The sequence below is a fragment of the Streptomyces sp. NPDC007808 genome, assembly GCF_042868655.1.
GTDB lineage: Bacteria > Actinomycetota > Actinomycetes > Streptomycetales > Streptomycetaceae > Streptomyces.
In genome coordinates, this window is the sequence record NZ_JBIAEQ010000007.1 from 164,864 (window position 1) to 277,572 (window position 112,709).

A 112,709-nucleotide genomic window follows, 5' to 3' on the forward strand; every position below is an offset into this window, starting at 1 on the left:
TGCCCTCCGATCCCCGCTCGGCGTCCTCGGGAGCGGGCACCCCCAGCAGCCGCGCCGCCTGCGCGGTGCTCGTACGGTCGTCGGACAGGGCGGTCCAGGAGTCCTTCAGACGGCGGCCGACGTCGGTCGCATCACGGTCGAGCAGGTCGAGGACGACCTGGACCTCGGGGTCATTGACGGACAGCGCCTGGGAGGAGCCCAGGGTCGCGAGGGAGATGCCGCCGTAGCTGCGCCGGGCCAGGGAGCGGAGCGCTTCGTCCGTCTGCGGGGTCGCCTGCGCCGCGAGCCACAGCACGGTCACGGCGCGGGCACGGCACAGCATGCCCGCGGCCGGTTCGCCTTCCCGGTCGGCGCCGGGGACGGCCCGGTCGGCGAACCTCACCGCGAAGCCGAGCATGTCGGTGCCGCCGATGTCGTCCGTATCCCACTCGGTCCCGACGGTGACGGCGCCTGGTGTGCGGTGCCGGGCGTCGTCCCGTGCCCATGCCTGAAGTGGCGGTGCGTCGGTGACCCCGTCCCGGTCACCACCGAAGAAGAGCCGCTGGCGCACCGGGTAGGGCCCGCTCCGCTCGTCTGCAGGGACCTTGCCGAGGATGCCGTCCGTGACCTGTTCCCAGTCCTCGGTCCGGTTCATGAACTCGGGGAACGCGCAGAACGTGACCCGGTCGGCGACCCGGCAGCGCTGGTGGTCCCCGGGGTGTTTCTCGGCGTCCGCCCGACGTGCCACAAGGTCGTCGGGGAGCGGCCGGTACTGGACGGCACCGGTCGCGACGGCCGCGACGGCCAGGACGGCGAGCGCTGCCCGAGTGGGCAGTGCGCGTGCTCCGGACCGGACCAGGGCGAGCAGGACCAGTACGCCGGTCACGGCTGCCAGGTAGGCGAGATGTGCCAGGGCGGGCCGGTGCATCAGGTCGGTGGGCAGGGGGGCGGCGAACTCGCTCTCCACGCCGACCGGACCCACCCACTTCATACCGCGCACGTCCAGCGCACTGCCCAGTACGAGAGCGCCGAGGAGCAGCGCGGCGAAGGGGCCTGCGGCGGCCGACGGGGTGAACCGGGCCAGAGTCACTCCGGCACAGCCGGCCAGGAGGACGACGACGGGTCCGGTGGCCAGTTCGACCGGCGAGGGACTGCCCACGGCGGTGGGGGCCGAGGCGTCGTAGGCGATGCGGGCCCCCGTCAGCACGGCTGCCACCGCGGCGGGTGGGAGAGCGGCGACGAGGTGGGCCAGCGTCTGCCTCCACAAGGGCAGGGTGAGGACCCCGCAAAGCGGCTGCGCCCCGTGCCGGTGCATACGGGTGGTCGCCAGATGCGTCGCGATGAGCGTGCCTGCCGCCAGCAGGAGCAGCGGCATTTGGGTGTGCCGGTCCTCGTCCTGGAGCACCGGGTACCGGCCGGTCTGCCCGTCGCTCCACGCCTCGTACGCCCACAGCAGGAGGTAGAGGAACACGGTGGCCAGGAACGACGGGTGTCGCAGCACGCGCGCGCACTCGAACCGCGCCAGCGCCCACTGGGCTCGCGCCGCGTCGCCGGGCGGTGCGGGAACGCGGTGCGCAGGGCTCGGCTCCGGGGCCGGCAGCGTCGTGAGGTCGCCTCCCGTGCCGTGCTCGCGGGGCTCTCCTGTGTCGGGCCCGCTCATACGGTGCTCACTCGTACCGTGCTCACTCGTGCCGTGCCTGCTCATGCCGTACCCGCCGCAGTCCGCTCGCCGTCGAGGAGAAGGAGGTAGCCGTCCTCGATGGTCGGTTCGACCAGCGTCGCGTCGGCCGGCGGGACACCGATGTTGCGGAAGGTGCCGACGCCGGTGCGCCAGGCCGCGAGGGCGCCGGGTGCGCGCTCGCCACTGCTCCAGACCCGTCCCTGTGCCAGCAGGGCCAGGTCGGTCGGGGTGCCCTGGAACTTCACTGTGCCGTGGTCGAGGACGACGACCTTGTGGCAGAGGGCTGCCACGTCCTCCGTCTGGTGCGTGGAGAGCAACACGGTCCTGCCCTCGCCGAGTTCGGCGATCAGCTCACGGAAACGCAGACGCTGTTCGGGGTCGAGCCCCACGGTCGGCTCGTCCAGGATGAGCAGCTCCGGGTCGCCGACGATGGCGGCGGCCAGGCCGACACGTTGGCGCATGCCGCCCGACAGCTTACGGATGCGCTTGCCCCGGTCGGCCGTCAGACCGACCTCGTCCAGGACCCGCCGGGCCTCGGTGCGCCGTGCCTCCCGGTTGCTGATCTCCTTGAGGATGCCCACGTAGTCGATGAAGTCGAACGCGGTGAAGTGGGCGGGTAGCCCGGGGTTCTGCGGGAGGTAACCGAGCCGCCGTCGCAGGGCCTGCCGGCCCGTGGTCGTCAGAGGGTCGAGGCCCAGTACCGACAGCGTGCCCGCGTCCGGGGTGCTCGCCGTGGCCAGGGTGCGCAGCAACGTGGTCTTGCCCGCGCCGTTGGGCCCCAGCAGGCCGGTCACCCCCCGCTCCAGGGAGAGGGAGACGCCTTTGAGTGCCGTGTGGCGCCCGTAGCGCACGCTGACATCGTCCAACGTGACGTGTTGTGTTGCGGATTGCATCTACGCGAGTCCCCTCGTCCCCGTGGTCGGGCCCCCGTGGGCGGCCCTGCGGCCTTGCTTGTCGAACCTGTCGAATCCGTCGCGCAGCACGACGAGTGCGCCTGTGGCCAGCAGGGCGACGGCGGCCATGGCCAGCTGCGTCCCCGGCTGGAGCATGCGTGTCGCCGCGGGCAGGCCCGAGTCGTAGGTGGCCGTGAGCCAGACGGCCCAGGCCGTGAGTGTGGAGGTGATGGCCGGCAGGGCGTCCATACGACTCGACAGCGCGAGACAGACCGCCGTGAGCATGAGGGAGGGCACGAGCCAGCCGAGCATGTACGGGAACGGCAGGGGCAGGCCGGCGGCGCCCGCGGTGCTCAGCAGCAGACTCAGCACTTGTACGGCGGCCGAACGCAGCAGGACGACGCGGAATCCGCCCAGCGGCGAGACCGCCAGCCATACGTACGCCGGGTCGAAACGCTGGCCGGTGACCGCGACCACGCCGACGGCCGACAGGGCCGGTACGAGGGCGAAGAACAGCAGCGGCGCCGAGGCGGACTCGCTCCAGCGAGCGGCCGCCACGGTCAGCATCACCAGCAGGGCGGCCCCGCCCCACCAGGACCAGCGCAGCGCGGGCATCGCCGCGCACAGCCGGGCGGCGTCCTCGGGGACGCCGAGGCGCAGGGCGCACCGTTCCAGCAGACTTCGCGTCGGCTCGTCGGTGGCACGGTCGACCCGTTCCCACAAGGAGTTGAGCTCCGCCTCGTCCATCATGAGCGGGGAGAGCCGCTCCCGGCAGGTGGGGCACAGGTCGAGGTGCGCCTCGACCGGCGTCCTGGCCGCCCTGGGGAGCGGTCGGGTCGCGTACGCCTGAAGCACCGTCGGGCTGAGGTGCGCCGATGCGCTCTCGGGGGCGGGATCCGGGCCCCTGTCGGACGGTCGTGCCACACTCATCGGCTTCTCCTCCTGCCCCTGTCGTCCGTCGTCCCCGGCTCTGCGCCGCACGTGCTCGTCACCGCTGTGCCGCCGCTGAGCGCCGTCAAGGCAGCAGCCGTTCCCTGAGCAGCCTTCTGGCCCGGGAGGAGCGGGACTTGACGGTTCCGGCCGGGATGCTCAGCCGCTCGGCCGTCTCCTGGACCGTCAGCCCTTCGAGTGCCGTCGCCCGGACCACGGCCCTGAGATCGGCGGGCAGGAACTCCACCGCGGCCAGCGCGCCGTCGCCGAGTTCCGCCAGGAGCTGCTCCTCCGCGGACACCGCGTGTCGTCCGGGCAGCCCCGCCAGACGGCTCAGCAGCCGGCCCCGCCGTTCCTGCGCTCGCTGTGCGTCGATCAGCCTGCGCGTCCCGACTCGCCATAACCACCCACTCACGTCGCCGACTTGGTCGACGCGCCCGCTCCTGCGGCGTTCACGCCGTCGCCAGACCTCCACGAAGACGTCCTGGACGACCTCGTCCACGAGTACGGGGTCGGCACACCGCTGGCGCAACCGCCCTCTGAGCCAGGGCGCGAACCTGCGGAAGAGCTCCTCGAAGGCATCCCGATCCCCCTCGGCCACGGCCTCCATGAGCTCACCGTCGGTCTGCAGACCCCTTCGTTCGGACATCACACTTCCTCGTCGATCCGACAGCCTTGATCGGTTCACACCCGTGTTGTGATCTGTGACACAGCCAATGGCGGGAAGACGGCGAACGTTTTCGGAGGTCGAAGCTCCAGTTCGTCGACAGCCAGGTAACTAGCGGTAAATGTCGGCCAGCGCGGCAATCCGACGACAGTCGGGGTGGTGCGGCGAGAGAATCTCGCCGTTCACATATGCCCTTGATCCGGCGGCATCGATCAAGAAGACTCACGGCATCCCTTCGAACTGTTCGAAGAGATTTCACGAAGGAGTGGGTCTCACCTTGAGTATTTCGCGGACCTTAAAGAGAGCCTCTGCTCTCAGCGTGGCGACTGTCGCCCTCACGAGCGTCGCGGCGGTGGCTCCCGCAGCTGCGGCGGAGGTCGGCGTCAGAGCCGCGCCGCCCACCTGCGTCAAGGGCTGGGTCAACTCCGGGGTCATCACGCAGACCGCGTACGCGAAGAACAACTGCTCGCGTACCTACCGAGTGAAGATCCTCTGGGACTTCGGCGTGGACGGCCCGTGCCAGACCATGGACCCGGGTGACCAGCAAAGCAGCAAGGTCGCCATCACGCCGCGCGTCTTCGCTGGGTTGGCGCTCTGCTGAACCGGCCGCGCTCGTCGCGGTGAGCAGCGCTGGGTATCGACCGCATTGTCGCTGCGGTCGATACCCAGCTTGCTCCTCATTTTACCGGAGTTCTTGATTCCGGGAAGTGCCCCCTCCTGACGCTCCGCCTGGCCGAAAGTAGAGGCCCTATGCGCGGATTCCAGGACGTGGGGTGTCCGAATATGGACGGGTTCTCTCGCGGTAAGAGGTGAGCGGAACTCCTGCGCGCTCGAAGAATTCTGTCGTGCCCGAACCGCTCAATGCCGGAAGCGTGCGAAGCGACTCGCGGTGATCGGTCTCAGGTATCAAGAAACAATCCAGTCATCGAGCAAACAGTTGCTTCAACAGCGAGAGGGCGAAGAGCGACCGTCGCGCACCCGTCCCGCCCGCTCGACGCGTCGTCCAGGTGTCCTCGCTGATGCGGCAGGTCAGGAGCCGCCCGCTGTCACGGCCGCCCGTAGATGGCCGTTGGCCGCGGCCAGCAGCTCCGTCGCGGTGGTGGCGTCCACGTCTGTCAGCAGGATCAGGATCGCCGTCTTCACCTCGCCGCCCGCTTCCGTGAGGGCCCGTTCGACGTCGGTGTCGTTCGCGCCCGTGGCCAGGGCGACGATGCGGCGGGAGCGGGCGCGGAGCTTGTCGTTGGAGGCGCGGACGTCGACCATCAGGTTTCCGTAGGTCTTGCCCAGGCGGATCATCGTGATCGTCGAGAGCATGTTGAGGACCAGCTTCTGGGCGGTCCCGGCCTTCAGGCGGGTCGAGCCGGTCAGCAGCTCCGGGCCCACCACGATCTCCAGGCCGTGCTCGGCGGCGGCCGCGAGGGCGCTGCCCGGGTTGCAGGCCAGGCCGATCGTCAACGCGCCCCGCGCGCGGGCGTGTTCGACCGCGCCGATCGCGTACGGGGTGCGTCCGGAGGCGGAGATGCCGACCACCGTGTCGGCGGGGGTGAGCGCGAGGGCGTCCAGGTCGGCGCGGGCCAGGTCCGCGGAGTCCTCGGCGCCCTCGACGGAGGTGACCATGGCTTCCGGGCCGCCCGCGATGAGGCCGACGACCTGCGAGGGAGCGGTGTTGAAGGTGGGCGGGCACTCGGAGGCGTCGAGCACGCCCAGGCGGCCCGCCGTGCCCGCGCCCGCGTAGACGAGACGGCCGCCCCGGGCCATCCGCTCGGCCACGGCGTCGATGGCGGCGGCGATCTCCGGGAGGCGCGCGGCGACGGCCGCCGGTACGCAGGAGTCCTCGCCGTTCATGAGCCGGGCGATGTCGAGGGTCGCGAGCCGGTCGATCCCGGCGAGTTCGGGGCGGAACGCCTCGGTGGTCAGGGAGTCCAGCTCGGCGCGGAGGGCGCGGGGGTCGGATGTGGAGGTCATGAGGGAAGCGGCTCTTTCCACTGTGCGGTGTGCTGTCCGGCCCGAGGGCCGTCAGACCTGCGGTCTACCGACGATGCCGGTGTGCCAGCGCCTCGTAGGACGCCGCCAGCGCCGGCGCCGCCGTCTCGTAGGTCCGCTGGGCGACACCGACGAACAGGCAGTCCACCACGAGCAGCTGGCTGGTCCGCGACGACATGGCCGCCGGACGCAGCTCGCTCTCCCGTGCCGTGGACGTCGTGAGGATGTGATCGGCGTACTGGGTGACCGGCCCGTCCGGGCGCCCGGTGATGGCGACCGTGGTGGCCCCGTGCTCGAACGCCACCCGCAGCGGCTCGATGACGTCCCCGGTGGAGCCGGAGTGGGTGATGGCGATCGCCACGTCACCCGCGCGCAGCTGCACGGCGTTCGTCACGGCGAGGTGCGGATCGCTGTGCGCGTGGGCTATGAGCCCTATCCGCAGCAGCTTCTGCGTGAGGTCCTGGGCGACGAGCCCCGAGGCGCCCACGCCGTAGACGTCGATACGGCGGGCCGCGGCGGCGGCCGAGACGGCTGCCCCGAGCTGGGCGGTGTCGAGTCCGGCGGCGGTGTCGGCGAGGGTCTGCTGCTCGTCGTGGGCGAGCTTGGCCACCACGTCGGCGATGGGGTCGTCCACCGCGATGTCCGTCGTTATGGCGGGAGCCCGGCCCGACTGCTGCTGGGCGGCGAGACCGGCGAGGGCGAGGCGCAGGTCGCGGTAGCCGGGGTAGCCGAGGAGGCGGGCCGTGCGCACCACGGTGGCCTCGCTGGTGCCGGTGAGTTCGGCGAGGCCGGTGACCGTGAGGGCCGCGCAACCCGCCGGGTCGCCGGCGACCGCTTCGGCGACGCGCTGCATGGAGCGGGTCATCGACGGGGCGAGCGTGCGCACCTTGGCCGCCAGGGCGGCGGGTGCGGGGGGAGCGCCGCCGAAAGTTTCCTTCACTTCACGGGTCACATATGAAAGGTATTTTCATCTCCGTCACGTGGTCAAGGGTGCGCACAATAGGGGCATGGAATCCATCGGTCCGCTGGAGCAGGCGTTGCACACGGCCCGCGCCCTCGTCCTCGCCGACCTGGTCGCGGGTGAGGTCGCCGAGGCGGACGTCGTGTCGCTGGTCGAGGAGTCGGTCGTGCAGCGGCGCTGGTGGGTGGAGCAGTGGCCGGAAGGCGTGGCGTACGTGGCCGGACTGGTCGCCCAGGACGTGCAGGACGCCCTGCTAGACCGGCACGGCCGCTGGCCGCTGTGCCCGGTGTGCGGCACCGGCGACCCGCACACGCTGGACGTCGAGCCGGAACTGGGCCCCGATCCGCACTGGGTGTGCCACGAGGCGGGGGTGAAGGTCGCCGCCGTGGGCTCGCTGGGGTCGTGCGGCGCGGGCGGGACGCCGGCCTCGTGAGGGGGCGGCGCCGGGGCGGCGCGCGGGCGGGTCGGGGCAGCCGGGCCGGTGGACGGGCCGGGGGACGAGCGGGGTGCGTGAAGCCATGACGATCTACATCGACCCCCCTGCCTGGCCGGGGCACGGGCGGATGTGGTCACACCTGGTCAGCGACGTGTCGTACGACGAACTGCACACGTTCGCCGAACGGTTGGGGGTCCCGGCACGGGCCTTCGAGCGGGATCACTACGACATTCCCTCGGACCGGTACGCCGACGCGGTCCGCGCCGGTGCCGTGGAGGTCAGCAGCCGCGAGGTGGTGAGGCTGTTGCAGGCGTCGGGGTTGCGCAGGCCGAAGGGACGGGCGCAGGGCCGGGTCCACCGTCCCGGCCCTGCGGGCCGCGATGCTTCCCGTCGGCACTCGGCCTAGGCGAACTGACCGGGCTTGTAGTCGCCCGCGGGCTGCTGGATCATCACGTTCATCCGGTTGAAGGCGTTGATGAGGCCGATCAGGAACACCAGGGCGGCGAGCTGCTCCTCGTCGTAGTGCTTGGCGGCGTTCTCCCAGACCTCGTCCGGGACCCCGCCGGCCCCGTCCGCGATACGGGTGCCCTCCTCCGCCAGTTCGAGCGCGGCGCGCTCGGCATCGGTGAAGCAGGTGGCCTCCCGCCACGCCGCGACCAGGTTGAGCCGCAGCCAGTCCTCGCCCGCCGCTACGGCGTCCTTGCTGTGCATGTCGGTGCAGAAGCCGCAGCCGTTGATCTGGCTGGCGCGCAGAGTCACCAGGTGCTGCGTGGTGAGCGGCAGCGGCGAGTCGTGCACCACCTTGCTCGCCGAGACGATGTGCTTGATGACCTTGCCGGCGGTCGGGATCTCGAAGACGTTGAGACGGGCGCCCATGGTGAACTCCTTGGCCGTTGTCGTGGGTTACACACCTACGACGGAACGGCTCCACGGGATGTGACACTGACGGATGTGACGTGGGCCACTCACGTGCGGTGTTCGGTGCGGCGCGTGGCGTACCAGGCCTCCCCGGCCGGGCGGGGCGGGTCCGCGAGGTTCCAGCTCCACGAGAGCGTCGGCGTGATGCGCAGGTAGTGACCGGGGCCCACCATGCCGTCCCGCTCCACGGGGCCGTCCGCGACGCCGTACACCCGGATGCCGCGGGCGACGAACGGCTCGACGGAGACCAGGTCGTCCACGACGAAGGCCACCTTGTGGCGGCCCTGGGCGACGTTGCGGAACTTGCGGGTGCCGAGGACGTCAGGGCCGGGACCGCCCACCCAGAAACGGGTGCCGTCGAAGTCGAGGGCCACCGGCACCACATCGGGCTGCTCGCCCGCGCACAGGCTGGCGAAGCGGGCGAGCGGGTTCGCGCGCAGGTAGGCGAGCTCCTCGTCGGTGAACGACACGGCGGTTCCCTCCGGCGACGCGGGTCGGCTCCGCCCAGGCTAGGCCGCGGGCTGCCGTTCCCCGCGGACGTACAACCGCAGCGCGCCGTCCGTGCCGTTCAGGTCCTGCTCCCCTCGCGCGGCCCGCTCCTCCTCGACCGTCGCCCGCACATACCCGGCGCGCGAGGCGACGCCCTGCGACGGGACGTTGCCGGCCTCCACGGTGGCGCACAGGAGTCGTACGTCGTCCCTGGCCAGCGCCCACTCCGACAGCGCGGTCAGTGCCTCGCTCGCGTAACCGCGGCCGCGGGCGCCCTCCACCAGGTCGTAGCCGACCTCGGCCCGGCCCTCCTCGTCGGGGGCGCCGTGGAAGCCCATGCCGCCGACCGCGAGGCCGTCCTCCTTCCTGACGAGGACGAACAGGCCGAACTCGGGGCGGTGCACGCCCATCTCGTAGGCGTTCAGCATCATCCCGGCCGCCTCCCTCGTCCCCTCGAAGGGGCCGCCCACGATCCAGGTGAACCCGCCGTCGCCGCCCGCGCTCAGATCGGCGGCGGCCGCGGGGGTGACGCCCTGCAGGGTGAGGCGGTCGGCGGGGATGACCAGGTTGTTGCGCCAGCGCCACTCGGTGACCGGCGCGCGGCCGGGCAGCTCACCGCGGCCGGTGGCCCACAGCAGGGTGCCCCAGTGGTCGTCGGGCTCGCGCTGGACGTGCGGGAAGATCGTCGTCAGGACGAACTTGGGCAGCTCCACCGGAGGTTCGTACGCCAGGCCCAGCCCTTCGGCGATGTCGTGCGTGTGCAGCAGGACCTCGGCGACCCCCATCGCGGCGAAGCCCTCGCGGTTGGCGCTGCGGAAGGGGTACGGGTGGAAGGCGCGGACCTCGCGGGGGGTGGTGCGGACGGTGGCGGTGAGCAGCGCGCCGGTGGTCTCGATGACCTGGAGCAGGCCCTCGTTGTCGGTGCCCTCGTCGAGGGTGATCTCGAACGGGACGTAGTCGCCCTCGGCGCGTCCGGCCAGGTTGGCGGCGTAGGCGATGAGGTCTTCGGCGATGTGGAACGCGGTGGTGTGGCAGTCCCACTCCAGCCGCCCGGCCCTGACGGCCGTCCAGTCCCGGTCCGCCGCCGTGCGCAGCAGCGCCACGCAGCTCGCCACTGCTTCCTGTACGTGTTCCCCGCTCATGTCTCGCATGCCGAGCAGGCTACGGGGGCCCGGCTGATCACAGCGACAGCATTTCCAGCTCGCAGGAGAGGTTGTAGCGGGCCGTGGCCTCCCACTTCTCCTTGCCGTACGGCGTGCTGAACAGGTGGGGCAGGTCGAGAAGTTGGCGCAGGACCGCGGAACGGCCCGCCCGGAAGGCGTCGTTCGGCACGAAGTGGTACTCCTCGCGGACGGCGGCGGTGTACGCGGCGTACGCGGAGGGCGGGGCGGCGAGGATCGCGAGGTCGGCGTCGCAGAGGACCTGGCCGTTGCGATCGTCCGGCGCCGGGGCGTGGGTGGTGGTGAGACGGACGAGACGGGCCACCTCGGCGGTGCGCTCGGCGGGGACGCCGGCCTCAGGGAGGGCACGTTCGGCCAGGCGGGCGGAGCGCTCCTCGTTCGTCGACCGTTCCGGCAGGTACACGGCGTCGTGGAACCAGGCCGCGAGCCGCACCGCCGGCACGTCGTCGGCGTACTCCTGCAGTACGTCGATGTGAGCGAGGACCGCCGCCAGGTGCTCGACGGTGTGGTAGCGCCGCTGCGGTTCCGACCAGCGGCGCAGCAGGGCGTCCCCGTAGCGCTCGGGGGCGATGGCGCAGGAGTCGTCTTCGCGGGCCGCGAGCAGGGTGCGCAGCCAGCGGGAGCGGAGGTCTTCGAGGTCGGCCATGCCCTCATTCTCGCGGGCCGGCCGCCGGGCCCGGTGCGGGACGCCATGACCCGTGTGATCCCGCCAAGTGGACGGCCCTCCGCCACCGCGGCCGCTCCACCCCGTACCCTTGGATTGGACTAGACCTGTAGTTCTGCCGTCGCCGTCGAATACCGAGGAATGGGGTCCCATGAGCAAGCGTGCAGTCCTGGAGGTGATCGCCCTCGGTGTCGAGGACGCGGTCGCCGCCCAGGCCGGGGGTGCGGACCGGCTCGAACTGGTCACCGACATGGCGGCCGACGGGTTGACGCCGTCGGTGGGGACCGTGGCCGGGATCCGGGACGCCGTCGACATCGACCTTCGCGTGATGCTCCGGCTGGCGGACGGGTTCGCGGCGGGGGACGTCGACCGGCTGGCAGGGGTGGCTCGCGAGATGCGGGAGGCCGGGGCGCGGGAGTTCGTGCTCGGCTTCCTGGATACGGACGGTGGTCTGGATCTCGGGGCCGTCGAGCGGGTGGTGGGCGAGCTGGACGGATGCCGTTGGACCTTCCACCGGGCGCTGGACCGGGCCGCCGACCGGGATGCGCTGCGCAAGCAGCTGGACGGGATGCCGGGACTGGACACCTACCTCACGGCGGGCTCCGCGGCCGGTGTGGACGACGGGCTTCCCACGCTGCTCGCGGAGGCGGCACGGGAGGGGGAGCCGGGGTACGAACAGCGGATCCTGGTGGGCGGCGGTTTGCGTCTCGACCATGTGCCCAAGCTGCTGGCGGCAGGGATCGACGCGTTCCACATCGGCGGGGCGGCACGGCCGGACGGCTGGGCGGGGGCGGTCTCGGCGGAGGCGGTGGCCGAGTGGCGGGCCGTGCTGGACGGGGTCGTGCGGGGAGTCGCGTAGACAGGGGCGTCGGAGCGGGACGGGACGGGGGCGGGGCGGGACGCGCGACCCGGCGCCGGCGGGCCGCCGCCCGCACCCACCCGAGCCGCCCCGGCGGTACGACTGCCCCGGCCGGGGGCCCTGGGGCGGGCCCGGGTACGACTGCCCGGGCCGGGCGAGCCGGGGCAGGGCCCGGCGGGACGCGGTCGGCCACGGTCCCCTCGGGGGCGGCGAGCCACGCAACCAGCCCCCGCCACCGGACGCGGGTACGACAGGAATGCCTCGCCCGGGGTCGGCGGTCCGCCGGGCGGGAGCGCCCCGCCCGGCGCCCGCAACCCACAGGACCCCGATCCGCCCGCCCGGCACCCGCAACCCGGAACGGCAGGCATCCGCCCACGAGCCGCCCGCAATCCGGGACGGCAGGCATCCGCCCACGAGCCGCCCGCACCCCGGGACGGCAGGCATCCGCCCACGAACCGCCCGCACCCCGGGACGGCAGGCATCCGCCCACGAACCGCCCGCGAACCGCCTACCAACTGCCCACCACCCGCCCGCGAACCGTCCGGCGCAGCCCCGGCCCTCAGTCCAACTGCGTCGGCAGAGCCGTCGTATGCGTCACGATCAGTCCCGACACCGCTCGCGTCAGCGCGACGTACAGCCGCCGCAGTCCCGTCCGCTCGTCCGGCTCCCCGTCCACCACGGCCCGGGGCTCGTCCAGGACGACGTAGTCGTACTCCAGACCCTTCGCGAGCGACGCGGGCACCAGCGTCAGGCGCGTCTGCCGGGTCGTCTCCTCGCCGGGCGCCAGGTACGTGATCCCCGCCGCCGCGAGCGCCTCCGACAGCACCGGAATGCGCGCGTCCGCCGCGATCAGGCCGATCGAGCCCTCGTTGCGCAGCAACTCCTCGCAGGCGGCGACCACTTCGTCCGCCCCCGGCACCGCACGCACCTCGAAGAGCCCCGGGTTCTCACGGATCGACGCCACCGGCGTCAGGCCCGGCGCGATGTGCGGGAGGAGACGGGAGGCGTACGTGATCACGTCCGTCGGTACGCGGAAACCAGCCGTCAGCTCCTCGATCACGCCGTCGGACTTGCCGAGGTGGGCGAGTGCCTCGTCCCAACTCCGCGTGGCCCAGGGCGTCGTCCCCTGCGCCAGGTCACCGAGGACCGTCGCCGAACCGGTCGTGCAGCGCCGCCCGACCGCCCGGTACTGCATGGGGGACAGGTCCTGCGCCTCGTCGAGGACGACATGGCCGAGGGACGGCGTCCGGGACACGATGTCGGCCGTCTCGTCGATCAGCACCGCGTCCGCCGCGGACCACTTGGCCGACTTCACCGACCGCGCCGGCTTCGCCCACAGGATGGTCTTCTGCTCGTCCTCGCTCAGTACCCCGTCCGCGTGCACGGCGAGGAAGTCCGCGTCCGCCAGCAGCCGCAGCACGAGCTTCGCCGGCTCGACCGGTGGCCAGATCGCCTTGACGGCCGCCTTGACCGCGCTGTTGCGGGCCACCGAGTCCTGCACCCGGTCGTCCGGCGCCTCGCCCGACCGCTCCATCTGCACCAGGACCGCGTGCGCGATCCGCTGCGGAAGGGCCTCCCGGGCGGCGCCGTAGCGGATGTCGCGGGCGAGCAGCTCGCGGACGATCTCCTCGATCTCGTACGCCGGCACCCGCCAGCGGCGTGATCCGCGTACGACGACGACCGGCTCGGTCGGCAAGGTCACGTGCGAGTAGACCGCCCGCCGCAGCACCTGGGCCATCCGCGCGTCGCCCTTGATCACCGCGGCCGCCGCGTCGTCCGTACCGCGCACCTCGACGTGGGCGACCAGGTCGTCCACGGTGGCCTGCCTGACCGTCAACTCGCCCAGCGCAGGAAGCACTTGCTCGATGTAGTGCAGGAAGGACCGGTTCGGCCCGATGACGAGTGTGCCGGTGCGGGCGAGCCGCTCACGATGGGCGTACAGCAGGTACGCCACCCGGTGCAGGCCCACCGCCGTCTTCCCGGTGCCCGGGCCTCCCTGGACACACACCGTCCCGGACAGTCCCGAGCGCACGATCTCGTCCTGCTCCGGCTGGATCGTCGCCACGATGTCCCGCATCGGCCCCACGCGCGGACGCTCGATCTCCTGCTGGAGCAGCCTGCTGGTCTTCGCCGCCTCCGCCGGATCGGAGAGGTGCTCGTCCTCGTACGCCGTCAGGTCGCCGCCCGTGTAGCCGAACCGGCGCCGCAGCGCGACGTCCATCGGGTCGTTCTTGGAGGCCCGGTAGAACGGCTGGGACACCGGCGCACGCCAGTCGATCACCATCGGGTCGCCCTCGGCGTCGTGCACATGCCGGCGCCCGATGTAGAAGCGCTCCCCCTCCGCGCCCTCCGCCGCCTCCACGCCGGGGGCGTGCAGGTAGTCGAGCCGGCCGAAGAACAGCGGGGTGTCGCTGAGGTCGGCCAGCGCCTTGATGCGCTCGTCGATCTGGCGGGCCAGGACCTCGGCGTTGACCCAGTTCGCGGTGACGTCGCTGATGTCGAGGGCCTCCACGTCCTCGCGCATGGCACGCAGGGCGGCGCGGGACTCGGCGAGGTGCGAGCGCTCCCGGGAGAGCGGGTCGAGGGCGTCGTCGACGGGCGTGGACACGGGGGTGCCTCCGGAGGACCTGCGGGAAAGTGGGTGAGAGAGCCGACCGGTTTCCGTCCGGGCGGCGGCACTCCGCGGGGGGAGGCGGGCAAGAGCGGAGATTTTAGGGGAGAGGGGATGGCCAAGGCCAACGAATATTCCGCCCGCGGCGGCCGCCGCCCGTTCCCCGTCCGTCCCCCTGACGTTCCTCGCCCGTCCCCCCTGCCGTCCCCCTCCGTCCCCGTCCCCTAGGGGATGTCTCCCCCTTCGCCGGGGTACGCGGTCCGTCCGGAGGTGTACGCGGAGGGGGTACGGCTTCGGCCCGCAGACCGATGCCGTACTTATGTCCCCGAATCCATCATGGAGACATGAGCGCAGCAACCATTCACCCAGCACCCGTGGGTCCCCACGGAGCGACCGCGCTCCAGGGGAACCACCACCACCGCCTCGGCGAAGCCCTGCGTGCCGTCAAGGTGTTCGTGGGTGCCGCCTTCGACGTGATCATCCTCGGTGAGTACGGCGAGGAAGCGGGCGTCCGCCGCAAGTGACCCTCGCGGGACGCCCGTGCCTTCCCGCTACCCCTCCGCGAGGATCTCGTCCGCGTCCACGATCCGGTACGCGTACCCCTGTTCCGCCAGGAACCGCTGGCGGTGCGCGGCGAAGTCCTGGTCGATCGTGTCGCGGGCGACGACCGAGTAGAAGTGGGCCTGGTGCCCGTCCGACTTGGGCCGCAGCACCCGGCCCAGGCGCTGGGCCTCCTCCTGGCGGGAGCCGAAGGTGCCCGAGACCTGGATGGCGACCGTCGCCTCCGGCAGGTCGATCGAGAAGTTCGCGACCTTGGAGACCACCAGCACGCTGATCTCGCCCTCGCGGAACGCGTCGAACAGCTTCTCGCGCTGGGCATTCGACGTCTCCCCCTTGATCACGGGCGCGTTCAGATGCTCGCCCAGCTCGTCGAGCTGGTCGATGTACTGCCCGATGACCAGGATCTGCTGCCCGGCGAACCGGCGGACCAGGGCCTCGGTGACCTTCCGCTTGGTGTCGGTGGTCGCGCAGAAGCGGTACTTCTCCTCCTGCTCGGCGGTGGCGTACGCGAGCCGCTCGGAGTCGGTGAGGTTGACCCGCACCTCCACGCAGTCCGCGGGCGCGATGTAGCCCTGCGCCTCGATCTCCTTCCAGGGAGCGTCGAAACGCTTCGGCCCGATCAGCGAGAACACGTCCGACTCCCGCCCGTCCTCCCGGACAAGGGTGGCGGTCAGTCCGAGTCGGCGCCGCGCCTGGAGATCGGCGGTGAACTTGAAGACGGGCGCGGGCAGCAGGTGCACCTCGTCGTAGACGATGAGCCCCCAGTCCCGGGAGTCGAAGAGCTCCAGGTGCGGATAGACACCCTTCCGCCTCGTCGTCAGCACCTGGTACGTGGCGATGGTGACGGGGCGGATCTCCTTCCGCGTCCCGCTGTACTCGCCGATCTCGTCCTCCGTCAGCGACGTCCGCTTCACCAGTTCGTGCTTCCACTGCCGGGCGGACACGGTGTTGGTGACCAGGATCAAAGTGGTCGACTTCGCCTGCGCCATGGACCCGGCGCCGACGAGCGTCTTCCCGGCGCCGCACGGCAGGACGACGACACCGCTGCCGCCGTGCCAGAAGTTCTCCACGGCCTGCTTCTGGTACGGCCGCAGCGCCCAGCCGTCCTCGGCCAGCTCGATCGGGTGCGCCTCACCGTCGACGTACCCGGCGAGGTCCTCGGCCGGCCAGCCCAGCTTCAGCAGCGTCTGCTTGATCTGCCCGCGCTCGGAGGGGTGCACGACGACGGTGTCCGGGTCGATGCGGGCGCCGACGAGGGGCGCGATCCGCTTGGAGCGCAGCACCTCCTCCAGGACCGGGCGGTCGGTGGTGGTGAGGACGAGGCCGTGCGCGGGGTGCTTGGAGAGGGTCAGCCGGCCGTACCGGTCCATCGTGTCGGCGATGTCGACGAGCAGCGCGTGCGGTACGGGGTAGCGGCTGTACGTCACCAGCGCGTCCACGACCTGCTCGGCGTCGTGCCCGGCCGCGCGCGCGTTCCACAGGCCGAGCGGGGTCACTCGGTAGGTGTGGATGTGCTCGGGAGCCCGCTCCAGCTCCGCGAACGCCGCGATCGCCCGACGGCACGCGTCCGCCTGCTCGTGGTCGACCTCCAGGAGCAGGGTCTTGTCCGACTGGACGATCAGTGGTCCGTTCACGCGCGGCTGCCTTTCCGGATGCTCGGTGGGGCCAAACGTCCAGTGTGCCTGATCCTCCTCGTAGTCCTACAGGATGTCTTTTCATTCGTGTGAGTGGTGTGGTTTCACCTGGACGGCGGCGTCTGCGAAGAATGCCGACCGTGCCGCATATCAGCAGTGAGCCGTCTCCGCCCACCACCACTCTCGGGTACGCCCTGTTCGCCACCCGCTGGTTGCAGGCCCCGCTCTACTTCGGCCTCGTGGCCGCCCAGGGGGTGTACGTCTACAAATTCTTCAACGAGCTGTGGACGTTAGTGCTCCGGTGCGTGACCGGGCAGGCGACCGAGACGTACGTCATGCTCGCCGTCCTCAAGCTCGTCGACGTCGTCATGATCGCCAATCTGCTGATCATGGTGATCGTCGGCGGTTACGAGACGTTCGTCTCCCGCATCGGCCTCCAGGGCCACCGCGACCAGCCGGAATGGCTCTCGCACGTCAACTCCAACGTGCTGAAGGTCAAGCTCGCCACCGCGATCGTGGGCATCTCCTCGGTCCATCTGCTGCAGATGTTCGTGGACGTCCACCACACCTCGCGCCACTCCCTGCTGTGGGGCACGGTGATCCACATGGCCTTCATCGCGTCGGCGGCGATCCTGGCGTACATGTCGGGGCCGATGGCCGCGCAGGCCGAGCGGGCCTCCCAGCACGCGCACCGTGAGCACACCCCCGAACACACCCCCGAACACACCCCCGAGCAGGCCCGCGAGCAGGTCTTCGTCCCGGCCCAGGGCGTCGCGCGTGACGACGAGCCCAGCACCGAGCAGCGGTTGCGCGCCGCCCGCTTCCCCGCCCGCAAACTGCTGGAGGACTTCGACGCCGGGCACCCCCGCTCCTTCGACCAGGAGGCCGTGGCCCGGCTCGGCAAGCTGGACTTCGTGGCCGCCCGCCGGAACGTGGTCTTCGTGGGGCCGCCCGGCACCGGCAAGACGCATCTGGCCGTCGGCCTCGGCGTCCGCGCCTGCCAGGCGGGCCACTCGGTGCTGTTCGCGACCGCTGCCGAGTGGGCCGCCCGGCTGGCCGGGGCGCGGGACGCCGGCCGCCTCGCCGAGGAACTGGACGCACTGGACGCCCACCCCCTGCTGATCGTCGACGAGGTCGGCTACACCCCCTTCGAGCCGGACGCCGCGGCTCTCTTCTTCCAACTGGTCGCGCACCGCTACGAACGGGCCTCGCTGCTCGTGACCAGCGACCGTCCCCTCGGCCGCTGGGACGAGATCTTCGGTGGCCCCTCCGCCCTGGCGATGGTGGACCGGCTGGCCCATCACGCCGAGGTCGTGCGCATCGACGGGGACAGCTACCGAATGCGGCGCACTAGTGCAGCGTGGGCAGAGTGACGTTGTTGATCAGCGGTCCTTCGATGGTGACCCCCTCGGTGACCAGGGACTCCGTGCCGGCCGGGAGCGGCAGCGGGGCGGCGTGGGCCGCCGATGCCCCGGGTGCGAGGACGGTCGTCACCACGGCCGCGGCGAGGGCGGCGGTGACGGCGGCGGAACGGACGCGAACGAGGCGCTTGGAGGGCATGCGGAGTTCAGGGCCTTTCACGTGACGGAGGGGGGAGGGGGCCGAGGACGCGGGCGGGCGGGCCGGTCCCGGGGCGCCGGACCGGCCCGAGCGGTGCGTCGGGGCCGGGTCAGACCTGCGGTGTCTCGACGACCAGCCCGGCTACGTCGACGCTGATCGCCGCCGCCTGTGCGGTGAAGGCGCCCATCATCAGGGCTGCGGCGGCCAGGACGGTGGCGAGACGACGAGCTGTGCGCATGGTGACGACTGCCTCTCTGTTGCGCTCGCTTGAGCGTGATCAGGACACCGGGTGGCTGCCCCGCGCCGCGCGGGGGGATGCGGAAGGGCCCGCAAGGTCCCTCGACCGTTGGAAAAGCCCGGCGTGGCGTGCATGGAACGGCACGTACACCCGAAGGTGTGTCAGACGTCGTCGTCCGCGAGCTCGGCGACGCCCGTGATCCGGTGCAGCGGGTAGGTCCGCACCTCGTCCGCGGTGTGGTCGTACGCCGTCACGAACCCGCCCTCGACCCGGACCGGCGCGACGACCCGCTGACTCGCGGCGCCTTCGGCGTTGACGTACCCGATCCACAGCGCCTCGCCGGTCAGGACCGCGGCCTGCATGGCGGCGAGGGTCTCGGCGGAGGTGGTACGGGGCAGCTCGCCCCCGGCGACGGACGTCGAGGCCGCGCTCGGCCTGCGCGGTGTCGTGGCGGCCAGGTCGCCCGCCCGGATGGCGCGGATCGCGGCCGCCAGCAGTGTGTCGTCCGGTGTCGGGGGGCCGTCCGGCACCGGCTCCGGGGCCGTGCGCGGCGGGGTGCGGTGGGCGTCGGCGCGGGTGATCAGGACGTCGCCCTCCGCCGACTCGGCGGCCGGCGCGAAGCCCATCGCGCGCAGGCCCTCCAGCAGTGCGGCCGGCTCCGCCTGGGCGGCGAGCACCGTCGGCGCGAGGCGGCGCAGCCGCAGGCCCGCGGCACGCTTGTCGGCGAGGATCTCGTTCAGCATCGCGTCGTCGTCGCAGCGCACGTACGCCGAGGCGGCGCCCACCCGGAGATGGCCGTGCTTGCGGGCCACGTCGTCGATCAGGTACGCCAAAGGCTGCGGCACCGGCGTCCGCGCGTGCTCGGCGAGGAAGGCGTGCAGGTCGGAGGCGCTGCGACCGGCGTCCAGCGCGCGCCGCACCGAGCCCGGCGTGAACCGGTACACGGTGGCCCCGCCCTTCGACTCCACGTCGGCGAGGATCCCCAGCATGTCGGCGAGCGGCCGCCGCAACGGTCCCGGAGCCACGGCTGTGAGGTCGGCCTGGAGCAGGACGTGGTCGAGCGGCTCGGGCAGGAGCGGGGCGAGCAGCCGCGCGGCGGTGGCGGTGGCGGCGGCCTGCTCGGCGGCGGAGAGGGGCTCCGGGGGAGCGGCGGGGTGGGGGTGCTCGTGGTGGACGGGGAGCTTGTCCCCGGGGCCGGCGGGGGAACCGGACGGGTCCGACGGCGCGGCGGCCGACGGTGGGGTGGCCCGGGTAGCGGACGCGGGCCTGTCGGGGGCTGTCGTGGAGGGGCCGGTGGCCGAGGGCCCGGTGTCGCGTCGTGCCGTCGCCGGCTTCCCGGCCGCTGCCGAGGGGCCCGGCCCCAGCAGCGCCCGCCCGTGGGCGGACAGCGCGCCCCGCCCCGTCACGCCCAGCAGTTCCGCCTCGTGCAGTGTCCAGCGGGCGAGCCTGCTGCGCAGGTCGTCCTCCTGCTGAGGGCCGCGCAGCGGACGCTCCCAGCGCAGGCGGTCCAGGACGGACTCGGCGGCGGGGGAGGTGCCCTCGGGCAGTGCGGCGAGCAGGGTCAGCACCCGGTGTCGTACCTCCGGGGCGGCCGAGCGGTCCAGGCCGGGCCCCAGCGCCGACAGGGTGCGGTCCTTGGCGTCCCGGCCTCCGACCAGTCCGGCCGTACGCGTCGCGGTGAGCCAGGCCTGCGCCAGCAGACCCCAGCGCTGCGCGGCGGGCTGGTCCAGCCACTCGTCGTAGGCCGGGGTCGCCGCGTACCGCTCGTCGGCCTCGCCGTCGGAGGCCAGCAGCCCCGCGGCGTAGGCGAGTTCGACCCAGAACGCGGCGACGGGTTCGGGTACGTCCAGCGCCACGGCGGTCCGCTTGAGGTCGCGCACGCTCAGGCCGCCGGCCCGCAGTACGGCGGGGCCGCCCTCGTGCCAGTCCTTCAGCAGTTCCTCGACGGTCGCCAGCGCCGTGTACGCCTGCCCCGCCGCCGTCGCGTCCACAACCTGTGGACGGTGCGTGGCGGCCGGCTCGATGACGGGCGGCAGCGGTTCGGTGGCGCGGTGCGCGCGGCCCGCGCGCAGGTGCAGGGCCACCTCGCGGGGCAGGACGACCGTGCCGGGCGCCGTCGGCAGGAGGAGGCCGCGGTCCAGCAGCCAGCGCAGACGGGGCGCCGGATCGGCGGTGACCTGTCCGTACGGCGGCCCCCAGACCAGACGGGACAGGACCTCCAGGGACTCCTCCGGGGCGTCGGCGAGGAGCGCCGCCATGCGCCGCCGGTCGGTGAACAGCGCGGTCAGCGACGACACGGCGGACACGGCGTCGTGCGTGGACGGCAGCCCGGCCGTCGTGACGATCTCCTGGATCCGGCCCGGTGACATGCCCGCGGTGGCCTCCTGGACCGTCGGGCCCAGACCGGTCGGCGACGGATGCTGAGGCGTGGGCGCGAGCAGCTCCCGTGCCGTGCGCACCAGCCGCAACCGGTCGTCGCCGCCCCACACCAGGGCCTGCTCGCGCAGCGTCCCCACGGCACGCGGCAGGGCGCCCGCGACGGTCGGATCGCCCGCGTCGCCGGTCATCAGGCCGAGCAGTTCGTCGTACGTCGCCGGATCCGCGGCCACCGCCAGCGCCTGAGCCGTCTGCAGCGCGAAGCGGTCCAGACGCTCCAGGGCGCGCACCACGGAGGCCCGGGTGCCGGCCCGGGTCGCCAGCTGGGTGAGGTCGGTGGGGACGGGCGTGATGAGGTCGGGACGGCTGCGCAGGAGCACGGCCAGGGAGACGTCGTCCCGCGCGCGGAGCGCTTCCGCGAGGGAACGGGGCGGTGCAGCCGGGTCGCTCATCCGACTCACGTTACCGGGTGCGGGGGCGGGGCAGGGGGGTGCGCGGGGCGGCTCCCGGGCGAACGGAACGTTTCGTGGCCGGCCCCCGGACGAACATCGAGCGGAGTGTTCCCCTCGGCTGCAGCGAGGCCGCGGCGGCCGACGGCCACGGTGGCGGGGACCGCTTCGTGAAGGTGGCGATCGACGGCAGGCAGCCCACCGCCGTGGGTGTGGAGGAGGCGAACCACCCGTACTGGCAGACCCAGTTCGCCCACACCTACGGTGAGCCCCCGGCCGGCTCGGTCGCCGCCGCCTTCCTGAACTTCCTCACCCGGCACAGCGGCCGCGACATCCTCCGCGAACACGGCCACGGCCGGTGCTCCGGGGTGCGCGACTCCGGGGAGTGCCGCCCGGTCCGACCCGCACGGTCCGCCCCTGTCCTGCGCTAACGTCGTGCCACGGGGTATCCAACGCATACTCCCCGGAGGGGACTTCGTGGGGATCGAGAGCGACCAGGTCGTCTACGAGTATCTGAGCCGCGTCGGCGACGTGGCGCAGCAGCGGCAGCTGCCGTCGGCCACCCGCATGCGCCTGGTGTCCGAGCTGCGCGGCGAGATCGACCGGCGGCGCGCGAAGGCGCCCGTCGACAGCCCCGCCGCCGTCCGCCGCATCATCGCCCGCCTGGGCACTCCGGACGAGGTCGTCACGGCCGCCGGGGGTGCCTCCGAGCCCGCCCCGCAGGGGCCGGTCACCTCCGTGCCCGTCCAGCCGGACAGCCGCGCCGAGGCCGACCGGGATCGGCCCAAGGGCTTGCGCCGCATCGTGCCGCGTCCCCGGGCGGCCGAGCCCTCGACGGCGGCCGACGACGCGCCCGCGCCGCCGCACCTCGCGAGCGCGGCCGAACTCGGGGGCAGCGCACTCCAGCCGGACTGGTGGCGGGTGGACAGCAGCCCCTTCGGACCGGGCGAGGACGTCCCGGGCTTCGTCGGCGGGGTGGAGATCCCTGAGATGCTCAGGCGCCCGCCCGTGTCGGACGACCCGCGGGCCAGGAAGGAGGAGCCGGCCGAGGAGCCCGCCCCGGCCGCCGTGGAGAAGGCCGAGCCTGCGCCCCGCCGCCGCCTCGTCAGGCGCCCCGCCCTCCCCGCCGGACGCTGGAGCAATCCCCTCCTGCTGCTCGCCGCAGCGCTCCTCGTCGCCGGTGCCGTCCTCGGCAACCTCGTCGTCCTGCTCCTCGGCTGGCTCATCGCCTGGGGCTCCCGCCGGCTGTCCGACGCCGAGACCAAGTGGGCGGTGGTGATCCTTCCCGGTCTCTCCTTCACCGCGGGCGTCGTGTGGCTGTGGGGCCGCACCACCGGCCGCTGGGGCGAGCCCATCGCCGAGGGCCAGACGAACGCGGCGATCGGGGAGACCTGGCCGTGGGTGGTGCGGGGCGCGGCGCTGGCGTCGGCGCTGTTCATCGTCTGGCGTTCACAGCGCAGGACCTGAACCGGTCCGCGGGCCGCATCTCGCACCCGCCCGGCGTCTGCGCCGCGCGGCCCCTGGGCACAATGGCCCATATGGCCTCTTCGCTGACCGTCGGCTTCGACCTCGACATGACCCTGATCGACTCCCGTCCCGGCATCCACGCCACCTACACGGCGCTGGCCGAGCGGACGGGGACGTACATCGACGCCGACCTCGCGGTCACCCGTCTCGGCCCACCCCTGGCCGAGGAACTGGTCAACTGGTTCCCGGCGGAACAGGTCCCCGCGGTGGCCGACCTGTACCGCGAGATGTACCCCGCGATCGCCATCGCCGCGACCCCCGCCCTGCCCGGCGCCCGGGAGGCGATAGCGGCCGTGCGGGAGGCCGGCGGCCGTGCCGTCGTCGTCACCGCCAAGTACGAGCCGAACGCCAAGCTGCACCTGGCCCACCTCGGTATGGAGCCGGACGCGGTCGTGGGGAACCTCTGGGCCGAGCAGAAGGCGCAGGCGCTGCGCGAGTACGAGGCGGGCGTCTACGTCGGCGACCACGCGGGTGACGTGCGCGCCGCCCGTGCCGCGGGCACCCTGTCGGTGACGGTGGCGACCGGCCCGTACGACGCCGACCAGCTGCGCGCGCTCGGCGCGGACGTCGTCCTCGCCGACCTGACCGGCTTCCCGGCCTGGCTCACCGGCTACCTGGACGCGCCGCGCGCCTGACGCCGTCCGGCCGCGACGGACTGCAGCACGCCCGCCCCGGCGACGAGGAATCCGACACCCATGAGCATGCTCAGTCCGAACATGTACGTCGGAAAGGGCGTCGTACCGAGCAGGAACGGGGCCACCGTGACCAAAGTGGCCACGGTGCCGACGAAGAAGACGACCGCGCCGGCACGGATCAGTCGGTCACCGGGAGCGGCGGAATTCGTTTGGGTTTTGTCACGCACTCGACCAGGGTAGTTCCCTGCGCGAGGGAACAACCGGGCGACGTCTTGTCAGCGGCCCGGGGAGCATTAGCCTTGGTACCGGCGGGTCATGGTCGACCCGCTGTAGTGCTATCAAGAGCCGTTTTCAGAAGCAGTTTTCCGACGAGTACGAGGACGAGGACAGACGTGCCTACCGGCAAGGTCAAGTGGTTCAACAGCGAGAAGGGCTTCGGCTTTCTCTCCCGCGACGACGGCGGTGACGTCTTCGTCCACTCCTCGGTCCTCCCCGCCGGAGTAGACGCACTCAAGCCCGGACAGCGGGTGGAGTTCGGGGTGGTCGCCGGTCAGCGAGGTGACCAGGCGCTCTCGGTCACCCTGCTCGACCCGACGCCCTCGGTCGCGGCCGCCCAGCGCAAGAAGCCGGACGAACTGGCCTCCATCGTCCAGGACCTGACGACGCTCCTGGAGAACATCACGCCGATGCTGGAGCGCGGCCGCTACCCGGAGAAGACCGCCGGCAAGAAGATCGCGGGCCTCTTGCGCGCGGTCGCCGACCAGCTCGACGTATAGGCCCTTTCCCGGAGTTTCCGGCTGTGTGCGGAAACTCCGGCGTCCGGCCCGAGGGGCGCCACCAGCCCCTCGGCCGCGGCCCGCGTGACCGGCCCCGGCGGCGCGGTGGCGTCGTCGTCCGCCGCCCTCCAGGGTCAGGGGAAGGCGAGCGAGTCGGGTCCCAGGGGCGGCACCAGTCCCTCCGCCGCCGCCCGCGTGAGAAGTCCCCGCACCGCGGCGTAGCCGTCCTCGCCGAGGTCGGCGGTGAACTCGTTGACGTACAGCCCGATGTGCTGCTCGGCGACGGTCGGGTCCATCTCCTGGGCGTGCTCCATGACGTACGGGCGGGAGGCCTCGGGGTCGTCCCAGGCGGCCCGTACGGACGTCCGGATCGCGTCGGCGAGCAGCCGCAGCCTCTCCGCGCCCAGCGACCGCTTGGCGATGATCGCGCCCAGCGGAATGGGCAGCCCGGTCGTGTCCTCCCAGTGCTCGCCCATGTCGGCGAGCCGGTGCAGCCCGTAGTTCTGGTACGTGAAGCGCGCCTCGTGGATGACGAGCCCCGCGTCGACCTTCCCGTCGCGCACCGCGGGCATGATCTCGTCGAACGGCATGACCACGATCTCGCCGACCCGGCCGGGCAGCGTGTCCGCGGCCCACAGGCGGAACAGCAGGTACGCCGTCGACTTCTCGCTGGGCACCGCGACCGTGCGGCCCGTGAGGTCCACCCCCGCCTCCCGCGTCAGCACCAGCGGCCCGCACCCCCGCCCCAGCGCTCCCCCGCAGGGCAGCAGGGCGTACGTGTCCAGGACGTAGGGCAGCACGGCGTACGACACCTTCAGTACGTCGAACTCGCCCCGCTCGGCCATGCCGTTGGTGATGTCGATGTCGGCGAAGGTGACGTCGAGCGCGGGGGCGCCGGGGACGCGCTCGTGGGCGAGGGCGTCGAAGACGAAGGTGTCGTTGGGGCAGGGCGAGTACGCGATCTCAAGGGGCGGTCGCTGCTGTTCACCGGTCATGCGGGTGCCAACTCTCCAGGACGGGTGCGAGCTTCCCGAACGCCTCCGCGAGGGCCGCCAGCGCGTCGCCGATGCGCCAGGCGGCACGGTCGCGGGGGCCGACGGGGTTGGAGACCGCGCGCAGCTCCAGCACGGGCGTGCGGTGGGCGGCCGCGGCCTCGGCGACGCCGAAGCCCTCCATGGCCTCGGCGAGGGCGGTGGGGTGGCGCCGCAGGAGCCGCGCGGCGCGCTCGGCGGTGCCGGTCACCGTGGAGACGGTGAGGACGGCGCCGCGGCGGGCGCCGGTGGCGGCCGCGACCTCCCGTACGAGTGCTTCGGGCGGACGGTGGGTGACGGTGCCGAAGCCCAGCTCGGTGACGGGCAGGAAGCCGTCGGGGGTCTGCGCGCCGAGGTCGGCGGCCGTGATCTCGTCGGCGACGACCAGGGAGGCGACGGGGGCGTGGGGTGCGAAACCGCCGGCGATCCCGGTCGAGACGACCAGCCCGTAGGGGGCGCCCTGAAGGGCGGCGGTGGTCAGGGCGGTGGCGGTGGCGGCGGCGGCCCGGGCGGGCCCCACGCCGACGGCGATCAGGTCGGCGCCGGGAGCCGTGAGCGCCCCGGCCACCGCCTCCCGCTCCGCCGGGACCGCGGTGGCCACGAGGACCCGTACTGCGGGGGACGTGGTCAGCTGTCCTTCTTGAGCTTGAAGGACCACAGACCCGTCACGTCCTTCTCGCCCTCCTTGATCGACACCAGCGTCGAGTCGCCGCTGGCGCCGTACTGGGCGTTGAAGAACACGCTGCCCGGGATGGTGCGGTACGTCTTCTTGCTGGAGTCGGTGAGCGGCTGGCCGTTCATGAGGATGGTCCAGCCCTCGTCCGCGATCTCCGGGTCGACACCGAAGCGCACGGTCTCGTCCGGGTCGACCGAGATGGACTCCAGGTTCTTGTTCTTCAGGCACTTCGCCAGGTCCGGCGTCTTCAGGGCGTCGCCCTCACCACCGCAGGTGGCCTCGGAGTGCACGGAGGAGGAGCCGACCGTGATCGTGGCCAGCGGCGTCGGCTTGTCGCAGGCCGACAGGACGAGCAGTCCGGCGGAAACGGCGCCGGCGGCGGCGACGGCGCGGCGGCGTCGCACAGCCCGGTGAACATCAGCGGCTTCGCCGCGGGGCAGCGTGGTCATGGGCGAAGGCTATCGGGCGGGCGTGGCGCTCCCTCCACGTGGGGGCGGCGTGCCGCCCGTCCCGGCACGTCAGGCCACCCGTGGCCGCGCGTGCCCGCCGTGCCGTGCCGAGCCGATCAGGCCCTTGACGGTGGTCAGCCAACCGACGGCGACGATCGCCGCTCCGACCAGCAGTCCGAGGGAGCCCCGCAACGGCAGCACGATGCCGATCGCGCCGCCGAGCACCCAGGACATCTGGAGCAGTGTCTCCGAGCGGGCGAATGCCGAGGTGCGCACCAGCTCGGGCACGTCCCGCTGGATCAGCGCGTCCAGCGACAGTTTGGCCAGCGCCTGGGCGAACCCGGCGACCCCCGCCAGGCACGCCACCAGGACCGTGCTGAAGAACGCCGCGGCCGTGAGCGCCACGCCCACCACCAGGCCCAGGACGGACACGATGATGATCTCCGGCGCCCGGGATCTGAGCCATGCCCCGACGGCCGTACCGATCGCGTTCCCGGTCCCGGCAGCGACGGCCACGATCCCCAGCGACACCGCGGCGCTCTGCCCGGACATCGGATGCTCGCGCAACAGGAACGCGAGGAAGAAGATCAGGAAGCCGGACTGGCAGCGGATGGCCGCGTTGGCCGCGAGGGCGTGGGTCACGGCGATGCCGACTGTGCGCAGTCCCGGGCGCTTGACGGGCTTGCGGTGCGGCCCGTGCAGATGCTGTTCGTCGGCCGCGAGCAGCGCGGTGTCCTCGCCCTTGGCCGAGTCGACCTTCCGCGGCAGCGAGAAGGACAGGAACGTACCGGCGATGAAGATGACGAAGGCGCCGTACAGCGGCCAGCGCGGCCCGATGGCCTGCAGCCCGGCCCCGACCGGCGCCGCCACGCCGGTGGCGAGGAGGCCGCCCAGGGTGACCCGGGAGTTCGCCTTCACCAGGGAGAACCGCGGTGGCAGCAACCGGGGCACGACGGCGCTTCTGACGACCCCGTACGCCTTCGAGGCGACCAGCACCCCGAGCGCGGCCGGATACAGCTGGAGATCGCCGCTGACGACGGCGCTGGACAGGACCAGGGCGAGCAGCGCCCGGGCGAGCATGGCGCCGGCCATCGCCGCGCGGCGGCCGTGCGGGAGGCGGTCGAGGAGGGGGCCGATCACCGGCGCGAGAAGCGTGAACGGCGCCATGGTGATGCCGAGGTACAGCGCGACCCGGCCACGGGCCTCGTCGGTGGGGACGGAGAAGAAGACGGTGGAGGCGAGGGCGACGGTGATCATCATGTCCCCGGCGCCGTTGACCCCGTGCAGTTCGATCAGCTTTCCGAGGCCGGACTCGCCGGCGCCCTGCGCGTGGGTGGCCTTGCGGATACCGCGGGCGGTGCCGGTGACGGGGAAGTGCAGGGCACGGCCCACCGCGCGGAGGGAGCCGCGCATCCGGCCCGTTCCGCCACCTCGATTGCGGCCTCCCTTGTCCCCACCGACTCCGGTGGCTCCTTGGGGCGGCCTCGCGGTTGCCACGACGCAATAGTGCCCCGAGATGGGGGTGGCTAGTGCGGTTACGGCGCGTATGGAGGGCAGTGATCCACGGCACCGGCCCGGTTTTGCCACCGCCGCGCAGCGGTGAAAGGGCCGTCGGTGTAGGCCCAGCGCTCGCGAACAGGTAGCGTGCGTATCTCAGCCATCCCGCACAATGGATGACGTAGGTGCGCCCGAGCGCGTTTCGGACGCGGACGTCGACGCGGCCCACAGGTCCGCTCCGTCCGTCCCGTTGCCCTTGAGGACCGCACCCGAGTGACGGCGTAGGAGAGAAGCGATACCTGTGAGCGCAGCGACAACGCGAAGCCGCACCCCCGACCGTCTGTGCGCCGAGGCGGTCGACCTCGCGCGCAGCGCAGCCGAGGAGGCCGCCGCGCCCGGCGTGGTGGGCGAGCACGCCGGTCTGGTCTCCGAGGGCGATCGCGTTGTCACGCACTTCTTCGAGTGCAAGGAACTCGGATACCGCGGCTGGCGCTGGGCGGTGACCGTGGCCCGGGCGTCGCGGGCGAAGATCGTGACCCTGGACGAGGTCGTCCTGCTCCCCGGCCCGGACGCCCTTCTCGCCCCCGAGTGGGTGCCGTGGAGCGAACGGCTGCGTCCCGGCGACATGGGTCCGGGCGATCTGCTGCCCACGGACGCCGAGGACCTGCGTCTGGAGCCCGGCTACTCCGGCGAGGACGAGCCCGCGCCGAACACGGCCGTCTCCGAGGAGATGGCGGAGCTGGTGGAGGCGGAGGACGCGGAGGTCGCGGGGGGCGTTCCCGCCAAGCTCGCCGTCGCGCCCTCGCGTGGCTCGATCGCCGCGGTGGCGGAGGAACTGGGCATGCGCCGCGCCCGCGTCCTGTCCCGCTACGGCCTCCACACCGCCGCGGACCGCTGGGAGGAGGCGTTCGGCGCGAAGACGCCCATGGCCCAGGCGGCCCCCGCCTCCTGTGTCACCTGCGGCTTCCTGGCGCCGATCGGCGGTTCGCTGGGCCAGGCCTTCGGAGTCTGCGCCAACGAGTTCTCCCCGGCCGACGGCCGCGTGGTGTCGCTGACGTACGGCTGCGGCGGCCACTCCGAGGCCGCGGTGATGCCCAAGCCGCCGCGTCCGGCTCCGCCGGTGATCGACGAGACCCGGGTGGACCCGTTCCCGCTGCGCCCGGCGCCGGACTCGGGATCGGTGCCGGTGACTTCGGACGACGACTCGGCGGAGCTGGGGCACTCGTAAGGTCAGGCGCTCGGGGTTCAGGACGCCGGTTGCAAGCCGGCTCCGCCCCTGCCCCGCCCTCCTCCCGCCCTCGCTTTCGCCGTCGCTCTCGTCCTCGTCCTGCTGCTCCCCGCGGGTGGTCGCGCGCCTCGGTGACCGGCTCGCCGTCCGCGCGGGAGACGCTCGGCGGCGGCGACCGCCCTCTGCCCCAGAGGTGATGATCCGCCTACGATGGGCCGGGTCGGCTACGGGTTGGCTGCGTGGAGGGGGGACCATGCAGGTCGAGGTTCTCGCGGCTCTGATCACCGCCGCGGGCGCCGTATGGGTGGCATATGTGTCCCGTGGCACGGACCGTCCCCACATCGGTGGACCGTTGATGAGCATGAGCCGGCGTTGCGGCTCGATCCGGGGAACCGCCACCGCCGCACGCAAGGACTGCGAGCAGGCGCTGGAGCGGCTTCGGCGTGGACTGCCTCCGGAGCGTACGGCGGCAGAGCGGGACCAGTGGTTCGAGGACGCGCGCCTCGGTGAGGTGCTGGTCGAGGAGTACCGCTTCGTCGTGGAGGGCTTCGACCGAGCTGTCGGCCGCTACCGGGAACGGGTTCGTACCGTGGGTGAGAAGCTCGACGAACTGGCCCGCTCCACCTCGGCCGACCGGGGTTCTCGGGACCGGGAACTGGCGGATGTGCGGCTGGAGCTGGAACGGTTCGAGGCGTCGCTGCGCAGTGTCGACGGACACTTCCACCTGGCCGCGAAGGACTACCTGGAGCGGCAGATGATCCAGCCGTCGCGATGGGCGGCGCACCGGCTGCCCAAGCGGGCGACGAAGCGGTACGACCTCGCGGCACGCCGCGCCGAGGAGGACATGCTCGGCCTGCTCCCGGGGCAGGGCGACGGACGACGCCCTGAAAGCGGCGGCGTACCGCCGGACCCCGAGCCGATTCCGGGCGGTGAACCCGCGGCGCCCGCCGAGCAGCCCCCCTGCGGCTACTGCATCTGGCGTTGCCCGCACGCGCCCGCCGGAACCGGTTCCCTCGGCGTATGACCCCCCGGCCGCCGCACCGGCCGTGCCGCAGGCCCTGACTCACCTCTGATCTGCACCCGCACTGCCCAAGCGGTACCTTCATCGTCACGCCGATGAGGAGAGTCAACGTGAGCAAGTTCGTGCGGCCCGCGGCCGAAGGCGCCGACCCCTTCGGTACGGCTCGTCTGCGCCGCGGAGTCATGGACGCCTGGGCCACCAGCCCCGCCCGTTTCCGCGAGGACGCGAACGCCGAGGAGGACCTCGTCCTGGGCGGGTACCGGGACCGGCTGGTCGTCGAACTCGCTCAGAACGCCGCGGACGCCGCCGCCAGAGCGGGAGTGCCCGGGCGGCTCCGGCTCACCCTGCGGGAAGGGGTGCTCGTCGCCGCCAACACCGGTGCCCCGCTCGACGCGGCCGGCGTCGAGTCGCTGTCCACCCTGCGCGCCTCGGCCAAGCGGGACACGGCCTCCGTGGGGCGCTTCGGTGTCGGGTTCGCCGCCGTTCTCTCCGTGACCGACGAGCCCGCCGTCGTCGGGCGGCACGGGGGAGTGCGGTGGTCCCTCGCCGAGGCCCGGGAACTGGCCCGGGACATCGCACGGCACAGCCCGGGGCTCGGGGACGAGGTGCGGCGGCGGGACGGGCATGTACCCCTGCTGCGGCTGCCGTTCGCCGCCGAGGGCACCGCCCCCGACCCGTACGACACCGCCGTCATCCTGCCGCTGCGGGACACCCCGGCCGCCGACCTGGCGGAGCGGCTGCTGCACGCCGTCGACGACGCGCTGCTGCTCGCCCTGCCCGGTCTGGAGGAGGTCGTGGTCGAGACCGGCGACGACGAGCCGCGCACACTGCGACGGAGCGTCGACGGTCCCTTCACGGTCGTCGAGGACTCCCGGGGCGGCGTCACCCACTGGCGTACGTCCGCGGCGCACGGCCCCCTCACCCCCGAACTGCTCGCCGACCGCCCGGTCGAGGAGCGGCTGCGTCCCCACTGGTCGCTCACCTGGGCCGTGCCCGTCGACGCCACCGACAGCACCCCCGCGCCGCCCCGCACCGCGCCCGTCGTCCACGCGCCCACCCCGAGCGACGAACCCCTCGGCGTCCCCGCCCTCCTCATCGCCTCCTTCCCCCTCGACACCACCCGCCGGCACGCCGCCCCCGGCCCGCTGACCGACTTCCTCGTGCAGCGCGCGGCGGACGCGTACGCCGAACTGCTCGCCGACTGGCGCCCGGTGAGCGAGGGGATCATCGGGCTCGTGCCCGGCCCGCTCGGCAAGGGCGAGCTGGACGGGGCCCTGCGGCAGGCCATCCTGGAGCGGCTGCCCCGCACGTCCTTCCTGCCGCCCGCCGTGCCCCCGCAGGAGCACGACGACTCCGAGCTGCCCGAGTCCCTGCGGCCCCGGGACGCCGAGGTCGTCGAGGGCGCCGGTGCCGACACGGTGCGGGTGCTGGCCGAGGTGCTGCCCACGCTGCTGCCCGCCGGGCTCGAACGGCGCGTGGAGCTGCGGACCCTGGGCGTCGCCCGGGTTCCGCTCACCGACGCCGTGGACCGCCTCGCCGGTCTGGAGAAGGAGCCCGGCTGGTGGCGGCGGCTGTACGACAGCCTCGCCGGAGTCGACCCGGACCGGCTGTCCGGGCTGCCCGTGCCGCTCGCCGACGGGCGCACCACCATCGGGCCCCGGCAGGTCCTGCTCCCCACGGCGGACGCCGCCCGCATCGACCCGGAGGTGCTCGCCCGGCTCGGTCTCAAGGTCGCCCACGAGGACGCCGCGCACCCGCTCCTGGAGAAGCTCGGCGCCCTGCCCGCCACGCCCCGCGCGGTCCTCACCACGCCCCAGGTACGCGCCGCCGTCGCCGCCTCCCTCGACGACGACGGGGGCGTGAGCTGGGAGGAGGACTCCCTGGACGCCGAGGAGCTGGCGGACACCGTACTGGCGCTGGTGCGGGACGCGGGCCTTCAGGCCGGTGACGAGCCGTGGCTCGGTGCCCTCGCGCTCCCGGACGAGGAGGGGGAACCGGCCCCGGCCGGCGAGCTGGTCTTCCCCGGCAGTCCCTTCCACCAGGTCATGCGGGAGGGTGAACTGGCCACCGTCGACGCGGAGCTGGCCGAGAGGTGGGGGGAAGGGCCGCTCGCCGCCTGTGGGGTGCTCGCCGACTTCGCCCTCGTGCGGGCCACGGACGTCGTGCTCGACCCGGACGAACTGGAGCCGCGTGACGGGGACTTCGCCGAGCCGGACGACGCGGGCCTGCTGGACGCGGTCGACGTGTGGAGCGAGGACGTCCTCGACCGCTTCCCGGACACTCCCGTACCGCCGGTGGCCACCGAGCTGGTCGCCGTACGCGATCTCGACCTCGTCGACGACGACAAGTGGCCGCAGGCCCTCGCGCTGCTCGCCCGGCCGCCCCTGCGGGACGCGCTCACGCAGCAGGTGCGGATCCTGCTGCCGGACGGCACGCACGAGGTCGTACGGCCGTACACGGCCTGGTGGCTGCGGGGGCACCCGGTGCTGGACGGCCGTCGGCCCGCCGGTCTGCTCGCCTCCGGCGGGGACCCGCTGCTGCGGGGGCTGTACGAGGAGGTCGACGCGACCGGCTTCGACGACGAGCAGGTGCTGCGGGCGCTCGGCGTACGCACCTCCGTCGCCGCGCTGCTCGACGAGCCGGGCGGCGCCGCCGAGCTGCTCGACCGTCTCGCCGACCCGGACCGGCCCGTCACCTCCGCGCAACTGCACGCCCTGTACGGCGCCCTGGCCGAGCTGGACCCCGAGCGGGTGACCCTGCCGGACGAGCTGCGGGCGGTGGTCGACGGGCGCGTGGAGGTCGTGGACGCGGCGGACGCGGTGGTCGTCGACTCGCCGGATCTGCTGCCCTTCACCGAGGGTGTGCCGCTGCTTCCGGTACGGCCGTCCCGGGCCGCCGAGCTGGCCGAGCTGTTCCAGGTGCGGCGGCTGAGCGAGTCGGTCACCGGGGAGGTGACGAGCGAGGGCACCGAGCACGACGTACCGGAGCCGGTACGGGTGCTGCTCGGGCCGCGGACGCCCGAGGCGTACGTCGAGCACGAGGAACTCGTCGTCGACGGCGTGGAGATCGACTGGCGGCTCACCGACGACGGTGTCCTGCACGCCGCGACCCTGGAGGGCGTCGCCGCCGGTCTCGCCTGGGCGGCGGGCCAGTGGCCCCGGCGCTTCGAGGTGGCGGCGCTGCTGGAGGATCCGTCGCGGACGGCGGAGTTGGCGCGGGACCGGTGGTTCGACTGAGGGCGGAGACGAACGGCGGCCGCACCGGAGAATCTCCGGTGCGGCGGCCGCCTTGCGGGGCCGAGGCGGCCGTTCAGTCCGCCGCCACCTCCAGGAAGTAGTCGAACCGGTCCAGGTCGAGGTCCATGCCGGTCAACTCACGCAGCCCGGCCGAGTGTTCGGGCTTCAGCGGGTACACGTCGGCCAGCCGGGACACGGGGATCCCCAGCAGGCGCGCGAACGCCTCGGCATCCACCGAGGAGACGTCGGTCTCCGCGTCCGGTGTGTCATCGGCCTTGGCGTAGCGGGTGACGAGGAATGTCATGGATTGCCTTCGGATCGCTTCCAGGAGCAGTGATCTTCGCGGTTCTCGCACATTCTTTTCAAGACGAGTACAACCATTCGCATGCGTCGCGGATCTGATCACCTGAGTCAGCTGACTCACTGATCACTCGGGCCCATGCTGACCCAGCGGGCCCCGACCCAACGTGGGGACAACACATGCGCATTCGTGCCTCTGTCGCCGCCGTCACCGGCGCTCTGGCCCTGTCCGCCCTCGCTGTTCCGGCCGCGCAGGCCGACAGCCGTCCCGACCTCGCCTCGAACGTTCCGTCGCTGTCGAAGGCCACGCCGTTCGCCGCCGCTCCGGTCGACGAGGTCGAGGGTGACACCAAGATCACGGCGGTCACCGTCAACGGGGGCAAGAACATCGTCGTCGGCACCACGCTGAAGAAGGTCTTCACCGTCTCCGTGACGGCCACGGACCCGGAGGGCATCTACGACGCCTTCGCCATGCTGTGGCACGGTCCGGACACCGAGAACGCCGATGGCGCGATCGCGCCGGAGAGCCTGGACGAGGAGCAGGTCGGTACCTGCACCAACTCCAGCGCGACCACCGCCACCTGCAAGGTCACGCTGGTCGCCGACCCGAACGAGAACATCTACAGCAACATCCTGGCCGGCACCTGGAAGGTGTGGGCCGCCGCGGCCGGCAACGACGGCGACTACGTGATCCGCGAGGCCTACAAGACGGCCAAGGTCCAGCGCGCCTCCAAGCTGACGGTCAACGCCTCGCCGGAGCCGGTGGCCAAGGGCAAGACCATCACGGTCACCGGCAAGCTCTCCCGTGCCAACTGGGACGACAACCAGTACCACGGCTACACCGGCCAGCCGGTGAAGCTGCAGTTCCGCAAGAAGGGCAGCGACACCTACACCACGGTGAAGACCATCACCTCGAACTCGACGGGCAACCTGAAGACCACGGTCACCGCGTCGGTCGACGGCTACTTCCGCTACTCCTTCGCGGGCACCACGACCACCCCGGCGGTCAACGCCACGGGTGACTTCGTCGACGTCCAGTAGGACCTCGCCGTACCCCGGCCGCCCGGTCCCGGAGTCATCCGGGGCCGGGCAACTCGCGCTCAGGCAAACGAACTTCATAACACTTGCGCAACATCCACATCCGCGGCACAACCGGCCACTCCGACCGCCCATCTGATCTTCTGAGTCAACAGACTCCAACGATCACTCGGGCCCCGGTGCGACCGCCGGAACGCGGTGCGCAGCGACCAACGGGGCCCCTTCTCCACGTGGAGAACGCATGCGCATACGAGCCACCGTGGCCGCCGTCTCCGGCGCCCTGGCCCTGTCCGCCTTCGCCGTGCCGGCCGCGCAGGCCGACGACGCCGCGAGCCGTGCGGACATCGCGAAGATCCGTGAGGCCGCGCAGGCCGCGTCCGGGAAGAGCGCGCTCAGCACCCGCGCCCCCGAAGAGGGCCAGCCGTACGCCCTGAACGTCTCCTTCTCCAACTTCAAGATCGCCAAGGCGATCAAGGTCGGGACGACGAACCCCGTCTCCACCAAGGCGACGTTCACGATGACGCACGGCGCGGACGTCGACGTCACCGCCGGCGACTTCCACGTCGACCCCTTCCTCTACAAGGGCGCCTTCGACTCGCCGGACAACATGCTCTTCGGCAACAAGTACGCCAAGTGCACGCCCACCTCGTCGACCACGGCCAACTGCGCCGGAACGATCGACTTCTACCCGGCCCAGAGCGAGCTCCTCAACTCCGACGCCGGCAGCTGGAAGGCCGGCGCGATGGCGATCGCCTTCAACGGCCAGAGCCCGGACGGCGAGACCTTCGACATCACCAAGGTCGGCTACAAGGACCAGGGCGGTCTCGCCTCCACCCTCGTCCAGCGCTACTCCAAGCTGACGGTGAACGCCTCGCCGGAGCCGGTGGCCAAGGGCAAGACCATCACGGTCACCGGCAAGCTCTCCCGTGCCAACTGGGAGGACAACAAGTACCACGGCTACACGAACCAGCCGGTGAAGCTGCAGTTCCGCAAGAAGGGCAGCGACACCTACAGCACGGTGAAGACCATCAACACGAACGCGACCGGTGAGCTGAAGACGACCGTCACCGCGTCGGTCGACGGCTATTTCCGCTACTCCTTCGCGGGCACCACGACCACCCCGGCGGTCAACGCCACGGGTGACTTCGTCGACGTGCGGTAAGGACCAGCGGTACGCCGCTCGACGCGCCGTCGGCCTCCGGTTTCCGGGGCCGGCGGCGCGTTTCCCGTACGGGCGTCGAGCCGTGACATCGGCGGTCGACGCGCCCTACGCCCGGAAACGGCGGTCCACCCACCTCCACACGAACTCCAGGGTGACCGCAGCCACCGCCGAGATCCCCACCGCGATCCACGGCATCGTGACCCCCACCAGCCGCAGGGCGAAGAACTCCTGCAGCCACGGCACCGCCAGCACCAGCAGGAAGCCCAGCCCCATCGTCGCCACCAGGGCGATCCGCCACCAGGTGTACGGGCGGGCGATGATGGCCAGCACCCACATCGAGATCAGGAACAGCGTGAGCGTGGCGACGCTGGTCTCGGCGGGCAGGGTGTCCGCGCCCGTGTAGAAGTGACGGGCGATCAGGTACGTCGCGAAGGTCGCCACCGCGGCCACCACCCCGCCCGGGATCGCGTACCGCATGACCCGCCGCACGAAGTGCGGTCTCGCGCGTTCCTTGTTGGGCGCGAGGGCCAGGAAGAAGGCCGGGACGCCGATGGTGAGGGTGGACAGCAGGGTCAGGTGGCGGGGCAGGAAGGGGTACTCCACCTGCCAGAACACCACCATCAGCGCAAGCAGCACCGAGTAGACGGTCTTCACCAGGAACAGCGTCGCGACACGCGTGATGTTGCCGATGACCCGGCGGCCCTCCGCCACCACCGACGGCAGCGTCGCGAAGCTGTTGTTGAGCAGCACGATCTGCGCGACCGCGCGCGTGGCCTCCGACCCCGATCCCATCGCCACACCGATGTCGGCGTCCTTCAGTGCCAGGACGTCGTTCACACCGTCGCCGGTCATGGCGACCGTGTGGCCGTGCGACTGGAGAGCGCCCACCATGTCCCGCTTCTGCTGCGGGGTGACCCGCCCGAACACCGTGGCCTCGTCGATGGCCGTGGCCATGCCGTCCTTGTCGTGGGGGAGCCCGCGGGCGTCGACGGTCGCGCCGGTCAGGCCCAGCTTGTCCGCCACCGCGCCCACGGACACCGCGTTGTCCCCGGAGATCACCTTCGCGTGGACGTTCTGCTCGGCGAAGTAGCGCAGGGTGTCGGCGGCGTCCGGCCGCAGCCGCTGTTCCAGTACGACGAGGGCGGTCGGCTCGGCACCCACGGCGACCTCGGGGTCGTCGAGATCGCGGCCGGCGCGGGCGAGCAGCAGCACCCGCAGGCCCTGCTCGTTCAACCGGTCGGTCTCGGTCAGGGCGGGGTCGTCGGCGGCCAGGAGCACGTCGGGGGCGCCCAGCAGCCAGGTGCTGGACTCGCCGTTGCCCTCACTGAAGCTGGCGCCGCTGTACTTGCGGGCGGAGGAGAAGGGCAGGGACTCGGTGCAGCGCCAGTCCTCGGCGTCCGGGTAGGCGTCGATGATGGCCTTCAGGGACGCGTTCGGGCGGGGGTCGGACTCGCCGAGGGCGCCGAGCACCGTGCGTACGTACTCCTCGTCGCTGCCGTTCAGGGGCCGCAGTCCGGTGACGTCCATGCCGCCCTCGGTGAGGGTGCCGGTCTTGTCGAGGCAGACCGTGTCGACGCGGGCCAGGCCCTCGATGGCGGGCAGCTCCTGCACCAGGCACTGCTTGCGGCCGAGGCGGATGACGCCGATGGCGAAGGCGACGGAGGTGAGGAGCACGAGCCCTTCCGGGACCATGGGCACGATGCCGCCGACGGTCCGGGCGATCGAGTCGTCGAGGTCGTTGTCCTTGACGAACAGCTGGGTGATGATCAGGCCGGTCGCGGCCGGGATCATCATCCACGTCACGTACTTGAGGATGACGGAGATGCCGGAGCGCAGCTCGGAGTGGACCAGGGTGAAGCGCGAGGCCTCCTCGGCGAGCTGGGCGGCGTAGGCTTCGCGGCCGACCTTGGTGGCACGGAAGGCGCCGCCGCCGGCGACGACGAAGCTCCCGGACAGCACCTGGTCCCCCGGCTGCTTGACGACCGGATCGGCCTCCCCGGTGAGCAGGGACTCGTCGATCTCCAGCCCGTCGGCCTCCACGCACACGCCGTCCACGACGGCCTTGTCCCCCGGCCCGATCTCCAGCAGGTCGTCCAGCACGATCTCGGACGTGCCGACCTCGGCGGCGACACCGTCCCGCCGTACCGTGGGCCGGGCCTCGCCGATCACGGCGAGCGAGTCGAGGGTCTTCTTGGCCCGCCACTCCTGGATGATCCCGATGCCGGTGTTGGCGAGGATCACGAAGCCGAACAGGCTGTCCTGGATCGGCGCGACGCACAGCATGATCAGCCAGAGCACGCCGATGATCGCGTTGAACCGGGTGAAGACGTTGGCCCGGACGATGTCGGTCATCGACCGGCTGCTGCGCACCGGTACGTCGTTGACCTGGCCGCGTGCGACCCGCTCGGCCACCTCGGCGGCGGTGAGCCCGCCCGTCGCCACCGGGACGGCGGCGGGGTGCACAGCGTCGTCCACGTCGGTGCCCGCGTCGGCATGCGTCATGCCTTCGACGGTACGTGCGGATGTGCGCCTTCACCCGCCGAGTGCGCGCAAGTTCCGACCTGGGGAGGACGGGAACGGCCGGATGTGGTGCCGTGGTTGTACGTCCTTGGTCGACCGCGGGCCTCAGTCGGCGGCGTGGGCCCTGGCGGCGCTCTCGGCTTCCTCGTGCGCCGCCGCCCGCTTGAGGGCCGCGTCGCGCTTGCGGACGTACCAGATGCCGATGAGTCCCAGCCCGCCGCCGGCCAGGCAGGTCCACACCCACCAGGTGTGCCCGTGGTCGTCGAACCAGCCGTAGAAGGGCAGCTGAACGACGAAGAGGACGAACCAGAGGATGGTGCCGCCGGTGATGGTGGCGACCACAGGCCCCTCAAGGGGCTCCGGTGCCTCGTGCTTGGGGGATCCCGAGAAGAAGGGGGCCATGGGGGACAGCTTACGAGGAGGTTGGGTCTACGCGCGGAGATAGCAGATCCCGACTTTATGTGTTCATACTGAAACGGTTTATGCCTGACCACTTCTCTTCGTAGGAACAACCAAGCATGCCCACCTCGGCTCCTGCCAAGGCCCCCACCCCTGAACAGCCAGGAGCCGGGCCCGCCTACGGCGTCCTCGACCGCTTCTTCAAGATCTCCGAACGCGGCAGCACCCTGCCCCGTGAGATCCGCGGCGGCTTCGCCACCTTTTTCGCGATGGCCTACATCATCGTGCTGAACCCGATCATCCTCGGCAGCGCGAAGGACATGTACGGGCACCAGCTGGACAACGGGCAGCTGGTCACCGCGACCGCCCTGACCGCGGGGTTCGCCACCCTGCTGATGGGCGTCATCGGCAACGTGCCCATCGCGCTCGCCGCCGGCCTGGGCGTGAACTCGGTCGTCGCCCTCCAGCTGGCGCCTCGGATGTCCTGGCCGGACGCCATGGGCATGGTCGTGCTGGCCGGCTTCGTGGTCATGCTGCTCGTCGCCACCGGTCTGCGCGAGCGCGTCATGAACGCCGTGCCCTACAGCCTGCGCAAGGCCATCTCCATCGGTATCGGCCTGTTCATCATGCTGATCGGCCTCGTCGACTCCGGCTTCGTCTCCCGGATCCCGGACGCCGCCCGGACCACCGTCCCGCTCCAGCTCGGCGGCGACGGTCACCTCAACGGCTGGCCGGTCCTGGTCTTCATCCTCGGCGCGCTGCTCACGCTCGCGCTCATCGTGCGCAAGGTCCCCGGCGCGATCCTCATCTCGATCGTCGCGATGACCGTGCTCGCCGTCGTCATCGAGGCCGTGGCCACGGTGCCGTCCTGGGGCCTGACGACCCCGAAGTGGCCCGGCAACCCGGTCGCGAGCCCCGACTTCGGCCTGATCGGTGAGGTCAGCCTCTTCGGCGGCTTCGAGAAGGTCGGCGCGCTGACCGGCGTCCTCTTCGTCTTCACGGTCCTGCTGTCCTGCTTCTTCGACGCCATGGGCACGATCATGGGCGTCAGCGACGAGGCCAAGCTGACCGACGCCCAGGGCCAGATGCCGGGCATCAACAAGGTCCTGTTCGTCGACGGCCTCGCCGTCGCCGCGGGCGGCGCGAGCTCCTCCTCGGCCACCACCGCCTTCGTGGAGTCCACGGCCGGCGTCGGCGAGGGCGCCCGGACGGGCTTCGCGAACGTCGTCACCGGCGCCCTCTTCGGCGCGGCGCTCTTCCTGACGCCCGTCGCCACCATGGTCCCGTCCCAGGCGGCCACCCCTGCCCTGCTCGCGGTCGGCTTCCTGATCCTGGCCAACTCGGTCAAGGAGATCGACTGGGCCGACTACACGATCGCCGTCCCGGCCTTCGTGACGATGGTGATGATGCCGTTCACCTACTCGATCACCAACGGCATCGGTATGGGCTTCATCACCTTCGCGGTGCTGCGTCTGGCCGCCGGGCGGGCCCGAGAGGTGCCGGTCGCCATGTACGTCGTGGCGGCGGTGTTCGCCTTCTACTACCTGATGCCGGCGCTGGGGCTCACGTAAGCCCGTAGAACTTCTCCGTCTCCTCCACGGCGGCCTGGAACCGTTCGTCGAAGTCATCGCGGATGAGCGTCCGGACGACATAGTCCTGGACGCTCATTCCCCTTCTCGCCGCATGCTCCCGGAGTCGTTCGAGCAGCTCATGGTCTATGCGCAGGCTGAGCACGCTGGTCCCCATGAACACGAGGGTCGCGGCACGCTTCGGCGTGGTGTGTGGCATTCCGCGACCACATCACCCATATGAGTGATCTGATGCTTCAGTGGCGGGTGTCACGGGCACTCGTGCCTGCTACGGCTGGTCTTTAGCGAGAGTAATGAGTTACGCTAAAGAACATGTCGGACCTTACCCATGGCGACGACGCAGCCGCCGTGAACTCCCTGCGCTCCGCCGTGATGCGACTGTCGCGCCGGCTCAAGCACCAGCGGGTCGACGAGTCGCTGAGCCCCACCGAGATGTCGGTACTGGGCACCCTCTCCCTGTGCGGCAAGGCCACCCCCGGTGAGCTGGCGCGCAAGGAGCACGTACAGCCGCCGTCGATGACCCGCATCGTGGCCCTGCTGGAGTCCAAGGGACTGGTCCGTCTGGAGCCGCACCCGGAGGACCGGCGCCAGAAGGTCGTCACCAAGACCGAGCAGGCCGAGGCGATGCTCGAAGAGAGCCGCCGCAAGCGCAACGCCTTCCTGGCCACCCTGGTCGAGGGCCTGGACGAGGACGAGTGGGCGAAACTGCGCGCCGCCGCCCCCGTGCTGGAGAAGCTCGCACACCTGTAAGCAGCAGTCGTCGCAAGGAGGCGAACCCCTTTGAGTTCGGGACCCGGAGCAGCTTCCGTCCCCGCACCAGACTCCAACGACTCCCCGCCCGCCCTGACGACCCGCTCGTCCCGTAAGCCCTCGATGTTCGGCTCGCTGAGGACCCGCAACTACCGGCTGTTCTTCCTCGGCCAGGTCGTCTCCAACACCGGCACCTGGATGCAGCGCATCGCACAGGACTGGCTGGTGCTCAGCCTCACCGGCTCCGCCACCGCCGTCGGCATCACGACGGCTCTGCAGTTCCTGCCGATGCTCCTGTTCGGCCTCTACGGCGGCGTCCTCGTCGACCGCCTGCCCAAGCGCCCTACGCTGCTCGTCACGCAGACGTCGATGGCCGCCACCGGCATCGCGCTCGCCGTCCTCACCCTCACCGGGCACGTCGAGGTCTGGCACGTGTACCTGGCCGCCCTCGCCGTGGGACTGGCCACGGTCGTCGACAACCCGGCCCGCCAGTCCTTCGTCACCGAGATGGTGGGGCCCGACCAGCTCCAGAACGCGGTCAGCCTCAACTCGGCGAACTTCCAGTCCGCCCGTCTGATCGGCCCCGCCGTCGCGGGGCTGATGATCACCGGCGTCGGCACCGGCTGGGCGTTCCTGGCCAACGGCCTGTCCTTCGTCGCGCCCATCGCCGGACTGCTGCTGATGCGGGCGCGTGAGCTGTACGTCGTCGAGCGCGCCCCGCGTGCCAAGGGGCAGCTGCGGGAGGGGTTGCGGTACGTCGCCGGGCGCCCGGAGCTGATCTGGACGATCGTCCTCGCCGGCTTCGTCTCCACCTTCGGCTTCAACTTCCCGGTCTACCTGTCCGCCTTCGCCGACGACGTCTTCCGCGCGGGCGCCGGCTCCTACAGCCTCTTCAACACGCTGATGGCGGTCGGCTCCCTGGCGGGCGCCCTGCTCGCCGCCCGGCGCGGTACGGCCCGGATGCGGGTGCTGGTCGTGGGCGCGGTGGCCTTCGGCACCATGGAGATCGTGGCCGCGTTCGCGCCTTCCCTGTGGCTGTTCGCCCTGCTCATGGCCCCCATAGGCATGTTCGGCATGACGGTGAACGTCACCGCCAACAGCAGCATCCAGATGTCCACGGACCCGGCCATGCGGGGCCGTGTGATGGCCCTGTACATGATGGTCTTCATGGGCGGTGCGCCGCTGGGGGCACCGATCGCCGGATGGATCACGGACGCCTACGGCGTGCGGGCCGGCCTGGCGGTGGGCGGCGCCATCAGCGTCGCCGCGGCCGTGACGATCGCCCTCGTGCTGGCCCGCGTGGGCGGCCTGCGCCTGTCCTTGGGCTGGGAGCGCGGCCACCCGCAGGTGCGGTTCGTGCCGCGGGAGACTCGGGAGAAGCAGCTGGCGTCGGCGGCCTAGGGAGGGGCGGCGAGGGACGCCGGGTCAGTCGCGGGGGAACTCGTCGGTCCTGAGGACCAGGCCGACGGGGGTGCCCTTCAGGTCGATGTCCTCCCCGAAGGGGAAGCTGACCTGGCTGTGGTACTTGCCGTCCTTCGGCAGGGTGTGCAGATGCCACTCGCCGGCGTACGGGTCCACGATCAGGTACACGGGCACTTCGGCGGCGGCGTACGCGTCCTTCTTCGGGCCGTGGTCGTTGGCCGCCGTGTCCTTGGACAGGACCTCGGCGACGAACTCGACGTCCTGATAGCGCCAGCGGCCCCTGCTGTCCTTCACCGACCGCTCGGCCATGGCCGCCAGGTCGCAGGCGAAGCCGTTCAGGTGCCCGGGGAAGTCGATCCGCACGTCCGAAGCCAAGCGCTTCTGCGAGTACCTGGCGTCCATCTGCTTCGCGATGCCGAAGATGATCTCCCAGTGGCTCTGCCGCTGCGGTGACATGAAGATGTTCCCCCCGACGATCTCGACCTTCGTTCCCTGGGGGACGGGCATCTTCTCGAGCCACTCGAACAGCACGTCCAGAGTCAGCTCGCCGCACTCCTCGGCCATCTCGATCCTGTCGTCAAGGACGGTCATCGTGGCGCTCCTCCCCGGCCGCCGCTCGGTCACGGACAGCCGCGCAGTACAACGATACGCACGGTGACCGTGTCACGTGTGGCCGTGGTCACGCCCGTGGCTCAGGCGAGCGCCGCCGTCATGATCCGAGCGCCGGGCCCTGGACGCGCCGGGCCAGCACCTGCCCGGGCCAGGTGCCGTCCGCCCCGCCGGTGTACGTCACCGTCGGAGTGAAGCCGTGGCTCTCGTAGTAGCGGACGAGCCGACCGTCGTCACCCGCGTAGCAGTCCACCCGCAGCAGGGAGATGCCCGCGCGCCGGGTCACCTCGGCGGCGTGCGCGAGCAGGGCGCCGCCCACGCCGTGGCCCTTGAAGCGGCGGTCGGAGGTGAGCCAGTGGATGTAGCGCTCGGGCTCACCGGGGGGCGGGAGGTGGGCCAGTGCGGCGCCGGGCGCGTCGGCGAGGGTCAGGGCCCCGGCGGGCACACCGTCGGCCTCGGCGATGAAGACGCTGCCCTCCTGCGTGTCCCGGGTCAGGGACTCCACCACCTTCGGGTTCTCGGACAGCGGCTTCGTCCCCCACTGCCCCGGCCGACCCTGCGCGACCAGCCACTCCACACCGCTGTCGAGCATGCCGAGTATCGCGGGGATGTCGTCGGGCCCGCCGTCCCTGATGGTGATCTCCATGGCCCCATGGTGCCAGTCTGGACCCATGAGACTCTTCGCCGCCGTGCTGCCGCCCGAGGACGTGACCCGCGAACTGGCGGCCGAGGTCGCCGAGTTGCAGAAGCTGCCCGGCGCGGAGCGGCTGCGCTGGACCGGCCGCCCCGGCTGGCACTTCACCCTCGCCTTCTACGGGGAGGTCGACGAGGACCTCGTACCCGATCTGTCGGTCCGTCTGGAGCGTGCCGCGCATCGCACCCAGCCCTTCCGGCTGGCGCTGCGCGGCGGCGGTCAGTTCGGGCACGGGCGGGCGCTGTGGGCGGGAGCGGAGGGGGACCTGGCGGCCCTGCGGCTGCTGGCGGACCGCAGTGAGGCGGCGGCGCGCAAGGCCGGGGTGCCGATGGGGGAGCACCGGCGGTACAAGGCCCACCTCACGGTGGCCAGGAGCCGCTCGGCGGTGGATGTGCGGCCGTACGTCGCTGCCCTCGACACGTTCACGAGCCGTACCTGGACCGTGGCGGAGCTGGTGCTGGTGCGCAGCCGGCTGCCGAAGTCCGGGGTCCCGGGGGAGGAGCCCCGCTACGAGGCGGTCGCCCGTCGGCCGCTCGGCGGGGCCGGTTAGGCTCCTGCCGTGGACCCGAAAACCCGTAACCGGATCATGGCCGGTGTGCTCGTCCTGATGTTCCTCGTGGTGGCGCTGGCCGCGGCCCTCGGCAGGTAGTGCCGGGGACCGCGGCCGCGGGTGTCACCAGGCGAACGCCTCAGGTGAAGGCCCCGGACCCGGGAAGACCTCCTCCAGCCCCGCCAGCAGTTCCTCGCTCAGCTCCAGCTCGGACGCCCGCAGCGCGGACTCCAGCTGCCCGGCCGTGCGCGGGCCGACGATCGGTCCGGTCACCCCGGGGCGGGTGAGCAGCCAGGCCAGGGCCACCTCGCCGGGCTCCAGACCGTGCTTGTCGAGCAGGTCCTCGTACGCCTGGATCTTCCCGCGTACGGCCGGATCGGCGAGGGAGTCCGCGGCCCGGCCACTGGCCCGGCGCCCGCCCTCGGCCGCCTTCTTGATCACCCCGCCGAGCAGCCCGCCGTGCAGCGGCGACCAGGGGATGACGCCGAGCCCGTAGTCCTGCGCGGCCGGGATGACCTCCATCTCGGCACGGCGCTCGTAGAGGTTGTACAGGCACTGCTCGCTCACCAGGCCGATGGTGCCGCCGCGGCGGGCGGCGATCTCGTTGGCCTGGGCGATCTTGTACCCGGGGAAGTTGCTGGACCCCGCGTAGAGGATCTTGCCCTGCTGGACGAGGACGTCGATGGCCTGCCAGATCTCCTCGAACGGGGTGTCCCGGTCGATGTGGTGGAACTGGTACACGTCGATGTAGTCGGTCTGCAGCCGCTTGAGCGAGGCGTCCACCGCGCGCCGGATGTTCACCGCCGACAGCTTGTCGTGGTTCGGCCAGGCCGCGCCGTCCGCGCCCATGTTGCCGTACACCTTGGTGGCGACGACGACCTTGTCGCGCCGCTCACCGCCCTTGGCGAACCAGTTTCCGATGATGCTTTCGGTGCGGCCCTTGTTCTCGCCCCACCCGTACACGTTGGCCGTGTCGAAGAAGTTGATGCCGGCGTCCAGCGCCGCGTCCATGATCGCGTGGCTGTCGGCCTCGTCGGTCTGCGGTCCGAAGTTCATGGTGCCGAGGACCAGTCGGCTGACCTTGAGTCCCGTGCGTCCGAGCTGCGTGTACTTCATGGTGTGCACGCTAGTGAGGTGGAGTGCGCTCTAGGCAAGCACCGAGGAGCCACGGATGAGGAGGCCCCGACGCGCTGGTCCGAGCCGTCGAGCGTCAGCCGCCGTACGGCTGGCCCAGGTCCCACGCCTGGTACATCGCCTCCGCGAAGGCTTCCGCGATCCGGTGTTCGCCGCCGGCGTTCGGGTGCGTGCCGTCGTAGGTGTCGAGGTGGATGTCGTACGACGGGGGCGGGGTGGCCAGCAGCAGCGGGGAGCGGGGCTCGTCCAGGTCGGTGAGGGTCTTGGCCAGGAGTTCGTTGAAGCGGGCGACCTCGGCGGCGAAGGGGGCGTCCGCCTCGGCGCGGACGTTCGGGATCACCGGCAGTACGACCATCCGGATCCGCGGGTTCGCCGAGCGTGCCTCGGCCACGAACGCTCGTACGTTCTGCGCCGTCTGCTCGGCGTTCGTGTAGAAGCCCAGGTCGATCAGGCCGAGGGACACCAGCAGCACGTCCGCCCGGCACGCGCGCACGGCCTCGCCGATCAGCGGCGCCATGTGCAGCCAGCCTTCACCCCAGCCGGCCAGGTGGCCGCGGGGGAAGGCCGGGTCGGGATCGGCGTACTCGTACGACGTCGGCGCGTCCGTCGCCTTGTCGTACAGCGTCTCGCGCGGGCCGACGAGGGCGAAGGGTCCGCCGTACGTCTCACGCAGGTGCTGCCACATGCGGTAGCGCCACGTGTGTTCGCCGGCGCTGCCGATGGTCATGGAGTCGCCGACGGGCATGAACCTGAGCATCCGCTCATGATGGACGATCGCTACCCGGCGGTAGGGGCCGGTGGGGTGTGAACCCCGACACGCCCCGGACGATCACTCCCACGGCCGCCCCGCCTCCGAACGGCCGGGCCGGATGGCAGGCTTGGGGCATGCGCCGACCGCTCGCCATACTCGCCGGGGTCCTGCTCACCGGTGCGCTCACCCTGCCCGCCTCCGCCGCCGACGGTGACGAGGACTTCACGATCAAGGACCCGCGGATCACCGAGTCCAGCGGCCTCGCCGCCTCGCGTCAGCACCCGGGCATCTACTGGACCCACAACGACCAGGACGAGGGCGCCTACCTCTACGCCGTCGACAGCGCCACCGGCGAGACGGTCGCGACGATCACGATGACCGGCGTGGGCACCCCGCGTGACGTGGAGGCCGTCTCCGTGGGGCCGGACAACCAGCTCTACGTCGGTGACATCGGCGACAACGACGGTGTGGAGTGGCCCTATGTGTGGGTGTACCGGCTCCCCGAGCCCAAGACCCTCAAGGACCGGACGATCCGCGCCACCCAGTACGTGGTGAAGTACTCCGACGGGCCCCGCGACGCCGAGTCGCTCGTCGTCCATCCGAAGACCGGGCGGGTCTACATCATCGACAAGCAGGAGGACGGCGGGCACCTGTACGCGGCACCGGCCGAGCTCTCCCCCTCCGGCACGAACGTCTTCGAGCCCGTCGCCCCCATCGACCTGTGGGCCACCGACGCCGCCTTCTCACCGGACGGCCGGACACTCGCCGTACGCGGCTACTTCGGCGGCATCGCGTACGACTGGAACGGCGGCAAGCCCAAACGGCTGGAACGCATCAGCGTGCCCCTGGGGCAGGGCGAGTCCGTCAGCTACTCCCGCGACGGCAGCAAGCTCATGCTCGGCAGCGAGGGCGCCGGCAGCGCCGTGGTCGCCAACGACGCCCCCGGGGACGCCGGGTCCTCCGGCGCCTCCGCGGGCAACGGAAGCTCGGCCTCCGGGGATGGCGACGGCCTCGGTTCGAGCGGTGACCTCAAGATCGGCGCCGTGGCGGTGGTGGTCGGCTGCGTCCTCTTCTTCGGGCTCCGACGGCTGTTGCGGAGGAGATGAGGGGAGAACGCGCAGGTCCGGCGGGGCGACGGGCGGGCACTGGTAGCTTCACGGGGCACAGAAATCCGGCCACTCACGAAGGACCACCCGGCTCCGCATGGACGACCCGCCCCTGGCACTCGATGCCGCGCCCCTGGAGTACCGCACACGGCACACCTCGGTGATCGGATGAGGCGCGTCCTCGGGTGGGCCTGCGGTGCCGTCCTCGCCTTCGCGATGGCCTTCTGGTGTGTCACCGCGACCGCCGACCTCGCGCTGTCCGCGGGGCTTTACGGCACTCCCGGGACGTACCAGGTGGAGCGCTGCTACGACACCAATCCCAGGGGCAGGTACACGGAGTACGACTGCCGCGGCCGGTTCGTCCCGACCGGCGGCACCACCGCCGACGCCTTCCGCGAGGTCCTGGAGGACACCGGGCACGACTACCCGGACGGCACCGAGCTCGCCGTCCGGCAGGGCATGGAGCCGGAGACGATCCAGCGGGTCGGGTTCTGGGGCGTCATGGGGGAGTTCTGGCAGATCGCGATCGGTGTGGCCGTCCTCGCCGTCCTCGCGTACCAGGCGGTCAGACCGCGCGGGGCGGATGCGCGCCGTGAGGCCCACCGCCGTGCGCCCTCCCGCCGCCAGAAGGCCGCCGACCGCTTCGGCGTCGCCGTCGTGGTCGCCCTCCCCGTGGGGCTGCTGAGCTGGGCCGTCGCGTTCCTGGCGCCGGCTCCCTAGAGTCAGCCGTCGGCGGCTCGGGGCGCCTCAGCCGCGGAGTCAGCCGCCGGCCCCTTGCGTGCGCCGGGCGACGAAGGACTCCAGCCCGTCCAGGATGCGCTGCAGCCCGAACTCGAAGTGGTCGAAGTCGGCACTCCAGGTGTTCTCGTCCAGCGAGGCCATGAGGGGGTAGCGGCCGGACGCCAGGACCTTCTCCAGCATCGGGGTCTGGGCCTGCCAGAACTCCGCGTCCGTCAGACCCGTCCGGCGCTCCGCCTCCACTTGGTACAGCTGGGTGCGCGCGGCCCCGACGACGTAGCCGTCGATCATGATGATCGCCGAGACCAGCTCGGGGTCGGTCAGGCCCATGGGCTTGATCCGGGCGAGCACCTTCTCCATGCCGTCGAGTGCGCTCGGGCCCAGGATCGGGCGGGACTGGTTGACCTGGAGCAGCCAGGGGTGGCGCCGGTAGAGGGCGAGGGTCGATCGGCCCAGGGCCTCCAGTGCCGCGCGCCAGCCGCCGTCGCCGAGGTCGGCCGGGTTCTCGGAGGGGCGCTGGACGCGGTCCAGCATCAGGTCGAGCAGTTCGGCCTTGCCGGGGACGTACCGGTACAGCGACATCGTGCCGGTGCCCAGTTCGGTGGCGACCCGGCGCATGGACACCGACGCCAGACCCTCGGCGTCCGCGACCTGGACGGCCGCTTCCACGATCTGGTCCAGGGTGAGCGTCGGCTTGGGCCCGCGGCTCGGGCGTCTGCCCGTGTCCCAGAGCAGCTCCAGCGTGCGCCCGATGTCGCCGCTGCCGCTGGTCTCCGTACCACCGCTGCCGCTCTTGCCGCTCGTCATGCGGTTCAGCTTAAGTCCTCGGAAAAAAATTGGGTACGGTGTACGCGCAATCGGGTACGCTGTACTCAATTAATGGAAGGGGGACCCATGGGGGACGACGGATTTGCGGTCCGGGCCGAGGGGTTGGAGAAGCGCTACGGCGACAAGCGGGCCCTGGACGGCTTCGATCTCACGGTCCGCGCGGGCACGGTGCACGGCCTGCTCGGCCCGAACGGCGCGGGCAAGACCACAGCCGTACGCATCCTGTCGACGCTGATCAAGCTGGACGGCGGCCGGGCGAGCGTGGCCGGACTCGACGTGGCCCGGCAGCCGCGCGAGGTCCGCGCACGGATCGGCCTGACCGGGCAGTACGCGGCCGTGGACGAGGTGCTCACCGGACGCCAGAACCTGGAGATGTTCGGCCGCCTGTTCCACCTGGGCGGCAAGCGGGCCAGGCTGCGCGCCACCGAGCTGCTGGAGCAGTTCGACCTGACGGACGCCGCCGACAAGGGCGTCGGCCAGTACAGCGGCGGCATGCGGCGCCGCCTCGACCTCGCCGCCTCGATGATCCTCGCCCCGGCCGTCCTCTTCCTCGACGAGCCGACGACGGGGCTCGACCCGCGCAGCCGGGGCGAGGTCTGGGAATCGGTGCGGGCGCTGGTGGCGGGCGGCACCACCGTCCTGCTGACCACGCAGTACCTGGAGGAGGCCGACAAGCTGGCCTCGCACATCACCGTCATCGACCAGGGCCGGGCCATCGCCGACGACACCCCGGACGGGCTGAAGAACCTCGTCGGCGGGGACCGTATCGAGGTCGTGGTCGCCGAGCGGGCCGACATCGCACGCGTGGTGAAGGTCGTCGCCCGTGTCTCGGACGGCGAACCCGAGGCGGACGAGGCGGAGTCGCGGGTGCACGCGCCGGTCACCGACCGGGTGTCCGCGCTGACCGAGGTGGCGCGCACGCTCCAGGACGAGGGTGTCCCGGTCGAGGACATCGGGCTGCGCAGGCCCAGCCTGGACGACGTGTTCCTGCGCCTGACCGGGCACCGTACCGAGAAGAGCGAGAAGGAGGCCGTCGCATGACCGCCGTAGACCTCACCGTCCCGGCCGAGCGCGGCCGCCTGTACTGGGCCCTGGCCGACGTCTGGAACATCGTCCGCCGCGGTATCACCCACTACCAGCGCCAACCGGTCAACATTGCCTGGCAGCTGGGCTTCCCGATCCTGTCCGTCCTGCTCTACGGCTATGTCTTCGGCAGTGCGATGAAGGTCCCCGGCGGTGGGAACTACACGGACTTCCTGATGCCGGGCATGTTCGTGATGACCATGGCGTTCGGCTTCATCAACACCGCCACCCTGGTCGTCCACGACTCCACCAAGGGCGTCATCGACCGGTTCCGCTCCATGCCGATGTCCTCGTCCGCGGTGGTCGCCGGGCGGGGGATCACCGATCTGCTGGGTGCCTGCGCGGAGTTGGCGATCATGATGCTGACGGCCCTCGCGATGGGCTGGCGTCCGGACGGCGGACTCGGCTTCCTCGGTGCCTTCGGGCTGCTGCTGTGGCTGCGGTTCTCGCTGATCTGGATCGGGGTGTGGCTGGGCCTGCTGGTCCCCAACCCGGAGGCCGCGGGCGGCCTGTTCGCCGTCGCCTTCCCGCTGACGATGATCTCCAGCATCTTCGTCGCCCCGCAGCTGATGCCGGACTGGCTGGGCTGGGTCGCGGCCTGGAACCCGATCTCCTCCACGGCGGCGGCCACCCGAGAGCTGTTCGGGGTGCCCGGCGGAGCCGTGGCCGGTGACTCCTGGGTCGAGCAGCACGCGCTGCTGATGGCCGGAGTGTGGCCGGTCGTCGTCACGGCGATCTTCCTGCCGCTCGCGGTACGCCGCTTCCAGAGGCTGAGCCGGTGAACCGGCTCGGGTGAATGCACGCGCACCTCCTTGACGTGCCCATGGCGCGTCAGTTTCCTGGGAGGTGCGCGGTACATGGGAGCGCTCCCATCGTTCCGGGGCCGCGCCACCCCGAGAGGAACAAGGGACATGTTCCGCAGCTTGCGAAGAGCGCTGTGCGCTGCCGCGGCGGCGCTGCTGCTACCGCTGGGGGCCGGTGCGCAGACCGCCCACGCGGCGGAGCCCGGCGCCGGCTACTGGCACACCAGCGGCCGCCAGATCCTGGACGCGGCCGGACAGCCGGTCCGTATGGCCGGGGTCAACTGGTTCGGCTTCGAGACCGCCAACCATGTCGTCCACGGCCTGTGGGCCCGCGACTACAAGAGCATGATCGACCAGATGAGGTCGCAAGGCTTCAACACCATCCGGATGCCCTACAGCGACGACATCCTCAAGCCCGGCACCATGCCCGACAGCGTCAACCACGACGGCAAGAACACCGACCTGCGCGGACTGACGTCGCTTCAGGTCCTGGACAGGATCGTGGCGTACGCCGGTCGGTCCGGCCTCAAGATCGTCCTGGACCGGCACCGTCCGGACGCGGCCGGCCAGTCGGCGCTCTGGTACACCTCCGCGGTCCCCGAGTCGACGTGGATCGCCAACCTCAAGTCGCTGGCCGCCCGTTACAAGGGCGACTCCACCGTCATCGGCATCGACCTGCACAACGAGCCCCACGACCCCGCCTGCTGGGGCTGCGGCGACACGGCACGGGACTGGCGTCTGGCCGCCCAGCGCGCGGGCAACGCGGTACTGTCGGTCAACCCCGAGTTGCTGATCATGGTCGAGGGCGTGCAGTCGCACAACGGCACGAACGGCTGGTGGGGCGGCAACCTGATGGGCGTGGCCCAGTACCCGGTCCAGCTGGACGTCCCGAACCGGCTGGTGTACTCGGCCCACGACTACGCCACGTCGGTCGCCCAGCAGCCGTGGTTCAGCGACCCGTCCTTCCCCGCCAACCTCCCGGCCATCTGGGACAAGTACTGGGGCTACGTCTTCAAGCAGGACATCGCCCCGGTCTGGCTCGGCGAGTTCGGCACGACCCTGCAGTCCGCGGTGGACCAGAAGTGGCTGGCCGAACTGGTGAAGTACCTGCGCTCGACGTCGGCGCACGGAGCGGACTCGTTCCACTGGACCTTCTGGTCCTGGAACCCCAACTCCGGCGACACCGGCGGCATCCTGAAGGACGACTGGCAGACCGTGGACACCGTGAAGGACGGGTACCTGGCGAGCATCAAGGCACCGGGCTTCCCGCCCGGCGGGGACGGGGGAGGCCCCGACCCGGACCCCGGCGGCGGCACACCCGCATGCAGCGCCGCCTACTCCGTCAGCAGCGACTGGGGCGGGGGCTTCAACGCGGAGGTCAGGGTCAGCAACACCGGATCGACGCCGCTCAAGTCCTGGAAGGTGACCTGGAACTGGAGCGGGACGCAGAAGGTCACGAGCATGTGGAACGCCTCGTACACGCAGACCGGCAACAGCGTGACGGCCATGAACGTCGCGCACAACGGCGGTGTGCCGACCGGAGGTTCGGCCGGCTTCGGCTTCGCGGGCGCGCCCGGGGGCGGAGGCGTGCCGAGGGTGAGCTGCACGGCCACGTGAGAAAGGCGCGGGACGAGGGCGCGCGCCGGCCCCGTTCCGCGCGGGGTACCCGGCCTGGGCAGGCCGCACCGACGGCACCCGGGCCCGGGCCTCCCCCGGACGGGGGAGGCGAATCATGCCGGCGCATGATCCACGCGCGCTGCGGTTCCACCACAGTGAGCCCCATGGCAATCGATCCTTTCGCCGTCTCCCGGCCGTCCACCGCGCCGACGACGCCCGGGGACCGTCCATGACGGCTCTGCTCATGTCGTTCCCGGCGTTCGCGGCCGTGCTGGCCTTGTCCGCACTCGTGGAGAGCGCGTGGCGGTGGTTCACGGGGCTGGGCCTGATCCCGTGGCTGCGCAGACGCACGGGGCGGTCGCTGTCGAGCATCGCCTTCGACGAGTTCACGGCGGTCGTGAACGGAAACAAGACGGTCGAGCTGGAGCAGCGGAGGGTGGAGCTGCTGCTGCGGGACGACGAGAGCGACGGCGCGCCGCCCCGCTCCAGGATCGACCTGACCGAGGGCACGGCGTTCATCGTTGCGCCCGGGAGTGACCGCCGCGCTCATCGAGTCTGACGGGACTGCGGGGCTGGTCGAAGTGCACCGCAGTACGCCGAAGTGCACCGCAGTACGCCGAAGGGCGCCCGGTGTTCGCCGGGCGCCCTTCGCCGTCCTACCGAGTGCCGGTGATCAGAGCTTCTCGATCACGTAGTCGACGCACTTGGTCAGCGCCTCGACGTCCGCCGGGTCGATCGCCGGGAACATCGCGACGCGGAGCTGGTTGCGGCCGAGCTTGCGGTAGGGCTCGGTGTCGACGATGCCGTTGGCGCGCAGGGCCTTGGCGACGGCGGCGGCGTCGATCTCGTCCGTGAAGTCGATCGTGCCGATGACCTGGGAGCGCTTGGCCGGGTCGGTGACGAACGGGTTGGCGTACTTGATGTCCTCGGCCCAGCCGTACAGGGTGCGCGCGGAGGCGGCCGTGCGGCGGACCGCCCAGTCGAGGCCGCCCTGGCCGTTGATCCACTCCAGCTGCTGGTTGAGCAGGAAGAGGGTGGCGAGGGCCGGGGTGTTGTACGTCTGGTTCTTGCGGGAGTTGTCGATCGCCGTGGGAAGGCTGAAGAACTCCGGGATGTGGCGGCCGGACGCGTGGATGCGCTCGGCGCGCTCGATCGCCGCCGGGGAGAAGACACCGATCCACAGGCCGCCGTCGGAGGCGAAGGACTTCTGCGGGGCGAAGTAGTAGACGTCCGTCTCGGCGACGTCGACCGGCAGGCCGCCCGCGCCGGACGTGGCGTCCACCAGGACCAGGGCGCCCTCGTCGGCACCGGCCACGCGCTTGATCGGCATGGCGACGCCGGTGGAGGTCTCGTTGTGCGTGAAGGCGTAGACGTCGACGCCGGACTCGGCGACCGGCTCGGGGTGGGTGCCGGGGTCGGAGGAGATGACGTCCGGCTCGGCGAGCCACGGGGCGAGCTTGGCGGCCTTGGCGAACTTGGAGCTGAACTCACCGAAGGTGAGGTGCTGCGACCTGTTCTCGATCAGGCCGTGCGTCGCGATGTCCCAGAAGGCCGTCGAGCCGCCGTTGCCGAGGATCACCTCGTAGCCGTCGGGCAGCTGGAACAGCTCGCGGATGCCCTCGCGCACCTGGCCGACCAGGTTCTTGACGGGGGCCTGGCGGTGGGAGGTACCGAGGAGGGAGGCTCCGGTCGCGGCCAGCGCGTCCAGCGCTTCCGTCCGCACCTTGGAGGGGCCCGCGCCGAAACGTCCGTCGGCGGGCTTGATGTCAGCGGGAATCTGGATCTCAGCCACGACAGGGAGGTTAGCCGTTTCGGGAAACCCGGGTGAAACCTCGTCCGTCGGCTGAGACGGAGTCGTCTGGGTCGTGAGCTGATTGAGTGGACGTATGTCGGAACTTGAGGCGGAGCTGCGCAGGGCCGTCCGAGGCGAGGTCGGGTTCGATGTCACCTCCCGGGCGCTGACGACCATGGACGCGTCCAACTACCGGCGTGTCCCCCTGGGTGTGGTCGCGCCACATGACGCCGCCGACGTCGCGGCCGTGCTGGAGGTGTGCCGGGAGCACATGGTGCCGGTGGTGGCGCGCGGTGGCGGCACCTCGATCGCGGGGCAGGCCACCGGCACCGGCATCGTGCTGGACTTCACCCGGCACATGAACCGGATCGTGTCCCTGGACCCGGAGGCCGGCACCGCCGTCGTCCAGCCCGGTGTCGTACTCGACCGCCTCCAGGAGGCCGCCGCCCCGCACGGGCTGCGGTTCGGGCCGGACCCCTCCACCCACGGCCGCTGCACGCTCGGCGGGATGATCGGCAACAACTCGTGCGGCTCGCACTCGGTGGCCTGGGGCACCACCGCGGACAGCGTGCGAGAGCTGGAGGTGATCACCGCGCGCGGGGAGCGGCTGCGGCCGGGGCAGGGGTGGGCCGGTGCGCCGCAGGGGCTGCGAGGGCTCGTCGAGGGGGAGCTGGCCCGACTGCGCACCGGGTTTCCGCAGCTGCCCCGGCGTATCTCCGGGTACGCGCTCGACGCGCTGCTGCCCGAGAAGGGCGCCGACGTCGCGCGTTCCTTCTGCGGCAGCGAGGGCACGCTCGGGATCCTCACCGAGGCGGTCGTGGGGCTGGTGGCGGCACCCCGCGCGCGTGCGCTCGCCGTGCTGGCCTACGCCGACGAGAGCGCGGCGGCGGAGGCCGCTGCCGGGCTGCTGCCGTACCGGCCGCTGACCGTGGAGGGCATGGCGCGAGACCTCGTGCCGGAGGCGGACTCGGCCGGGCTGCCGAGGGGCGGGGCCTGGCTGTTCGTGGAGACGGGCGGGGACACGGCGGCCCAGGCACGCGCGCGTGCGGAGACCATCGTGCGGGCCGCCGACGTCGTGGACGCGCTGGTCGTGACCGACACGGCCGGGCAGCGGGCCCTGTGGCGGATCCGGGAGGACGCCAGCGGTACGGCTACCCGGATGCCCGACGGGAGCGAGGCCTGGCCGGGCTGGGAGGACTGTGCGGTGCCGCCCCGGCGGCTCGGCGCCTATCTGCGGGACTTCCGCGGGCTGCTGGCCGCGCACGGGCTGCGCGGGACGCCGTACGGGCACTTCGGGGACGGCTGCATCCACGTCCGTATCGACTTCGACCTGCTGAGCGAGGCGGGGATCGGCCGCTTCCGGCGCTTCTCGGAGGAGCTCGCCGAGGTCGTGGTCGCCCACGGGGGATCGCTGTCCGGGGAGCACGGGGACGGGCAGGCGCGTGCCGAGCTGCTGCCGAAGATGTACGGCGACGACATGGTCGCCCTCTTCGAGCGGGCGAAGGGGGTGTGGGACCCGGACGACCTGCTCAATCCGGGGATGCTGGTGCGCCCGGCCCCGCTCGACGCGAACCTCCGCTTCGCCGTCCTGCCCCGCCGGCCGGTGGACGTGGCCTTCGGTTACCCGGCCGACGGCGGCGACTTCTCGGCGGCCGTACGGCGGTGTGTCGGGGTCGCCAAGTGCCGTACCACGTCGGTGGCGGGCCCGTCCGTGATGTGCCCGTCCTTCCGCGTGACCGGTGCGGAGGAGCACTCCACGCGCGGGCGGGCCCGGCTGCTGCACGAGATGCTCGCCGGGGAACTGGTGACCGACGGGTGGCGGTCGACGCAGGTGCGGGACGCGCTGGATCTGTGCCTGTCGTGCAAGGGGTGCCGTTCGGACTGTCCGGTCGGGGTCGACATGGCCACGTACAAGGCGGAGTTCCTGCACCACCACTACGCGGGGCGGCGCCGCCCGGCCGCGCACCACAGCATGGGCCGCCTCCCGCAGTGGCTTCGGCTGGTCTCCCGTACGCGTACGGCGGCACCGGTCAACGCGCTCGCCGCGGTACGGCCGCTCGCGTGGGCGGCGAAACGGCTCGGCGGGATCGCGCCGGAACGGCAGCTGCCGCGGCTGGCGACACGGACGTTCAGCCGGTGGTGGGAGCGGCGGCGGCGCTCGGCCGCGGTCGCCGACGGGAACGAGGGCGGTGAGCTGGTCGTCCTGTGGCCGGACACCTTCACCGAGCACCTCTCACCGTCCGTGGGGGAGGCGGCCGTACGGGTGCTGGAGGCGGCCGGACTGCGGGTGGCCCTGCCGCCCACGGTGCCGATGGCGAGGACGCCGGGAGGCGACGGGGTGACGGTGGCGCTGGACCCCGGGGCACTGCTGCGGGGCCGGGGGCGGGTCTGCTGCGGGCTGACGTACGTCTCGACGGGGCAGCTCGACCGTGCGCGGGCAGTGCTGCGGCGCACGCTCGACCTGATGGAGCCGGTGCTGGAGACCCCCGCGCCGGTCGTCGTGCTGGAGCCGAGCTGCGCGGCGGCCCTCCGCTCGGACCTGCCGGAACTGCTGCACGACGATCCGCGGGCCCGGCGCCTGGCCGACCGGGTCCTGACCTTCGCTCAGACGCTGGAGCGGCTGGCCCCGGACTGGACGCCGCCCCGCGTGGACCGGCCGGCGGCCGGGCAGACGCACTGCCACCAGCACGCGGTGCTGGGTGACGACGCCGACCGCCGGTTGCGCGAGGCCGCGGGAATCACCGGGGAGCTGAGCGGCGGCTGTTGCGGTCTGGCGGGCAACTTCGGGTTCGAGAAGGGGCACTACGCGGTGTCGGTGGCGTGCGCGGAGGAGCAATTGCTGCCGGCGGTGCGAGGGGCCGGGGCGGGTGCCGTGGTGCTGGCGGACGGGTTCTCCTGCCGGACACAGCTGGAGCAGCTGGCCGGGGTGCGGGGGAGGCATCTGGCGGAGGTGCTGGCGGAGCGGTTGTAGGCCGATCGTGAGCCCGCGCGCCGCTGGAGGTGAGGCCGTGCCGGGGCGCGCATAGGCTGGCAGACCACCCGATCCACACGCCCCGCATCCACCACTCACGCCCCGCCCAGCCCCCGGCCCCTCCCCCCCATCGGCCCGGTCGCGAACTCCGGCCTCCGGTCGCCGCCGCCCCCACCCCGCCCCGGCCACCGACAGGAGCTCGCTCATGTCCCTCCGTCTCCAGACCCTCACCCGCGACGAGCACCTCGCCTTCATCGCCCAGCGCCCCTCCGCCAGTCATACGCAGGTGCCCTCCTGGGGCGAGGTGAAGCCGGACTGGCGGGCGGAGAGCCTCGGGTGGTTCGACGAGGAGGGGCGGCTGGTCGGGGCGGGGCTGGTGCTGTTGCGGCCGCTTCCGAAGCTGAAGAGGTACCTCGCCTACCTTCCCGAGGGCCCGATCGTCGACTGGCATGCCCCCGACCTCGATGAGCGCTGGCTCCAACCGATGCTCGCCCACCTCAAGCGGCGGGGCGCCTTCTCGGTGAAGATGGGCCCGCCCGTCGTCGTCCGCCGCTGGAGCCCCGAGGCGGTGAAGGCGGCCATCGCCGACCCGGCCGCGCGCCGGCTGGGGGACGCGGAACCGACGGTGTGCGAGACGGCCGCCCTGGACATCGCCGACCGGCTGCGGCGGGCCGGCTGGCGGCAGGCCGAGCCGGGCGGCGAGGAGGGCTTCGCGGCCGGGCAACCGCGGTTCGTCTGCCAGGTGCCGTTCGCCGGGCGGTCTGTGGACGACATCCACCGCGGCCTCAACCAGCAGTGGCGCCGCAACATCAAGAAGGCCGAGAAGGCCGGCGTGAAGGTCGAGCGGGGCGGTTACGACGACCTGGCCGTCTTCCACACCCTGTACACCGAGACCGCCGAGCGCGACCGTTTCGTCCCGCGCCCCCTGCCGTACTTCCAGCGCATGTGGACCGCCCTCACCGCCGAACACCCCGACCGTATGCGGCTGTACCTCGCCCACCACGACGGCGAGGTCCTGGCCGCGGCCACCATGCTGACGGTCGGCGACCACGTCTGGTACTCCTACGGCGCTTCCACCAGCCGCAGGCGGGAGGTCCAGCCGAACAACGCCCTGCAATGGCGCATGATGACCGACGCCCACGCACTCGGCGCAACCGTCTACGACTTCCGGGGCATCACCGACACCCTGGAGGAGTCCGACCATCTGCTGGGCCTGCTGCGGTTCAAGGTGGGCGCCGGAGGCGAGGCCGTCGAGTACCTCGGAGAGTGGGACTTCCCGCTCAACCGGCTGCTGCACAAGGCGCTTGAGGTCTATCTGGCCCGGAGGTAGTCCCGGCGTCAGAGGTCCACATGCCGGGACAGTGGCTTAATGGGTTCACACTCCTGACGAAGTCTATTACCGTGGACTCGGCAGTACAGCATGATGAACACTTCGAAGTCGAGCCCTTGGACCGCCCGTGAGCACCCCTGACGCCGCCGCCGTGCCCTCGTCGTCCCCCGCCCCGGCCGTCGCCGCCGGGGTGACGGCCGGGGCCCCGCGCGGCCGCCGTAACTCCCTCGGGCCGGTGGGCCTCGTGCTGGCCGGCGGCATCTCCGTGCAGTTCGGAGGCGCCCTGGCGGTGGGCCTGATGCCCAGGGCCGGGGCGCTCGGCGTGGTGGCGCTGCGGTTGCTGGTGGCGGCGGTCGTCCTGCTGCTGGTCTGCCGGCCCCGGCTGCGCGGCCACTCCCGCACCGACTGGGGAACGGTGATCGTCTTCGGTGTCACGATGGCCGCGATGAACGGCCTGTTCTACCAGTCGGTCGCCCGCATCCCGCTCGGCCCCGCGGTCACCTTGGAGGTCCTCGGCCCGCTCGCCCTGTCGGTCCTCAGCTCCCGACGCGCGATCAACCTGGTCTGGGCCGGACTCGCCCTGGCCGGTGTCTTCCTCCTCGGCGGGGGCTTCGGCAGCCTCGACCCCCTGGGTGTCGTCTTCGCCCTGGCGGCCGGCGCCATGTGGGCGGCCTACATCGTGTTCAGCGCCCGTACGGGCCGGCGCTTTCCCCAGGCCGACGGGCTGGCCCTCGCGATGGCCGTGGGAGCCGTACTGTTCCTGCCGCTGGGAATCGCCGAATCGGGCATGAAGCTCGTCGACCCGGTCACCCTGGGGCTGGGCGCGGCCGTGGCGATCCTCTCCTCCGTTCTGCCCTACACCCTCGAACTCCTCGCCCTGCGCCGCCTCCCCGCGGCGTCCTTCGCCATCCTGATGAGCCTGGAGCCGGCCATCGCGGCGACAGCCGGCTTCCTCCTCCTCGACCAGGCCCTCTCCGCCGTGCAGGCCCTGGCGGTCGCCCTGGTCATCGCGGCGAGCATGGGCGCGGTGCGCACTCAGGTGGGGCGGCGCAAGGCGGGGACCGCGAGGTCCGGCAAGAGCTGAGGGCCGGACTCCGCCGACGAGGCGCGTCGCGTCCGGGCGGCCCCGGCAGCTAGCCCCGGCCGGCGCACGGAGTGAGCGCCGGCGGGCTGCCCGAGCCGAAGGGCGTCGGGGCCTCCGTCGGGGCGCCTGAGCCCGAAGGGTGTCGAGGCCTCCGCCGGGCTGCCCGGGCCGAAGGGTGCCGAGGCCTCCGCCGGGTGGCCGACCCGAAGGGCGTGAGGAACCGTCTCGGCAGGCGCGGTGACCGACCGGCTCGGTGGCGACGAGGGCGGCGCGGCCGTGCGGTCGTACGGGACAGCAATTAATGCAAGCATGCTTGCTTGTTTTCATTGGCGCTGCCATGCTCCTCACCACGCCGCACCACCCCACCGCACCACGCCGCACCACCCCGCACACCGCCGTGCCCGAGGGGAGCGCACCGTGTCCGATCCGACGCCCGTGTTCGACGACCTGCGTGAGGAGAGCGAGGAACTCGAACGGCTCGTGGCCGACTTGACCTCCGAGCAGTGGACGCTCGCCACCCCCGCGCCCGGCTGGAGCGTCGCCCACCAGATCGCGCACCTGGCCTGGACGGACCATTCGGCACTGCTGGCGGCGACCGACGTGGAGGCGTTCCACACGCTGGTGGAGAAGGCGCTGGTGGCGCCGGGCTCCTTCGTCGACGAGGGGGCGCAGGAGGGAGCCGCGCTGCCGTCCGCCGAACTGCTGGTCCGGTGGCGGGAAGGGCGGGCCGCGCTGGACACGGCGTTGCGGCAGACGCCCCCCGGTACGAAGATCCCCTGGTACGGCCCACCCATGTCCGCGGCCTCCATGGCCACCGCTCGACTCATGGAGACCTGGGCCCACGGTCTGGACGTCGCCGACGCGCTGGGTGTGGTGCGCACACCCACCGACCGGCTGAGGCATGTGGTGTGGATCGGCGTGCGGACCCGCGACTTCGCCTTCACCGTGCACGGGCTCCCGGTGCCGCCCGACGCGTTCCGTGTCGAACTCGTCTCGCCCTCGGGTGAGTTGTGGGTGTACGGACCCGAGGACGCCCAGCAGCGCGTCACCGGGCCGGCGCTCGACTTCTGCCTGCTCGTCACCCAGCGCGCCCACCGCTCGGACCTCGCGCTGCGCGCCGAGGGCCCCGACGCCGACCGATGGTTCGACATCGCCCAGGTCTTCGCGGGCCCGCCCGGCGCGGGCCGCGCCCCGAAGGGGGCCGCGCGGTGACGGCCGCTGCCCGTCCGCTGCGGATAGGCAACGCCTCCGGTTTCTACGGCGACCGGTTCGACGCCATGCGCGAGATGCTCACCGGCGGTGAACTGGACGTCCTCACCGGCGACTACCTGGCCGAGCTGACCATGCTGATCCTGGGCCGGGACCGGCTGAAGGACCCCCGCGCGGGATACGCCCGTACCTTCCTGCGACAGCTGGAGGAGTGCCTCGGGCTCGCCCGGGAGCGGGGCGTCAGGATCGTCGCCAACGCGGGCGGCCTCAACCCCGCCGGACTGGCGCAGGCCGTACGGGACCTGGCCGACCGCCTCGGTGTGCCCGCCCGTGTCGCCCACGTCGAGGGCGACGACCTCACCGCCGCGCACCCGGGCAGCCTCGCCGCCCACGCCTACCTCGGCGGTTTCGGGATCGCCGCCTGCCTGCGCGAGGGCGCCGACGTCGTGGTCACCGGACGGGTGACGGACGCGGCCCTGGTCACCGGGCCCGGCGCCGCGCACTTCGGATGGGGCCCGCAGGAGTACGACCGGCTCGCGGGCGCCGTCGTCGCCGGCCATGTGCTGGAGTGCGGGGCGCAGGCGACCGGCGGGAACTACGCCTTCTTCCACGAGAACGGCCGCGACCTCGGGCGCCCCGGCTTCCCGCTCGCCGAGCTCCACGAGGACGGCACCTGCGTCGTCACCAAGCACCCCGGCACCGGCGGCTTCGTCGACGTCGGCACGGTCACGGCCCAGCTGCTGTACGAGACGGCGGGCGCCCGGTACGCCGGCCCCGACGTCACCGCCCGCCTGGACACCGTACGGCTCACCCAGGACGGCCCCGACCGGGTCCGCGTCCAGGGCGTACGGGGAGAGGCACCGCCCCCGACCCTCAAGGTCGGCGTCAACCGGCTCGGCGGCTTCCGCAACGAGGTCGCCTTCGTGCTCACCGGCCTCGACATCGAGGCCAAGGCCGCCCTGGTGCGCGAGCAGATGACGGACGCGCTCTCCAAGTCGCCGCCCGCCGAGGTCCGCTGGGACCTCGTACGCACCGACCGGCCCGACGCTCCCAGCGAGGAGACGGCCAGCGCGCTGCTGCGGCTCGTCGTACGCGACACGGACCAGGAGGCCGTCGGTCGGACCCTGAGCGGAGCCGCCGTGGAGCTGGCGCTGGCCAGCTACCCGGGCTTCCATGTGCTCGCGCCACCCGGAAAGGGCGCGCCCTATGGGGTCTTCGAGGATGTGTACGTCCCCCATGGTGCCGTCGACCATGTGGCCGTCCTCCACGACGGACGCCGAATCCCCGTGCCGCCGGCCCACGACACCGCCGTACTCGACGACGTCCCGCAGCCACCGCTGCCGCGACCGCTGCCCCACGGGCCCACCAGGCGAGCCCCCCTCGGCCTCCTCGCCGGTGCCCGCAGCGGCGACAAGGGCGGCAACGCCAATGTGGGGGTGTGGGCCCGCACGGACGACGCCTGGCGGTGGCTCGCGCACGAGCTCACGGTCGGCGTGTTCCGGCGGCTGATCCCGGAGAGCCGGGAGCTGAGGGTGACCCGGCACCTCCTGCCGAACCTGCGCGCCCTCAACTTCGTCGTCGAGGGCGTCCTCGGCGAGGGCGTCGCCGCCCAGCACCGCTTCGACCCGCAGGCCAAGGCCCTCGGCGAATGGCTGCGCAGCCGCCACCTCGACATCCCGGAGACCCTGCTGTGACCGTCCTCGCCTCCGCCCTGGACACCACGAGCCCCGCATACACGGCCCACCGCGAGACCATGCTCGCCAAGCTCGCCGACCTCGACGCGGAGCACGCCAAGGCCCTCGCGGGCGGCGGCGAGAAGTACGTCGAACGGCACCGCGGGCGCGGCAAACTCCTCGCCCGTGAGCGCATCGAGCTGCTCCTCGACCCCGACACACCCTTCCTTGAGCTGTCCCCGCTGGCCGCCTGGGGCAGCGACTACACGGTCGGCGCGTCCCTCGTCACCGGCATCGGGGTCGTCGAGGGCGTCGAATGCCTCGTCACCGCCAACGACCCCACCGTGCGCGGCGGGGCGAGCAATCCGTGGTCGCTGAAGAAGGCCCTGCGCGCCCACGACATCGCGCTCGCCAACCGGCTGCCCGTCGTCAACCTCGTGGAGTCGGGCGGCGCCGACCTGCCGTCCCAGAAGGAGATCTTCATCCCCGGGGGTGCCGTGTTCCGGGACCTGACCCGGCTGTCGGCGGCCGGGATCCCCACCGTCGCGGTCGTCTTCGGCAACTCGACGGCAGGCGGCGCCTACGTCCCCGGCATGTCCGACCACGTGATCATGGTCAGGGAACGCGCCAAGGTGTTCCTCGGCGGCCCGCCCCTGGTGAAGATGGCCACCGGCGAGGAGAGCGACGACGAGTCGCTGGGCGGCGCCGAGATGCACGCGCGCGTGTCGGGCCTCGCCGACTACTTCGCGGTGGACGAACCGGACGCGCTGCGGCAGGCCCGACGGGTGGTCGCCCGCCTCAACCACCGCAAGGCGTACGCGGATCCGGCCCCCGCCGAGCCGCCCAGGTACGACGCCGAGGAACTCCTCGGGATCGTCCCCGGCGACCTCAAGACCCCCTTCGACCCGCGCGAGGTCATCGCCCGGATCGTCGACGCCTCCGACTTCGACGAGTTCAAGCCGATGTACGGCACGAGCCTGACCACGGGCTGGGCGGCCCTGCACGGCTATCCGGTCGGCGTGCTGGCCAACGCCCAGGGGGTCCTGTTCAGCGAGGAGTCCCAGAAGGCCGCTCAGTTCATCCAACTCGCCAACCAGCGCGACATCCCGCTGCTGTTCCTGCACAACACCACCGGCTACATGGTGGGCAAGGAGTACGAGCAGGGCGGCATCATCAAGCACGGCGCGATGATGATCAACGCGGTCAGCAACAGCCGCGTGCCCCATCTCTCCGTCCTCATGGGCGCGTCCTACGGCGCCGGCCACTACGGCATGTGCGGCCGCGCCTACGACCCCCGCTTCCTCTTCGCCTGGCCCAGCGCCAAGTCGGCCGTCATGGGCCCGCAGCAGCTCGCCGGCGTGCTCTCGATCGTCGCCCGCCAGTCGGCCGCGGCGAAGGGACAGCCGTACGACGAGGAGGGCGACGCGGCCCTGCGCGCCATGGTGGAGCAGCAGATCGAGTCGGAGTCGCTGCCGATGTTCCTGTCGGGGCGGCTGTACGACGACGGCGTCATAGATCCGCGCGACACCCGCACCGTCCTCGGTATGTGCCTGTCCGCCATCCACACGGCCCCTTACGAGGGCGCACGCGGTGGTTTCGGCGTCTTCCGGATGTGAGGCAATGATTACTTCTGTTCTGGTGGCGAACCGGGGCGAGATCGCCTGCCGCGTCTTCCGCACCTGCCGTGAGTCGGGAATCCGGACGGTGGCCGTGTACTCGGACGCCGACGCGAACGCCCTGCACGCGCGCGTGGCCGACACGGCCGTACGGCTGCCGGGAACGGCGCCGGCCGACACGTATCTGGACGCCGGTCTGATCGTGAAGGCGGCCGTGGCGTCCGGCGCGGACGCCGTGCACCCCGGCTACGGCTTCCTCTCCGAGAACGCCGACTTCGCTCGCGCCGTCCTCGACGCGGGACTGGTCTGGATCGGCCCGCCGCCGGAGGCCATCGAGGCGATGGCGTCCAAGACCCGGGCGAAGGAGCTGATGGGGCTGGCCCCCCTGGGCGAGGTCACCGAGGCCGACCTCCCCGTCCTCGTCAAGGCGGCCGCGGGCGGCGGAGGGCGCGGGATGCGCGTCGTGCGCCGCCTGGAGGAACTCGACGCCGCCCTGGAGAGCGCCCGCTCCGAGGCCGCGAGCGCCTTCGGCGACGGCGAGGTCTTCGTCGAGCCGTACGTCGAGAACGGCCGCCATGTCGAGGTGCAGATCCTCGCCGACACCCACGGCACGGTCTGGGCCCTCGGCACCCGGGACTGCTCCCTCCAGCGCCGCCACCAGAAGGTGATCGAGGAGGCCCCGGCACCCGGGCTCGACGAGGCGCTCACGGACGAACTGCACGCCCTGGCCGTACGCGCCGCCCGTGCCGTCGACTACGTGGGAGCCGGCACCGTCGAGTTCCTGGTGGCCGAAGGCAGGGCCCACTTCCTGGAGATGAACACCCGCCTCCAGGTGGAACACCCGGTGACGGAAGCGGTCTTCGGCATCGACCTGGTCGCCGAACAGCTGCGCGTCGCCGAAGGCCACGCCCTCGCCGACACCCCGCCACCCGCGCGTGGCCACGCCGTGGAAGCCCGCCTCTACGCCGAGGACCCGGCTCACGACTGGGCCCCGCAGACCGGCACCCTGCACCGCTTCGCGGTACCCGAGGGCGTCCGCCTGGACACCGGCTTCAGCGACGGCGACGACATCGGCGTCCACTACGACCCGATGCTCGCCAAGCTCGTCGCCCACGCCCCCACGCGCGCGGCGGCCGTCCGCAAGCTCGCGGGCGCACTGGAACGGGCGACCCTCCACGGCCCGCTCACCAACCGGGACCTCCTGGTCCGCTCCCTGCGGCACGAGGAGTTCACGTCCGCCCGCATGGACACCGGCTTCTACGACCGCCACCTCGCCGCCCTGACCCGGCCGGCCCACGACCCGTACGCCCGCCCGTCTCCCACCACCGCCCTCGACGGAGTCGCTGCGCGACCACCTCTGGTTGCCCTGGCCGCCGCCCTCGCCGACGCCCACGGCCGCTCCCGCTTCGGCGGCTGGCGCAACGTGCCGTCCCAGCCGCAGGTCAAGCGCTACGAGATGGCGGGCGAGGAGGTCGAGGTCCGCTACCGGCACGGTCGTGCGGGCCTGGAGGCGGAAGGGGTGCGGGTCGTCCATGCCGATGCCGCGCTGGTCGTCCTCGAAGCGGCCGGCGTGCGAAGGAACTTCGAGGTGGCGAGGTACGGCGACCGGATTTACGTGAACACCACTGTGCTGACCGCCCTGCCCCGCTTCCCCGACCCGACGGCTCAGCTCGCGCCGGGTTCGCTGCTCGCGCCGATGCCGGGGACGGTCGTACGCGTCGCCGACGGTCTGGCCGTGGGAGCCGCTGTGCGCGCCGGACAGCCCCTGCTCTGGCTGGAGGCGATGAAGATGGAACACAAGATCACGGCGCCGAGCGAGGGCACCCTGACGGCTCTGCACGCCGCCACCGGGCAACAGGTGACGGTCGGCGCCCTGCTGGCCGTGGTGCAGCCGGCCTCCTAGGGGCGCGGGGCCGCACCCATGTGCGCCCACCGCCGCGTGAGCGCGAGCAACCACACACCACCCGCACCCGGGAAGGAACGCCATGCACCCCACCCTCGAAGCCGAGGAGCACAGGGCCCTACGGTCGGCGGTAGCCGCCCTGGGCAAGCGCCACGGCCGCACCTACGACCGAGAGCAGCTCTGGTCCGAGGCGGCCGAGCTCGGCTACCTCGGCGTCAACCTGCCGGAGGCGTACGGCGGCGGAGGCGGTGGAATCTCCGAACTCTCCATCGTCCTCGAAGAACTGGGCGCCGCGGGCTGCCCCCTGCTCATGATGGTCGTGTCCCCCGCGATCTGCGGCACAGTGATCGCCCGCTTCGGCACGGACGAGCAGAAACAGCGCTGGCTCCCCGGTCTCGCCGACGGCACCCGCACCATGGCCTTCGGCATCACCGAACCCGACGCAGGATCCAACAGCCACCGCATCACCACCACCGCCCGCCGCGATCCGGACTCCGGAGACTGGCTGCTCACCGGCCGCAAGGTCTTCATCTCCGGCGTCGACATAGCCGACGCCACCCTGATAGTCGGCCGCACCGAAGACGCCCGCACCGGCCGTCTCAAGCCCTGCCTGTTCATCCTCCCGAGGGACACCGAAGGGTTCCGGCGCAGCCGGATCGACATGGAACTCGACGCCGCCGAGAAGCAGTTCGAGCTGACCCTGGACGACGTACGGCTCCCGGCGCACGCACTGGTCGGCGACGAGGACGCCGGCCTGCTCCAGCTCTTCGCCGGCCTCAACCCCGAACGCATCATGACGGCCGCCTTCGCGATCGGCATGGGACGGTACGCCCTCGCACGTGCCGTCGAGTACGCACGCGAGCGCACCGTGTGGAACGCCCCCATCGGCGCCCACCAGGCCATCGCGCACCCCCTGGCCCAGGCTCACATCGACCTGGAACTGGCCCGCCTGATGATGCAGAAGGCGGCGTCCTCGTACGACGCCGGGGACGACGTCGGCGCGGGCGAGGCCGCCAACATGGCCAAGTACGCGGCCGGGGAAGCCTGTGTGAAGGCAGTCGACCAGGCGGTGCACACCCTCGGCGGCAACGGCCTCACGCGCGAGTTCGGGCTCGCCTCGCTGATAACCGCCGCGCGCGTGTCTCGTATCGCCCCGGTGAGCCGGGAGATGATTCTCAACTACGTCTCCCACCAGACCCTGGGCCTGCCCAAGTCGTACTGACCGGCACCGTGTCGTACCGGTCGCGAGGAGGAACGATGTTCCGCAGCGAGTACGCAGACGTCCCGGCCGTAGAACTCCCCATCCACGAGGCCGTACTGGGCCGGGCCGCCGAGTTCGGTGACGCGCCCGCGCTCATCGACGGCACCGACGGCACCACCCTCACCCACGAGCAGCTCGACCGCTTCCACCGGCGCATCGCCGCCGCGCTCGCCGAGGCCGGCCTGCGCAAGGGTGACGTCCTCGCCCTGCACAGCCCCAACACGGTCGCCTACCCCACCGCGTTCTACGCCGCCACCCGCGCCGGGGCCTGCGTCACCACCGTGCACCCGCTCGCCACCCCCGAGGAGTTCGCCAAGCAGCTGAAGGACTCCGCGGCCCGCTGGATCGTCACCGTCTCCCCGCTGCTGCAGTCGGCGCGCCGGGCCGCCGAACTCGCGGGCGGCGTCCAGGAGATCTTCGTCTGCGACAGCGCGCCGGGCCACCGGTCGCTCATCGACATGCTGGCCTCGGCGGCACCGGAACCACAGGTGGACATCGACCCCGTGGCGGACGTCGCCGCGCTGCCGTACTCCTCGGGCACCACCGGCGTCCCCAAGGGCGTGATGCTCACCCACCGCCAGATCGCCACCAACCTGGCCCAGCTGGAGTCCGCCATGCCGGCCGGACCCGGCGACCGCATCCTCGCCGTGCTGCCCTTCTTCCACATCTACGGGCTGACCGCCCTGATGAACGCGCCCCTGAGGGTGGGCGCCACGGTCGTCGTCCTGCCCCGCTTCGACCTGGAGACCTTCCTCGCGGCCATCCAGAACCACCGCATCACCGGCCTGTACGTGGCCCCGCCCATCGTCCTGGCCCTCGCCAAGCACCCGCTGGTCGCTCAGTACGACCTGTCGTCCCTGAAGTACGTCGTCAGCGCCGCCGCACCCCTGGACGCGGGGCTCGCGACCGCCTGCTCCCAGCGCCTCGGCCTGCCACCGGTCGGACAGGCGTACGGCATGACGGAGCTGTCCCCCGGCACGCACGTCGTCCCGCTGGACGCCATGCGCGAGGCGCCCGCGGGAACCGTCGGCAGGCTCATCGCCGGCACCGAGATGCGGATCGTCTCCCTGGACGACCCCGGCAAGGATCTCGGCGTCGGCGAGTCCGGCGAGATCCTCATCCGCGGCCCGCAGGTCATGAAGGGCTACCTCGGCCGCCCCGACGCCACCGCCGCCATGATCGACGCCGACGGCTGGCTGCACACCGGCGACGTGGGGTACGTGGACGCGGACGGCTGGCTGTTCATCGTGGACCGGGTGAAGGAGCTCATCAAGTACAAGGGCTTCCAGGTGGCCCCGGCCGAACTGGAGGCCCTCCTGCTCACCCACCCCGACATCGCGGACGCGGCGGTGATCGGCACCTACGACGACGACGGCAACGAGGTCCCGCACGCCTACGTGGTGCGCCGGCCCACCGCGACCGGCCTCTGCGAAGGAGAGGTCAGGATGTACGTCGCCGAGCGCGTCGCCCCTTACAAGCGTGTCCGCCAGGTCACCTTCATCGACGCGGTCCCGCGGGCCGCGTCCGGCAAGATACTGCGCCGCGAACTGCGGGTGCGGGAGGAGAGCCCATGACGCTGATCGGCCGTGCCCGCGCGCGTGCGGTGGAGACCCTCACCCTGGACTCCCCGCACAACCGCAACGCTCTCTCGGCGGCCCTGGTGGACGAACTCGCCGGGGCGCTCGCGGACTGTGCCGAGGACGCCGAGGTACGCGCGGTCGTCCTCACCCACACCGGCAACACCTTCTGCGCCGGTGCCGACCTGCGCGACCCGCCACCCCCGGAGGCGCTGGTGGCCCTGCTGCGGCAGATCGTCGCACTGCCCAAACCGGTCGTGGCCCGGGTCACCGGCCACGTACGCGCGGGCGGCCTCGGCCTGCTGGCCGCCTGCGACATATCGGCGGCGTCCGCCGAGGCCACCTTCGCCTTCACGGAGGTCCGCATCGGGGTCGCCCCCGCGGTGATCTCGCTGCCCCTGCTGCCCCGTACGGACGCCCGCGCCCTGGCCCGCTACTACCTCACCGGCGAACGCCTCGGCGCGCCGGAAGCGGCCCGCATCGGCCTGCTGACCGCGGCGGGCGACGACGTCGACGCGACGCTGGCCCCCGTCCTGGACGGCCTGCGCCGGGCCGCGCCCCGGGCCCTGGCCGAGACGAAGGCGCTGCTCACGGCTAAGGTGCTGGAAACCTTCGACCGGGACGCGGCCGACCTGAGCGCGCTCTCGGCCCGGTTGTTCTCCTCGGCGCAGGCCCGCGAGGGGATGACGGCCTTCCTCGAAAGACGGGATCCGGAATGGGTGGTGTGAGCACAGTCGGCGACCGCGCGGAGCGTACGGACCGTGTGCCCAAGCAGGACCGCAGCCGGGCCACCCGGCAACGGCTCCTGGAAGCCGCCGTGGCCTGCCTCGCCGAACACGGCTGGGCGGGCTCCACGGTGTCCGTCGTCGCCGAACGCGCCGGCGTCTCCCGCGGCGCCGCCCAGCACCATTTCCCGACCCGCGAGGACCTCTTCACGGCGGCGGTCGAGTACGTCGCCGAGGAGCGCTCGACGGCCCTGCGCGCCCTGTTCCCCGAGGGCGTGGCCGAAGACCGCCGGGCGGTGGTGTCGGCGCTGGTCGACCTCTACACGGGCCCGCTGTTCCGCGCCGCCCTGCACCTGTGGGTGGCCGCCTCGAACGAGGAGCAGCTGGGGCCGAGGGTCACCGAGCTGGAGGCCCGCGTGGGCCGCGAGACCCACCGCATCGCCGTGGACCTCCTCGGCGCGGACGAGTCCCGGCCCGGCGTACGGGAAACGGTCCAGGGCCTGCTGGACATGGCCCGCGGCCTCGGCCTGGCCAACCTCCTCACCGACGACACGGCCCGCCGCGAGCGGGTGGTGGCGCAGTGGGCGGTGCTGCTGGAGGAGGCGCTGGGCTGAGCCCGGTGTCAGTGGCGGGCGGCTGCGGTGCGGGCATGGGGGCGGTCACCGCGCGCTCTCCATGTGCGGCAGGCTCTGCGGCTCCGACCCGCGCACGGCCGACGGTCAGTCGTCCTCCTCGCCGTCGTCGTCCTGCCAGGTCTCGCGCTGCCGCTCGTGCTGCCGCTCCTGCTCCCGCAGCCGTTCGCGGTCCCGCTCCTCAGCCCGCTGCTCGGCCCGCCGGTCGTCCTGCGGGGTACTCGTCGCGGCGGCCGGGACCGGGGGCGTCGTCGGGGGCGGGCCGGACGGCCGAGCGGAGGCGGAGGCGCTCGGACCGGGCGGGGCCTCGGACTTCGTGCCCTGTGATCCGGTGGTGTCGGGGGTGAACCACAGCATGCCGAGGAGCATCGCGGTCACGAAGAGCAGCGCTCCGGCGGCCGTGACGAGGGTGCGCCGGGCCACGGGCGCGGACCGCCGGCCGCGGGATCGGGAACGGGGCCGGCCGGTGGCGGTCGCGCCTCGGCCGGACGGCAGCATGTAGGTGGTCGGGTTGCTGGTCTCCCCGAGCTGCTGCGACCCGGGCACGGACGCCACGGCGGCCGTCCGCCGCGGGGCCGTCGCGTTCGCGTCCGGCAGCGGCTCCGGACGGCCCCGCCAGGCGCCGCCGGCGAACCAGTCGGCCGCCTGCTGGGCGGCGGGTCTGTGCTCGGGCTCCTTGGCGAGCAGGCCGAGGAGGTAGTTCTCGAAGGCGGGCGGCAAGCCGGGCACGCCCAGCTCGCGGGGCGGCACGGGTACGGCGTCGAGGTGCTGGTGCAGGATGGCGACCGCGGAGTCGGCCTGGAACGGCGGGCGGCCCGTCAGCAGCTGGTAGAGCACGCAGCCCAGGGCGTACACGTCGGAGGCCGGTCCCGCCTGCTTGCCCAGCGCGCGCTCGGGGGCCAGATACAGGCTGGTGCCGACGATCTGCCCGGTCGCGGTCAGCGCGGCTCCGGGGTCGTCCATGAAGCGGGCGATCCCGAAGTCACCGATCTTGAGGGTGCCGTCCGCGTCGAGCAGCAGGTTCCCGGGCTTGATGTCCCGGTGGACGATCCCCTCCCGGTGCGCGGCGGCCAGTCCCGCGGCGGCCTGCGCGGCGATACGGGCCACGCGCTCCGCGGGCAGTGACCCCGACCGCGCCAGCACCCGGGCGAGGCTGTCGCCGTCGACCAGCTCCATCACCAGGAACAGCCGGTTCTCGAACTCACCGAAGTCCCGGACGCCGACCACGTTCGGATGGTCGATCCGCGCCGCGGTCTGCGCCTCCAGCCGGAACCGGGACGTGGCGGTGGGGTCGGAGTCCTGGGGCAGCAGGAGCTTGACGGCCACCTGCCGCGCGAGCGTCTCGTCGTACGCCCGCCAGACCTCCCCCATCCCACCGCGCCCGATCGACTCGTGCAGCCGGTAGCGACCCGCTATCAGCACCTGTTCTCATCCTCATGCCGGGGGACGTGACGATCGCCGCAGGCCGTAACTCGCCCCGTGGGCACGGGTGATGGCGGGATGCCGCAGCCGCCCCAGCATACGTGCGGAGCGGATCAGTCACGTTCCGTGTGCCGCTTCCGCGGTCACGGACACCGACAGGAGGGGGCGGCGGCCGACCACGGTGGCGGCCCGGCCGGCCGCGGGGCGGCATCACGCGGAGCCGGTCGGCCCCGCGTGATGCCCGGCCCGCCACAGGGCCGGGAGTCAGTGCGCGATGTCGGCGTAGCCCTCGACCTCGCGCGGGTCGCGCGGGCCGGGACCGATGTAGCGCGCGGACGGGCGGACGAGGCGGCCGGTGCGCTTCTGCTCCAGGATGTGGGCCGACCAGCCCGCCGTACGGGCACAGGTGAACATGGACGTGAACATGTGCGCCGGGACCTCGGCGAAGTCCAGGACGATGGCCGCCCAGAACTCCACGTTCGTGGCCAGGACCCGGTCGGGGCGGCGGGCGTGCAGCTCCGCCAGGGCGGCCTTCTCCAGGGCCTCGGCGACCTCGAAGCGCGGGGCGCCGAGCTCGCGGGCGGTGCGCCGCAGGACGCGGGCACGCGGGTCCTCGGCGCGGTAGACGCGGTGTCCGAAGCCCATCAGGCGCTCGCCCTTGTCGAGGGTCCGCTTCACGTACGCCTCGGCGTCGCCGGTGCGTTCGATCTCCTCGATCATGTGCAGGACGCGGGACGGGGCGCCGCCGTGCAGCGGGCCGGACATGGCCCCTACGGCGCCGGAGAGCGCGGCGGCCACGTCGGCGCCGGTGGAGGCGATGACGCGGGCGGTGAAGGTGGAGGCGTTCATGCCGTGCTCGGCGGCGGACGTCCAGTAGGCGTCGACCGCGGCCACGTGCTTGGGGTCGGGCTCGCCGCGCCAGCGGATCATGAACCGCTCGACGACGGACTGCGCCTTGTCGATCTCGCGCTGCGGAACCATGGGCAGACCCTGGCCGCGCGCGGACTGGGCGACGTAGGACAGGGCCATCACCGCGGCCCGGGCGAGGTCCTCGCGGGCCTGCTCCTCGTCGATGTCCAGGAGCGGTTTCAGACCCCACACCGGCGCCAGCATGGCGAGGGCGGACTGCACGTCGACGCGGATGTCACCGGAGTGCACGGGGATCGGGAACGGCTCGGCGGGCGGCAGACCGGGACGGAAGGCCCCGTCGACGAGCAGCCCCCAGACGTTTCCGAACGAGACGTGACCGACCAGGTCCTCGATGTCGACGCCTCGGTACCGGAGCGCGCCGCCCTCCTTGTCCGGTTCGGCGATCTCCGTCTCGAACGCGACGACTCCTTCGAGTCCGGGTACGAAGTCGGACATCAGGCGGCTCCTCGTGAGGTGGGCGACAGATGGTTGTGGGTGGGACGACCACATGTCGGTCGGCACGGACGGCACGTACGCCTGGTGGATCCACGGTCACGGACTCGGCGTCCGGGCTGGTCGGATGCCGGGCCTCGACGGACTCGCGGTCCTGGGCGTACCCGTGTGATGCCCCGTGCGGCTGGCGGTCATCCAACCGCACCGGCATCAGCACGATATCCCCGAGTGTCATATTTGGGGAGACCTTGCGGCACTCAGTGCCAGGCAGTGACGAAGGACACCGCTCCGTACGGCGCCGGTCGCATACGGCAAGATGACCGGGTGACCGACCGAGACGCCGTCCCCCTCGACCCCGCCGCGATGCGCAAGCAGTACCGGGCCGAGGGCCTCGCCGAGAACGACCTCGCCGCCACCCCGGTGGAACAGTTCGCGCGCTGGTTCAAGCAGGCCGCCTCGGAGGCCCACCTCTTCGAGCCGAACGCGATGATCGTCTCCACGGCCGACGCCGAGGGGCGCCCGAGCTCCCGTACGGTGCTGCTGAAGCAGTTCGACGAGCAGGGCTTCGTCTTCTACACCAACTACGACTCCCGCAAGGCCCGCGACCTCGCCGAGAACCCCTACGTCTCCCTGCTCTTCCCCTGGCACCCCATGGCCCGCCAGGTCATCGTCACGGGCGTGGCGCGGCGGACCGGCCGTGACGAGACGGCCGCCTACTTCCGCACCCGCCCGCACGGCTCCCAGCTCGGCGCGTGGGCCAGTCCGCAGTCCACCGTCATCCCGTCCCGGGCCGAACTGGACGCCTCCTACGCGGAGTTGGCCGCGCGCTATCCCGAGGGCGAGCAGGTGCCGGTGCCGCCGCACTGGGGCGGTTTCCGGGTGGCGCCCCGGGAGGTGGAGTTCTGGCAGGGCCGCGAGAACCGGCTGCACGACCGGCTTCGGTACGTGGCGGAGCAGGACGGGAGCTGGCGGGTGGAGCGGCTCAGTCCCTGAGGCGACCGGTCCCTGAGGCGATCGGTCCCTGAGACGCTCGGTCCTGGACGCACTCAGTCCCTGAGACGCTCGGTCTCCGAGACGGCGGCCGCGCACGCAGACGACCCGCGAGCTCGGGTCCCTCCGCCGGTGGCGGGGGAGCCGGCCGGACGTGCCGGCGAACTCGCGGGTCGGGTGACTGCTTGGGATTGGGCCGGCTGCACGCATCTGTCACATGCTGGTCCGGCACCGCACTGGGTGGGGTGACGGGCCGCTAGCCCGCAGCCACCTCACGCGTCCGGTTCTCATACATCTGCCGAACCACCTCCCTTCTCGTGTGCTCCACACACTAGGAAGCGGTCGGCCCCCGATCAACCACTTTTTTCTCCGCACCTGTCCGCGCAGGTCACCCGGCGTCCCGTCGAGGGCGGAGCGAGGTGTACGCCCGGCAAGGACGTGGTACGTGGCGGGCGGTACAACGATTCCTTCAATCTTGGGGAACTTGGTGTGCGCTGCGTCACGTTCCAGTTAGATGATTGCTGGTGGGCGAACGGACGCGTCGTACGTGCGGACGCAGCTGGCAGGGGGTCCAGGTGAGTGCTTCCCGGCGTAGTGGGACCACCGACGAGCTGGGGCCGGACGAACCCGAACGGGACGGTCCGGACGGTTCGGCGGCTGGTACGGAGGGTTCGGCAGGCGGTTCGGATCTGCTGGCCGCGCTGCTGGACGGCATGGACGCGGCCTTGTGCGCCTTCGACGCGGACGGCGTCGTCACGCACTGGAACCGCGAGGCGGAGCGGATCCTCGGCTGGAGCGCGGCCGAGGCCGTGGGCCGGCACGGGTTCGCCGGGTGGGCGGTGCGCGAGGCCGACGCCGAGGAGGTCGAGACCCGGCTGATGTCCGCCATGCAGGCCCCCGGGCGGCAGGTGCACGAGTTCGCCCTGCTGACCAAGGACGGCGGGCGGGTGCTCGTACGGACGCAGTCGGCGGCGGTACGGGGGCCGGAGGGCAAGCCCGCCGGGGTGTACTGCGCCTTCAGCGAGGTGCACGCGCAGATCGACCTGGAGCGGTCCATCGCGCTGAGCGAGGCGTTGTTCGAGGACGCGTCGTGGGCCGTGGTGCTCGTCGACGCGGATCTGCGGCCCGCCGTGGTGAACGCCCACGCGGCCCGGGCGCTGGGCATCGGGCGTACCTCCGTGCTCGGGCGACCCCTCGGGGAGCTGCTCGCCCAGGGGGTCGAGGAGCTGGAGAGCGCGCTCACGCACGTACTCGCCGAGGGCGCCCCGCCCGCGCCCGCCGAGATCTGGGTCAGCGTGCGGACGCCGGAGGGCGAGCGGCGCCGGTGCTGGCGCTGCGGATTCGTACGGCTGGCCTCGCCGCTCGCGGAGGAGCCGGTGCCGCTGGGGGTGGGCTGGCTCTTCCAGGACGTGACCGCGGCCAAGCAGGGCGAGCAGGAGGCGGCGCTGCTGCGGTTCCGGTCCAATCAGCTGCACCGGGCCGCGCGGGCCGCCGCCGAGTGCGAGGACCCCACGGAGGCGGCGACCGTCCATCTCGACTTCGCGCTGGCCGGGTTCGCCGATCACGCGCTCATCGACCGGGTCGTCGGGGGTGCCGTGACGGACACGGACACGGACGCCGGCTCGGGTCCGGTACGGCTGGTGCGCGTCGCCGGGACGCCCTCCGGGGCACCCGGGCCGAGCCTCCCCGGCGGGGAGTCCGGGCTCCCGGTGCGCTACGCCCAGGGGCACCCGGCGCTGCAGTGCGTGACCCGGAGCGGGTCGGTACGGGCCGACGCGGGGGACGTTCCCGCGGAGCGGGCCCGCGAGTGGGCGGCGAGCCGGCAGTGGCCCTCGGACACGGTCCACGCGCTGTGCGCGGTGCTGCGCAGCCGGGGCCGGACACTGGGCGTCGTCACGTTTCTGCGGGGGGCCGGCCGGAGCGCGTTCGAGCGGGCCGACGCGGTGTACGCGGAGGACGTGGCGGTACGGATCGCCTCCGCACTGGATCTGGCGGGGGCGCTGGGCGCGGAGTAGCGAGGCGGGCAGCCGCGCCGTCGCCGCACCGCCCGTGGTCACTGCCGGTAGTAGATGCGGTCGCCGTACTGCTCGAACACCCGGCTGTTCCAGTCGTGGCCGCCGTCGACGTTGCCCGAGCGCAGCAGCGGGGGCTCGATGCCGCGCCCGGCGAGGGAACTCGCCGCCGTGGCCATCACCGCCTGGAGCAGGGCCGTGGTGACGACCGTGGACGCCGGGGCGAAGGGGGCGGGGATCGTGTCGAGGGTGAGTTCCGCGTCGCCGATCGCGATCTTCGAGTCCAGGACGACGTCGCAGTGGTCCTTGAGGTAGGTGCCCGAGACGTGGCGGGAGGACGTCTCGGCGGCGTACGCCACCGAGGTCACGCCGATGACCCTGACGCCGAGGGCACGGGCGCGCATGGCCATCTCCACGGGGAGGGCGTTGCGGCCCGACAGGGAGATGACCACGAGGGCGTCGCCGTCCCGCAGGGGTGAGGTGTCCAGGACCGCGCTCGCGAGGCCGTCCACGCGTTCGAGGGCGGAGCCGAGGGTGGCGGGCATGACGTCGACGCCCACGACGCCGGGGACGGCGAGCAGGTTCATCAGGGCGAGGCCGCCCGCCCGGTAGACGATGTCCTGGGCGGCCAGGGAGGAGTGACCGGCGCCGAAGGCGAAGAGCCGGCCTCCGGCGGCCACGGTGTCGGCGAGCAGGGTGCCGGCCGCCTCGATGTTCTCGGCCTCGTCGGCTCGTACCCGCTGGAGGAGGGCGATCGCGGCGTCGAAGAACTGGTCGGCCGGCGTGCTGTCGCTCATGCGGTGTCCTCCGGGGTGGCGGCGGTCGGTGGAGGTGCGTCGTGGATCACCGTGCGGTCTGGACCAGTGCGGTGTCAATACGGCCGGGACCGCGCCCCGGCGTGCCCTCCCGGACGATCCGAGGACCCCCGTACAACCCGCTGGTTGCGACGGCACGGCACGCTTGTCAGTGGTATCCGGCAGAATTGGGTCCAGGGCCAGCGCACGCGCCGTGGAGCTGTCTCGCTTCCGGCTGAGCTAATCGCAGAGCTAATCGAGGGGCACGTATGTCCGGACTGATCGACACCACGGAGATGTATCTCCGCACCATCCTCGAGCTTGAGGAGGAAGGTGTGGTCCCCATGCGCGCCCGGATCGCCGAGCGACTGGACCAGAGCGGGCCGACCGTGAGCCAGACGGTGGCGCGGATGGAGCGGGACGGGCTGGTCTCGGTGGCGTCCGACCGGCATCTGGAGCTCACCGACGAGGGGCGGCGCCTGGCCACCCGCGTCATGCGCAAGCACCGCCTCGCCGAATGCCTGCTCGTCGATGTGATCGGGCTGGAGTGGGAGCAGGTCCACGCCGAGGCGTGCCGCTGGGAGCACGTGATGAGCGAGGCCGTGGAGCGGCGCGTGCTGGAGCTGCTGCGGCACCCGACCGAGTCGCCGTACGGCAACCCCATCCCCGGTCTGGAGGAGCTCGGTGAGAAGGACGGCGCCGACCCGTTCCTCGACGAGGGCATGGTCTCGCTGGCCGACCTGGACCCGGGTACCGAGGGCAAGACGGTCGTGGTGCGCCGTATCGGCGAGCCGATCCAGACCGACGCGCAGCTGATGTACACGCTGCGCCGGGCGGGCGTGCAGCCGGGCTCGGTGGTGAGTGTCACCGAGTCGGCGGGCGGTGTCCTGGTGGGCAGCGGCGGCGAGGCGGCCGAACTGGAGGCGGACGTCGCCTCCCATGTGTTCGTCGCCAAGCGCTGAGCCCACCGCCCCGGACACCCCCCTGCCATCCCCCTGCCACGCCCCTGCTCCGCCCCGCCGTCTCCTCGACCGGCCCCTCTCGGTGGTAACTCCCGGCGGTGGAAAGGGAGTTGTGGCGTTGCGTCGAAGATGTCGAATCCAAGATCCAGTGTGGTAAATCGCAGCGCTCGGACACTTCGCGTGCGAGGCTGTCGCGTGAGGCATATGACCTGAGGGCTCTTGGCGTGGTCGACGGTGATCGGCCGGCCGGTGAGGGGGCGGGCGGATGTGCCGCGATCGTGGAGAGGGCCCCGGCGCCGTGTGGCGCCGGGGCCTGTCCTCCCCTGTGCTGACCCGGAGCCCCGAGCTCTCAGGGTCATTCCCCTCGGACCGTTTTCCCCGAGCGGTCCGCCTCCCGCTGAAGATCTCCCCTCGGCTGCGCCGATCAATCCTTGAGTCGGGTCACTCGAACGAGGGGTGTTGTCCGACGAGACCCGATATTCGAATGAGAGTTCGATAGTCTGCGGGGGTGACGAGTCGGACGGGCCATGCGCTTCTGGAATGTGCGCATAAGATCACGTCGGACACACAGGACATGCACATCGCATGCGAGGGCATCCACAAGGCGAGCCGTGCAGGCGGCGCGCGGTGCCCACGCGGGCGACGGCGGATATGGCAGGCAAGGCAGGCAGGACGCTGTTCACGGGACCGGCCGGCTCGATCCGGAGCGGTCGGTCCCGGCGGAGCTAGGGGGGTGCCAGGACGGATGGCGCGACGCATCGACGTGACGGGCACAGGCGGCGTACGTCTCGCGGCCTGGGAGTTCGGCGACCCTCCCAAGACGGACCCGGCCAAGGAGCCCCAAGGCTCGCCGGGTGTCCTGTTACTGCACGGCCTGATGGGCCGCGCCTCGCACTGGACCTCCACCGCCCGCTGGCTCTCCGAGCGGCACCGCGCCGTGGCACTCGACCAGCGCGGGCACGGCCGCAGCGACAAGTCACCGCAGGCCGCCTTCACGCGCGAGGCGTACGTCGAGGACGCCGAAGCCGCCCTGGAACAGCTCGGCCTCGCCCCGGCCGTGCTCATCGGCCACGCCATGGGCGCGCTGACCGCATGGCAGCTCGCCGCCAGGCGCCCCGACCTGGTGCGTGGCCTGATCATCTGCGATATGCGGGCCTCCGCGCTCGGTTCGGCCTCGCAGCGGGAGTGGGAGGACTGGTTCAAGGCCTGGCCGGTCCCTTTCGCCACGCTGGCCGACGTACGCAAGTGGTTCGGTGAGGACGACCCGTGGGTCGAGCGGCCGAATCCCGCGCGCGGTGAGTTCTACGCCGAGGTGATGCACGGGTGCGAGGACGGGTGGCGGCCGGTTTTCGAACCGGATCAGATGCTCGCCTCCCGGGAGACCTGGGTGTACGACGCGCACTGGGACGACCTGGCGCAGGTCCGGTGCCCCGCACTGGTGGTGCGGGGACTGGACGGGGAGCTGGGGCGGGCCGAGGCCCAGGAGATGGTGCGGGTGCTGCCCAGGGGGGAGTACGCGGAGGTGGCCGACGCCGGTCATCTGGTGCACTACGACCAGCCGGAGAGGTGGCGGGCGGCGATCGAGCCGTTCCTGGACGCGGTACTGGGCGATGCCGGGCAGCTGTGAGCCGGCCGCCGCCTGCCTGACGGCGCCGCCGGGACGCGTACCGCCTATCCCTTGCTCACCGCCGTAAGGATCTCCGGCAGCCGGGCCGCCGTCCGCGGAGCCGCCAGCCGGAGCCCCAGGACGGTGAGCACCGCTCCGTACGCCGTGCCGCCCGGCAGCAGCAGCCATGTCCAGGCGTCCCCGCCGTCGCTGATGTGCAGCCAGATCGTCACCGCGATGACAGGGGCGCACAGCAGCGCGGCCGCGATCATGCCGCCGAAGATGGAGAGCCAGGCCAGCCCGGTCTGGCCGGGCGCGACGTTCTTGTAGCCCTCCTGCGGGATGGAGTACGGGAACCGGGCCGACGTCCAGGCGCCGGTCGCCAGCATCGCGCCGAGCAGGGCGAAGGACAGGCCCAGTGCCTCGGGGAGTGCGCCCCAGTCGTCGAGGAACGCCGTCGTCAGGACGGTGACCAGGGTGGCGTAGGGGAGGGTGAGCAGCAGCAGCGCCAGCGCCCGCCCGCGCAGCTCGACGTAGGCGTCCCGGCGGGACGAGATGGTCATCGCGACCATCCAGAACGCGGAGGTGTCCTGCCCGAACTGGTTGTACATCAGGATGCCGAGCATCCCGGCGGCGAAGCAGGCGAAGTAGACCGACCCGGTTCCCTGCAGGGCGTTGAACAGCGGCACGATCAGGCCGATGGCGAGCGAGGTCACCCAGGCCGCCTTGGTCTTCGGGTCGCGCCAGACGTAGCGCAGGCTGCGCTCCATGACGGTTCCCGTGCGGCCGGCCGGCAGGAAACGGGCCGGCCCTGTCGACGTCCGCTCCCGTACGGCGGATTCGGTGACCACCTGGAGCGTGGAGCCGTCGGGCGAGGTCATCAGCCGGGTCAGATGCCGTGACCACACGGCGATCAGCGCGACCAACGCCCCCGCCGTCAGGCCCAGTTGGAGGGCGCCCACGCCGTACGCGCCCCGGCTCACCGACTCCACCGCCGCGATCGCGGACGCGGGCGGCACCCAGCGCAGCACGTCCGCCACCGGGTCGAGCTGGGCCAGCCCCGACGAACCGAGCCGCTGGGCACCGAAGTTGACGACCTGCGCCCCGATCGCGATGACCAGCCCGCTCAGCACCGCCAGATCGCGCCCCTTCCGGCTGGTCAGCAACCGGAGGTTGGCCGCGGCCACGGCCCGCGCGAACGCCACGCACACCAGCAGCGCCAGGGCCACACCGAGGACGGCGGTGACGTACGCCGGAGTGCCGTGCGCGAGCGCGATCACCGAACCCGTGAGCAGGCAGAGCGTGAACAGCGGGCCGATCCCCACCAGCGAGGCCACGAGCAGGGCCCGCACCAGGGGCCGCGGCCGCAGCGGCAGCATCACCAGCCGCGTCGGATCGAGGGTCTCGTCCCCGCCGGGGAAGAACAGGGGCATCACGGCCCAGCCGAGCGCGAGCACCGCCACCAGCAGGACGACCAGCGAGTCGGCGTGCGCGGTGCCGCGCAGCATGATCAGCCCGAGGAGCTGGAGCGCGGCGAAGAGCAGGACGACGACGGCCGAGGCGACGTAGGCGGCCCGCCGGCCCGCGGACTGCCGCAGCCCGTTCCTGAGCAGCGACAGCTTCAGCCGTACGACGACCGCGGTGATGTCGGTGCTCATCGCGCCCCGCCGCCCAGCCAGTCGAGGTCGGTTCCGGCGACCCGTCCGTTCGCGCCGACCAGGGCGAGAAAGGCCTCCTGCAGGGTGGCCGCGTCACCACGCACCTCGGCGAGCGGCCCGTGGGCGCGGATGCGTCCGGCGGCCATCACGGCGACCCAGTCGCACAGCGACTCCACCAGTTCCATCACGTGGGAGGAGAAGACGACGGTCGCGCCCGAGGCCGTGTAGCGCTCCAGGACGCCCCGGATGGTCTGGGCGGAGACCGGGTCGACGCCCTCGAACGGCTCGTCCAGGAACAGCACTTCCGGGTTGTGCAGCAGCGCGGACGCGAGCCCGATCTTCTTGCGCATACCGGTCGAGTAGTCGACGACGAGCTTGTGCTGGGCCCCCGCCAGGTCGAGCACGTCGAGCAACTGGGTGGCCCGTTTGTCGACCTCGGCACCGGGAAGCCCGCGCAGTCGTCCCGAGTACGCGAGCAGTTCCCGCCCGGAGAGCCGCTCGAAGAGCCGAAGCCCCTCGGGCAGCACTCCGATGCGTGCCTTGACTTCGACGGGGTCGCGCCAGACGTCGTGCCCGACGACTTCGACGGATCCCTGATCGGGCCGCAACAGCCCGGTCACCATGGAGAGAGTGGTGGTCTTCCCGGCCCCGTTGGGTCCTACGAGCCCGATGAACTTCCCGGCGGGCAGCTCCAGATCGATCCCGGCGACAGCAACCTGCTGCCCGAACCGCTTCCAGAGCCCACGCACGCTTACGGCCGACGTCATGGTGCCAACCTAGAGGGGCGGGGAACCGCGCGACCAGCCGTATTCGGCCCGCGGCCGCCGTCGATGATCAGCCGCGCGGGGAGGAGAGCACTTGTGGCGAGGCGTTCCTAACGGTCCCTGCCGCAGGCGTACGCCAACGGCGAGATCAGCTCCTCCGCGTCCGGCAGCCACCGATTCGCCGGCGTCGGCCGACAGGCCCACTGCACGGCCCCCCGCGATCCGAACCGCGTGGGCGGCGCGGCCACATACGTCCCCTCGCCCAGGGTGACCAGGTCCAGCGAGGTCACCGACCAGCCGAGCTTGCGCACCAGTTCCGGCACCTTCACCGAGGCGCCCGGCAACACGAAGAAGTGCATCCGGCCGTCCGGCGTCAGCGTCACCGGCCCCAGCGTCAGCTCCATCCGCTCCATCCGGGCCAGCGCGAGGAACCCGGCCGTCTCCGGCACGGAGATCGCGTCGAAGGTCCGTCCCGTCGGCAGCAGGATCGACGCGTTCGGCTGCTTCTGCCACATCCGCCGTGCGACCGTCGCGCTCCCCGTCGCCTGGGTCGCCCAGTCGGGGCGCGTGGGGTGCGCACCGGGCGCGGGGCACGTGATGTCGCCGCAGGAGCAGTGCTGCACCCCGTCGACGGCTTCCAGCCAGGTACCCGGGAACACGTCCCAGTGGCGCTCCTCGGCATAGCGAACGGCGGTCTCCAGCAGCGTTTCCCCGCGCTGCTTCGGAATCTGTGCGGCTTCGGTGGCCGGGATCGTCTCTTCCACGCTCAACACAACTCCCGCACCCACCTGGAGTTACGGGCCCGCCGCGCGCGGGGGAGGAGCATGGGTTCCTCTTCTGGGGCGCATGGGTGCATGTGTGGGGGCGCGCGGGAGGATCCTCGGCCGCGGCTGGGTAGCCCCATGTGGGGTCGGCTTCCGCCGTTACTCCGGCAATCCTCGCAAGCCTCGCATTTTCGGTATGCCGACGGGGCATTGATCTTCACGGCCGGTTCCTTTCGGTGCACCACCGGTGCCCCGTCGCGGTATCCGGCACGTGGAAGAGACGACAACTCGGTGCGTGGGCAGGCACCGCAGCCACAGGGGGTACGCCATGGCCGCAAGGCCTCTCGTCGCTCGACAGCCGAACGAACGGCTGCAGGCGCTCATTCAGGAAGCGGGCTGCTCCAACGCAGGACTGGCCCGCCGGGTCAACATGTGCGGCGCGGAGCACGGCCTCGATCTGCGCTACGACAAGACCTCGGTCGCCCGTTGGCTGCGCGGACAGCAGCCGCGCGGGCGGGCGCCCGCGATCATCGCGGAGGCGCTCGGCCGCAAGCTGGGCCGTACGGTCACGATCGACGAGATCGGCATGGCCAACGGCAAGAACCTCGCCTCGGGCGTGGGTCTCCAGTTCTCGCCGACGGTACTGGGGGCCATCGAGCAGGTCTGCGAGCTGTGGCGCAGCGACGTGGGGCGCCGGGACTTCCTGTCCGGCTCGTCGGTCGCCGCCTCCGCGCTGGTGGAGCCGAGCCGCGACTGGCTCATCTCGTCGCCCGACTCGCAGGTGGCGCGCTCGGCGGGGCCGCGGGTGGGGCAGTCCGACGTGGCGGCGGTGCGGGCGATGACCCAGGCGCTCGTGGACCTGGACCACCAGTACGGCAGCGGGCATGTGCGGCCGGTCGTCGTGCACTACCTGAACAGTGTCGTCTCCGGACTGCTGGCCGGGTCGTACCGGGAGGCGGTCGGCCGGGAACTCTTCGCCGCCGTGGCGCGGTTGACCGAACTCGCCGGGTACATGGCCGTCGACACCGGGCAGCCGGGTCTCGCGCAGCGGTACTACATCCAGGCGCTGCGGCTGGCGCAGGCGGCGGGCGATCGCGGATACGGCGGGTACGTGCTGGCCGCGTCCATGAGCCATCTCGCCGCGCAGCTCGGAAACCCGCGTGAGATCGCGCAGTTGGCACGGGCGGCGCAAGAGGGGGCGCGGGGGCGCGTCACCCCGCGCGCGGAGTCGATGTTCCATGCGGCCGAGGCCCGCGGTCATGCCTTGATGGGCGACGTGCGGGCCACTCAGGTGGCGTCCGGGCGTGCGGTGAGTGCCCTGGAGGCGGCCGAGCCGGAGTCGGGGGACGACCCGGCGTGGATCGGGCACTTCGACGAGGCGTATCTCGCGGACGAGTTGGCGCACTGCCACCGCGATCTCGGCCAGGCCGAGGCGGCGGCGCGGTGTGCGCAGGAGTCGCTGGCCGGGCTTCCGCGGACGAAGGCACGGCGCCGGGCCATCGGGTATGTGCTGCTCGCCACGGCGCAGGTGCAGCAGCGTGACATCGAACAGGCCTGCCACACCGGGCTGAAGGCGGTGGAGCTGCTGGAGACGCTGCGCTCCAATCGGGGCGCCGAATACCTGGAGGACTTCCAGCAGCGGCTGGAGCCGTACCGGGACGAGCCGGTGGTAAGGGAGTTCGGGGCCCGCCTGGACCTCCAGGCCGCCGCGTGAAATCAGGGGGCACAGCGGCGTGAACGACAGGAAAACGAAGGCTCCGGCGTGAGGGGAGGGCGCACATAGCGAGTGGGGGACCTGGCTGTTACGCAGGTCACAGGGACTCGGGTCAGGTCCTCGGTCGCGTGGCACCCGGAACTCAGGACCCGGTAGCGTGAGCCGACGATTCCGAAGGTCCCCCATTCGTAGGAGTCCCGGTGACGCAGAGTGGACAGGGCGAGGAGCCCTCGGCGCGACCCGCGCGCGAAGGCATCGTGCTGCCCTCCGACGGTGGTGAGCCGCTGCTCCCGGGCACCACGGGCGGGCAGCCCGGCCGGCCCGCACCGGGACCGGCCGCGCCGCCGACGGCGCCCCCGCCCGCGGCACCGCCCGGCGGCCAGGCATGGGGCACCCCGTGGGGACCCGACCAGAACCAGAACCCGCCCGCCCCCTCGGCCGCTCCCGACCAGGCGTGGGGGACGCCGCCCGGCCACGGCTGGGGCGGGCAGGAACAGCCTCACCAGCCGCAGTCGCAGCAGCAGGCCCCGTGGAACGCGGCGCCGCAGGCCCACCCGGGTGCACCGGCGCATCCACTGCCCTCGGAGGGCCCGTCGTACGGCGGGGGTCCGCAGGGTGCGCCGCCGAGCGCGCCTTCGTACGGCGGGGGCCCGCAGGGTGCGCCGCCGAGCGCTCATACGTACGGCGGAGGCCCGCAGGGTGCGCCGTCGTACGGGCAGGGCGCCCCGGCCGGTTCGCCGATGCCCGCGCCGCAGCCGTCGTACGGGCAGGGCGGCCCGTCGGCGCCGTTGCCGCCCGCGGGTGGGCAGGGCTCCGGCGCTCCCGGCTCCGGTGGCGCGGGTGCTCCGCTGCCGCCCGCGGCCGGAGGTTTCGACGAGGGCGCGACCCAGTACATACCGCCGGTCGGCGCCACCCCCGCGGGTGCGGACGACCAGGCCACGCGCTACATACCGCCCGTCGCCGCGTCTCCCGCGCCCGCCGCGGACGAGGGCGCCACACAGTTCCTCCCGCCGGTGGGGCCGGGGGCGCTGCCGCCCGAGGCGTCCGCGGAGAGCACGCAGGTCCTGCGGCGCGCCCGGCAGGGCGGCGGTGCCGGACCGCAGGGCGGTGCCGGGCCGATGCCGCCCGCCGCGGGGTCCGACGCGGAGGCCACGCAGTACCTCCCGCCCGTCCCCGGCGGTCCCGCGGGCGTCTCGCAGCGGCAGCCGCTCTCCGACTTCGACAGTCTCTTCCGCAGTGAGCCGGGCGGTGAGCCCCCGGCCGCGGCCACCCAGCAGCTGCCGAGCTTCCAGCAGCCACCGTCGCACCGGCAGGGCCCGCCCGGCGCGGGGTACTTCCCGCCCGGCGCGCAGGACGGGTACGGCCACGACGACGACCATGACGACCGGGCCGGCCGCGGCGGCGGTCGCAAGGGCTCCAAGGTGCCGCTCCTCGCCGGCGTCGGTGTGTGCATCGTGGCCCTCGGCATCGGCGCGGGCGCGCTGCTCGCCGGTGGGGACGGGGACGGCGGCAAGAGCGACAACCAACCCGTCTCCGCCACGGCGCCGACGACCGCGAGCGGCTCCCCTTCGCCGTCCGCCGACCCGGCCGAGGAGCAGGCGATCGCCCTGGACAAGCTGCTGGCGGTCAGCGGCGACAGCCGTACGACGGTGATCAACGCGGTGGCCGCCGTGAAGTCCTGCCAGAACCTCCCGAAGGCCGCCAAGGACCTGCGGGACGCGGCCGGGCAGCGCAACAAGCTGGTCACCGACCTGGCCGCGCTCAAGGTCGACCGGCTCCCCGGCCACACCGAGCTGACCACCGCGCTGAACAAGGCGTGGCGGGCGTCGGCGTCCGCCGACAACCACTACGCGGCGTGGGCCGACCAGGTCGCCGGCAACAAGAAGCTGTGCCGCAAGGGCGAGGCCCGGGCCACCGGCCAGACCCAGGCCGGCAACCGCGACAGCGGCACGGCCAGCCAGGAGAAGAAGACGGCCGCGCAGCTGTGGAACACGATCGCGAGGAAGTACGGCCTGACGGAGCGCCAGCCGACGCAGCTGTGAGCCCCGGCCGGGCGGTCAGCCCAGGTCGGCGTTCTGCAGGGTCTTCGTGACGTCGATGAAGTTCTTGCGGGCCGCCACCAGCCGGCCGTCCCGTACGACCTGGAGGGTCACCTCGCGGTTGACCAGACGGGGGTAGCCGACGGCGGCCAGGACGTCCTGGAACTTCCACCGCAGGGTCGGGGTGAGGCCTCCCGTGGAGACCTTCAGACCGCCGTCCAGCGACCTTCGTACGGCGTCCGCGGTCACCTCGCCGTCGCCCAGCGACTCGACCGCCTTGCGGAACACGGTGTACGCGATCCATGTGGTCTGCACCCCGGCGTCCGCGGGGTCGATGCGGTTGTCGCCGAACGCCTCCCGGCTGATCACCTTCTTCATGGCGTCCCAGCGCGGGTCGCTCGCGACCGGGTACCAGCCGGTGATGTACGACCCCTCGTACGGGCCGCTCGCGCCGCCGTTGGCGTTGATCACGGTCTGGTCGACGCTGCCGAGGACGGTGGCGGTGCGCACGTCGGGGTGGTCCGCGCGGGCGCGTCGGAAGGAGTCCATGAAGGTGGTGGTGCGGTCGCCGAGGGCGGGCACCACGCAGCCCTGCCTGCTCGCGTCGGTGGCGGAGAAGTTCAGCGCCCGCGCCGCCTGGCTGCCGTACTCCGTGGCGTCCTCGTCGGCCAGCTGGTCGCTCGACCTGGTGTGGCCGCCCGCCCGCAGACCCGAGTCGAGCAGGGGCGGCAGCTCGTCGCCCGCGATGGTGTCGGGGCGCACCAGCATGACCGGGCCGCAGCTGCGGGCCAGTTCCCGGCCGAGGCCCGCCAGGAGGCTGGGCTGGCCGCCGTTGACGGGATAGGACAGCGGGCTGGTGAACTCGGCGTTGGTGATGCCGTAGCCGCCTATGTAGGGGATGCCGGCGCCTTCCAGGGAGGGCAGGAAGGTGTCGGCGTACTGGCTGTAGGAGCCGACGACCGCGACGACGTTCTCCCTGACCGCGCGGTCCGCGCACTTCGCCGCGCCCAGGCTGTCGTTGTGCTCGTTGCAGGTGAGGACCCTCAGCTTGCGGCCGCCGATACCGCCTCGGGAGTTGACCCAGCGGGCGTACGCCTGGGCGAAGGCGGGCATACCGGGCTTGTTGGTGGCCTTGGTCTCCTGCGGGGCCCAGGTCATGACGGTGATCGGAGTGTCCCCGGCGCCCCCCGTGGCACCGGGGACGACCCCGCATCCGACCGTCAGTGACGCACACGCCACCAGCGTCGCCGCAGAGCGGGCCACCACTCTGCGGCCCTTGGTGATCACGGGGAGGTAGGTGCTGCGGGTGCGTCGCCTGCCGGTCATGGGCATACACGATTCCGCCACACAGCGAACCCCGGCGTGACCCAAGGTGAGCGGATGGTGACCGGGAGGTGAATTGCGGGGGCCGGTGACGGTCGTGTGAAGAGGATCGTACGATCGATGACCGTGCAAGGTTCGGATAGCTCTTCCCGTCGCAGCCGTCGCTCATCCACCATGGGCGGCATGCCACTCAACGACATGCCGTGGTGGCGCTGGCGCAGCAATGTGCGCTCCGCGCTGCACATGCTCTCCGACCCGGTGTTCCAGCGGGACGTCTGGCTGGCCGGTGTCGACGGATACGGCGACGTCACCGACGCCGTGTACCGCCTGGTCGAGGACACCTGGCTGGACAACTGGTCCGCCGAGAAGTACGTCGGCACGATCTTCCGGGACTCGCAGGAGGCGGCGCTCGTGGACACGGCCGTGCTGCGGGTGCTGCGGATCATGCACCAGGTCGGCCCGGACGCGCCGGTCTCGGCGTACCTGGAGCACCAGGGGTGGCCGGAGGCGGTGCGGGCGGCGCGGGACGCGCATGTACGGATGGCCATGGCCGACGGCGAGGACGCGGACGCCCCGCCGCGCACCCTTGAGGTGCTGCGGATCATGACGCGGTCCGCGTAGCGGCTCCTGCGGTCCGGATCGCGCGGTCCGGATCGCGGTCCGCGTGCCGGGACGCCTGCCCACCGGGGGCCCCGGATATGGGACCCTGTGCTGCATGAACGAGCAGTCCACCCGAGCCGCGGTCCCCGCCGACCAGTACGTCCTCACCCTGTCCTGCCCCGACAAGCAGGGCATCGTGCACGCCGTGTCGAGCTACCTCTTCATGACCGGCTGCAACATCGAGGACAGTCAGCAGTTCGGCGACCACGACACGGGACTGTTCTTCATGCGTGTCCACTTCTCGGCGGACGCGCCGGTGACGGTGGACAAGCTGCGGGCGAGCTTCACGGCGATCGGTGACTCCTTCCACATGGACTGGCAGATCAACCGGGTCGAGGACAAGATGCGGGTCCTGCTGATGGTCAGCAGGTTCGGGCACTGCCTGAACGACCTGCTGTTCCGCGCGCGGATCGGGGCGCTGCCGGTGGAGATCGCCGCCGTGGTGTCCAACCACACCGACTTCGCCGAGCTCGTGGGGTCGTACGACATCCCCTTCCACCACATTCCGGTGACCAAGGACAACAAGCCCGAGGCCGAGGCGCAGCTGCTGGAGATCGTGCGTGAGGAGGGCGTGGAGCTGGTCGTGCTGGCCCGCTACATGCAGGTCCTCTCGGACGACCTGTGCAAGCAGCTGAGCGGGCGGATCATCAACATCCACCACTCCTTCCTGCCGAGCTTCAAGGGCGCGAAGCCGTATCACCAGGCGCATGCGCGGGGTGTGAAGCTGATCGGGGCGACCGCGCACTACGTGACGGCCGACCTCGACGAGGGCCCGATCATCGAGCAGGAGGTCGAGCGGGTCGGGCACGGCGTCACGCCGGACCAACTGGTTGCGATCGGGCGCGACGTGGAGTGCCAGGCGCTGGCGCGGGCGGTGAAGTGGCATGCCGAGCGGAGGATCCTGCTGAACGGCCGGCGGACGGTCGTCTTCGCCTGATTGAGGCCCGGGTCCACATGGCGTAGGGCGGCTGCGGGTACGGGGCGCGGGAATCCCGCGACCGACCACCCTTCCCCTCAGCCGCCGACGAACCCGCCGGCCCGTCTACATCCGGCTCAGGCTCGCCGCGGCGAACAGCACGTCCCGGATGGCCTCACGATCCCCCACCTGCCCGGCCGCGGCCTCCGCGGGAGAGACGTGGCCCGCGGCCAGGCGGCAGAACTCGCCGCCGTCCAGGGCGATATGGGCGACCTCGTGCTCCGCTGAGCCGACCGCCGCCGGGGAGTCCAGGGGGATCAGCCACTCTCCGCCGCCCGAGCCCTCGATCTCCAGGCGCAGGCTGCGGCCCGGCTCGCCGGCCGGTACGAGACGGCGGTGCGGGCCGGGAGGCGGCGGTGCCGCGAGGCCCGCGCGGCGGCGGGCCGCGAGCACCGTGGGGAGCATGCGGGCCGCCAGGTCCACCAGGGAGTGCAGGTCGCGGCCGGACGGCGGTTCGTACGGGTAGTCCACCGCCTCGGCGATGTCCTCCGCGTGCACCCAGCACTCGAAGGCCCGGTCCAGCATCGCGTCCCGCAGCGGCAGTTCGAAGTCGCCGTAGGACACGGAGAGTCCGCCCGCGCCGCCGCTCGTGAAGGACGCCGTGCGCACCAGGGCGTGGGACTGCTCGCGCCACGGCGCCCGGACGGCGCGGGTCGGCGGGTAGTGCGAGGCCCGCCAGTACGCCTCCGTGCGCCCGGCCGGCGTCGGCCGGTCGGCGGCGAGTTCACCCAACGGGTCGTCCAGGCCGAGCGCGACCGCCACCAGCCCGTCGACCGTCAGCAGGTGCGCGATGACGCCGGCGACGGTCGTACGACGGCTCGTCGGCTCGTCGCCGCGGAACCACCGCAGCCGCACCGGCGCATGCCACTCGGCGTCCCCGAAGTCCTGCAGCAGGGCGTCGAGGCGGGCCGTCTCGGCGTCGTACGGCGTCGCCCACTCCGGCACCGGGATGCGGGGCGGGCGCCGCTCCAGGCAGCCCTGCAGGACGCGGGTGCGCAAGGTGGGGTCCAGGTCGAGGCTCTCGGCGGGGTGCAGCAGCCCGACGGCCTCGCGCAGCCGACGTGCCTCGTCGGCGCAGAGACCGCAGGTGCCGAGGTGCTCTTCCACGGCCGCCGTCTCCTGCGGCGAGCAGGCGGCCAGCGCCCACGCCCCGAGGAGCGACTTCAGGACCCGGTGCTCCAGGACGGGCGGCGTCGGTTCGCCTACGCCGCCCGGGTCGGTCAGGGGGTGCCCGGTGTCCTCGACGGAGGGCCGCGGGAGCGGTATGCGGGGCGGCCGGTCCGGGTCCGGCCCCGCAGCGGGGTGCCGGTCGTCGCCGTCGCCGCTGTCCGTGCCGTCCGTTCCCGCGGCGTCCCCGCAGCCCTGCTGCTCCTCGTCGTGGGCCGGGGTGGAGCAGGTCGGTGACGGGCCGGGGGAGGAGTCCTCGCGCGGCTCGGGCTCGGCTTCCTCCTGCGGGCCCTCGTGCTCGTCGTACGCCTCGAAGCGCCTCGCCTCGTTCACACCGCACCCCCGTATCCCGGCGGTACCCCGGGTGTCGCCCCGGCGTCGTGGGCCGTGGAGAGCAGTTGCAGGCCCAGGCGCAGGCGCCGGCGGGCCTCGTCCTCGGTGACGCCGAGGTCGGCCGCGGTCTGGCGGTAGTCACGGCGCTGGAAGTAGGCCAGCTCCAGGGCGGCGCGCAGCGGGACGGGCATGGACTGGACGATGTAGTCGGCGCGGGCGGCCACCGAGGCGTGCCGCACCTTGCGCTCCAGTTCCTCGGGGGAGCCGTGGCCGGCCCTGGCCAGGGCGGCGGTCTCGGTGGCGCGCAGCCGCTGCACGGCGAGGCGGTGGGTCAGCGCCGCGACCCAGCTGCGCAGCGGGCCCTGCTTGGGGTCGTAGCTGTCCGGGTGCTCCCAGACGTGGGCGAAGACGTCGCGGGTGAGGTGGTCGGCGGCGCGCTCGTCGCCCAGCACGGTGTGGGCGAGGCCGTGGACGAGGGAGGCGAACCGGTCGTACAGCTCGCCGAGGGCGGCCGCCTCGCCGCGGGCGAGTCGCTGCTGCATCTTGCGGTCCCAGCGGGGCGGTGCGTCCTTCTTCGCCATACGGCCCCCCTCCAGAGCCTGGGAACAGGCTCTCACCGGTCCGTTCCTGTCCAGCGTGCGTCCACCGTCTCCCCGAATGTAGTCGGCACGTCCGACAGCGCACGCCCCTTTGTGGCAATGTGCGCCCCTTGAAGGGTCATCGCTGGTGACGCACCTCGCACTCGTGATAGAGGGGCCCGCGCGGGCGTGAGGCAGGACCTCGCACCTCGCTCGGTTACCCGTGCACCGACCGATCAGACTCGATCGAACAGGATCGAATGCGATTGAAACAAGCCTCTTCTGATCGGTGACCGTTTTCTGGACGGTGTTTCAGGGAACAGCCGCTGGGCAGCCGCGCTGCAAGGAAGCGTAGGAGTCGCTTCCGCTTCGGCGGGTCCGGCGAGCGAGGGGCGTGGTGGTGACGGTGAAAGTGACCGGCGGTGAGCGGGGCGATTGGGCCGTGCTCCAGGTGTCGGGCGAGCTGGACCTGGTGACGTCACCGGCGTTGCGTCAGCACATCCATGACGCGGTGGCCGAGGGACGGCACAGCCTCGTCCTCGATCTGTCCGAGGTCATGTTCTGCGACTCCAGTGGCGTCGGCGTGCTGATCGCCGCCCGCCGCCTCATCCGCTCCTGTCAGGGCAGCCTGCGGCTGATACTCCCGGCGCAGGGCGCGGCGGACGGCTCGCACGTCAACCGGGTGCTGGGCGCGCTGGGAGTACGCCGGCTGTTCGAGGTGTACCCGGACGTCACGGCGGCGGTCGCGGACGACGCAGGGCCGCTGTCGGCCTGAACAGCCGGGACGTCCCCCGAAGCGCTACACCGTTGTCGCAAAATTCCCTCGGTCTTGGCACAACCGTCGCTTTCCCGCGCCCGGACGGCTCCCGGCGTCGTACGCTCCGTGCCGGAAGCACCCCACGTGATGTAAGGCGGCCCGATAAGACATGGTCAGCAGCGAGTACGAGCGCAGGATCGCCGCCCGGTTCGCCACCTTCGACCAGGACGGCAACGGTTCCATCGACCGGGAGGACTTCAGTGCGGCGGCCAAGGCGCTGCTCGCGGAGTTCGGCATCGCCGCCCGGTCCGACAAGGGTCAGGCGCTGTACGGCGGCGCCGAGGCGTTCTGGCAGGGCATGGCCGGGATCGCGGACCGCGACGGCGATCAGCGCATCACCCGCGAGGAGTTCGTCAACAGCGCGGTCAAGCGGCTGCGGGACAACCCCGACCGGTTCGCCGAGATCGCCCGCCCCTTCCTGCACGCCGCCCTGGACCTGGCCGACTCCGACGGCGACGGGGCCGCCACCGTGACCGACACCGCGCGTGTGCTCGTCTGCCTCGGTGTGCCGCGGGAGGCCGCCGAGGCGGCCGCCGCCACGCTCGACGCGGACGGCGACGGCAGGGTGGCCGAGGGCGAGGTCGTGACCGCGTTCGCCCGCTACTTCACGGTCCCCGAATAGCGTTCCCTGAGCTTGTACTTGAGGACCTTGCGCAGGGTCTCGTTGCGCGGAAGGGCGTCCACCACCTCCAGCTGTTCCGGCAGTTTGTGCGTGGACAGCCCTTCCCCGCGCAGATACGACGTCAGCGCCCGCAGGGTCAGCCGCGGCGCGCCCGCCGGCTGCTCCACGACCGCGCAGACCCGTTCCCCGCGCTCCGCGTCCGGCAGTCCGACGACGGCGACGTCCCCCACCGCGGGATGCCGGTGCAGCAGGTCCTCGATCTCCTTCGCCGAGATGTTCTCGCCCTTGCGGATGATCACGTCCTTGAGCCGTCCGGTCAGCACCAGATGCCCGTCGTCGGTGAGGTGCCCGAGGTCGCCGGTGCGCAGGAACCCCTCCTCGTCGAAGGCGGCCGCCGTCTGCGCCGGGTCCAGATAGCCCCGGCACACCGCCTCCCCGCGCAGCCGCACCTCCCCGTCCACGATCCGGATCTCCATCTCCCGCGGCGGCCGTCCCTCGGTCGTCGCCAGGTTCTCCGCGGTGTCGTCCGGGTCCCCCATCGTGATCATGGGCACCTCGGTCATGCCGTACCCGTGGGTGAGCCGTACCCCCATCTCGCGGACCACGGCGTGGTAGAGCTCCGGCGGCTTGGGCGCGCCGCCGCCCGCCAGCAGCCGCAGCGAGGGGACGACCTTGCCGCCCGACGGCTGCCTGCGCTGCTCGTTCAGGAACATCGAGTAGAACGCCGTCGACCCGCCGGCGATCGTCACGCCGTGCCTGCGGTACTCCGCGAGCGCCTCCGGCAGCGCGAACTGCTCGAACATCACCGCCGGGAAGCCGTACAGCAGGAGCATCACCATGTAGTCCGGGCCGCCTATGTGTGCGTAGGGGAAGGCGATCGACCCGATGTCGTCGGCCGTGGGGCGCAGGGCGTGCGCCAGGCAGGAGCCGCCCGCGATCAGGGACCGGTCGGTGTGCAGCACGCCCTTGGGGTCGGACGTCGTCCCCGAGGTCCAGTAGATCCAGCGGACGCCGGTGCCGTCGGCGGGTGGCGCGGGCAGGGCGGACGGGTCGCCGTCGGGCAGGGCGTCGTACGCCTCGAAGATCCCCTTGGCGCCCAGCCGCCGCGCCATCTCCGTGTGGTCGAAGCCCCGCCACCGACCGGGTACCGCGAAGAACTCCGCCTTCGACTCGCGCAGCGCGAAGCCGACTTCGCGGTCCCGGTAGAACGGGATGACCGGTGACTGCACGGCGCCCAGGCGGGCCAGTGCGAAGGAGAGCAGGGCCGTCTCGATGCGGGTGGGCAGCTGCCAGGCGACCACCGTGCCGGGGCGTACGCCCATGTCGTACAGGCCGGCCGCCACGCGCTCGGCACGCGCGCGCAGCTCGCCGAACGACAGCGAGCGGGTGTCCTGGAGGAGGACCGGGCGGTCGGGGGTGAGGTCGGCGCGGCGCAGGAGAAGCTCCCAGAGGGTGCGCGAGGAACTCAGTGCGTGAGCGGTGTCGTTCATGACGGCCCCCTGGCTCAGCTGACGGTCTGTCAGATCTGGGCAGAGCGTAGGGCTCGCCGCCTTGCCGGTCCAGGGGTACGGGACTTAGCCTTCCCGCAGGAGCCAGATCTGACGATCCATCAGATAGGGGGCCCGCGTGGACCTCGCCTGTACGCCGGAGGAGGAGGAGTTCCGGGCCCGGCTGCGGGAGTGGCTGAGCCGGGTCCTGCCCACCCTCCCGCCGAAGCCCTCCCCGGACGACTGGCCGGGGCGCCGCGCCTACGACCTCGGCTGGCAGCGCAGGCTGTACGACGCCGGGTACGCCGACGTCCACTGGGACGCCTCCCCGACCATGCGGCTGATCTTCCTGGAGGAGACCGAGAAGGCGGGCGCGCCCTATGTGGGGGCCGGCTTCGTCGGGCTGCTGCACGCGGGGCCGACCATCGCCGCCGAGGGCACCGCGGAGCAGCGGGCACGCTGGCTGCCGCCGATCCTGTGCGGGGACGAGGTCTGGTGCCAGGGCTTCAGCGAACCGGACGCCGGATCCGACCTGGCGGCGCTGCGCACACGCGCGCGCAAGGACGGCGACCACTATGTGGTGAGCGGGTCCAAAATCTGGACCTCGCACGCCGAAGTGGCCGACTGGTGCGAGCTGTTGGTGCGCACCGACCCCGAGGCGCCCAAGCACCGCGGGATCAGCTGGCTGGCCATGCCCATGGACGCGCCGGGCGTCACCGTACGGCCGCTGCGGACCCTCGTCGGGTCCGCCGAGTTCGCCGAGGTGTTCCTCGACGAGGTGCGGGTGCCGGTCGCCAACCGGGTCGGGGACGAGAACGACGGCTGGCGCGTGACGATGGTGACCCTGTCCTTCGAGCGTGGCACGGCCTTCGTGGGCGAGGTCGTCGCCTGTCGCCGGGTGCTGCGCGAACTCGCCGTCGAAGCGCGCAGGAGCGGGCGCTGGGACGATCCCGGGCTGCGCCTGCGGCTCGGACGGTTGAACGCCGAGTTCCGGGCGCTGTGGCGGCTGACGCAGTGGAACGTGAGCGAGGCCGAGCTGACGGGCGGGGTGCCGGGCGTCGGGGGTTCGGTTTTCAAACTGAGGTATTCGCACGCCCGCCAGGAGCTCTACGACGCCGCGGCCGACGTCCTGGGGCCGGACTGCCTCGACCTCGACCGGCCGTGGACGCTCGACCGGCTGTCCTCGCTCTCGTACACCATCGCCGCCGGGACCTCGCAGATCCAGCGGAACATCGTGGCCGAGCGGATCCTCGGGCTGCCGAAAGGGCGGTGACGCATGCGTTTCCAACCGACCGACGACCAGCGGGCTTTGCGGGACGCGGTTCGGGGGCTGCTGGCGCGGCGCTTCGGCGGGGAGGCGCTGCGGGCCGCCGTCGACGAGCCCGGTCGCCTGGACCGGGCGCTGTGGCGGGAGCTCGGCGCGGCGGGCTTCTTCGCGCTGCGGCGGCCCGAGTCCGAGGGCGGGGTGGGACTCGGGCTGCCCGAGGCCGTGTTGGTGTTCGAGGAGGCGGGGCGGACGCTGCTGCCAGGACCCCTGGTGGCCACGCACCTCGCCGCGGGCGAGGTCCCCGGGGCGGCCTCCGGGGAGGTGGTCGTGACGGCGGCCGGCGGCGGTCTCGTGGAGTGGCTCGCCGAGGCGGACGTCGTGCGCGGGGACGTGAGGGGAGCCGTACCGCTGAGGTCGGTCGACCCGCTGACACCCCTGCATCGCGTCCCCGCCGCCTGCGGCGTGGATCCCGTGGCCGTCCTGTTCACCGCGGCCGAACAACTGGGCAGCGCCACACGCGCGTGCGAGCTGGCCGTGCAACACGCCCGGGCGCGTGAGCAGTTCGGGCGCCCGATCGGCGCCTTCCAGGCGGTGCAGCACCTGTGCGCCGAGATGCTCGTGCGGACGGAGACGGCCCGCGCGGCCGTCTACGCGGCGGCGGTCACCGCCCACCCGGCCGACATCGACACCGCCCGACTGCTCGCCGACGAGGCCGCCGTGCGCGGCGCCCGCGACTGCCTTCAGGTCCACGGCGGCATGGGATTCACCTGGGAGTTCGAGGTCCATCTGCATCTCAAGCGGGCATGGGTGCGCACCCGCCGTACGGGAAGCGCTACGGAGAGTGAGGAGCGTCTGGCCGCTGAACTTCTCACCGAATCGCTCTGACGCTTCCTGGTCTGCGCTCTCGTCGGCCCCGCCGATGTGGATGTCGCGGATTGTGGCATACCGGAATTACAGAGCGTTGATATCGGGTTGTGTCCTACGTGTGACTCGTCACGGCCTGGAGTCGGCCGTCCGCTCCGGTACCTTGTGTGAGATGCGAGTGGTTCCGAGCGCGAGCCGTGCCGGTGTTGCCCTTGAGGTGGCTCCGGATCCGGCGGTGCGCGCCGTCACTCGCGGGGCGAGAGGGCTTTCTGTCTCCGCCTGTTCGACTCCCCGCAGCGAGCGTCGCACAGTATGGCGCACGGGTAATCCTTCGCGCTGGAATATGCCCGAAGCGCTTGTTGGGGTGACTGTACGTCAACCATGCTGTCAGCCAAGGGATTCACTTTCCGTGACCCTGGCTTTGGCCATTGTTCTGGCCATGAAAAGAATGGCTAGGATCGTGGCCCTCGTGAGGCGCGGGGCTATGTGTCCGCCGGTTCGGATGGTGTGAGCGGTGCAGGTGCTTCAAGTGCAGCTGGAGATCCGGCCCGACCCCGCTGAGGTCGGGCGAGCCCGGCAGTGGGCCCGCTCGCGGCTCGCGGGTTCCGGGATAGGGGTCGACGAGCCGCTCGCCGAGACACTCGTCCTGCTCGTCTCCGAACTCGTCACCAACGCCGTGGTGCACACCGGTTGCCCGGCCGTGCTGCGGCTGTCCCTGTCGGGCGCCACCCAGGAGTCGGCCACCGTACGGCTTGAGGTCGCCGACCGCAGCGACCGGGCGCCGGTGCCCCGTTGTGTCGACAGCGACGCGACGGGCGGTCGGGGCCTCGCGCTCGTCGACGGCCTCGCGGACCGGTGGGGCTGGTGCACCGAGGGTGCCGGCAAGCGGATCTGGTGCGAACTGGACCGGGCCGCCGGGGTGAACGGCTCCGCCTGCGGGAGCGGAGTGTCCGCCTACGAGGGGCTCGCGTACGAGGCGGTCTGACGGGCGCACGGGCGTGCGGAATCCGTCGGGCTCGGATGCACGGATGCAGGAGGCGTTGTCCTGTCTGCTCGGGCGAGCATGGGTGCGCCCGGGCATGCTTCCGTGCGCGGCGGGGGGAAAGCAGGGCGTAAGTGATAAATCCCCGAGTGGGTGTTGACGTCGAGTGTCCGGTTGATCACGCTTGTGGTCAGCGATTCGCCGCGAGGGGACGACGAGGGCTTCGGTGACGGAGGCCCTTGTCGAGTGTGGGTCGTGATTCGGCGTCGGTCTTCTGGGGGCAAGAAGTGCCGGGGCGGGTACGCCGGAGTCGGATGGCGGCGCGCGGTGCCGTGCTCGGGGCGGATGGGGCACCTCCCGGCTCGGGTGAAGCCGAGTGGGAAGCCGCGCCGCCAGCCGACCTCGTCATGACCTCATGGTGCGTCCCTGGGCGCGGGATCGGGTGCGTGCGCCGGGTCGGGTGCGCGTCAGAGCACGGCCACGGGAGCCACTGGGGTCCCCGTCGCGCCGACGAACGGTTCGGGCATCGCCGACAGCAGGAACGTGTAGCGGCCCTCTTGTCCACAGGCTGTGGACAACTCTTCGAGGTTCCAGTTCTGGCCCTGGAGCATTCCCATCTCCACCAGGTCGAGGGCGTGTACGGGAAGCCACAGATCCTCGGTCTCGGGCGGAAAGATCTCGAACGTGAGCGTGTCGTTCGCCACCGCCGCCACGTCGCGCGCGTGGAACCACTCCGGCGTACGGACCGACAGTCCGGGTGAGGGGTAGCCGTACGCGTGCCGGTCGCCGGCGAGATAGACCTGGATCTGCCCCGTCCGCACGAGCACGATGTCGCCGGCTCGCACGCGCGTACCCGCGAGTTCCTCGGCCGCCTCCAGGTCCTGCGGTGTGACCGCGTAGCCGCCGTCGAGACGCGGGACGCCGCGCGCGCGTGCCACGTCCAGCAGTACCCCGCGCGAGACGATGTGCCGTGCCTTGTCGATGCCGCTGAACTCGGCGCCGCCGTGCGCCGTGACGGTGTTCGCGGGGCGGCCGTTGTAGAGCCGGCCCGAGTGTGAGACATGGGTGAGCGCGTCCCAGTGGGTGGCGGCCTGCAGCCCCATGGTCACGATGTCGTCGCTGCAGGCGACGGTTCCTGGACCGAAGAGCTCCTGGTTGATCTGCACCATGGAGTGCAGCGGGTTGACGCGCCCCGGGATCACACCGGTCTGGACACCGTCCTGGCGCAGGGGGAGGGCGAGGGGGACGCGGCGGCCGGTGCGGACGCAGGAGGCCGCCTCGCGGACGACCTCCTCGGTGATCAGGTTGAGCGTGCCGATCTCGTCGTCCGCTCCCCAACGGCCCCAGTTGTTCACGCGCTTGGCGATCTCGTGGAACGCGTCCGGCAGTGACATGGGTCCTCCCCGGGGCTTGTCTCCGCGTATCTGACGGGTCGTAGAATCGAATCGAATCTAACGGACCGTCAGAAACCGCGGGAAGGGGCCGGAGCGTGGGGAACCTCTTGGCAGGCAAGGTCGTCGCCGTGACCGGCGCCGGACGGGGGATCGGACGGGCGGTGGCGCTGGCGGCCGCTGCCGCGGGAGCCCGCGTCGTCGTCAACGACTACGGCGTCTCCGTGGACGGGGCCGCGCCCACCAGCGACGTCGCCCAGGGCGTGGCCAAGGAGATCGAGGCCACGGGCGGGGAGGCGGTCGCCGTGGCCGACGACGTGTCCACGATGGCGGGCGGGCAGCGGATCGTGGACGCGGCGCTGACGTCGTACGGGCGGATCGACGGGGTCGTGTGCGTCGCCGGGATCCTGCGCGAGCGGATGCTCTTCAACATGACCGAGGAGGAGTGGGACCCGGTCGTGGCCACCCATCTGAAGGGCACCTTCACGGTCTTCAGGGCCGCCTCCTCGGTGATGCGTGCGCAGCGGGCCGGGACGTTGATCGGGTTCACCAGCGGCAACCACCAGGGGTCGGTGTCGCAGGCCAACTACAGCGCGGCGAAGGGCGGGGTCATCTCGCTGGTGCGCAGCGCCGCGCTGGGCCTGAACAAGTACGGGGTGACCGCGAACGCGGTGGCGCCGGTGGCCCGTACGCGGATGTCGGCGAACGTGCCGATGGAGCTGACGGAGATGGGCGAGCCGGAGGACGTGGCCGCCCTCGTGGTCTATCTGCTCTCGGACGCGGCCCGGGAGCACGGCGTGACGGGCCAGGTGTACACGGTCGCCGGGCCGAAGATCGCGGTGTGGGCCCAACCGAGGGAGCTGCGGGCCGCCTACGCCTTCGACGGGTGGACACCGCAGAAGGTCGCGGAGTTGCTGCCGGGGTCCGTGGGCGTGGACCCGATGCCGATGCTGGAGCGGCTTGAGGCGATGGAGAAGGCGGCGCGGGAGGGGACGCGGCCCAACGCCTGAGGGTCCGGGGCGTGTCCGGTGGCCGCGCAGACGGGCGCCCACGCGGTGCAGCCGCACCCTGTCACGGCCCACGCCCCGGGGGAGGTGAAGCACCCGGCGCCTGGAAGGAGACGTCAGTGGACTTTGGACTTGCCGTCGAGGACGAGGACTTCCGCTTCGAGGCGCGGGAGTGGCTCTCCGCGCACGTCGGGGGTGCGCAGGACCGTCGTACCTGGGAACGGACCCTCGGGAAAGCAGGCTGGATCGGGCTCGGCTGGGGCGAGGGCGGGTACGGCAACCGCACCGCCACCCTGACCCAGCAGGTCGCCTGGGCCGAGGAGTACGCGCGGTCGGGGGCTCCGGCGCGCTCCGGGCACATCGGGGAGAAGCTGCTGGCCCCGACGCTGCTCGCCCATGGGACACACGAGCAGAAGACCCGGTTCCTGCCGCCGGTCGCAGGCGGCGAGGAGCTGTGGTGCCAGGGGTACAGCGAGCCCGGGGCGGGTTCGGACCTCGCCGGGATCCGTACGAAGGCCGAACGCGCCTCGGACGGGACCTACCGGGTCAGTGGGCAGAAGATCTGGACCTCCCTGGCCCACGAGGCGGACTGGTGCTTCGTGCTGGCCCGCACGGATCCGGACTCCCGGCGCCATCACGGCCTCAGCTTCCTGCTCGTCCCCATGGACCAGCCGGGGCGTGTCGAGGTGCGGCCCATCCGGCAGATGACCGGCACCAGCGACTTCAACGAGGTCTTCTTCGACGGGGCGCACGCGCGCGCGGAGCACGTCGTCGGCGGTGCGGGCGCCGGGTGGAAGGTCGCGATGAGCCTGCTCGGATTCGAGCGGGGGGTGTCGACGCTGGCGCAGCAGGTGGGGTTCGCCCAGGAGCTGGCACGGATCGTGCGGGCCGCCGTCGAATCGGACGCGGTCCGGGATCCCGTCGTGCGGGAGCGGCTGGTGCGGCAGTGGGCCGAACTGCGGGTGATGCGGTGGAACGCGCTGCGGACGCTGGGGAGTCCGGGCGACCCGGGTGCGCCCAGTGCGGCCAAGCTGCTGTGGGGCGGCTGGCATCAGCGGCTCGGGGAGCTGGCGCTGCTGGTGCGGGGCGCGGCGGGCTCGGTCGGGCCGGTGGAGTGGTCGCCCTCGGCGCCGTACGAACTGGACGAGGCGCAGCACCTGTTCCTGTTCTCCCGGGCCGACACCATCTACGGCGGCTCGGACCAGGTTCAGCGCACGATCATCGCCGAGCGGGTGCTCGGACTGCCGAGGGAGCCCAAGGGAGTGGTGTGATGCGCGGCGTGGTGTTCGACGGAACGCGGGTCGAGGTCGCCTCCGACCTGGAGGTACGGGATCCGGGGCCGGGTGAGGTACTTGTCGCGATCTCGGCGGCCGGGCTCTGCCACAGCGACCTGTCCGTGGTGGACGGGACCATACCCTTCCCGGTTCCTGTGGTGCTGGGACATGAGGGTGCCGGGGTGGTGGAGGCCGTGGGTGTGGGCGTCACCCATGTGGTGCCCGGCGACCATGTGGCCCTGTCCACGCTCGCCAACTGCGGTACCTGCGCGGAGTGCGACCGGGGCCGGCCGACCATGTGCCGGCAGGCGATCGGGCGGCCCGGGCAGCCGTTCACCCGAGGAGGGCGGCCCGTCTTCCAGTTCGCCTCCAACTCCGCGTTCGCCGAGCGGACCGTGGTCAGGGCGGTGCAGGTGGTGCGCATCCCCGAGGACATCCCCCTGCCGTCCGCCGCGCTCATCGGGTGCGGGGTGCTGACCGGGGTGGGCGCCGTGCTGAACCGGGCGAAGGTGGACCGGGGCGACAGCGTGCTCGTGATCGGGACCGGCGGTATCGGCCTCAACGTCCTGCAGGGCGCGCGGATCGCGGGGGCGCTGCGGATCGTCGCCGTCGACGCGAACCCGGCCAAGGAGGCGGTGGCGCGGCAGTTCGGCGCGACCGACTTCCTGACCTCGACGGAGGGGGTGCGGGACCTGCTGCCGACGGGGGTGGACCATGCCTTCGAGTGCGTGGGGCGCGTGGAACTGGTCCGGCGGGCGGTCGATCTGCTCGACCGGCACGGGCAGGCGGTTCTGCTCGGGGTGCCGCCGGCCGGGGCCGAGGCGTCCTTCGCGGTGTCGTCGATGTACCTGGACAAGTCGATCCTGGGCTGCCGGTACGGCTCGTCGCGGCCGCAGCGGGACATCGCGCTGTACGCCGAGCTGTACCGGGCGGGGCGGCTGATGCTGGACGAACTGGTGACGCAGACCTACCCGGTCGAGGAGTTCGACAGGGCGGCGGCGGACGCGGAGGCGGGCAAGGTGGCGCGCGGGGTGCTCACCTTCTGAGCCCGGTTCCCGGCGGCGGTGGTGCTCCCCGGGCCCCCACGCGTGGTTTTCCACAGGCCCGGAAAACCGCTGCCGTGTTGTCGGTGGCGACGCCTACCGTCGTTTCATGACCTACCGAGACGTCGCCTCCAAGCAGGTCCTGATCTGGGCCTGCACCGCCGTCGCCTCGCGCATGCCGGTCGCCATGACGCCGTTGGCCCTGGTGTTCCTCGTGCGCGAGCGGCCCGGCGGCTACACGCTGGGGGCGGCTCTCGCGGCGGCTTATGTACTCGGCGAGATCATCTGCGCCCCGGTCCTGGGGATGCGGATGGACCCGGCTCGTGGCCGGCGCCATCTGGCCCTGGGACTCGCGGGCGGGACCGCGGGGTTCGCCGGGCTGGGGGCGCTGGCCGGGGCGCACCCCCTCGTCCTGGGCGCGCTGGCCTTCCTGGCCGGTGCGGCACCGGCCGGAGTCGCCGGAGGACAGCGGGCGTTGCTGACCTCGCTGATCCCGGAGCGGGCCGTGGCACAGGCGCTGTCGGTCGAGTCGATGCTGATGTCGGGTGTGTGGGCCGTCTCCCCGGTCGCGGTCGCCGGCCTCGCCCTCGGGGTGGCTCCTCGGGCGCCGCTGTTCCTCGTGGCCGTCTCCATGGCGCTGGGGATCGCGGGCCACTGGCTGCTGCCCGCCGGCTGGTCGACGGGCGAGCGGGAACAGGCGGGGCGAGCCAGGCTCCGCGTTCTGCTGCGCGCCTGGCCGGTGTACGTCACGGGGGCGGCCGGTCTCACCCTGCTCGGCCTGGCCGAACTCACCCTGCCCGCCCTTCTGGAACAGCGCGGCATCGGCGTGGTGTGGTCCGGCCCGATGCTGGCCGGCATGGCCACGGGCGCGGGACTCGGCGCGTTCCTGTACGGCCTGCGGGCGTGGCCGGGGCGGCTGCGGGTGCGCAGTGCGGTGCTGATCTGCGGTATGTCGGTCTTCGTGGTGCTGGCCGCGCTGATACCGGGGGCGGCCGGGATCGCGGTCGCCCTCGTCGTGGCGGGCATGCTCCAGTCGGGCGCGTTGATCACCCGCAACCTGTCGCTGCGCGAGGCCCTGCCGCCGGGGGCACTGGCCGCCGGCTACTCCGTGATGTACGCGGCCGCGGGCGCCGGCTACGCGGCGACGGGTTCCCTCGCCGGCGGGCTGCTCCAGGTGGTGGCGCCGTCCACGGCCATCCAGGCCGGTGTGGTGCTGACCCTGCTGCTGACGGCGCTCGGCTGGTGGGGCGAGGCCCGCCGGGAGGGCTCACATCCGGCCGGTGACCTGGTTGTCGGGCTCGCCGGCGCGGAAGGTGCGCCGGTAGCTGGTGGGGGTGACGCCGAGAGCCGTCTGTAGGTGCTGGCGCATCGACTGAGCCGTGCCGAAGCCGGCGTCCCGGGCCACCTGGTCCACGGACAGGTCGGTGGACTCCAGCAGGTACCGGGCCCGCTCCACCCGCTGCTGGGTGAGCCATTGGCCGGGGCTGACGCCGACCTCCTCGCGGAAGCGGCGGGTGAAGGTCCGTACGGACATGGCCTCCTGCTCGGCCATGTCGCGCAACTGGATCGGTTCGTGCAGGCGGCCGAGGGCCCAGGCGCGTGCCGTGGTCGTGGACGCCTGCTGCGGGTCGGGTACCGGTCGGTGGATGTACTGGGCCTGGCCGCCGTCCCGGTGCGGTGGTACGACCGTGCGGCGGGCGACGTCGTTGGCGATCGCCGTGCCGTGGTCGCGGCGCACCATGTGCAGGCACAGGTCGATCCCGGCGGCGACTCCGGCCGAGGTCAGCACGTCGCCGTCGTCGATGAACAGGACGTCCGCGTCGACCTCGATCGTCGGGAACAGCCGCTGGAAGCGCTCGGCGTCCGCCCAGTGCGTGGTGGCCGGGCGGCCGGAGAGGAGGCCCGCGGCGGCGAGCACGTACACGCCGGTGCAGATGGAGGCGAGGCGGGTGCCGGGGCGGATGTGGGCGAGCGCGGCGGCCAGTTCGTCGGTGAGCACGCCCTCCTCGAAGACCGGGCCGAGTTCGTACGACGCCGGGATGATCACGGTGTCGGCGGTGGCGAGGACCTCCGGGCCGTTGGCGACGTCGATGGCGAAGTCGGCGTCCGTGCGGACCGGGCCGGGTGGTCGGACCGAGCAGGTGACGACCTCGTACAGATGCCGTCCCGCGGCGTCCTTGGGGCGGCCGAAGATCCGGTGCGGGATACCCAGTTCGAAGGGGAGCAGGCCGTCCAGCGCGAGGACGGCCACGCGGTGCGGGCGGAACTCCGGTTCACGGCGGCGCATGGCCCGATCCTAACGAATACTGTCCTTCGGGCCAATGGATCGAGGGGAGCGCAGGCCCGAAGCTCGTTGTCGTGACGCAGACAACCGAAGCCACCGCCGTCGACCTGACCCCGCCGAGCCCACGGCGCGGCCGCATCCACCGCGCCTGGTTCGTCGCCGCCGTCGCTTTCGTGACGATCCTCGGCGCCGCCGCCTTCCGCTCCCTGCCGGGGCTGCTGATCGATCCGCTGCATCAGGAGTTCGGCTGGTCGCGTGGCACGATCGCCGCCGCGGTCTCCGTCAACCTCGCCCTGTACGGCCTCACCGCCCCCTTCGCCGCCGCGTTGATGGACCGCTTCGGCATCCGCCGGGTGGTCGCGGTCGCGCTCGTGCTGATCGCGCTCGGCTCGGGCCTGACGGTGTGGATGACGGCCGCCTGGCAACTGCTGCTGTGCTGGGGCCTGCTGGTGGGTCTCGGCACCGGGTCGATGGCGCTGGCCTTCGCGGCCACGGTCACCAACCGCTGGTTCACCGAACGGCGCGGCCTGGTCACCGGCATCCTCACCGCCGCCTCGGCCTCCGGCCAGCTGGTCTTCCTGCCGGTGATGGCCCTCATGGTCGATGCGGGCGACTGGCGGCCGGCCGCCGTCACGGTCGCGCTCGCTGCCCTGGCCGTCGTGCCCTTCGTCTGGCTGCTGCTGCGCGACCACCCGGCCGACGTGGGCCTGCGGCCGTACGGCGCGACGGAGTTCGTGCCCAAGCCGGCGCCGGTACCGGGGGCCGCCCGCAGGGCGGTGCGGGTGCTCTTCTCGGCGGCCCGTACCGGTCCCTTCTGGCTGCTCGCCGGCACCTTCGCCATCTGCGGGGCCTCCACCAACGGCCTCATCCAGACGCACTTCGTGCCCGCCGCCCACGACCACGGCATGCCGGTCCCGGCCGCCGCCTCGCTGCTCGCCGTCATCGGCGTGTTCGACGTCCTCGGCACCATCGCCTCCGGCTGGCTCACCGACCGCTTCGAGCCGCGCCGCCTGCTCGCGGTCTACTACGCCCTGCGCGGGATCTCGCTGCTCTTCCTGCCGATGCTGCTCTTCCCGACGATCCACCTGCCGATGATCTTCTTCATCGTCTTCTACGGCCTCGACTGGGTCGCCACCGTCCCGCCCACCATCGCCCTGTGCCGGGAGCAGTACGGCGACGACAGCGCGATCGTCTTCGGCTGGGTCCTCGCCTCCCACCAGGTCGGCGCCGCGCTGGTGGCCTTCCTCGGCGGGGTCGCGCGGGACGTCTTCGGGTCGTACGACATCGTGTGGTGGGCGTCGGGGGCGCTGTGCGCGGCGGCCGCGCTGATGGCACTGGTGATCCGCCGGCCGGCGGCCCGGACGGCGGGGGCCCTCCAGGGCTCGTAGCGCTGCTCGGGGACCGAGGGCTGCCGGCCGGCGCCGCTGGGTCCTGGCGCCACGTTCCTGCCTGCCCGGCGGGGTCCGGCACGCGCGCTCACCGCGTTGCCGAACCGCCCACGTGACTCCGCCACGAGGCGCTCGGGTGCCTTGCGATCGCATGCTCCCCAGCGAACCGAGCTTTGCCCGGCTCGCGCAGAGCCCCCCGTCGCCGCCGCCGTGCCCGCCCTTCGGGCGGACGACGGGAAGGTGACGACAGGGCCCAGGGAGCGAGAGCTGCCTGTCATCACCCCCGTGGGCTCAGAGGAACCGCCCCTTGTGGAACAGCAGCGGCGCCTCGTCCCCGTCGCTCGCCCCCAGGGCGTCCACCCGGCCCACCACGATCAGATGGTCGCCGCCGGTGTGCACGGCGTGGATCGCGCAGTCGATCCAGGCGAGCGTGCCCGCCAGGCGTGGCGCGCCGGACACCGGAGCCGTGTCGTGGGCGACGCCCGCGAACTTGTCGGCGCCGCTCACCGCGAAGGCGCGGCACAGCTCGCCCTGCCCGGCGCTCAGGACGTTCACGCAGAAGCCGCCCGCGCGCGCGATGCGCGGCCATGTCGTCGACGTACGGCCGACCATGAAGGCGACCAGGGGCGGGTCGAGGGAGAGGGAGGAGAAGGACTGGCAGGCGAAACCGGCGGGGGAGCCGGTGTCGTCGGCCGGGGGTGCCGTGATCACCGTGACGCCGGTCGCGAAGTGCCCCAGCACACGCCGGAACTCGGTCCGGTCCAGCGGCTCGCGTTCGTCGTCGCGCACGCACCGCAGCTCGGGCCGAGGCAGCGCCTCGACGGGGCCGCGGCGAGGGCCGGACCTGAGGTAGCGGACGGCGGCTTCGGCCGTGCCTGCTTGTCCCATCACATCGTCCATTGAATCTGACGTGCAGTCAGATGTGAAGGCCCCGGGGCGTCATCGAGGCGCCGTCCGCCGGTCCTCCGCCGTACGCACGCCGCCCCTCAGACGCTGGAAGGCGCCCCGTGCCTGCGTCAGGGCCGCGAGGGCGTACCCGGCCGCGACCACCCAGCCCAGCGGCCCGAGGTCGGCGAGGACGACCCAGCTCGCGAGGCCGGCGAGGGCGAGTGCCGACGCGGCGAGGCAGGAGGCGCAGACGCGGGCCGGGACCGCGCCCCGTGACTCGGTCTTGGTTGCGGTGCCGTAGGAGATCCAGCCGCTCAGGGCGAACAGGGCCGCCACGGCGTACGCCAGCAGCTCCGGCAGACCCCGGGAGCCGGGAGCCCGGGCGGCGACGACCAGTGCGGCCGTGGCGAGCAGTTGCACCGCACCGTTGAGCGAGCAGATGATCCGCCCGGCCACGGGCGGGCGCGGCAACGACTGGCCGAACCACACCGCGAGGGTCAGGAAACCGCACGTGAACGCCACCGTGTTCAGCAGCCCGGACCAGGTGACCGCGGGCAGGGACAGCGCGGTGGCGACGGCCGCCACCAGGGACAGGGACGCGAAAGCACCGTACGGCCGGGCGACCGCGCCGGCCGGGAGGCTCCGCACCCCGCGGGCGGTGAAGACGGCCCAGCCGGCCAGGGCGGCGAGCGCCGGAGCGGCCTGCAGGGGCATGGTGATCCCGAGGGCCGCGTGCCCGATGCCCAGGGCGCAGGCCACCAGGTACACGGCGGCGCCGAGCGCCCTCGTCGTCCGCGGGCCCCGCTCCGCGAAACGGGCCTGCGAAAGGGGGTCGAGGCTGACGCGGTCCGCGGCCCAGCGGTCGTCGGTCTCTCCTTTGTCGAAGGCCGCGGACGCCTCCTTCTGCCGCGCAACCAGGGCCTTGAGCCGCTCCTCCTGCTCCGCCTCCTTGCGGTAGGTCTGCGTGGGGACCGATCCGCCCCAGGTGCTCGAAGCGGGCCGTGAGCCCGCGTTCTGCCGTCCCGGCGCGGTCGTCGCCGGCGTACCGGTGTCGAAGAGGTGGGTGAGGTACCCCAGGGCGACGATCGCCACCGCGAGCGCGGTCAGCCACGCCGAGTACGACACGTCGGGCATCTCCGTGAGGATCATGCCGCCGATGCCCACGGGCACGGGCGACGCCGCGTTGGCGCGCGACTGGAGCCACCACACGAGGGCCGCCACCCCGAGCAGCGGCACCACCGCGGCCAGGGTGAACACCCAGGCGCTGATCCGTGCCCGCAGACGCCCGCCGGAACCGAACGCGCAGGCGCCGAAGAGGACCAGCGCGGCGCCGATCCCGCCCTCGACCTCCGCCCAGGCCCATGCCTCGGCCTTCGCGTCCCGCTCGTTGTCGGCGACGATCTCCTCGTACGTGCCGGACTCGCCGGCCCCGTTGCCGAACACCATGCAGGAGTCGCCGGGGCGCATGAACTGGCCGTCGCAGACGGGTGTGCCGGTGTACTCGGCGTCCGCGGCCTCGTGTCCCGCCTGGAGGGCCAGGACGACGAACAGCCAGCCCACGGCCCACAGGAGGGCCCCGGCGGCGATGGCGACTCCTCGGTTGACCGGGGTGCGCCGCTTGACGGGTAAGGGCCGGTCCGCGGGTCCGGGCCGGGTCATGACGAACCCTCCGCCCTGCCGCCGCGGCTCGACGGACGTCGAGCAGAGGGCTGAGCGCTGCTCGAAGGGGTGCGCTTCATGGCGTCCTCGGCCTTTCGGAGGGGGATCCCGCGTCGCGCGCCCAGCGTGGCACGTCGTGCTCCCGGCATCCTCGCGGAATCCCCAACCCTTCACGCGAACTCCATGTGCTCACAGGGGAGTTCGGCGGTCAGCGGCCCCGGTACCGTGGCGCGCGGCGCTCCACGAAGCTCCGTACGCCTTCCCTCGCGTCCTGCGTCGTCATGTTGATCTCCTGCGCGGCGGCCTCCGCGGCGAAGGCGGCGGCGCGGTCGGTGTCGAGCGAGGCGTTGACGAGCTGCTTGGTCAGGGCGAGGGCGCGGGTCGGGCCGGTGGCGAGGCGTGCGGCCCAGGCGCGGGCCGTCTTGTCCAGTTCCGCGTCCGGCAGGACCCGGTTGACCAGGCCGAGACGCTCGGCGTCGGACGCGGCGAGGGCGTCGCCGAAGAACATCAGCTCCTTCGCGCGCTGCGGGCCGATGAGGCGGGGCAGGAGGTGGGCGCCGCCGCCGTCGGGGACGAGGCCGCGGCGTGCGAACACCTCGATGAACGTGGCCGATTCGGCGGCCAGTACGAGGTCGCAGGCGAAGGCGAGATGCGCGCCGAGCCCCGCCGCGGTGCCGTTCACCGCCGCGATCACCGGCTTCTCGCAGTCCAGGACGGCGGCGACGAGCCGCTGGGCGCCCAGGCGGATCGTCCGGGCGACGTCGCCGGGGACGCGTTCCCCGGTGGCCGCCCCGCCGCGCAGATCGGCCCCGGCGCAGAAACCGCGGCCCGTCCCGGTCAGTACGACGGCCCGCACCTCCGGGTCGGCGGACGCGTCGGCGAGCAGCCGGATGACGTGCTCGCGCTGGCCGGGGGTGAGGGCGTTGAGGGCTTCAGGGCGGTTGAGCGTGATCCGGCAGACCTGGTCGTCCACGGCGTGCAGCACCCAGGACGGGTCGGGGTCGTCGGGCACACGCGCGGAACGGGGCAGGCCCCTGTCGTCGTCGGCACCCATGTCAGCGGCACACCACCAACGCGTCGAGCGCCACCGCGCCCTGCCCCCGGGGCAGCACCATCAGCGGATTGATGTCGAGTTCCGCGAGGTCGCCCTCCAGTTCCAGAGCCATGCGCTGCACCCGCAGGACGACTTCGACGAGCGCGTCCAGATCCGCCGGGGGGCGCCCCCGTACCCCGTCGAGCAGGGCCCGCCCGCGCAGTTCGGCGAGCATGTCGCGCGCCTGCTCCTCGCCGAAGGGCGGTACCCGTACGGCGGTGTCGCGCAGCACCTCGACCAGGACCCCGCCGAGCCCGACCGTCACCGTCGGCCCGAAGAGCGCGTCGTGCGTGGCGCCGACGACCATCTCGACGCCCCGCTCGACCATCTGGCAGACCAGCACACCGTCCAGGGCGAGGTCCTCGTAGCGGGCGATGTCGGTCAGCTCCCGGTAGGCGTCCCGGACCTGACTGGCCGAGGTCAGCCCGATCTTGACCAGGCCGAGCTCGGTCTTGTGGGCGATCGCGCCGGACGCCTTCATCACCACGGGATAGCCGACCTGGGCCGCCGCCCGTACGGCCGCCGCCGCGCTGGTCACCAGTTGCTCACGCGGGACCCGGATGCCGTACGCCCTCAGCAGCTGCTTGGCCGCGTGCTCGCTCAGCTGCTGTCCCGGCCGCATCAGCTCGCGCGTCCTGCGGAAGGAGGGGGACGGGGTGCGGGGTGCCCGGTCGAAGGGGGAGCGGTAGCCGGCGACGAAACGGTGGTGGTCGAGGTAGGCGCGCACCGCGGTGATGCAGTTCGCCACCGTGCGGAAGGTCGCCACGCGCGAGGAGCCGAGCAGGACCTCGCGGTAGGCCGGCTCGGTGCCGACCGGTGACCCCCACACCACGCACACCAGCTTGTCGGTCCGCTCCGCCGCGTCCACCAGGTCCTGGACGAGCCGGTCGCTGAGCGGCGGGAAGGGGCCGGTCACCGGGCAGATGAGCACCCCGACCTCGGGGTCGTCGAGAATCGCGTCGATGATCTTTTGGCCACGCCGGTCGCCGACCGGGTGGCCCCCGCTGTCGACGGGATTAACCACGCTCAGGTACTCGGGTATCCACTGGTGCAGCTCGGCCTGCCTGGCCTCGGACAGCACCGGCAGCCGCAGCCCCGCCTCGCTCGCCAGGTCGGCGAAGTGGGCGCCCGTGCCGCCCGAGATCGAGTAGACGACGACGCCCTCGGCGCGCGGCGGCCGGGCGCGGGCCAACAGGGTCGCGGTGTCCTGGAGTTCGTCCAGGCCGTCGACCCGGATCACCCCGTACTGCCGCATCGCGGCGTCGACCACCGCGTCGGCGCCGGTCAGCTTGCCGGTGTGCGAGGCGGCCGTGCGGGCGCCGGTCTCGGTGCGGCCCACCTTGACGGCGACGACGGGCACCTTGCGGCGGGCGGCGCGGTCGGCGGCCAGCAGGAAGGCGCGGCCGTCCTTGAGACCCTCGACGTAACAGGCGATCGCGCCGACCTCGGGCCGCTCGGCGAAGTAGGAGATGAAGTCCGCCGTCTCCAGGTCGGCCTCGTTGCCGGTGGGCGCCCAGTGGGTCAGCCGGACGCCGAGCTCCTGGAGGGCGAAGACGGGACGGCCCTGGTGCCCGGACTGGGTGATCAGGGCGATCCCGGGGCCGTCCAGGTCGTCGCGGAACCGCTCGAAGGCGTTGAGGTTGGTGTTGGGGCCCAGCAGCCGCATCCGGGAGCGTTCGACGGCGGCGGTGAGCCGCTCCTGGGCGGCGGCGCCCTCCTCGCCGGTCTCCGCGAACCCGGAGGCGAAGACGACCGCGAACTTCGCTTTGGTCTCGGCCAGTTGCTCGATCACCGGAAGGGGGTCGGCGATCAGCAGTACGGCGAGGTCGACCTCCTCGGGCAGGTCGGCGACACAAGGGGAGCAGGGAAGGCCGAAGACGGTCGGGCGGCTGGGGTGCACCGGGTGGAGCCGGGCGCCGACCCGCTCGGACCAGGCGATCAGCTGCCGGGTGATCCCGGTGTGGGGCCGGCCCTCGGCGTCGGAGGCGCCGATCACGGCGACCGACTCCGGCCGGAAGAAGCGGTCCAGGTCGGGCACGTCGGAGTACAGCGGACGGCCGCTGACGTCGAGATCGTCGACCTCGGCGGGCCGGCCGTGGACGGCGGGCCCGGGTTGCTCGCCGCAGGCGATGACCCGGGTCCGGCGGGAGTCGGTGGTGAGGGTGCCGTGGGTTGATCCAAGCATCGGTCCGCCCGCTCCTGTGTGACAGTGATTAACTGACGCAGTGTCAGATTAAATGAACTGACGCCATGTCAGGAACGGCTGTGCACGCAAAGTTGGCCGGGGCCGTGCGCGGCCGTGCCGCTCAGAGCACCGCCAGCACCTCCTTCGCCACCCGCTCGCCCGAGCGCACCGCCCCGTCCATGAAGCCCATCCAGTAGGTGGAGGTCTCCGTCCCGGCCCAGTGGATGCCGCCGACCGGCGCGCGCAGGGCGGGGCCGTACTGGGTCAGGACGCCGGGCGCGGCGATGGAGACGGGGCCGCCGCGGGTGTAGGGCTCGTTGTTCCAGCGTTGCAGGACGAAGGAGGTGGGGGAGGCCGCTTTCTCGCCGAAGTACGTCGTGTAGTCCTTCAGCACGGCCGCCCTGACCTCCGCCTCGCTCGCCGCGTCGAGCTTGCGCGCCTCGTCGGCCTCGATGAAGCCCATCAGGGCGCCGAAGGAGGCGTCGGGCGGGGAGTTGTCGAACGTGGAGCTGATCACGCCGGTGTCGCTGACCACCTGGCCGTTGAGGCCGTCGGCCCGCCAGAACGGGGTGTCGTAGATCGCGATCGCCTTGCCGACCGAGGCCATCGGCAGGCGTTGGGTGAGCTGGTCGCGGGCGGCCGGGAGGACGGGGTCGTAGGTGATGCGGGCGGCGATCGGCGGGGGCACGGCGACGACGACCCGCCGGGCGGTGACGGTGATGCCGTCGGCCCTCACCGCGTACCCGGCGCCGGACCGGGTGATCGTGCGCACCGGGGCGTTCAGCACCACCCGGTCGCCGAGCCGGGCGGCGAGCCTGACCGGCAGCAGCTGGGAACCGCCGACGAAGCGCAGTTCCTGGGCGCCGTTCGCGGTCTCGGTGAGGCGTTCCAGGGTGCCGGGGTGGGAGGCGTCGCCGGCGGCGGCGATGTAGAAGAGGACGAACAGGAAGGAGAGTTCCCTGGGCTCGGCCGAGAAGATCGACGTGCAGGCCACGTCGAAGAGGAACTTGGCCGACGGGACGACGGCGTTGGCGCGCAGCCAGGTCTCGAAGGTCTGCCGGTCCCATTCGTCGGCCTTCGCCGCGGTCCAGGGCGCGTCGACCGGGATCTGCCTGGCCAGGTCGTTCAGCTTGGCCTGCACGATCGCGGCGTTCGCGAGCCCGGCGGCGTCGACGGGCGGGACGGCACCGAGCAGGCCGTCGGTGGCGTAGGGGGTCTTCCTGCCGTCCTTGTACAGGAGGTTGTCGCCCGTGTTGTACGTCGTGAACGTCTGCACGCCGAGTGAGTCGGCGAGCGCCTTGACGCGGTCCTGGGTGGGGCCG

The 112,709-nt window shown here is 72.2% G+C and carries 101 protein-coding genes (2 of these 101 running past the window's edge); 54 read left to right on the forward strand and 47 right to left on the reverse strand.

Features of this window, described 5'->3' with window-relative positions:
• The 4 genes from ACFYNL_RS26265 to ACFYNL_RS26280 form a co-directional block, all read right to left on the reverse strand.
• On the reverse strand, positions 1–1,639 hold the 5' portion of the coding sequence (locus ACFYNL_RS26265; RefSeq protein ID WP_388807443.1) for a hypothetical protein. Its footprint begins 20 nt before the window's first position; the window shows 1,639 of its 1,659 coding nt (coding positions 1–1,639); the start codon lies at positions 1,637–1,639; the stop codon falls past the left edge of the window.
• A 41-nt stretch (positions 1,640–1,680) separates the two neighbouring features.
• Positions 1,681–2,553, reverse strand: a complete 873-nt coding sequence (locus ACFYNL_RS26270) for an ATP-binding cassette domain-containing protein (RefSeq protein WP_388807444.1) — start codon at positions 2,551–2,553, stop codon at positions 1,681–1,683.
• Positions 2,554–3,483, reverse strand: a complete 930-nt coding sequence (locus tag ACFYNL_RS26275; protein WP_388807445.1) for a zf-HC2 domain-containing protein — start codon at positions 3,481–3,483, stop codon at positions 2,554–2,556.
• An 85-nt stretch (positions 3,484–3,568) separates the two neighbouring features.
• The gene (locus ACFYNL_RS26280) at positions 3,569–4,132 is read right to left on the reverse strand and encodes an RNA polymerase sigma factor (RefSeq protein ID WP_388807446.1); all 564 of its coding nucleotides are present in this window, start codon (positions 4,130–4,132) and stop codon (positions 3,569–3,571) included.
• Between the two features lie 337 nt (positions 4,133–4,469).
• On the opposite strand from ACFYNL_RS26280, the gene ACFYNL_RS26285 reads away from it, so the two are divergent.
• A complete protein-coding gene (locus ACFYNL_RS26285) occupies positions 4,470–4,751 on the forward strand; it encodes a hypothetical protein (RefSeq protein WP_388807447.1) in 282 nt (93 codons plus the stop codon).
• A gap of 428 nt (positions 4,752–5,179) precedes the next feature.
• On the opposite strand, the gene murQ is transcribed toward ACFYNL_RS26285, so the two are convergent.
• The gene (murQ, locus tag ACFYNL_RS26290) at positions 5,180–6,115 is read right to left on the reverse strand and encodes an N-acetylmuramic acid 6-phosphate etherase (protein ID WP_388807448.1); all 936 of its coding nucleotides are present in this window, start codon (positions 6,113–6,115) and stop codon (positions 5,180–5,182) included.
• A 64-nt stretch (positions 6,116–6,179) separates the two neighbouring features.
• Entirely contained in the window at positions 6,180–7,085 is a 906-nt protein-coding gene (locus ACFYNL_RS26295; protein WP_388807449.1) for a MurR/RpiR family transcriptional regulator, read from the reverse strand.
• A gap of 55 nt (positions 7,086–7,140) precedes the next feature.
• Here ACFYNL_RS26295 and ACFYNL_RS26300 point away from each other — a divergent pair, with 55 nt between their 5' ends.
• Together ACFYNL_RS26300 and ACFYNL_RS26305 are read left to right on the forward strand one after the other, a co-directional pair.
• On the forward strand, positions 7,141–7,527 hold the full coding sequence (locus tag ACFYNL_RS26300) for a hypothetical protein (RefSeq protein WP_388807450.1): 387 nt from the start codon (positions 7,141–7,143) through the stop codon (positions 7,525–7,527).
• An 85-nt stretch (positions 7,528–7,612) separates the two neighbouring features.
• A complete protein-coding gene (locus ACFYNL_RS26305) occupies positions 7,613–7,936 on the forward strand; it encodes a DUF4031 domain-containing protein (RefSeq protein WP_388807451.1) in 324 nt (107 codons plus the stop codon).
• Here the strand turns inward: ACFYNL_RS26305 and ACFYNL_RS26310 are convergent.
• The 4 genes from ACFYNL_RS26310 to ACFYNL_RS26325 all read right to left on the reverse strand — a co-directional run bounded on the left by ACFYNL_RS26310 (position 7,933) and on the right by ACFYNL_RS26325 (position 10,764).
• The gene (locus tag ACFYNL_RS26310) at positions 7,933–8,406 is read right to left on the reverse strand and encodes a carboxymuconolactone decarboxylase family protein (protein ID WP_388807452.1); all 474 of its coding nucleotides are present in this window, start codon (positions 8,404–8,406) and stop codon (positions 7,933–7,935) included. The genes ACFYNL_RS26305 and ACFYNL_RS26310 overlap by 4 nt on opposite strands.
• A gap of 89 nt (positions 8,407–8,495) precedes the next feature.
• A complete protein-coding gene (locus ACFYNL_RS26315) occupies positions 8,496–8,918 on the reverse strand; it encodes a PPOX class F420-dependent oxidoreductase (protein WP_388807453.1) in 423 nt (140 codons plus the stop codon).
• A 39-nt stretch (positions 8,919–8,957) separates the two neighbouring features.
• Complete coding sequence (locus ACFYNL_RS26320) at positions 8,958–10,088, reverse strand: GNAT family N-acetyltransferase (RefSeq protein ID WP_388807454.1); 1,131 nt, start codon at positions 10,086–10,088, stop codon at positions 8,958–8,960.
• A gap of 28 nt (positions 10,089–10,116) precedes the next feature.
• A complete protein-coding gene (locus ACFYNL_RS26325; protein ID WP_388807455.1) occupies positions 10,117–10,764 on the reverse strand; it encodes a hypothetical protein in 648 nt (215 codons plus the stop codon).
• Between the two features lie 169 nt (positions 10,765–10,933).
• Between ACFYNL_RS26325 and ACFYNL_RS26330 the strand changes: the two genes are divergently transcribed.
• A complete protein-coding gene (locus ACFYNL_RS26330) occupies positions 10,934–11,641 on the forward strand; it encodes a copper homeostasis protein CutC (protein ID WP_388807456.1) in 708 nt (235 codons plus the stop codon).
• Positions 11,642–12,200: 559 nt separating this feature from the next.
• Here the strand turns inward: ACFYNL_RS26330 and ACFYNL_RS26335 are convergent.
• A complete protein-coding gene (locus tag ACFYNL_RS26335) occupies positions 12,201–14,249 on the reverse strand; it encodes a HelD family protein (RefSeq protein ID WP_388807457.1) in 2,049 nt (682 codons plus the stop codon).
• Positions 14,250–14,596: 347 nt separating this feature from the next.
• Between ACFYNL_RS26335 and ACFYNL_RS26340 the strand changes: the two genes are divergently transcribed.
• Positions 14,597–14,776: a hypothetical protein gene (locus tag ACFYNL_RS26340; RefSeq protein ID WP_388807458.1), complete on the forward strand. Its 180-nt coding sequence runs from the start codon at positions 14,597–14,599 to the stop codon at positions 14,774–14,776.
• A gap of 27 nt (positions 14,777–14,803) precedes the next feature.
• Here ACFYNL_RS26340 and ACFYNL_RS26345 read toward each other — a convergent pair whose 3' ends face one another.
• Complete coding sequence (locus tag ACFYNL_RS26345) at positions 14,804–16,447, reverse strand: DNA repair helicase XPB (RefSeq protein WP_388807459.1); 1,644 nt, start codon at positions 16,445–16,447, stop codon at positions 14,804–14,806.
• 131 nt (positions 16,448–16,578) lie between these two features.
• Here ACFYNL_RS26345 and istB point away from each other — a divergent pair, with 131 nt between their 5' ends.
• Positions 16,579–17,820, forward strand: a complete 1,242-nt coding sequence (gene istB / locus ACFYNL_RS26350) for an IS21-like element helper ATPase IstB (protein WP_388807460.1) — start codon at positions 16,579–16,581, stop codon at positions 17,818–17,820.
• On the opposite strand, the gene ACFYNL_RS26355 is transcribed toward istB, so the two are convergent.
• From ACFYNL_RS26355 to ACFYNL_RS26365, 3 genes are all read right to left on the reverse strand, one after another.
• Complete coding sequence (locus ACFYNL_RS26355; RefSeq protein ID WP_388807461.1) at positions 17,798–18,007, reverse strand: hypothetical protein; 210 nt, start codon at positions 18,005–18,007, stop codon at positions 17,798–17,800. The two genes, istB and ACFYNL_RS26355, sit on opposite strands and share 23 nt — an antisense overlap.
• A gap of 109 nt (positions 18,008–18,116) precedes the next feature.
• Complete coding sequence (locus ACFYNL_RS26360; RefSeq protein WP_388807462.1) at positions 18,117–18,245, reverse strand: hypothetical protein; 129 nt, start codon at positions 18,243–18,245, stop codon at positions 18,117–18,119.
• A 161-nt stretch (positions 18,246–18,406) separates the two neighbouring features.
• Complete coding sequence (locus ACFYNL_RS26365; RefSeq protein WP_388807463.1) at positions 18,407–21,073, reverse strand: helicase-associated domain-containing protein; 2,667 nt, start codon at positions 21,071–21,073, stop codon at positions 18,407–18,409.
• 74 nt (positions 21,074–21,147) lie between these two features.
• Between ACFYNL_RS26365 and ACFYNL_RS26370 the strand changes: the two genes are divergently transcribed.
• The 3 genes from ACFYNL_RS26370 to ACFYNL_RS26380 all read left to right on the forward strand — a co-directional run bounded on the left by ACFYNL_RS26370 (position 21,148) and on the right by ACFYNL_RS26380 (position 23,232).
• A complete protein-coding gene (locus ACFYNL_RS26370) occupies positions 21,148–21,501 on the forward strand; it encodes a hypothetical protein (RefSeq protein WP_388807464.1) in 354 nt (117 codons plus the stop codon).
• Positions 21,502–21,547: 46 nt separating this feature from the next.
• Positions 21,548–22,537 (forward strand): hypothetical protein, encoded by a 990-nt coding sequence (locus ACFYNL_RS26375; RefSeq protein WP_388807465.1) that lies wholly within the window; start codon positions 21,548–21,550, stop codon positions 22,535–22,537.
• A gap of 62 nt (positions 22,538–22,599) precedes the next feature.
• Complete coding sequence (locus ACFYNL_RS26380; RefSeq protein ID WP_388807466.1) at positions 22,600–23,232, forward strand: HAD family hydrolase; 633 nt, start codon at positions 22,600–22,602, stop codon at positions 23,230–23,232.
• Here ACFYNL_RS26380 and ACFYNL_RS26385 read toward each other — a convergent pair.
• Positions 23,208–23,459: a hypothetical protein gene (locus ACFYNL_RS26385; protein WP_388807467.1), complete on the reverse strand. Its 252-nt coding sequence runs from the start codon at positions 23,457–23,459 to the stop codon at positions 23,208–23,210. The genes ACFYNL_RS26380 and ACFYNL_RS26385 overlap by 25 nt on opposite strands.
• Positions 23,460–23,624: 165 nt before the next feature.
• On the opposite strand from ACFYNL_RS26385, the gene ACFYNL_RS26390 reads away from it, so the two are divergent.
• Positions 23,625–24,008: a cold-shock protein gene (locus ACFYNL_RS26390; protein ID WP_388807468.1), complete on the forward strand. Its 384-nt coding sequence runs from the start codon at positions 23,625–23,627 to the stop codon at positions 24,006–24,008.
• Between the two features lie 134 nt (positions 24,009–24,142).
• On the opposite strand, the gene ACFYNL_RS26395 is transcribed toward ACFYNL_RS26390, so the two are convergent.
• From ACFYNL_RS26395 to ACFYNL_RS26410, 4 genes are all read right to left on the reverse strand, one after another.
• Complete coding sequence (locus ACFYNL_RS26395) at positions 24,143–25,003, reverse strand: 1,4-dihydroxy-6-naphthoate synthase (RefSeq protein WP_388807469.1); 861 nt, start codon at positions 25,001–25,003, stop codon at positions 24,143–24,145.
• Positions 24,993–25,697, reverse strand: coding sequence for a futalosine hydrolase (locus ACFYNL_RS26400; RefSeq protein ID WP_388807470.1), 705 nt, complete (start codon positions 25,695–25,697; stop codon positions 24,993–24,995). Before ACFYNL_RS26400 ends, ACFYNL_RS26395 begins: the two co-directional genes overlap by 11 nt.
• Positions 25,667–26,164 carry a DUF2771 domain-containing protein gene (locus ACFYNL_RS26405; RefSeq protein WP_388807471.1) on the reverse strand — a complete coding sequence of 166 codons (498 nt, stop codon included), beginning with the start codon at positions 26,162–26,164 and terminating at the stop codon, positions 25,667–25,669. The genes ACFYNL_RS26400 and ACFYNL_RS26405 overlap by 31 nt, the downstream gene beginning before the upstream one ends.
• Positions 26,165–26,233: 69 nt before the next feature.
• Complete coding sequence (locus ACFYNL_RS26410; protein WP_388807472.1) at positions 26,234–27,661, reverse strand: MFS transporter; 1,428 nt, start codon at positions 27,659–27,661, stop codon at positions 26,234–26,236.
• Between the two features lie 301 nt (positions 27,662–27,962).
• Here ACFYNL_RS26410 and ACFYNL_RS26415 point away from each other — a divergent pair, with 301 nt between their 5' ends.
• From ACFYNL_RS26415 to ACFYNL_RS26425, 3 genes are all read left to right on the forward strand, one after another.
• Positions 27,963–28,889: a DUF3027 domain-containing protein gene (locus tag ACFYNL_RS26415; RefSeq protein ID WP_388807473.1), complete on the forward strand. Its 927-nt coding sequence runs from the start codon at positions 27,963–27,965 to the stop codon at positions 28,887–28,889.
• A gap of 253 nt (positions 28,890–29,142) precedes the next feature.
• The gene (locus ACFYNL_RS26420; protein ID WP_388807474.1) at positions 29,143–29,913 is read left to right on the forward strand and encodes a hypothetical protein; all 771 of its coding nucleotides are present in this window, start codon (positions 29,143–29,145) and stop codon (positions 29,911–29,913) included.
• 107 nt (positions 29,914–30,020) lie between these two features.
• Positions 30,021–33,146 carry a sacsin N-terminal ATP-binding-like domain-containing protein gene (locus ACFYNL_RS26425; RefSeq protein ID WP_388807475.1) on the forward strand — a complete coding sequence of 1,042 codons (3,126 nt, stop codon included), beginning with the start codon at positions 30,021–30,023 and terminating at the stop codon, positions 33,144–33,146.
• A gap of 73 nt (positions 33,147–33,219) precedes the next feature.
• On the opposite strand, the gene ACFYNL_RS26430 is transcribed toward ACFYNL_RS26425, so the two are convergent.
• Positions 33,220–33,450 carry a hypothetical protein gene (locus tag ACFYNL_RS26430; RefSeq protein ID WP_388807476.1) on the reverse strand — a complete coding sequence of 77 codons (231 nt, stop codon included), beginning with the start codon at positions 33,448–33,450 and terminating at the stop codon, positions 33,220–33,222.
• Positions 33,451–33,626: 176 nt separating this feature from the next.
• On the opposite strand from ACFYNL_RS26430, the gene ACFYNL_RS26435 reads away from it, so the two are divergent.
• Both ACFYNL_RS26435 and ACFYNL_RS26440 read left to right on the forward strand, forming a co-directional pair.
• Entirely contained in the window at positions 33,627–34,487 is an 861-nt protein-coding gene (locus ACFYNL_RS26435) for a calcium-binding protein (protein ID WP_388807477.1), read from the forward strand.
• A 238-nt stretch (positions 34,488–34,725) separates the two neighbouring features.
• Positions 34,726–35,646, forward strand: coding sequence for a hypothetical protein (locus ACFYNL_RS26440; protein WP_388807478.1), 921 nt, complete (start codon positions 34,726–34,728; stop codon positions 35,644–35,646).
• A gap of 105 nt (positions 35,647–35,751) precedes the next feature.
• Here ACFYNL_RS26440 and ACFYNL_RS26445 read toward each other — a convergent pair whose 3' ends face one another.
• A complete protein-coding gene (locus ACFYNL_RS26445; protein WP_388807479.1) occupies positions 35,752–38,148 on the reverse strand; it encodes a cation-translocating P-type ATPase in 2,397 nt (798 codons plus the stop codon).
• A gap of 123 nt (positions 38,149–38,271) precedes the next feature.
• The gene (locus ACFYNL_RS26450) at positions 38,272–38,568 is read right to left on the reverse strand and encodes a DUF2530 domain-containing protein (RefSeq protein ID WP_388807480.1); all 297 of its coding nucleotides are present in this window, start codon (positions 38,566–38,568) and stop codon (positions 38,272–38,274) included.
• Between the two features lie 116 nt (positions 38,569–38,684).
• Here ACFYNL_RS26450 and ACFYNL_RS26455 point away from each other — a divergent pair, with 116 nt between their 5' ends.
• Positions 38,685–40,136 carry an NCS2 family permease gene (locus tag ACFYNL_RS26455; RefSeq protein WP_388807481.1) on the forward strand — a complete coding sequence of 484 codons (1,452 nt, stop codon included), beginning with the start codon at positions 38,685–38,687 and terminating at the stop codon, positions 40,134–40,136.
• On the opposite strand, the gene ACFYNL_RS26460 is transcribed toward ACFYNL_RS26455, so the two are convergent.
• Positions 40,129–40,311 (reverse strand): ribbon-helix-helix protein, CopG family, encoded by a 183-nt coding sequence (locus ACFYNL_RS26460; protein ID WP_388807482.1) that lies wholly within the window; start codon positions 40,309–40,311, stop codon positions 40,129–40,131. The two genes, ACFYNL_RS26455 and ACFYNL_RS26460, sit on opposite strands and share 8 nt — an antisense overlap.
• A 155-nt stretch (positions 40,312–40,466) precedes the next feature.
• Here ACFYNL_RS26460 and ACFYNL_RS26465 point away from each other — a divergent pair, with 155 nt between their 5' ends.
• Both ACFYNL_RS26465 and ACFYNL_RS26470 read left to right on the forward strand, forming a co-directional pair.
• The gene (locus tag ACFYNL_RS26465) at positions 40,467–40,904 is read left to right on the forward strand and encodes a MarR family winged helix-turn-helix transcriptional regulator (RefSeq protein WP_093904463.1); all 438 of its coding nucleotides are present in this window, start codon (positions 40,467–40,469) and stop codon (positions 40,902–40,904) included.
• A 30-nt stretch (positions 40,905–40,934) separates the two neighbouring features.
• Complete coding sequence (locus ACFYNL_RS26470; RefSeq protein ID WP_388807483.1) at positions 40,935–42,305, forward strand: MFS transporter; 1,371 nt, start codon at positions 40,935–40,937, stop codon at positions 42,303–42,305.
• Between the two features lie 24 nt (positions 42,306–42,329).
• Here ACFYNL_RS26470 and ACFYNL_RS26475 read toward each other — a convergent pair whose 3' ends face one another.
• Both ACFYNL_RS26475 and ACFYNL_RS26480 read right to left on the reverse strand, forming a co-directional pair.
• Positions 42,330–42,917 carry a Uma2 family endonuclease gene (locus tag ACFYNL_RS26475; protein WP_388807484.1) on the reverse strand — a complete coding sequence of 196 codons (588 nt, stop codon included), beginning with the start codon at positions 42,915–42,917 and terminating at the stop codon, positions 42,330–42,332.
• 118 nt (positions 42,918–43,035) lie between these two features.
• Positions 43,036–43,581 carry a GNAT family N-acetyltransferase gene (locus ACFYNL_RS26480; RefSeq protein ID WP_388807485.1) on the reverse strand — a complete coding sequence of 182 codons (546 nt, stop codon included), beginning with the start codon at positions 43,579–43,581 and terminating at the stop codon, positions 43,036–43,038.
• A 25-nt stretch (positions 43,582–43,606) separates the two neighbouring features.
• Here ACFYNL_RS26480 and thpR point away from each other — a divergent pair, with 25 nt between their 5' ends.
• A complete protein-coding gene (thpR, locus tag ACFYNL_RS26485; RefSeq protein WP_388807486.1) occupies positions 43,607–44,179 on the forward strand; it encodes an RNA 2',3'-cyclic phosphodiesterase in 573 nt (190 codons plus the stop codon).
• Positions 44,180–44,302: 123 nt separating this feature from the next.
• Here the strand turns inward: thpR and ACFYNL_RS26490 are convergent, their stop codons facing one another.
• The gene (locus ACFYNL_RS26490) at positions 44,303–45,295 is read right to left on the reverse strand and encodes an aldo/keto reductase (protein ID WP_388807487.1); all 993 of its coding nucleotides are present in this window, start codon (positions 45,293–45,295) and stop codon (positions 44,303–44,305) included.
• Positions 45,296–45,389: 94 nt separating this feature from the next.
• Complete coding sequence (locus tag ACFYNL_RS26495) at positions 45,390–46,070, reverse strand: SGNH/GDSL hydrolase family protein (RefSeq protein WP_388807488.1); 681 nt, start codon at positions 46,068–46,070, stop codon at positions 45,390–45,392.
• Between the two features lie 128 nt (positions 46,071–46,198).
• On the opposite strand from ACFYNL_RS26495, the gene ACFYNL_RS26500 reads away from it, so the two are divergent.
• Both ACFYNL_RS26500 and ACFYNL_RS26505 read left to right on the forward strand, forming a co-directional pair.
• Positions 46,199–47,170 (forward strand): WD40 repeat domain-containing protein, encoded by a 972-nt coding sequence (locus ACFYNL_RS26500; RefSeq protein WP_388807489.1) that lies wholly within the window; start codon positions 46,199–46,201, stop codon positions 47,168–47,170.
• 168 nt (positions 47,171–47,338) lie between these two features.
• Positions 47,339–47,890 (forward strand): hypothetical protein, encoded by a 552-nt coding sequence (locus ACFYNL_RS26505; protein WP_388807490.1) that lies wholly within the window; start codon positions 47,339–47,341, stop codon positions 47,888–47,890.
• 39 nt (positions 47,891–47,929) lie between these two features.
• Here ACFYNL_RS26505 and ACFYNL_RS26510 read toward each other — a convergent pair whose 3' ends face one another.
• Positions 47,930–48,715, reverse strand: a complete 786-nt coding sequence (locus tag ACFYNL_RS26510; protein ID WP_388807491.1) for a TetR/AcrR family transcriptional regulator — start codon at positions 48,713–48,715, stop codon at positions 47,930–47,932.
• 87 nt (positions 48,716–48,802) lie between these two features.
• On the opposite strand from ACFYNL_RS26510, the gene ACFYNL_RS26515 reads away from it, so the two are divergent.
• From ACFYNL_RS26515 to ACFYNL_RS26530, 4 genes are all read left to right on the forward strand, one after another.
• Positions 48,803–49,777, forward strand: a complete 975-nt coding sequence (locus ACFYNL_RS26515) for an ATP-binding cassette domain-containing protein (RefSeq protein WP_388807492.1) — start codon at positions 48,803–48,805, stop codon at positions 49,775–49,777.
• On the forward strand, positions 49,774–50,601 hold the full coding sequence (locus tag ACFYNL_RS26520) for an ABC transporter permease (protein WP_388807493.1): 828 nt from the start codon (positions 49,774–49,776) through the stop codon (positions 50,599–50,601). The genes ACFYNL_RS26515 and ACFYNL_RS26520 overlap by 4 nt, the downstream gene beginning before the upstream one ends.
• 129 nt (positions 50,602–50,730) lie before the next feature.
• Positions 50,731–52,239, forward strand: coding sequence for a cellulase family glycosylhydrolase (locus ACFYNL_RS26525; RefSeq protein WP_388807494.1), 1,509 nt, complete (start codon positions 50,731–50,733; stop codon positions 52,237–52,239).
• Between the two features lie 229 nt (positions 52,240–52,468).
• Entirely contained in the window at positions 52,469–52,798 is a 330-nt protein-coding gene (locus tag ACFYNL_RS26530; protein ID WP_388807495.1) for a DUF6191 domain-containing protein, read from the forward strand.
• Positions 52,799–52,912: 114 nt separating this feature from the next.
• Here the strand turns inward: ACFYNL_RS26530 and serC are convergent, their stop codons facing one another.
• Positions 52,913–54,031 carry a phosphoserine transaminase gene (gene serC, locus ACFYNL_RS26535; protein ID WP_388807496.1) on the reverse strand — a complete coding sequence of 373 codons (1,119 nt, stop codon included), beginning with the start codon at positions 54,029–54,031 and terminating at the stop codon, positions 52,913–52,915.
• Positions 54,032–54,125: 94 nt separating this feature from the next.
• Here serC and ACFYNL_RS26540 point away from each other — a divergent pair, with 94 nt between their 5' ends.
• The 11 genes from ACFYNL_RS26540 (at position 54,126) to ACFYNL_RS26590 (ending at position 69,994) form a co-directional block, all read left to right on the forward strand.
• Positions 54,126–57,002 carry an FAD-binding and (Fe-S)-binding domain-containing protein gene (locus ACFYNL_RS26540; protein WP_388807497.1) on the forward strand — a complete coding sequence of 959 codons (2,877 nt, stop codon included), beginning with the start codon at positions 54,126–54,128 and terminating at the stop codon, positions 57,000–57,002.
• Positions 57,003–57,207: 205 nt separating this feature from the next.
• Complete coding sequence (locus tag ACFYNL_RS26545; RefSeq protein WP_388807498.1) at positions 57,208–58,332, forward strand: lipid II:glycine glycyltransferase FemX; 1,125 nt, start codon at positions 57,208–57,210, stop codon at positions 58,330–58,332.
• 127 nt (positions 58,333–58,459) lie between these two features.
• Positions 58,460–59,416, forward strand: coding sequence for a DMT family transporter (locus tag ACFYNL_RS26550; protein ID WP_388807499.1), 957 nt, complete (start codon positions 58,460–58,462; stop codon positions 59,414–59,416).
• A gap of 417 nt (positions 59,417–59,833) precedes the next feature.
• Entirely contained in the window at positions 59,834–60,628 is a 795-nt protein-coding gene (locus tag ACFYNL_RS26555; RefSeq protein WP_388807500.1) for a TIGR03084 family metal-binding protein, read from the forward strand.
• Positions 60,625–62,319: an acyclic terpene utilization AtuA family protein gene (locus ACFYNL_RS26560; RefSeq protein WP_388807501.1), complete on the forward strand. Its 1,695-nt coding sequence runs from the start codon at positions 60,625–60,627 to the stop codon at positions 62,317–62,319. The genes ACFYNL_RS26555 and ACFYNL_RS26560 overlap by 4 nt, the downstream gene beginning before the upstream one ends.
• Positions 62,316–63,914 carry an acyl-CoA carboxylase subunit beta gene (locus ACFYNL_RS26565; RefSeq protein WP_388807502.1) on the forward strand — a complete coding sequence of 533 codons (1,599 nt, stop codon included), beginning with the start codon at positions 62,316–62,318 and terminating at the stop codon, positions 63,912–63,914. Before ACFYNL_RS26560 ends, ACFYNL_RS26565 begins: the two co-directional genes overlap by 4 nt.
• Before the next feature lie 4 nt (positions 63,915–63,918).
• On the forward strand, positions 63,919–65,817 hold the full coding sequence (locus ACFYNL_RS26570; RefSeq protein WP_388807503.1) for a biotin carboxylase N-terminal domain-containing protein: 1,899 nt from the start codon (positions 63,919–63,921) through the stop codon (positions 65,815–65,817).
• Between the two features lie 82 nt (positions 65,818–65,899).
• The gene (locus tag ACFYNL_RS26575) at positions 65,900–67,039 is read left to right on the forward strand and encodes an acyl-CoA dehydrogenase family protein (protein ID WP_388807504.1); all 1,140 of its coding nucleotides are present in this window, start codon (positions 65,900–65,902) and stop codon (positions 67,037–67,039) included.
• Positions 67,040–67,074: 35 nt separating this feature from the next.
• Positions 67,075–68,652 carry a 4-coumarate--CoA ligase family protein gene (locus ACFYNL_RS26580; protein WP_388807505.1) on the forward strand — a complete coding sequence of 526 codons (1,578 nt, stop codon included), beginning with the start codon at positions 67,075–67,077 and terminating at the stop codon, positions 68,650–68,652.
• Positions 68,649–69,383, forward strand: a complete 735-nt coding sequence (locus ACFYNL_RS26585; RefSeq protein WP_388807506.1) for an enoyl-CoA hydratase family protein — start codon at positions 68,649–68,651, stop codon at positions 69,381–69,383. Before ACFYNL_RS26580 ends, ACFYNL_RS26585 begins: the two co-directional genes overlap by 4 nt.
• On the forward strand, positions 69,371–69,994 hold the full coding sequence (locus tag ACFYNL_RS26590; RefSeq protein ID WP_388807507.1) for a TetR/AcrR family transcriptional regulator: 624 nt from the start codon (positions 69,371–69,373) through the stop codon (positions 69,992–69,994). The genes ACFYNL_RS26585 and ACFYNL_RS26590 overlap by 13 nt, the downstream gene beginning before the upstream one ends.
• 105 nt (positions 69,995–70,099) lie before the next feature.
• On the opposite strand, the gene ACFYNL_RS26595 is transcribed toward ACFYNL_RS26590, so the two are convergent.
• Positions 70,100–71,434, reverse strand: a complete 1,335-nt coding sequence (locus ACFYNL_RS26595; protein WP_388807508.1) for a serine/threonine-protein kinase — start codon at positions 71,432–71,434, stop codon at positions 70,100–70,102.
• Positions 71,435–71,698: 264 nt separating this feature from the next.
• Positions 71,699–72,799, reverse strand: a complete 1,101-nt coding sequence (locus tag ACFYNL_RS26600) for a citrate synthase 2 (RefSeq protein WP_388807509.1) — start codon at positions 72,797–72,799, stop codon at positions 71,699–71,701.
• 321 nt (positions 72,800–73,120) lie between these two features.
• On the opposite strand from ACFYNL_RS26600, the gene pdxH reads away from it, so the two are divergent.
• Together pdxH and ACFYNL_RS26610 are read left to right on the forward strand one after the other, a co-directional pair.
• Positions 73,121–73,789, forward strand: a complete 669-nt coding sequence (gene pdxH, locus ACFYNL_RS26605) for a pyridoxamine 5'-phosphate oxidase (protein WP_388807510.1) — start codon at positions 73,121–73,123, stop codon at positions 73,787–73,789.
• Between the two features lie 572 nt (positions 73,790–74,361).
• On the forward strand, positions 74,362–75,801 hold the full coding sequence (locus ACFYNL_RS26610; RefSeq protein ID WP_388807511.1) for a PAS domain-containing protein: 1,440 nt from the start codon (positions 74,362–74,364) through the stop codon (positions 75,799–75,801).
• Between the two features lie 38 nt (positions 75,802–75,839).
• Here ACFYNL_RS26610 and ACFYNL_RS26615 read toward each other — a convergent pair whose 3' ends face one another.
• Positions 75,840–76,595, reverse strand: a complete 756-nt coding sequence (locus ACFYNL_RS26615) for an SIS domain-containing protein (RefSeq protein WP_388807512.1) — start codon at positions 76,593–76,595, stop codon at positions 75,840–75,842.
• Between the two features lie 266 nt (positions 76,596–76,861).
• On the opposite strand from ACFYNL_RS26615, the gene ACFYNL_RS26620 reads away from it, so the two are divergent.
• Both ACFYNL_RS26620 and ACFYNL_RS26625 read left to right on the forward strand, forming a co-directional pair.
• On the forward strand, positions 76,862–77,554 hold the full coding sequence (locus ACFYNL_RS26620; protein ID WP_019753883.1) for an iron dependent repressor, metal binding and dimerization domain protein: 693 nt from the start codon (positions 76,862–76,864) through the stop codon (positions 77,552–77,554).
• A 745-nt stretch (positions 77,555–78,299) separates the two neighbouring features.
• Positions 78,300–79,181 carry an alpha/beta fold hydrolase gene (locus ACFYNL_RS26625; protein WP_388807513.1) on the forward strand — a complete coding sequence of 294 codons (882 nt, stop codon included), beginning with the start codon at positions 78,300–78,302 and terminating at the stop codon, positions 79,179–79,181.
• A gap of 44 nt (positions 79,182–79,225) precedes the next feature.
• Here ACFYNL_RS26625 and ACFYNL_RS26630 read toward each other — a convergent pair whose 3' ends face one another.
• The 3 genes from ACFYNL_RS26630 to ACFYNL_RS26640 all read right to left on the reverse strand — a co-directional run bounded on the left by ACFYNL_RS26630 (position 79,226) and on the right by ACFYNL_RS26640 (position 82,355).
• Complete coding sequence (locus ACFYNL_RS26630; RefSeq protein WP_388807514.1) at positions 79,226–80,818, reverse strand: transporter; 1,593 nt, start codon at positions 80,816–80,818, stop codon at positions 79,226–79,228.
• Entirely contained in the window at positions 80,815–81,585 is a 771-nt protein-coding gene (locus tag ACFYNL_RS26635) for an ABC transporter ATP-binding protein (protein WP_388807515.1), read from the reverse strand. The genes ACFYNL_RS26630 and ACFYNL_RS26635 overlap by 4 nt, the downstream gene beginning before the upstream one ends.
• A 107-nt stretch (positions 81,586–81,692) precedes the next feature.
• The gene (locus tag ACFYNL_RS26640) at positions 81,693–82,355 is read right to left on the reverse strand and encodes a bifunctional DNA primase/polymerase (protein ID WP_388807516.1); all 663 of its coding nucleotides are present in this window, start codon (positions 82,353–82,355) and stop codon (positions 81,693–81,695) included.
• Between the two features lie 319 nt (positions 82,356–82,674).
• Between ACFYNL_RS26640 and ACFYNL_RS26645 the strand changes: the two genes are divergently transcribed.
• Together ACFYNL_RS26645 and ACFYNL_RS26650 are read left to right on the forward strand one after the other, a co-directional pair.
• Positions 82,675–84,060 carry a transcriptional regulator gene (locus ACFYNL_RS26645; protein WP_388807517.1) on the forward strand — a complete coding sequence of 462 codons (1,386 nt, stop codon included), beginning with the start codon at positions 82,675–82,677 and terminating at the stop codon, positions 84,058–84,060.
• Between the two features lie 200 nt (positions 84,061–84,260).
• Complete coding sequence (locus ACFYNL_RS26650) at positions 84,261–86,102, forward strand: hypothetical protein (protein ID WP_388807518.1); 1,842 nt, start codon at positions 84,261–84,263, stop codon at positions 86,100–86,102.
• A gap of 15 nt (positions 86,103–86,117) precedes the next feature.
• On the opposite strand, the gene ACFYNL_RS26655 is transcribed toward ACFYNL_RS26650, so the two are convergent.
• Complete coding sequence (locus tag ACFYNL_RS26655) at positions 86,118–87,425, reverse strand: ABC transporter substrate-binding protein (protein WP_388807519.1); 1,308 nt, start codon at positions 87,423–87,425, stop codon at positions 86,118–86,120.
• Positions 87,426–87,542: 117 nt separating this feature from the next.
• Between ACFYNL_RS26655 and ACFYNL_RS26660 the strand changes: the two genes are divergently transcribed.
• On the forward strand, positions 87,543–88,043 hold the full coding sequence (locus ACFYNL_RS26660; RefSeq protein ID WP_388807520.1) for a hypothetical protein: 501 nt from the start codon (positions 87,543–87,545) through the stop codon (positions 88,041–88,043).
• A 94-nt stretch (positions 88,044–88,137) separates the two neighbouring features.
• Positions 88,138–89,019: a formyltetrahydrofolate deformylase gene (gene purU / locus ACFYNL_RS26665; protein WP_388807521.1), complete on the forward strand. Its 882-nt coding sequence runs from the start codon at positions 88,138–88,140 to the stop codon at positions 89,017–89,019.
• A 105-nt stretch (positions 89,020–89,124) separates the two neighbouring features.
• Here the strand turns inward: purU and ACFYNL_RS26670 are convergent, their stop codons facing one another.
• Both ACFYNL_RS26670 and ACFYNL_RS26675 read right to left on the reverse strand, forming a co-directional pair.
• Entirely contained in the window at positions 89,125–90,558 is a 1,434-nt protein-coding gene (locus ACFYNL_RS26670; RefSeq protein WP_388807522.1) for an MDMPI N domain containing protein, read from the reverse strand.
• Positions 90,555–91,139, reverse strand: coding sequence for a sigma-70 family RNA polymerase sigma factor (locus ACFYNL_RS26675; RefSeq protein WP_388807523.1), 585 nt, complete (start codon positions 91,137–91,139; stop codon positions 90,555–90,557). Before ACFYNL_RS26675 ends, ACFYNL_RS26670 begins: the two co-directional genes overlap by 4 nt.
• Positions 91,140–91,530: 391 nt before the next feature.
• Here ACFYNL_RS26675 and ACFYNL_RS26680 point away from each other — a divergent pair, with 391 nt between their 5' ends.
• Both ACFYNL_RS26680 and ACFYNL_RS26685 read left to right on the forward strand, forming a co-directional pair.
• A complete protein-coding gene (locus tag ACFYNL_RS26680) occupies positions 91,531–91,911 on the forward strand; it encodes an STAS domain-containing protein (RefSeq protein WP_388807524.1) in 381 nt (126 codons plus the stop codon).
• Between the two features lie 151 nt (positions 91,912–92,062).
• Positions 92,063–92,575, forward strand: a complete 513-nt coding sequence (locus ACFYNL_RS26685) for an EF-hand domain-containing protein (protein ID WP_388807525.1) — start codon at positions 92,063–92,065, stop codon at positions 92,573–92,575.
• Here ACFYNL_RS26685 and ACFYNL_RS26690 read toward each other — a convergent pair.
• The gene (locus ACFYNL_RS26690; protein ID WP_388807526.1) at positions 92,554–94,065 is read right to left on the reverse strand and encodes a class I adenylate-forming enzyme family protein; all 1,512 of its coding nucleotides are present in this window, start codon (positions 94,063–94,065) and stop codon (positions 92,554–92,556) included. The genes ACFYNL_RS26685 and ACFYNL_RS26690 overlap by 22 nt on opposite strands.
• Before the next feature lie 136 nt (positions 94,066–94,201).
• Between ACFYNL_RS26690 and ACFYNL_RS26695 the strand changes: the two genes are divergently transcribed.
• From ACFYNL_RS26695 to ACFYNL_RS26705, 3 genes are all read left to right on the forward strand, one after another.
• Positions 94,202–95,335: an acyl-CoA dehydrogenase family protein gene (locus tag ACFYNL_RS26695; RefSeq protein ID WP_388807527.1), complete on the forward strand. Its 1,134-nt coding sequence runs from the start codon at positions 94,202–94,204 to the stop codon at positions 95,333–95,335.
• 3 nt (positions 95,336–95,338) lie between these two features.
• Positions 95,339–96,214: an acyl-CoA dehydrogenase family protein gene (locus tag ACFYNL_RS26700; RefSeq protein ID WP_388807528.1), complete on the forward strand. Its 876-nt coding sequence runs from the start codon at positions 95,339–95,341 to the stop codon at positions 96,212–96,214.
• A 508-nt stretch (positions 96,215–96,722) separates the two neighbouring features.
• Positions 96,723–97,178 carry an ATP-binding protein gene (locus tag ACFYNL_RS26705; RefSeq protein ID WP_388807962.1) on the forward strand — a complete coding sequence of 152 codons (456 nt, stop codon included), beginning with the start codon at positions 96,723–96,725 and terminating at the stop codon, positions 97,176–97,178.
• 464 nt (positions 97,179–97,642) lie between these two features.
• Here ACFYNL_RS26705 and ACFYNL_RS26710 read toward each other — a convergent pair whose 3' ends face one another.
• Positions 97,643–98,569 (reverse strand): cyclase family protein, encoded by a 927-nt coding sequence (locus ACFYNL_RS26710; RefSeq protein WP_388807529.1) that lies wholly within the window; start codon positions 98,567–98,569, stop codon positions 97,643–97,645.
• Positions 98,570–98,664: 95 nt separating this feature from the next.
• On the opposite strand from ACFYNL_RS26710, the gene ACFYNL_RS26715 reads away from it, so the two are divergent.
• The 4 genes from ACFYNL_RS26715 to ACFYNL_RS26730 all read left to right on the forward strand — a co-directional run bounded on the left by ACFYNL_RS26715 (position 98,665) and on the right by ACFYNL_RS26730 (position 103,247).
• Entirely contained in the window at positions 98,665–99,576 is a 912-nt protein-coding gene (locus ACFYNL_RS26715) for an SDR family oxidoreductase (protein WP_388807530.1), read from the forward strand.
• Between the two features lie 116 nt (positions 99,577–99,692).
• Complete coding sequence (locus ACFYNL_RS26720; RefSeq protein WP_388807531.1) at positions 99,693–100,844, forward strand: acyl-CoA dehydrogenase family protein; 1,152 nt, start codon at positions 99,693–99,695, stop codon at positions 100,842–100,844.
• Positions 100,844–101,893: an alcohol dehydrogenase catalytic domain-containing protein gene (locus ACFYNL_RS26725; RefSeq protein WP_388807532.1), complete on the forward strand. Its 1,050-nt coding sequence runs from the start codon at positions 100,844–100,846 to the stop codon at positions 101,891–101,893. The genes ACFYNL_RS26720 and ACFYNL_RS26725 overlap by 1 nt, the downstream gene beginning before the upstream one ends.
• 106 nt (positions 101,894–101,999) lie before the next feature.
• Positions 102,000–103,247 carry an MFS transporter gene (locus ACFYNL_RS26730; RefSeq protein WP_388807533.1) on the forward strand — a complete coding sequence of 416 codons (1,248 nt, stop codon included), beginning with the start codon at positions 102,000–102,002 and terminating at the stop codon, positions 103,245–103,247.
• Here ACFYNL_RS26730 and ACFYNL_RS26735 read toward each other — a convergent pair.
• Complete coding sequence (locus ACFYNL_RS26735) at positions 103,158–104,177, reverse strand: GlxA family transcriptional regulator (protein WP_388807534.1); 1,020 nt, start codon at positions 104,175–104,177, stop codon at positions 103,158–103,160. The genes ACFYNL_RS26730 and ACFYNL_RS26735 overlap by 90 nt on opposite strands.
• A 71-nt stretch (positions 104,178–104,248) precedes the next feature.
• Between ACFYNL_RS26735 and ACFYNL_RS26740 the strand changes: the two genes are divergently transcribed.
• Positions 104,249–105,562 carry an MFS transporter gene (locus ACFYNL_RS26740; protein ID WP_388807535.1) on the forward strand — a complete coding sequence of 438 codons (1,314 nt, stop codon included), beginning with the start codon at positions 104,249–104,251 and terminating at the stop codon, positions 105,560–105,562.
• 291 nt (positions 105,563–105,853) lie between these two features.
• On the opposite strand, the gene ACFYNL_RS26745 is transcribed toward ACFYNL_RS26740, so the two are convergent.
• From ACFYNL_RS26745 to ACFYNL_RS26765, 5 genes are all read right to left on the reverse strand, one after another.
• The gene (locus ACFYNL_RS26745) at positions 105,854–106,450 is read right to left on the reverse strand and encodes a flavin reductase family protein (protein ID WP_388807536.1); all 597 of its coding nucleotides are present in this window, start codon (positions 106,448–106,450) and stop codon (positions 105,854–105,856) included.
• Positions 106,451–106,501: 51 nt separating this feature from the next.
• Positions 106,502–108,109 (reverse strand): hypothetical protein, encoded by a 1,608-nt coding sequence (locus tag ACFYNL_RS26750; protein WP_388807537.1) that lies wholly within the window; start codon positions 108,107–108,109, stop codon positions 106,502–106,504.
• A gap of 208 nt (positions 108,110–108,317) precedes the next feature.
• Positions 108,318–109,163, reverse strand: coding sequence for an enoyl-CoA hydratase/isomerase family protein (locus tag ACFYNL_RS26755; RefSeq protein WP_388807538.1), 846 nt, complete (start codon positions 109,161–109,163; stop codon positions 108,318–108,320).
• A gap of 1 nt (position 109,164) precedes the next feature.
• The gene (locus ACFYNL_RS26760; RefSeq protein WP_388807539.1) at positions 109,165–111,387 is read right to left on the reverse strand and encodes an acetate--CoA ligase family protein; all 2,223 of its coding nucleotides are present in this window, start codon (positions 111,385–111,387) and stop codon (positions 109,165–109,167) included.
• Positions 111,388–111,508: 121 nt separating this feature from the next.
• On the reverse strand, positions 111,509–112,709 hold the 3' portion of the coding sequence (locus tag ACFYNL_RS26765) for a flavin monoamine oxidase family protein (protein ID WP_388807964.1). It continues 257 nt past the right edge of the window; 1,201 of the gene's 1,458 nt are visible here — the last part of the coding sequence; the start codon falls outside the window, past its right edge; it ends in the stop codon at positions 111,509–111,511.

What these genes read in the sequence shown, in the direction of transcription:
- ACFYNL_RS26510 (WP_388807491.1), bottom strand. Translation starts at nt 48,715, where the DNA reads ATGACGAGCGGCAAGAGCGGCAGCGGTGGTACGGAGACCAGCGGCAGC.
- ACFYNL_RS26300 (WP_388807450.1), top strand. Translation starts at nt 7,141, where the DNA reads ATGGAATCCATCGGTCCGCTGGAGCAGGCGTTGCACACGGCCCGCGCC.
- purU (WP_388807521.1), top strand. Translation starts at nt 88,138, where the DNA reads ATGAACGAGCAGTCCACCCGAGCCGCGGTCCCCGCCGACCAGTACGTC.
- ACFYNL_RS26500 (WP_388807489.1), top strand. Translation starts at nt 46,199, where the DNA reads ATGCGCCGACCGCTCGCCATACTCGCCGGGGTCCTGCTCACCGGTGCG.
- ACFYNL_RS26455 (WP_388807481.1), top strand. Translation starts at nt 38,685, where the DNA reads ATGCCCACCTCGGCTCCTGCCAAGGCCCCCACCCCTGAACAGCCAGGA.
- ACFYNL_RS26620 (WP_019753883.1), top strand. Translation starts at nt 76,862, where the DNA reads ATGTCCGGACTGATCGACACCACGGAGATGTATCTCCGCACCATCCTC.
- ACFYNL_RS26325 (WP_388807455.1), bottom strand. Translation starts at nt 10,764, where the DNA reads ATGGCCGACCTCGAAGACCTCCGCTCCCGCTGGCTGCGCACCCTGCTC.
- ACFYNL_RS26275 (WP_388807445.1), bottom strand. Translation starts at nt 3,483, where the DNA reads ATGAGTGTGGCACGACCGTCCGACAGGGGCCCGGATCCCGCCCCCGAG.
- ACFYNL_RS26405 (WP_388807471.1), bottom strand. Translation starts at nt 26,164, where the DNA reads ATGACCACGCTGCCCCGCGGCGAAGCCGCTGATGTTCACCGGGCTGTG.
- ACFYNL_RS26445 (WP_388807479.1), bottom strand. Translation starts at nt 38,148, where the DNA reads ATGACGCATGCCGACGCGGGCACCGACGTGGACGACGCTGTGCACCCC.
- ACFYNL_RS26615 (WP_388807512.1), bottom strand. Translation starts at nt 76,595, where the DNA reads ATGAGCGACAGCACGCCGGCCGACCAGTTCTTCGACGCCGCGATCGCC.
- ACFYNL_RS26430 (WP_388807476.1), bottom strand. Translation starts at nt 33,450, where the DNA reads ATGACATTCCTCGTCACCCGCTACGCCAAGGCCGATGACACACCGGAC.
- ACFYNL_RS26310 (WP_388807452.1), bottom strand. Translation starts at nt 8,406, where the DNA reads ATGGGCGCCCGTCTCAACGTCTTCGAGATCCCGACCGCCGGCAAGGTC.
- ACFYNL_RS26760 (WP_388807539.1), bottom strand. Translation starts at nt 111,387, where the DNA reads ATGCTTGGATCAACCCACGGCACCCTCACCACCGACTCCCGCCGGACC.
- ACFYNL_RS26435 (WP_388807477.1), top strand. Translation starts at nt 33,627, where the DNA reads ATGCGCATTCGTGCCTCTGTCGCCGCCGTCACCGGCGCTCTGGCCCTG.
- ACFYNL_RS26730 (WP_388807533.1), top strand. Translation starts at nt 102,000, where the DNA reads ATGACCTACCGAGACGTCGCCTCCAAGCAGGTCCTGATCTGGGCCTGC.
- ACFYNL_RS26305 (WP_388807451.1), top strand. Translation starts at nt 7,613, where the DNA reads ATGACGATCTACATCGACCCCCCTGCCTGGCCGGGGCACGGGCGGATG.
- ACFYNL_RS26450 (WP_388807480.1), bottom strand. Translation starts at nt 38,568, where the DNA reads ATGGCCCCCTTCTTCTCGGGATCCCCCAAGCACGAGGCACCGGAGCCC.
- ACFYNL_RS26280 (WP_388807446.1), bottom strand. Translation starts at nt 4,132, where the DNA reads ATGTCCGAACGAAGGGGTCTGCAGACCGACGGTGAGCTCATGGAGGCC.
- ACFYNL_RS26465 (WP_093904463.1), top strand. Translation starts at nt 40,467, where the DNA reads ATGTCGGACCTTACCCATGGCGACGACGCAGCCGCCGTGAACTCCCTG.
- ACFYNL_RS26635 (WP_388807515.1), bottom strand. Translation starts at nt 81,585, where the DNA reads ATGACGTCGGCCGTAAGCGTGCGTGGGCTCTGGAAGCGGTTCGGGCAG.
- ACFYNL_RS26525 (WP_388807494.1), top strand. Translation starts at nt 50,731, where the DNA reads ATGTTCCGCAGCTTGCGAAGAGCGCTGTGCGCTGCCGCGGCGGCGCTG.
- ACFYNL_RS26515 (WP_388807492.1), top strand. Translation starts at nt 48,803, where the DNA reads ATGGGGGACGACGGATTTGCGGTCCGGGCCGAGGGGTTGGAGAAGCGC.
- ACFYNL_RS26420 (WP_388807474.1), top strand. Translation starts at nt 29,143, where the DNA reads ATGCAGGTCGAGGTTCTCGCGGCTCTGATCACCGCCGCGGGCGCCGTA.
- ACFYNL_RS26480 (WP_388807485.1), bottom strand. Translation starts at nt 43,581, where the DNA reads ATGGAGATCACCATCAGGGACGGCGGGCCCGACGACATCCCCGCGATA.
- ACFYNL_RS26475 (WP_388807484.1), bottom strand. Translation starts at nt 42,917, where the DNA reads ATGACCGTCCTTGACGACAGGATCGAGATGGCCGAGGAGTGCGGCGAG.
- ACFYNL_RS26440 (WP_388807478.1), top strand. Translation starts at nt 34,726, where the DNA reads ATGCGCATACGAGCCACCGTGGCCGCCGTCTCCGGCGCCCTGGCCCTG.
- ACFYNL_RS26520 (WP_388807493.1), top strand. Translation starts at nt 49,774, where the DNA reads ATGACCGCCGTAGACCTCACCGTCCCGGCCGAGCGCGGCCGCCTGTAC.
- ACFYNL_RS26645 (WP_388807517.1), top strand. Translation starts at nt 82,675, where the DNA reads ATGGCCGCAAGGCCTCTCGTCGCTCGACAGCCGAACGAACGGCTGCAG.
- ACFYNL_RS26750 (WP_388807537.1), bottom strand. Translation starts at nt 108,109, where the DNA reads ATGACCCGGCCCGGACCCGCGGACCGGCCCTTACCCGTCAAGCGGCGC.
- murQ (WP_388807448.1), bottom strand. Translation starts at nt 6,115, where the DNA reads ATGACCTCCACATCCGACCCCCGCGCCCTCCGCGCCGAGCTGGACTCC.
- ACFYNL_RS26590 (WP_388807507.1), top strand. Translation starts at nt 69,371, where the DNA reads ATGGGTGGTGTGAGCACAGTCGGCGACCGCGCGGAGCGTACGGACCGT.
- ACFYNL_RS26685 (WP_388807525.1), top strand. Translation starts at nt 92,063, where the DNA reads ATGGTCAGCAGCGAGTACGAGCGCAGGATCGCCGCCCGGTTCGCCACC.
- istB (WP_388807460.1), top strand. Translation starts at nt 16,579, where the DNA reads ATGCCGACCGTGCCGCATATCAGCAGTGAGCCGTCTCCGCCCACCACC.
- ACFYNL_RS26540 (WP_388807497.1), top strand. Translation starts at nt 54,126, where the DNA reads ATGTCGGAACTTGAGGCGGAGCTGCGCAGGGCCGTCCGAGGCGAGGTC.
- ACFYNL_RS26570 (WP_388807503.1), top strand. Translation starts at nt 63,919, where the DNA reads ATGATTACTTCTGTTCTGGTGGCGAACCGGGGCGAGATCGCCTGCCGC.
- ACFYNL_RS26495 (WP_388807488.1), bottom strand. Translation starts at nt 46,070, where the DNA reads ATGCTCAGGTTCATGCCCGTCGGCGACTCCATGACCATCGGCAGCGCC.
- ACFYNL_RS26575 (WP_388807504.1), top strand. Translation starts at nt 65,900, where the DNA reads ATGCACCCCACCCTCGAAGCCGAGGAGCACAGGGCCCTACGGTCGGCG.
- ACFYNL_RS26530 (WP_388807495.1), top strand. Translation starts at nt 52,469, where the DNA reads ATGACGGCTCTGCTCATGTCGTTCCCGGCGTTCGCGGCCGTGCTGGCC.
- ACFYNL_RS26365 (WP_388807463.1), bottom strand. Translation starts at nt 21,073, where the DNA reads ATGAGCGACCCGGCTGCACCGCCCCGTTCCCTCGCGGAAGCGCTCCGC.
- ACFYNL_RS26755 (WP_388807538.1), bottom strand. Translation starts at nt 109,163, where the DNA reads ATGGGTGCCGACGACGACAGGGGCCTGCCCCGTTCCGCGCGTGTGCCC.
- ACFYNL_RS26490 (WP_388807487.1), bottom strand. Translation starts at nt 45,295, where the DNA reads ATGAAGTACACGCAGCTCGGACGCACGGGACTCAAGGTCAGCCGACTG.
- ACFYNL_RS26380 (WP_388807466.1), top strand. Translation starts at nt 22,600, where the DNA reads ATGGCCCATATGGCCTCTTCGCTGACCGTCGGCTTCGACCTCGACATG.
- ACFYNL_RS26320 (WP_388807454.1), bottom strand. Translation starts at nt 10,088, where the DNA reads ATGCGAGACATGAGCGGGGAACACGTACAGGAAGCAGTGGCGAGCTGC.
- ACFYNL_RS26625 (WP_388807513.1), top strand. Translation starts at nt 78,300, where the DNA reads ATGGCGCGACGCATCGACGTGACGGGCACAGGCGGCGTACGTCTCGCG.
- thpR (WP_388807486.1), top strand. Translation starts at nt 43,607, where the DNA reads ATGAGACTCTTCGCCGCCGTGCTGCCGCCCGAGGACGTGACCCGCGAA.
- ACFYNL_RS26505 (WP_388807490.1), top strand. Translation starts at nt 47,339, where the DNA reads ATGAGGCGCGTCCTCGGGTGGGCCTGCGGTGCCGTCCTCGCCTTCGCG.
- ACFYNL_RS26585 (WP_388807506.1), top strand. Translation starts at nt 68,649, where the DNA reads ATGACGCTGATCGGCCGTGCCCGCGCGCGTGCGGTGGAGACCCTCACC.
- ACFYNL_RS26600 (WP_388807509.1), bottom strand. Translation starts at nt 72,799, where the DNA reads ATGTCCGACTTCGTACCCGGACTCGAAGGAGTCGTCGCGTTCGAGACG.
- ACFYNL_RS26725 (WP_388807532.1), top strand. Translation starts at nt 100,844, where the DNA reads ATGCGCGGCGTGGTGTTCGACGGAACGCGGGTCGAGGTCGCCTCCGAC.
- ACFYNL_RS26580 (WP_388807505.1), top strand. Translation starts at nt 67,075, where the DNA reads ATGTTCCGCAGCGAGTACGCAGACGTCCCGGCCGTAGAACTCCCCATC.
- ACFYNL_RS26735 (WP_388807534.1), bottom strand. Translation starts at nt 104,177, where the DNA reads ATGCGCCGCCGTGAACCGGAGTTCCGCCCGCACCGCGTGGCCGTCCTC.
- ACFYNL_RS26675 (WP_388807523.1), bottom strand. Translation starts at nt 91,139, where the DNA reads ATGGCGAAGAAGGACGCACCGCCCCGCTGGGACCGCAAGATGCAGCAG.
- ACFYNL_RS26395 (WP_388807469.1), bottom strand. Translation starts at nt 25,003, where the DNA reads ATGACCGGTGAACAGCAGCGACCGCCCCTTGAGATCGCGTACTCGCCC.
- ACFYNL_RS26630 (WP_388807514.1), bottom strand. Translation starts at nt 80,818, where the DNA reads ATGAGCACCGACATCACCGCGGTCGTCGTACGGCTGAAGCTGTCGCTG.
- ACFYNL_RS26700 (WP_388807528.1), top strand. Translation starts at nt 95,339, where the DNA reads ATGCGTTTCCAACCGACCGACGACCAGCGGGCTTTGCGGGACGCGGTT.
- ACFYNL_RS26330 (WP_388807456.1), top strand. Translation starts at nt 10,934, where the DNA reads ATGAGCAAGCGTGCAGTCCTGGAGGTGATCGCCCTCGGTGTCGAGGAC.
- ACFYNL_RS26270 (WP_388807444.1), bottom strand. Translation starts at nt 2,553, where the DNA reads ATGCAATCCGCAACACAACACGTCACGTTGGACGATGTCAGCGTGCGC.
- ACFYNL_RS26690 (WP_388807526.1), bottom strand. Translation starts at nt 94,065, where the DNA reads ATGAACGACACCGCTCACGCACTGAGTTCCTCGCGCACCCTCTGGGAG.
- ACFYNL_RS26660 (WP_388807520.1), top strand. Translation starts at nt 87,543, where the DNA reads ATGACCGTGCAAGGTTCGGATAGCTCTTCCCGTCGCAGCCGTCGCTCA.
- ACFYNL_RS26360 (WP_388807462.1), bottom strand. Translation starts at nt 18,245, where the DNA reads ATGCGCACAGCTCGTCGTCTCGCCACCGTCCTGGCCGCCGCAGCCCTG.
- ACFYNL_RS26460 (WP_388807482.1), bottom strand. Translation starts at nt 40,311, where the DNA reads ATGGGGACCAGCGTGCTCAGCCTGCGCATAGACCATGAGCTGCTCGAA.
- ACFYNL_RS26545 (WP_388807498.1), top strand. Translation starts at nt 57,208, where the DNA reads ATGTCCCTCCGTCTCCAGACCCTCACCCGCGACGAGCACCTCGCCTTC.
- ACFYNL_RS26655 (WP_388807519.1), bottom strand. Translation starts at nt 87,425, where the DNA reads ATGACCGGCAGGCGACGCACCCGCAGCACCTACCTCCCCGTGATCACC.
- ACFYNL_RS26710 (WP_388807529.1), bottom strand. Translation starts at nt 98,569, where the DNA reads ATGTCACTGCCGGACGCGTTCCACGAGATCGCCAAGCGCGTGAACAAC.
- ACFYNL_RS26745 (WP_388807536.1), bottom strand. Translation starts at nt 106,450, where the DNA reads ATGGGACAAGCAGGCACGGCCGAAGCCGCCGTCCGCTACCTCAGGTCC.
- ACFYNL_RS26355 (WP_388807461.1), bottom strand. Translation starts at nt 18,007, where the DNA reads ATGCCCTCCAAGCGCCTCGTTCGCGTCCGTTCCGCCGCCGTCACCGCC.
- ACFYNL_RS26340 (WP_388807458.1), top strand. Translation starts at nt 14,597, where the DNA reads ATGAGCGCAGCAACCATTCACCCAGCACCCGTGGGTCCCCACGGAGCG.